General features: G+C 41.5%; 106 protein-coding genes, 5 tRNA genes, 1 rRNA gene, 1 pseudogene and 1 riboswitch (1 of these 114 running past the window's edge). Of the genes and pseudogenes, 69 read left to right on the top strand and 44 right to left on the bottom strand.

Translation table 11 applies throughout. From position 1 onward, the window contains the following. On the bottom strand, positions 1–571 hold the start of the coding sequence (locus tag GMA13_RS03170) for a DHHW family protein (RefSeq protein ID WP_255882891.1). Its footprint begins 722 nt before the window's first position; 571 of the gene's 1293 nt are visible here — the first part of the coding sequence; its start codon is at positions 569–571; the stop codon falls past the left edge of the window. Positions 572–827: 256 nt separating this feature from the next. Between GMA13_RS03170 and GMA13_RS03165 the strand changes: the two genes are divergently transcribed. The 4 genes from GMA13_RS03165 to GMA13_RS03150 all read left to right on the top strand — a co-directional run bounded on the left by GMA13_RS03165 (position 828) and on the right by GMA13_RS03150 (position 5898). Next, entirely contained in the window at positions 828–3449 is a 2622-nt protein-coding gene (locus tag GMA13_RS03165; RefSeq protein WP_255882890.1) for a valine--tRNA ligase, read from the top strand. Positions 3450–3692: 243 nt separating this feature from the next. Further along, positions 3693–4703: a stage V sporulation protein AD gene (locus GMA13_RS03160; protein WP_255882889.1), complete on the top strand. Its 1011-nt coding sequence runs from the start codon at positions 3693–3695 to the stop codon at positions 4701–4703. 70 nt (positions 4704–4773) lie between these two features. Then, positions 4774–5307 (top strand): phosphatase PAP2 family protein, encoded by a 534-nt coding sequence (locus GMA13_RS03155; protein ID WP_255882888.1) that lies wholly within the window; start codon positions 4774–4776, stop codon positions 5305–5307. Positions 5308–5385: 78 nt separating this feature from the next. Further along, positions 5386–5898, top strand: coding sequence for a hypothetical protein (locus tag GMA13_RS03150; RefSeq protein WP_255882887.1), 513 nt, complete (start codon positions 5386–5388; stop codon positions 5896–5898). A 343-nt stretch (positions 5899–6241) separates the two neighbouring features. Here GMA13_RS03150 and GMA13_RS03145 read toward each other — a convergent pair. The 5 genes from GMA13_RS03145 to GMA13_RS03125 form a co-directional block, all read right to left on the bottom strand. Beyond that, a tRNA-Pro gene (locus tag GMA13_RS03145) sits at positions 6242–6318 on the bottom strand. Positions 6319–6365: 47 nt separating this feature from the next. After that, positions 6366–7577: an aspartate kinase gene (locus GMA13_RS03140; protein WP_255882886.1), complete on the bottom strand. Its 1212-nt coding sequence runs from the start codon at positions 7575–7577 to the stop codon at positions 6366–6368. Positions 7578–7679: 102 nt separating this feature from the next. Next, a complete protein-coding gene (gene thrB / locus GMA13_RS03135; protein ID WP_255882885.1) occupies positions 7680–8576 on the bottom strand; it encodes a homoserine kinase in 897 nt (298 codons plus the stop codon). 2 nt (positions 8577–8578) lie between these two features. After that, on the bottom strand, positions 8579–9826 hold the full coding sequence (locus GMA13_RS03130) for a homoserine dehydrogenase (protein ID WP_255882884.1): 1248 nt from the start codon (positions 9824–9826) through the stop codon (positions 8579–8581). Between the two features lie 56 nt (positions 9827–9882). Continuing rightward, a complete protein-coding gene (locus GMA13_RS03125) occupies positions 9883–12234 on the bottom strand; it encodes a transglycosylase domain-containing protein (protein WP_255882883.1) in 2352 nt (783 codons plus the stop codon). Between the two features lie 318 nt (positions 12235–12552). Here GMA13_RS03125 and GMA13_RS03120 point away from each other — a divergent pair, with 318 nt between their 5' ends. From GMA13_RS03120 to GMA13_RS03060, 13 genes are all read left to right on the top strand, one after another. Beyond that, positions 12553–12873: a hypothetical protein gene (locus GMA13_RS03120; protein WP_255882882.1), complete on the top strand. Its 321-nt coding sequence runs from the start codon at positions 12553–12555 to the stop codon at positions 12871–12873. Positions 12874–13116: 243 nt separating this feature from the next. Further along, a complete protein-coding gene (locus GMA13_RS03115) occupies positions 13117–13590 on the top strand; it encodes a MarR family winged helix-turn-helix transcriptional regulator (protein ID WP_255882881.1) in 474 nt (157 codons plus the stop codon). Next, complete coding sequence (locus tag GMA13_RS03110) at positions 13587–14546, top strand: beta-ketoacyl-ACP synthase III (protein ID WP_255882880.1); 960 nt, start codon at positions 13587–13589, stop codon at positions 14544–14546. Before GMA13_RS03115 ends, GMA13_RS03110 begins: the two co-directional genes overlap by 4 nt. 21 nt (positions 14547–14567) lie before the next feature. Next, positions 14568–15518 carry an enoyl-[acyl-carrier-protein] reductase FabK gene (gene fabK, locus GMA13_RS03105; RefSeq protein WP_255882879.1) on the top strand — a complete coding sequence of 317 codons (951 nt, stop codon included), beginning with the start codon at positions 14568–14570 and terminating at the stop codon, positions 15516–15518. Beyond that, complete coding sequence (locus GMA13_RS03100; RefSeq protein ID WP_255882877.1) at positions 15506–16417, top strand: ACP S-malonyltransferase; 912 nt, start codon at positions 15506–15508, stop codon at positions 16415–16417. Before fabK ends, GMA13_RS03100 begins: the two co-directional genes overlap by 13 nt. Before the next feature lie 38 nt (positions 16418–16455). Continuing rightward, entirely contained in the window at positions 16456–17199 is a 744-nt protein-coding gene (gene fabG / locus GMA13_RS03095) for a 3-oxoacyl-[acyl-carrier-protein] reductase (RefSeq protein WP_255882876.1), read from the top strand. 33 nt (positions 17200–17232) lie between these two features. Continuing rightward, positions 17233–18459 carry a beta-ketoacyl-ACP synthase II gene (fabF, locus tag GMA13_RS03090; RefSeq protein ID WP_255882875.1) on the top strand — a complete coding sequence of 409 codons (1227 nt, stop codon included), beginning with the start codon at positions 17233–17235 and terminating at the stop codon, positions 18457–18459. A 19-nt stretch (positions 18460–18478) separates the two neighbouring features. Continuing rightward, positions 18479–18985 (top strand): acetyl-CoA carboxylase biotin carboxyl carrier protein, encoded by a 507-nt coding sequence (gene accB, locus GMA13_RS03085; protein ID WP_255882874.1) that lies wholly within the window; start codon positions 18479–18481, stop codon positions 18983–18985. A 13-nt stretch (positions 18986–18998) separates the two neighbouring features. After that, positions 18999–19436 carry a 3-hydroxyacyl-ACP dehydratase FabZ family protein gene (locus tag GMA13_RS03080; RefSeq protein ID WP_255882873.1) on the top strand — a complete coding sequence of 146 codons (438 nt, stop codon included), beginning with the start codon at positions 18999–19001 and terminating at the stop codon, positions 19434–19436. A 99-nt stretch (positions 19437–19535) separates the two neighbouring features. Further along, positions 19536–20900, top strand: a complete 1365-nt coding sequence (gene accC, locus GMA13_RS03075) for an acetyl-CoA carboxylase biotin carboxylase subunit (RefSeq protein WP_255882872.1) — start codon at positions 19536–19538, stop codon at positions 20898–20900. A gap of 117 nt (positions 20901–21017) precedes the next feature. Further along, complete coding sequence (accD, locus tag GMA13_RS03070) at positions 21018–21881, top strand: acetyl-CoA carboxylase, carboxyltransferase subunit beta (protein ID WP_255882871.1); 864 nt, start codon at positions 21018–21020, stop codon at positions 21879–21881. Continuing rightward, positions 21878–22738: an acetyl-CoA carboxylase carboxyltransferase subunit alpha gene (locus GMA13_RS03065; protein WP_255882915.1), complete on the top strand. Its 861-nt coding sequence runs from the start codon at positions 21878–21880 to the stop codon at positions 22736–22738. Before accD ends, GMA13_RS03065 begins: the two co-directional genes overlap by 4 nt. Positions 22739–22803: 65 nt before the next feature. Further along, positions 22804–23757 carry a D-2-hydroxyacid dehydrogenase gene (locus GMA13_RS03060; protein WP_255882870.1) on the top strand — a complete coding sequence of 318 codons (954 nt, stop codon included), beginning with the start codon at positions 22804–22806 and terminating at the stop codon, positions 23755–23757. A gap of 134 nt (positions 23758–23891) precedes the next feature. On the opposite strand, the gene GMA13_RS03055 is transcribed toward GMA13_RS03060, so the two are convergent. Both GMA13_RS03055 and GMA13_RS03050 read right to left on the bottom strand, forming a co-directional pair. Continuing rightward, entirely contained in the window at positions 23892–24377 is a 486-nt protein-coding gene (locus GMA13_RS03055) for a SprT-like domain-containing protein (protein WP_255882869.1), read from the bottom strand. Then, positions 24374–25300, bottom strand: a complete 927-nt coding sequence (locus tag GMA13_RS03050) for a DMT family transporter (protein ID WP_255882868.1) — start codon at positions 25298–25300, stop codon at positions 24374–24376. Before GMA13_RS03050 ends, GMA13_RS03055 begins: the two co-directional genes overlap by 4 nt. A 121-nt stretch (positions 25301–25421) precedes the next feature. Between GMA13_RS03050 and GMA13_RS03045 the strand changes: the two genes are divergently transcribed. The 12 genes from GMA13_RS03045 (at position 25422) to cysS (ending at position 38105) form a co-directional block, all read left to right on the top strand. After that, on the top strand, positions 25422–26414 hold the full coding sequence (locus GMA13_RS03045; RefSeq protein WP_255882867.1) for a 2-hydroxyacid dehydrogenase: 993 nt from the start codon (positions 25422–25424) through the stop codon (positions 26412–26414). A gap of 191 nt (positions 26415–26605) precedes the next feature. Beyond that, complete coding sequence (trmB, locus tag GMA13_RS03040) at positions 26606–27277, top strand: tRNA (guanosine(46)-N7)-methyltransferase TrmB (protein ID WP_255882866.1); 672 nt, start codon at positions 26606–26608, stop codon at positions 27275–27277. A 37-nt stretch (positions 27278–27314) separates the two neighbouring features. Further along, positions 27315–28733 carry a hypothetical protein gene (locus tag GMA13_RS03035; RefSeq protein ID WP_255882864.1) on the top strand — a complete coding sequence of 473 codons (1419 nt, stop codon included), beginning with the start codon at positions 27315–27317 and terminating at the stop codon, positions 28731–28733. A gap of 31 nt (positions 28734–28764) precedes the next feature. Continuing rightward, the gene (locus tag GMA13_RS03030; RefSeq protein WP_255882863.1) at positions 28765–29487 is read left to right on the top strand and encodes a response regulator transcription factor; all 723 of its coding nucleotides are present in this window, start codon (positions 28765–28767) and stop codon (positions 29485–29487) included. 35 nt (positions 29488–29522) lie between these two features. After that, a complete protein-coding gene (locus GMA13_RS03025; RefSeq protein WP_255882861.1) occupies positions 29523–30962 on the top strand; it encodes a HAMP domain-containing sensor histidine kinase in 1440 nt (479 codons plus the stop codon). An 11-nt stretch (positions 30963–30973) separates the two neighbouring features. Then, the gene (locus GMA13_RS03020; protein ID WP_255882860.1) at positions 30974–31942 is read left to right on the top strand and encodes a DUF1385 domain-containing protein; all 969 of its coding nucleotides are present in this window, start codon (positions 30974–30976) and stop codon (positions 31940–31942) included. Beyond that, positions 31939–32784, top strand: a complete 846-nt coding sequence (gene prmC, locus GMA13_RS03015) for a peptide chain release factor N(5)-glutamine methyltransferase (RefSeq protein WP_255882859.1) — start codon at positions 31939–31941, stop codon at positions 32782–32784. The genes GMA13_RS03020 and prmC overlap by 4 nt, the downstream gene beginning before the upstream one ends. A 129-nt stretch (positions 32785–32913) precedes the next feature. Beyond that, the gene (gene recA / locus GMA13_RS03010) at positions 32914–34104 is read left to right on the top strand and encodes a recombinase RecA (RefSeq protein WP_255882858.1); all 1191 of its coding nucleotides are present in this window, start codon (positions 32914–32916) and stop codon (positions 34102–34104) included. Then, positions 34104–34715 (top strand): regulatory protein RecX, encoded by a 612-nt coding sequence (locus tag GMA13_RS03005; protein WP_255882857.1) that lies wholly within the window; start codon positions 34104–34106, stop codon positions 34713–34715. Before recA ends, GMA13_RS03005 begins: the two co-directional genes overlap by 1 nt. Positions 34716–34720: 5 nt before the next feature. Then, a complete protein-coding gene (rimO, locus tag GMA13_RS03000) occupies positions 34721–36049 on the top strand; it encodes a 30S ribosomal protein S12 methylthiotransferase RimO (RefSeq protein ID WP_255882856.1) in 1329 nt (442 codons plus the stop codon). A 24-nt stretch (positions 36050–36073) separates the two neighbouring features. Next, positions 36074–36643, top strand: coding sequence for a CDP-diacylglycerol--glycerol-3-phosphate 3-phosphatidyltransferase (pgsA, locus tag GMA13_RS02995; protein WP_255882855.1), 570 nt, complete (start codon positions 36074–36076; stop codon positions 36641–36643). 67 nt (positions 36644–36710) lie between these two features. Then, positions 36711–38105 carry a cysteine--tRNA ligase gene (cysS, locus tag GMA13_RS02990; protein ID WP_255882854.1) on the top strand — a complete coding sequence of 465 codons (1395 nt, stop codon included), beginning with the start codon at positions 36711–36713 and terminating at the stop codon, positions 38103–38105. Between the two features lie 105 nt (positions 38106–38210). Here cysS and infB read toward each other — a convergent pair whose 3' ends face one another. From infB to rrf, 6 genes are all read right to left on the bottom strand, one after another. Then, positions 38211–40589 (bottom strand): translation initiation factor IF-2, encoded by a 2379-nt coding sequence (infB, locus tag GMA13_RS02985; RefSeq protein WP_255882853.1) that lies wholly within the window; start codon positions 40587–40589, stop codon positions 38211–38213. Beyond that, positions 40583–40912: a ribosomal L7Ae/L30e/S12e/Gadd45 family protein gene (locus GMA13_RS02980; protein ID WP_255882852.1), complete on the bottom strand. Its 330-nt coding sequence runs from the start codon at positions 40910–40912 to the stop codon at positions 40583–40585. The genes infB and GMA13_RS02980 overlap by 7 nt, the downstream gene beginning before the upstream one ends. Then, positions 40905–41207 (bottom strand): RNase P modulator RnpM, encoded by a 303-nt coding sequence (gene rnpM, locus GMA13_RS02975; protein ID WP_255882851.1) that lies wholly within the window; start codon positions 41205–41207, stop codon positions 40905–40907. Before rnpM ends, GMA13_RS02980 begins: the two co-directional genes overlap by 8 nt. A gap of 23 nt (positions 41208–41230) precedes the next feature. Continuing rightward, on the bottom strand, positions 41231–42370 hold the full coding sequence (gene nusA, locus GMA13_RS02970) for a transcription termination factor NusA (protein WP_255882849.1): 1140 nt from the start codon (positions 42368–42370) through the stop codon (positions 41231–41233). Positions 42371–42404: 34 nt separating this feature from the next. Further along, the gene (gene rimP, locus GMA13_RS02965; protein WP_255882848.1) at positions 42405–42878 is read right to left on the bottom strand and encodes a ribosome maturation factor RimP; all 474 of its coding nucleotides are present in this window, start codon (positions 42876–42878) and stop codon (positions 42405–42407) included. A gap of 180 nt (positions 42879–43058) precedes the next feature. Then, positions 43059–43175, bottom strand: a 5S ribosomal RNA gene (gene rrf / locus GMA13_RS02960). Positions 43176–43510: 335 nt separating this feature from the next. On the opposite strand from rrf, the gene GMA13_RS02955 reads away from it, so the two are divergent. Genes GMA13_RS02955 through GMA13_RS02945 form a run of 3 tightly spaced genes read left to right on the top strand, consistent with a single transcriptional unit; the run spans position 43511 to position 46194 of the window. Then, entirely contained in the window at positions 43511–44749 is a 1239-nt protein-coding gene (locus GMA13_RS02955; RefSeq protein WP_255882847.1) for an ATP-binding protein, read from the top strand. Between the two features lie 16 nt (positions 44750–44765). Continuing rightward, on the top strand, positions 44766–45974 hold the full coding sequence (locus GMA13_RS02950) for an ABC transporter substrate-binding protein (RefSeq protein ID WP_255882845.1): 1209 nt from the start codon (positions 44766–44768) through the stop codon (positions 45972–45974). 34 nt (positions 45975–46008) lie between these two features. Beyond that, positions 46009–46194, top strand: coding sequence for a hypothetical protein (locus GMA13_RS02945; protein WP_255882844.1), 186 nt, complete (start codon positions 46009–46011; stop codon positions 46192–46194). A gap of 49 nt (positions 46195–46243) precedes the next feature. On the opposite strand, the gene GMA13_RS02940 is transcribed toward GMA13_RS02945, so the two are convergent. The 12 genes from GMA13_RS02940 to dnaA form a co-directional block, all read right to left on the bottom strand. Further along, complete coding sequence (locus GMA13_RS02940) at positions 46244–47848, bottom strand: potassium/proton antiporter (protein ID WP_370687044.1); 1605 nt, start codon at positions 47846–47848, stop codon at positions 46244–46246. Between the two features lie 95 nt (positions 47849–47943). After that, positions 47944–50451, bottom strand: coding sequence for a DNA gyrase subunit A (gene gyrA / locus GMA13_RS02935; protein ID WP_255882843.1), 2508 nt, complete (start codon positions 50449–50451; stop codon positions 47944–47946). A 23-nt stretch (positions 50452–50474) separates the two neighbouring features. Beyond that, entirely contained in the window at positions 50475–50918 is a 444-nt protein-coding gene (locus GMA13_RS02930; RefSeq protein ID WP_255910405.1) for a thioesterase family protein, read from the bottom strand. Further along, positions 50908–51621: a hypothetical protein gene (locus GMA13_RS02925; RefSeq protein ID WP_255882841.1), complete on the bottom strand. Its 714-nt coding sequence runs from the start codon at positions 51619–51621 to the stop codon at positions 50908–50910. Before GMA13_RS02925 ends, GMA13_RS02930 begins: the two co-directional genes overlap by 11 nt. 20 nt (positions 51622–51641) lie before the next feature. Beyond that, the gene (gene gyrB, locus GMA13_RS02920; RefSeq protein WP_370687043.1) at positions 51642–53618 is read right to left on the bottom strand and encodes a DNA topoisomerase (ATP-hydrolyzing) subunit B; all 1977 of its coding nucleotides are present in this window, start codon (positions 53616–53618) and stop codon (positions 51642–51644) included. Positions 53619–53651: 33 nt separating this feature from the next. Then, positions 53652–54044 carry a hypothetical protein gene (locus GMA13_RS02915; protein ID WP_255882840.1) on the bottom strand — a complete coding sequence of 131 codons (393 nt, stop codon included), beginning with the start codon at positions 54042–54044 and terminating at the stop codon, positions 53652–53654. Between the two features lie 12 nt (positions 54045–54056). Further along, positions 54057–54575 (bottom strand): hypothetical protein, encoded by a 519-nt coding sequence (locus GMA13_RS02910; RefSeq protein WP_255882839.1) that lies wholly within the window; start codon positions 54573–54575, stop codon positions 54057–54059. A 32-nt stretch (positions 54576–54607) separates the two neighbouring features. Next, entirely contained in the window at positions 54608–54868 is a 261-nt protein-coding gene (gene remB, locus GMA13_RS02905) for an extracellular matrix regulator RemB (RefSeq protein WP_255882838.1), read from the bottom strand. Then, positions 54868–55974 (bottom strand): DNA replication/repair protein RecF, encoded by a 1107-nt coding sequence (gene recF, locus GMA13_RS02900; RefSeq protein WP_255882837.1) that lies wholly within the window; start codon positions 55972–55974, stop codon positions 54868–54870. The genes remB and recF overlap by 1 nt, the downstream gene beginning before the upstream one ends. Continuing rightward, complete coding sequence (locus GMA13_RS02895; RefSeq protein ID WP_255882911.1) at positions 55971–56183, bottom strand: RNA-binding S4 domain-containing protein; 213 nt, start codon at positions 56181–56183, stop codon at positions 55971–55973. The genes recF and GMA13_RS02895 overlap by 4 nt, the downstream gene beginning before the upstream one ends. 12 nt (positions 56184–56195) lie before the next feature. Continuing rightward, positions 56196–57302, bottom strand: coding sequence for a DNA polymerase III subunit beta (gene dnaN / locus GMA13_RS02890; RefSeq protein WP_255882836.1), 1107 nt, complete (start codon positions 57300–57302; stop codon positions 56196–56198). Between the two features lie 296 nt (positions 57303–57598). Continuing rightward, entirely contained in the window at positions 57599–58933 is a 1335-nt protein-coding gene (gene dnaA / locus GMA13_RS02885) for a chromosomal replication initiator protein DnaA (RefSeq protein ID WP_370687047.1), read from the bottom strand. A 432-nt stretch (positions 58934–59365) separates the two neighbouring features. On the opposite strand from dnaA, the gene rpmH reads away from it, so the two are divergent. From rpmH to guaB, 13 genes are all read left to right on the top strand, one after another. Further along, positions 59366–59500, top strand: coding sequence for a 50S ribosomal protein L34 (gene rpmH, locus GMA13_RS02880; RefSeq protein ID WP_255882832.1), 135 nt, complete (start codon positions 59366–59368; stop codon positions 59498–59500). A gap of 107 nt (positions 59501–59607) precedes the next feature. After that, on the top strand, positions 59608–59940 hold the full coding sequence (rnpA, locus tag GMA13_RS02875; protein ID WP_255882829.1) for a ribonuclease P protein component: 333 nt from the start codon (positions 59608–59610) through the stop codon (positions 59938–59940). After that, positions 59940–60173, top strand: a complete 234-nt coding sequence (gene yidD / locus GMA13_RS02870) for a membrane protein insertion efficiency factor YidD (protein ID WP_255882828.1) — start codon at positions 59940–59942, stop codon at positions 60171–60173. The genes rnpA and yidD overlap by 1 nt, the downstream gene beginning before the upstream one ends. A gap of 20 nt (positions 60174–60193) precedes the next feature. Next, complete coding sequence (locus GMA13_RS02865; protein WP_255882826.1) at positions 60194–61225, top strand: YidC/Oxa1 family membrane protein insertase; 1032 nt, start codon at positions 60194–60196, stop codon at positions 61223–61225. Between the two features lie 30 nt (positions 61226–61255). Next, positions 61256–62116, top strand: a complete 861-nt coding sequence (jag, locus tag GMA13_RS02860) for an RNA-binding cell elongation regulator Jag/EloR (protein ID WP_255882824.1) — start codon at positions 61256–61258, stop codon at positions 62114–62116. A gap of 105 nt (positions 62117–62221) precedes the next feature. Further along, the gene (mnmE, locus tag GMA13_RS02855) at positions 62222–63589 is read left to right on the top strand and encodes a tRNA uridine-5-carboxymethylaminomethyl(34) synthesis GTPase MnmE (protein WP_255882822.1); all 1368 of its coding nucleotides are present in this window, start codon (positions 62222–62224) and stop codon (positions 63587–63589) included. 15 nt (positions 63590–63604) lie between these two features. Further along, positions 63605–65482 (top strand): tRNA uridine-5-carboxymethylaminomethyl(34) synthesis enzyme MnmG, encoded by a 1878-nt coding sequence (gene mnmG, locus GMA13_RS02850; RefSeq protein ID WP_255882821.1) that lies wholly within the window; start codon positions 63605–63607, stop codon positions 65480–65482. Between the two features lies 1 nt (position 65483). Next, positions 65484–66197: a 16S rRNA (guanine(527)-N(7))-methyltransferase RsmG gene (rsmG, locus tag GMA13_RS02845; RefSeq protein WP_370687042.1), complete on the top strand. Its 714-nt coding sequence runs from the start codon at positions 65484–65486 to the stop codon at positions 66195–66197. A gap of 220 nt (positions 66198–66417) precedes the next feature. After that, positions 66418–67239, top strand: coding sequence for a ParB/RepB/Spo0J family partition protein (locus tag GMA13_RS02840; RefSeq protein WP_255882820.1), 822 nt, complete (start codon positions 66418–66420; stop codon positions 67237–67239). Between the two features lie 238 nt (positions 67240–67477). Continuing rightward, positions 67478–68239 (top strand): ParA family protein, encoded by a 762-nt coding sequence (locus GMA13_RS02835; protein ID WP_255882819.1) that lies wholly within the window; start codon positions 67478–67480, stop codon positions 68237–68239. Positions 68240–68251: 12 nt separating this feature from the next. Continuing rightward, positions 68252–69118 carry a ParB/RepB/Spo0J family partition protein gene (locus GMA13_RS02830; protein WP_255882817.1) on the top strand — a complete coding sequence of 289 codons (867 nt, stop codon included), beginning with the start codon at positions 68252–68254 and terminating at the stop codon, positions 69116–69118. A gap of 9 nt (positions 69119–69127) precedes the next feature. Next, positions 69128–70414, top strand: coding sequence for a serine--tRNA ligase (gene serS / locus GMA13_RS02825; RefSeq protein ID WP_255882815.1), 1287 nt, complete (start codon positions 69128–69130; stop codon positions 70412–70414). 82 nt (positions 70415–70496) lie between these two features. Continuing rightward, entirely contained in the window at positions 70497–71975 is a 1479-nt protein-coding gene (guaB, locus tag GMA13_RS02820) for an IMP dehydrogenase (RefSeq protein WP_255882814.1), read from the top strand. Between the two features lie 414 nt (positions 71976–72389). Here the strand turns inward: guaB and GMA13_RS02815 are convergent, their stop codons facing one another. The 6 genes from GMA13_RS02815 to GMA13_RS02790 form a co-directional block, all read right to left on the bottom strand. Next, complete coding sequence (locus GMA13_RS02815) at positions 72390–72980, bottom strand: GNAT family N-acetyltransferase (RefSeq protein WP_255882813.1); 591 nt, start codon at positions 72978–72980, stop codon at positions 72390–72392. Between the two features lie 117 nt (positions 72981–73097). Beyond that, positions 73098–73547 (bottom strand): hypothetical protein, encoded by a 450-nt coding sequence (locus GMA13_RS02810; protein ID WP_255882812.1) that lies wholly within the window; start codon positions 73545–73547, stop codon positions 73098–73100. After that, complete coding sequence (locus tag GMA13_RS02805) at positions 73537–74022, bottom strand: RNA polymerase sigma factor (protein ID WP_255882811.1); 486 nt, start codon at positions 74020–74022, stop codon at positions 73537–73539. Before GMA13_RS02805 ends, GMA13_RS02810 begins: the two co-directional genes overlap by 11 nt. Before the next feature lie 198 nt (positions 74023–74220). Further along, positions 74221–74295 (bottom strand) — tRNA-Glu (locus GMA13_RS02800). Between the two features lie 3 nt (positions 74296–74298). Next, positions 74299–74375, bottom strand: a tRNA-Met gene (locus tag GMA13_RS02795). Between the two features lie 96 nt (positions 74376–74471). Further along, positions 74472–74972: a hypothetical protein gene (locus tag GMA13_RS02790; RefSeq protein ID WP_255882810.1), complete on the bottom strand. Its 501-nt coding sequence runs from the start codon at positions 74970–74972 to the stop codon at positions 74472–74474. 154 nt (positions 74973–75126) lie between these two features. Further along, a riboswitch (TPP riboswitch) is annotated at positions 75127–75239 on the top strand. A 266-nt stretch (positions 75240–75505) separates the two neighbouring features. Between GMA13_RS02790 and thiW the strand changes: the two are divergent. From thiW to thiE, 3 genes and pseudogenes are all read left to right on the top strand, one after another. Next, positions 75506–76042 (top strand): annotated as a pseudogene (gene thiW / locus GMA13_RS02785) (energy coupling factor transporter S component ThiW); the annotation flags it as partial. A 308-nt stretch (positions 76043–76350) separates the two neighbouring features. Continuing rightward, positions 76351–77154 (top strand): hydroxyethylthiazole kinase, encoded by an 804-nt coding sequence (gene thiM, locus GMA13_RS02780; RefSeq protein WP_255882808.1) that lies wholly within the window; start codon positions 76351–76353, stop codon positions 77152–77154. Between the two features lie 10 nt (positions 77155–77164). Next, positions 77165–77794, top strand: a complete 630-nt coding sequence (thiE, locus tag GMA13_RS02775) for a thiamine phosphate synthase (RefSeq protein WP_255882807.1) — start codon at positions 77165–77167, stop codon at positions 77792–77794. A 186-nt stretch (positions 77795–77980) separates the two neighbouring features. On the opposite strand, the gene GMA13_RS02770 is transcribed toward thiE, so the two are convergent. The 6 genes from GMA13_RS02770 to GMA13_RS02745 all read right to left on the bottom strand — a co-directional run bounded on the left by GMA13_RS02770 (position 77981) and on the right by GMA13_RS02745 (position 82385). Continuing rightward, a tRNA-Thr gene (locus GMA13_RS02770) sits at positions 77981–78056 on the bottom strand. 159 nt (positions 78057–78215) lie between these two features. Continuing rightward, the gene (locus tag GMA13_RS02765) at positions 78216–78680 is read right to left on the bottom strand and encodes an HIT family protein (protein WP_255882806.1); all 465 of its coding nucleotides are present in this window, start codon (positions 78678–78680) and stop codon (positions 78216–78218) included. Positions 78681–78912: 232 nt separating this feature from the next. Then, complete coding sequence (locus GMA13_RS02760; protein ID WP_255882805.1) at positions 78913–79680, bottom strand: GNAT family N-acetyltransferase; 768 nt, start codon at positions 79678–79680, stop codon at positions 78913–78915. A 96-nt stretch (positions 79681–79776) separates the two neighbouring features. Then, positions 79777–80592 carry a polysaccharide deacetylase family protein gene (locus tag GMA13_RS02755; RefSeq protein WP_255882804.1) on the bottom strand — a complete coding sequence of 272 codons (816 nt, stop codon included), beginning with the start codon at positions 80590–80592 and terminating at the stop codon, positions 79777–79779. Positions 80593–80846: 254 nt separating this feature from the next. Next, the gene (locus GMA13_RS02750; protein ID WP_255882803.1) at positions 80847–81467 is read right to left on the bottom strand and encodes a hypothetical protein; all 621 of its coding nucleotides are present in this window, start codon (positions 81465–81467) and stop codon (positions 80847–80849) included. A 609-nt stretch (positions 81468–82076) separates the two neighbouring features. Then, positions 82077–82385 (bottom strand): helix-turn-helix domain-containing protein, encoded by a 309-nt coding sequence (locus tag GMA13_RS02745; protein WP_255882802.1) that lies wholly within the window; start codon positions 82383–82385, stop codon positions 82077–82079. A 463-nt stretch (positions 82386–82848) separates the two neighbouring features. Here GMA13_RS02745 and GMA13_RS02740 point away from each other — a divergent pair, with 463 nt between their 5' ends. The 10 genes from GMA13_RS02740 to GMA13_RS02695 all read left to right on the top strand — a co-directional run bounded on the left by GMA13_RS02740 (position 82849) and on the right by GMA13_RS02695 (position 96272). Further along, positions 82849–83952 (top strand): site-specific integrase, encoded by a 1104-nt coding sequence (locus GMA13_RS02740; RefSeq protein ID WP_255882801.1) that lies wholly within the window; start codon positions 82849–82851, stop codon positions 83950–83952. 176 nt (positions 83953–84128) lie between these two features. Next, positions 84129–87002 carry an RICIN domain-containing protein gene (locus GMA13_RS02735; RefSeq protein WP_255910395.1) on the top strand — a complete coding sequence of 958 codons (2874 nt, stop codon included), beginning with the start codon at positions 84129–84131 and terminating at the stop codon, positions 87000–87002. Positions 87003–87189: 187 nt separating this feature from the next. Then, positions 87190–89349, top strand: coding sequence for a leucine-rich repeat protein (locus tag GMA13_RS02730; RefSeq protein ID WP_255910393.1), 2160 nt, complete (start codon positions 87190–87192; stop codon positions 89347–89349). A 27-nt stretch (positions 89350–89376) separates the two neighbouring features. After that, positions 89377–90414, top strand: a complete 1038-nt coding sequence (locus GMA13_RS02725; RefSeq protein WP_255884423.1) for a cohesin domain-containing protein — start codon at positions 89377–89379, stop codon at positions 90412–90414. A gap of 1124 nt (positions 90415–91538) precedes the next feature. Continuing rightward, positions 91539–91787 (top strand): hypothetical protein, encoded by a 249-nt coding sequence (locus GMA13_RS02720; protein ID WP_255884421.1) that lies wholly within the window; start codon positions 91539–91541, stop codon positions 91785–91787. 202 nt (positions 91788–91989) lie between these two features. Further along, positions 91990–92319 (top strand): hypothetical protein, encoded by a 330-nt coding sequence (locus GMA13_RS02715; protein ID WP_255884420.1) that lies wholly within the window; start codon positions 91990–91992, stop codon positions 92317–92319. Positions 92320–92501: 182 nt separating this feature from the next. Further along, entirely contained in the window at positions 92502–93479 is a 978-nt protein-coding gene (locus GMA13_RS02710) for a viral replication protein (protein WP_255884418.1), read from the top strand. Then, on the top strand, positions 93479–94807 hold the full coding sequence (locus tag GMA13_RS02705) for a DUF2854 domain-containing protein (RefSeq protein ID WP_255884416.1): 1329 nt from the start codon (positions 93479–93481) through the stop codon (positions 94805–94807). Before GMA13_RS02710 ends, GMA13_RS02705 begins: the two co-directional genes overlap by 1 nt. Before the next feature lies 1 nt (position 94808). Further along, positions 94809–95000 carry a helix-turn-helix domain-containing protein gene (locus tag GMA13_RS02700; protein WP_255884414.1) on the top strand — a complete coding sequence of 64 codons (192 nt, stop codon included), beginning with the start codon at positions 94809–94811 and terminating at the stop codon, positions 94998–95000. Between the two features lie 87 nt (positions 95001–95087). Continuing rightward, positions 95088–96272, top strand: a complete 1185-nt coding sequence (locus GMA13_RS02695; RefSeq protein WP_255884412.1) for a site-specific integrase — start codon at positions 95088–95090, stop codon at positions 96270–96272. A gap of 150 nt (positions 96273–96422) precedes the next feature. On the opposite strand, the gene GMA13_RS02690 is transcribed toward GMA13_RS02695, so the two are convergent. Together GMA13_RS02690 and GMA13_RS02685 are read right to left on the bottom strand one after the other, a co-directional pair. Next, positions 96423–96498, bottom strand: a tRNA-Trp gene (locus tag GMA13_RS02690). 260 nt (positions 96499–96758) lie between these two features. Next, entirely contained in the window at positions 96759–98225 is a 1467-nt protein-coding gene (locus GMA13_RS02685) for a UDP-N-acetylmuramoyl-L-alanyl-D-glutamate--2,6-diaminopimelate ligase (protein ID WP_255884411.1), read from the bottom strand. Between the two features lie 601 nt (positions 98226–98826). On the opposite strand from GMA13_RS02685, the gene GMA13_RS02680 reads away from it, so the two are divergent. From GMA13_RS02680 to GMA13_RS02665, 4 genes are all read left to right on the top strand, one after another. After that, a complete protein-coding gene (locus tag GMA13_RS02680; protein ID WP_255884410.1) occupies positions 98827–100185 on the top strand; it encodes an extracellular solute-binding protein in 1359 nt (452 codons plus the stop codon). Between the two features lie 129 nt (positions 100186–100314). Next, entirely contained in the window at positions 100315–101808 is a 1494-nt protein-coding gene (locus GMA13_RS02675; RefSeq protein ID WP_255884409.1) for a carbohydrate ABC transporter permease, read from the top strand. Then, positions 101805–102665, top strand: a complete 861-nt coding sequence (locus GMA13_RS02670) for a sugar ABC transporter permease (RefSeq protein WP_255884407.1) — start codon at positions 101805–101807, stop codon at positions 102663–102665. Before GMA13_RS02675 ends, GMA13_RS02670 begins: the two co-directional genes overlap by 4 nt. An 83-nt stretch (positions 102666–102748) precedes the next feature. Continuing rightward, positions 102749–104365 carry an alpha-amylase family glycosyl hydrolase gene (locus GMA13_RS02665; protein ID WP_255884405.1) on the top strand — a complete coding sequence of 539 codons (1617 nt, stop codon included), beginning with the start codon at positions 102749–102751 and terminating at the stop codon, positions 104363–104365. Between the two features lie 121 nt (positions 104366–104486). Here the strand turns inward: GMA13_RS02665 and GMA13_RS02660 are convergent, their stop codons facing one another. After that, entirely contained in the window at positions 104487–104750 is a 264-nt protein-coding gene (locus GMA13_RS02660; RefSeq protein WP_255884403.1) for a hypothetical protein, read from the bottom strand. 5 nt (positions 104751–104755) lie between these two features. Continuing rightward, positions 104756–105058 carry a hypothetical protein gene (locus tag GMA13_RS02655; protein ID WP_255884401.1) on the bottom strand — a complete coding sequence of 101 codons (303 nt, stop codon included), beginning with the start codon at positions 105056–105058 and terminating at the stop codon, positions 104756–104758. Between the two features lie 217 nt (positions 105059–105275). Between GMA13_RS02655 and hrcA the strand changes: the two genes are divergently transcribed. The 7 genes from hrcA (at position 105276) to GMA13_RS02620 (ending at position 112647) form a co-directional block, all read left to right on the top strand. Beyond that, positions 105276–106304, top strand: a complete 1029-nt coding sequence (hrcA, locus tag GMA13_RS02650; RefSeq protein WP_255884399.1) for a heat-inducible transcriptional repressor HrcA — start codon at positions 105276–105278, stop codon at positions 106302–106304. 24 nt (positions 106305–106328) lie between these two features. Continuing rightward, on the top strand, positions 106329–106901 hold the full coding sequence (locus GMA13_RS02645; RefSeq protein ID WP_255884397.1) for a nucleotide exchange factor GrpE: 573 nt from the start codon (positions 106329–106331) through the stop codon (positions 106899–106901). Between the two features lie 62 nt (positions 106902–106963). Continuing rightward, positions 106964–108802: a molecular chaperone DnaK gene (gene dnaK / locus GMA13_RS02640; RefSeq protein ID WP_255884395.1), complete on the top strand. Its 1839-nt coding sequence runs from the start codon at positions 106964–106966 to the stop codon at positions 108800–108802. A gap of 131 nt (positions 108803–108933) precedes the next feature. Beyond that, positions 108934–110070: a molecular chaperone DnaJ gene (gene dnaJ, locus GMA13_RS02635; protein WP_255884393.1), complete on the top strand. Its 1137-nt coding sequence runs from the start codon at positions 108934–108936 to the stop codon at positions 110068–110070. Positions 110071–110087: 17 nt separating this feature from the next. Then, positions 110088–111005, top strand: coding sequence for a 50S ribosomal protein L11 methyltransferase (gene prmA, locus GMA13_RS02630; RefSeq protein ID WP_255884391.1), 918 nt, complete (start codon positions 110088–110090; stop codon positions 111003–111005). A gap of 116 nt (positions 111006–111121) precedes the next feature. Beyond that, complete coding sequence (locus tag GMA13_RS02625; RefSeq protein ID WP_255884389.1) at positions 111122–111790, top strand: hypothetical protein; 669 nt, start codon at positions 111122–111124, stop codon at positions 111788–111790. 23 nt (positions 111791–111813) lie between these two features. Next, positions 111814–112647, top strand: coding sequence for an Mrp/NBP35 family ATP-binding protein (locus tag GMA13_RS02620; RefSeq protein WP_255884387.1), 834 nt, complete (start codon positions 111814–111816; stop codon positions 112645–112647). An 81-nt stretch (positions 112648–112728) separates the two neighbouring features. Here the strand turns inward: GMA13_RS02620 and GMA13_RS02615 are convergent, their stop codons facing one another. After that, on the bottom strand, positions 112729–114750 hold the full coding sequence (locus GMA13_RS02615) for a DUF2079 domain-containing protein (protein WP_255884385.1): 2022 nt from the start codon (positions 114748–114750) through the stop codon (positions 112729–112731). A 152-nt stretch (positions 114751–114902) separates the two neighbouring features. After that, positions 114903–115052 (bottom strand): hypothetical protein, encoded by a 150-nt coding sequence (locus GMA13_RS02610; RefSeq protein WP_255884383.1) that lies wholly within the window; start codon positions 115050–115052, stop codon positions 114903–114905. Positions 115053–115343: the final 291 nt, after the last annotated feature.

The raw sequence follows: 115343 nt of genomic DNA, 5'->3' as shown, positions 1-115343 counted from the left end.
CGCTGTCGGGCAAACCGTAGGCTGTGTGATTAGGCACAACCATATTATAAACGTTTATATCGTCACCAAGGGTCTTCCTGAACTCAGCAATAGCTCCCGAATATATAAGCGCAGATTTTTCATCGCCCTTAAATATGTCATAACCTGCCGAATTGCGTATATACAGTCCGCCGTCTGTGTATCCGTCCTCGCCGCTATCCTCAAGCTCTGGCAGCTCCTTTGTCACCGGAGTATATGGAGCAATTGTAGCCGGCTGAGTTTCGGCTATGGTTTCCGTTTTTTCACCCCGACTGTTTTGAGCACTGCACCCTCTGAATATAAATACGGCAACAATGGCAACTGTTGCCAGTATAGCAAGCACCGTGAAAAATACTGCCGCACGCTTCTTGGCTCTTTTCTTTCTCTGAGCCTCTTTCTTGCGGTAGTATTCACGTCTGCCACGAGCATTACTGCGTCCCGGATACGGCGGCTCCTTGCCTGTTCTGTACCTCGAGCTTTTAATACCCATATTGCGGCGGTCTTTCTTTGGCTCTTTTTCACTTCTTTTGTTCTGTGATTCTCTATCTGCCATATAAATCAATTCCTTTGTCAAAAATCGTTGTATTTGGACTGCAACCGTCGAAATACGCAGATTATTATGATATATTATATCACAAAATCAAGTTCAACTCAATATTTATTTTGGTAATATTTAAATTTCCGAATCAGATCTGAGTTGGAATTATCGGCAGCCACCTCCTTAGCATTGACAAAACTGCGTTAAAATGTGATAATATAGATTGACAAAATTTTCGTAAATCAGCATTTTACCGAAAGGAAGAAGTACAATGGCAAAGGAACTTGCAAAAGCCTACAACCCCAAGGAGGTTGAGGACAAAATCTATGATTTTTGGCTTGACGGAAAGTTTTTTCACGCAAAGCTTGATAAGGATAAAAAGCCGTACACAATAGTGATGCCGCCACCAAACATTACGGGTCAGCTCCATATGGGTCACGCACTTGACAACACCTTGCAGGATATTCTTATCCGCTACCACAGAATGTCCGGTTATGACACACTTTGGGTGCCCGGCACCGACCACGCATCAATTGCAACAGAGGCAAAGATTGTTGAAGCTATGAAGAAAGAGGGCATTACCAAGGACGACCTCGGACGTGACGGCTTTCTTGAAAGAGCGTGGGCATGGAAGGAACAGTATGGCGGCAGAATAACACAGCAGCTTAAAAAGCTCGGAAGCTCCTGCGACTGGGACAGAGAGCGCTTTACTATGGACGAGGGCTGCTCTGACGCTGTTAAAGAGGTATTTGTATCCCTTTATGAAAAGGGACTTATCTACCGAGGCGAAAGAATGATAAACTGGTGTCCTCACTGCCTTACCTCAATATCCGACGCTGAGGTCGAGTACGAAGAGCAATCAGGTCACTTCTGGCATCTGCGCTACAAGCTGACAGACGGCAGCGGATATATTTATCTTGCAACAACCAGGCCGGAAACACTCCTCGGCGATACAGCCGTTGCAGTTCATCCGGACGACGAAAGATACAAGGATATGGTAGGCAAGACGGTAATTCTGCCGATTGTAGGCCGTGAAATACCGATTGTTGCCGATACCTACGTTGAGCCGGATTTTGGAACAGGTGTTGTTAAAATCACGCCTGCCCATGACCCCAACGACTTTGAGGTGGGTCTGCGCCATAACCTTGAGGTTATAACTGTTATGACCCCTGACGCCAAAATCACCGAGGATTACCCAAAGTATGCCGGTATGGACAGATATGAAGCAAGAAAAGCCATTGTTGAAGATTTAAAGGCAGAGGGCGCTCTTGTAAAGATAGAGGATTACAGCCATAACGTTGGCACCTGCTACCGCTGCGGCACAACAGTTGAGCCGAGAGTTTCAAAGCAGTGGTTTGTTAAGATGAAGCCGCTTGCAGGTCCGGCTATCAAGGCGGTTGAAAACGGAGAAACAAAGTTTGTTCCGCAGCGCTTTGAAAAGGTATATTTCCACTGGTTGAACAACATCCGTGACTGGTGCATCTCAAGACAGCTTTGGTGGGGTCACAGAATTCCTGCGTGGTACTGCGCCGACTGCGGTGAAATCACCGTTTCAAAGGATACTCCCCACGAGTGCTGTAAGTGCCACAGCACAAACATAAAGCAAGACCCCGACACGCTTGACACATGGTTCAGCTCAGCTCTCTGGCCGTTCTCGACACTCGGCTGGCCAAAAAACACAGCGGAGCTTGAGCATTATTACCCCACAAACACTCTCGTTACAGGCTACGATATTATTCCGTTCTGGGTTATGAGAATGATGTTCTCAGGCATTGAGCAAACAGGCAAGGCTCCTTTCAACACTGTTTTGATTCACGGTCTTGTTCGTGACGAGCAGGGCAGGAAAATGTCAAAATCACTTGGCAACGGCATTGACCCGCTTAAAATTATTGACGAATACGGCGCAGACGCACTCAGACTTATGCTTGCAACAGGCAACTCACCCGGCAACGATATGCGCTTCAGCGACAAAAAGGTTGAAGCTTGCCGCAACTTTGCAAACAAGCTCTGGAATGCATCACGCTTTGTTCACATGAATATTGACGATTATGACGTTTTAAATGAGCTGCCCGAAAAGCTTGAAGCCGAGGACAAGTGGATTTTAAATACACTCAACAACACAGCAAAAGAGGTTAACGAAAACATCAAGAATTTTGAGCTTGGCATTGCCGTTCAAAAGGTTTACGATTTCATCTGGGACTGCTACTGCGACTGGTACATTGAGCTTGCAAAGGCTCGCCTGCAGAGCGATTCGGCGCAGAACGCAAGACAGGTTCTCGTATGGGTTCTCGACAAAGCCCTTAAGCTTTTACACCCGTTTATGCCGTACATCACCGAGGAGATATGGCAAACTCTTCCGCACAGCGAGGACAGCCGCACAATTATGCTTGAGCAGTATCCGATATTTGATGAAAGCCTCTGCTTTGAAGAAGCAAGCGCACAGATGGAAACCGTTATGGAGGCTATCCGCAGCATACGCACAAGAAGAAGCGAGATGAATGTTCCGCCTTCACGAAAAGCTAAGGTTTACATTGCAACAGAAAAGCAGTCTGTGTTTGAAAGCGGCAAAGCGTTCATAATCAAGCTTGCATCTGCAAGTGAGGTTGAAATCGGCAGTGCATTTGAGATTGACGGCGCAGTTACAATAGTTACTGCCGACGCTAAAATATATATCCCGATGGAGGAGCTTGTTGACAAAGAGGCAGAGCTTGCAAGACTCAACAAAGAGCTTGCAACAACAAAAAAAATGCTCGCTCAGTCTGAGGGTAAGCTAAACAATCAGGGTTTTATCTCAAAAGCGCCTGCAAAGGTTGTTGAAACCGTTAAGGGTCAGGCGGCAAGAGAGCGTGAAAAGATTGCTATGATTGAAGCAGCAATCACCGCTTTGAAGTAAAAACTAAAAAAATCACTAAGGGGCTGTAAAAAACAGCCTCTTTTTGTATCAAAATACTGTTATAAATACGTTGTATTGAATGGTTAATTGTAATGTAATCAAATTCACAATATTGCAATTAAATTTTACTTACAGCAAATTTAATCGGTCTTACGGCAGGTTAAATATTTGCTTATTTTCTGCTTTTGTGTATATTATCCGCCTGACTGCAAAAAATAAAACAAAAGATTTGCAGGTGATAATATGATAAGCAGGCACGGAAGAAGTACCTTTACCCTTAATAACCGCCCGTCAATAATCAGCCGAGGGTCGGTTGTCGGCAAAACAGAGGGTGAAGGTCCTCTTAAAGACTTTTTTGACAAAATATATTACGATTCAACCGCCGGACAGGACACTTGGGAAAAGTCAGAGAGCTTTTTTCAGCAGCAGGCATTTTTGGAAGCGCTCGAAAACGGACAGCTTCATCCGCAGGACATTGACGTTATGTTCTCAGGCGACCTGTTAAACCAGTGCATTTCTTCAAGCTTCGGTTTGCTTGAATTCAATGTGCCGTACCTCGGTCAGTACGGAGCCTGCTCAACAATGGCTCAGTCGCTGCTTTTAAGCTCGCTTTTTGTAAACTGCGGAATTGCAGACATGGCGGCAGCTGTAACAGCTTCGCACTTCTGCTCGGCAGAGCGGCAGTTCCGTTTTCCGCTTGAATACGGAGGTCAACGCACACCAACAGCACAGCGCACAGTCACCGGCGGCGGCTGTGCAATAGTGGGTAAAAGAGTAGCGGGCAAGCCGTTTGTAAACGCTGTTCACATTGGTAAGATGGTTGACCTCGGCATAAAGGATGCAAATAATATGGGTGCGGCTATGGCTCCGGCAGCGGCACAGAGCATATCCGAATTTTTGCTTGACACCGAAACAAAGCCATCAGACTACGATTTAATTCTAACCGGCGACCTCGGTGAGGTAGGCTCAAGCCTACTGTGTGAGCTAATGCTTAAGGAGGGCATGGATATCTCTCAAAATCACAACGACTGCGGATTGCTGATATTCGACCGTGATGGGCAGGACGTTCATGCAGGCGGAAGCGGCTGCGGCTGTGCTGCGTCGGTATTTTGCTCATGTATTTTGAAATCTATTGAAGAAGGACGGCTTAAAAATGTTATACTCGCCGCAACCGGTGCGCTGATGTCGCCTACCTCATCTCAGCAGGGTGAAAGCATACCGGGAATTTCCCACATTGTAAATGTAATGATTTAATTAAATTTTCGGTGACAAATGTATATTACTGTGCTATAATAAAGCTAACTCAGAGTATAGGAGTAGTTTTATGATAGAGCGTGTTCAGTTCTTTGATGATATAGTCCTAAGCTGGATGGGCAAAATGCACACACCGAGAAGAAATAAGATTATGACCTTCTTCTCTAAAATAGGGGAAAAGGGCATTGTTTGGTTTACAATGTGCATACCTCTTCTGATTTATGCACCGTGGCGATTTTTCGGTGCAAACATTATTGTCGGCCTTGCCATTGCTCATCTTGCCGGAGAAATTATAATTAAGCATATTGTAAGAAGGGTGCGGCCTTGCCATAAACTTGAGGATGATCAACTTGTTGTGAAACGGCCAAAGTATTATTCCTTTCCGTCAGGACACACAACCTCATCGTTTGCGGTTTTTGCGGTTACACTTTTTCGTTGCTGGCCGCTGTCATTTCTTGTATTTTTTATTGCAGCTATGATAGCTATTTCAAGATTATATCTCAGGGTTCATTATCTGACCGACGTTGTCGTGGGTATGCTTTTAGGCTTTGTCTGCGGCAGCATTTCTGTTATTATCTTCAACACGATGACCCTTCCGTTTTAAACCTTCATCCGGGATTGACGGACTAAAAATAATATGTTAGCATAGTAGTAGTATATTAGAGTTAAGGAAGTATCTGTTATGGACAGTAATTTACCAAAAAATGCACTGACGGCTAATGCACAAAATAAAAGCAAGCTCCTTTTTGTTACCGGCATAATATTGATTGTAGCGAGCGCATTGAGTATTTTAGCAACTTTGCTTATAGTTTTTTTCAGCGCTATTGCGATAATAGTCGGCGACGTAAACCTTGGTGTGGACTTTAGCGCAGTAATGATAGGTATTTCTCTTGCTTTTGGCGCAGTGTTAGCTCCTGTGTCGCTTTACGCTGCGATTCGCGGTATAATGCAGAGCAACCTCATAAAATGCCGTAAGCTCGGTGTTGTTATGATTATTCTCAACTCCGTAACTCTCGTTGCGGATTTATTAAGCACAATTTCCTTCAATGACGATATTGAGATGATTATTGCTCAGATTATTTACCGTGCCGCATTTTCGTTCACCCTGCCGGTTTTGTATTTAATCGGCACGAACATAGCAATAAAAAGGCAGGAGCCGGACAGGAAGTATAAGGATATTATTAAGTCAATATAAGAATAAAAATCTATAATAAAATCGTTCCCGGTTGAGTCAAGGCAACAGCTCTTGATTTAACCGGGTTTTTGTTTTTATGGAATATGGATAAATTGTAATTGTTATTCTCGCCCTAATATACAATCCAAAGATACATTATAATAATCAGCAGGCTTTACCAAATGTTCAACGGGTATTGTCTGAAATCCCCTCTCATATCTTGAATAAACTGTTTATTGTATTCCATAATTTCTGCAACATCAACTTGCTTTAAGTAATTATCCTCCCTCAAGTCCCTTAAGCGCGAAGAACTCTTAGTTAGAAAAAACACCTCTTTTGTCCATAGACAAAAGAGGTGTTTTCGTGGTCCGAGTGACAGGAGTCGAACCTGCGGCCTCTTGAACCCCATTCAAGCGCGCTACCAAACTGCGCTACACCCGGATATATTAAGCCGAAGATTATTCTTCGGCTTATTTTTAATTTAAATTTTATTCAGCATCAAAGAACTTTGCGTGAATTGCGCTTACTGCTCTGTCTGCATCATCAGCATTGATAAGAACAGAAACCTTAATCTCGCTTGTTGAAATCATCTGAATGTTAATTTGGTTGTCATAAAGAGCCTCAAACATCTTTGATGCAACGCCGGCGTGAGTTTCCATACCTGCGCCAACAATTGAAATCTTTGCTACGTTCTCATCATAAAGAACCTCGCCGGCACCAATTGCTGCCGAGTAGTCCCCTAAGATTGAAACAGCCTGCTGGCCCTTCTCCTTAGCAACAGTAAAGGTAATGTCCTTTGTATTATCTCTGCCGATAGATTGAAGAATAATATCAACATTAATATCCTTTGCAGAAAGCTTTGAGAACATTTTGAATGCAAGACCGGGTCTGTCAGGAATATTGGTAACAGAAATTCTTGCAACGTTTGTATCCTTAGCAACACCGCTTATCAACATTTTTTCCATTTTAGCCGTCTCCTTAACGATTGTACCCGGTGCACAAGTCAGGCTTGAAAGCACCTCAAGCTCAAGATTATATTTTTTAGCCATTTCAACACTGCGGTTGTGAAGCACCTGAGCGCCCAGTGTTGCAAGCTCAAGCATTTCATCATATGAAATCTCATTAAGCTTCTTTGCGTTTTTAACCTTTCTCGGGTCTGCTGTGTAAACACCCTCAACGTCTGTGTATATCTGACAAAGGTCAGCGTGAAGCGCACAGGCAATTGCAACTGCGCTTGTGTCAGAGCCGCCTCTGCCAAGTGTTGTAACATCGCCATACTGGCTGATGCCCTGGAAACCTGCCACAACAACAATGTTTCTTCTGTCAAGCTCGCCCTTAAGTCTTTCAGCAGCTATTCTTCTGATTCTTGCATTTGTATGCATAGCAGTTGTCTGGAAACCTGCCTGCCAGCCAAGAAGCGAAACTACCGGATAGCCGAGCTTCTGAATAGCCATAGCCAAAAGAGAAATCGAAATCTGCTCACCGGCTGCAAGAAGCATATCCTTCTCACGGTTAGTAGCATTTGGGTTAATCTCATTTGCCTTTTCAATCAAATCGTCCGTTGTGTCACCCTGCGCCGAAACAACAACCACAACATTGTTGCCGTTTTTATAGGTGTCGGTAACAATTTTGGCGACATTCATAACTCTCTGTGCGTCAGCAACAGATGTACCGCCAAACTTCTGTACTATAAGGCCCATTGGTATTCCTCCAATATTTTTCCCTCTTGCTCTCCCCTTTCGGAAGAGCGTCCTTAAAAGATTTTAATAGCTTTTATGTAAAATGTCAAGTGCAAATTTGAATTATTCAATAAATATTCTTGCACCGTTGCTTTCCGGCAAAAGAGTCAAAAGATGCCAGCCGCATATCCCCTTCTCCTCAAGAGAAGCTATTGCATGCTTTTCAAAGGTAGCAGCGCCCTCCTCGTCAACTATGGCAATTATAGACGGACCTGCGCCGCTTATGCAGGTTCCGTAAGAGCCAAGTTCATAGCTTATACGGAAAACAGTGTCATAGCCCTCAATAAATCCCTTACGGTACGGCTGATGCAACCTGTCCTGTACGGCTACACGAAGATTCTCAAGGCTGCCTGAAAAGAGAGCTGATGTCATCAGCGCTGAGCGTGACAGATTAAAAACTGCGTCCTGCCTTGAGTAGCTGTCCGGCAGCGCACCTCTCGCCTTTTCCGTCTTAAGCTCAAACGGAGGAACAAACACCGCAAAGCGGATGTTGTTGGCAACAGGAACTGTTACACTGTAAATCCTGCCGCCGTCCATAGCCGAGGTAACAAGGCCGCCTGTAATACACGGCGTTGTATTGTCGGGGTGACCCTCTATTGCAACGGCGAGGGTTTCAAGGTCGTTGGTTGACAGCGGATTGCCCAAAAAGCGGTTTGCGCCGACAAGGCCTGCCACAATGCAAGCCGAGCTGCTGCCCAGCCCCCTTGTCATCGGTATATTGTTTTCCTGAATTATTCTTAATCCTGGCAGCTTTTTGCCGCACTCCTCATAAAGCCTCTGAGCAGACCAGTAAATCAGGTTGTTTTCGTCTGTCGGAACCTTAACGCTGTCCTTTGACGATATGTCAATAACATCGCTTTCCTCCATCCAAACCTGATTGTATAGCGTAAGCGCAACGCCGAGGCTGTCAAAACCCGAGCCTAAGTTTGCGCTTGTTGCCGGAACTTGAATTCTAATCATAATTACAAATCATCACCCATACGAATTCTCGACTCAATCACAATGCCGTTCTTAACAAGCTTATCGGCAAGCTCGTTAAACTTCTTAACTGTCATTGGCTTTGTGATAAACGCCGCCTCGTTTTCAGCACTGCCCTGACTTGTGATGAAGCTTACCTCACCTAAGGCAGCCTTTGCAGTAGACTTAATGTCAGTGCCGGCTGCATAAGAAACTCTTAAGTACATTGAGCATACGCTCTCGTCATATGGGAGTACATATTCGTTTTCGCTATCCGCCCAATACAGATATTTTCTCGCCTTAAGGTGCTTGATGCAGTCGATAACATCTGCAACAACTGCGCTTGCAGTCGGCATCTTGCCTGCGCCCTTGCCGTAGAAAACAACATCACCTGTTGAATCGCCTCTTACCATAATTCCGTTAAATACATCGTCAACACCGGCAAGCTGGCTGCTGCTTTCAAGAATCATCGGAGCAACAAATATATCAATTCTGCCGTCATCAAGCTTCTTTACGCTGCCAATAAGCTTGATAACTCCGCCCCAAGCCGAAGCATAAGCAACATCGGCAAGAGTGATTTTTGATATGCCCTCTGTATGTATGTTGTCAGGGTAAACGTGCTTGCCGTATGCAAGCGAAGCGAGAATACAAATTTTTCTTACAGCGTCAAGGCCCTCAACATCCGCTGTTGGGTCTTTCTCTGCATAGCCGAGCCTCTGTGCAAGTGAAAGTGCGTCCTCAAAAGACATCTGCTCTCTTATCATTTTTGTTAAAATGAAGTTTGTTGTACCGTTGAGTATTCCTGCAACCTCAACAACCTCGTTTGCGGCAAGGCACTGGCTCATTGGGCGAATAATAGGAATACCGCCGCCTACGCTCGCTTCAAACAGGAAATTCACATTATTATCCTGCGCAATCTGCAAAAGCTCTGCTCCCTTAGCGGCAACAAGCTCCTTGTTTGAGGTTACAACGCTCTTGCCCTTTTCAAGGCACTGCTTAACGAAATCGTAAGCAGGGCGAAGTCCGCCCATAACCTCAACAACAACCTTAACCTCGTCATCGTTAATAATATCGTTAAAGTCCTTTGTAAACTTTTCCTCAAGCGGGTCGCCCGGAAATTCTCTTATATCAAGAATATATTTTATGTTTATCTCTTCCTTGGCACGCTTTGCGAGGCTCTCCTTGTGAGTAACAATAATCTCTGCTACACCCGATCCTACTGTGCCGTAACCCATAATTGCTATATTAATCATCTGTACACCTCTTAAAAAATTTTATTCTACCAAGCTCAAATCACAATGCATACGCACTATTCATCGGCAGGAACGCTTGTCTGCGATGACGGATTATCATCTACTCCGACATCGACATAAGTATCGGTCTGATATTCGCTGCTTTCTCCGCCGTAATCAGTCCAGTCGTTTTCAGGCTCAGTGTAATAGTCTGAGCTTTCACTGCTTGAGCTTTCGCTGCTCGAAGATGAAGAGTTCCAGTAGTTTGAAGAATATCCGTGATAGCCACTGCAGTATTCCGGTCTGTTATCCTCTGTATAATAACCGATTTTTGTATTGTAGCAGTAGCTTGAAGCAAGCTTGCCGGTGCTTTCGCAATAGGCAATCGGTGTAACATTGTCGGACAGCTCGTATTCCTTATATTCTTTATCCGCAAGATAATGTGCCATAAGGTCATGGAAGGTTTGCTCGGCATAGCCGTTGCCCTGAATAGAAGCCGGACTGTCAAAACCGGTCCAGCTGCCAAGCACGCAGTACGGCGACATACCAATAAACCAGTGGTCTATTGCCCAGTCGGTTGTACCTGTCTTGCCTATAATATCCCAGCTTCCTATTCTGGCTATATAAGCGGCAGTATGAGAAGGGTTATTATAAACAACATTGTAATGGAGCAGGCGGTTCATAATTGTAGCCGTTTCCTCCGAATAAGCCTTGGTCGGCATAGCGTCACGGTTATCTATAATAATATTGTCGTTCTGGTCTGTTACATAATAATATGTGTAAGGAGTGTAATACTTTCCTCCGTTGCCCATATAAGCATACGAGGCAACCATCTCTCTTACAGTAACGCCGCCGTTCATACCGCCGATTGACAGAGCGCCCAAATTTTGAGCGTCCTCAGACGACAGGTTTCTAAAGCCCATCTTGTTAATAGCTTGGTTATAAGCCGACTTTGTGCCTATTAAATTCATTGTCTGCACTGCGGCTGCGTTCAAAGAACGCTCGATAGCCTCCGGCAGAAGAATGTCGTGGTGGTAAGTGCCGTCAGAGTTGTTAGGACCCGGTTTCCAGTTGCCGTTTTCGTCCTTGTCCCATTTTTCAATCGGCTCATCCTTTACATATGAGGAGAAGTTGTATAAGCCCTCCTCAATTGCCATCGGGTAAGGGATAACGGGCTTAATTGAAGAACCCGGCTGGAGCGTTGAGTCAACCGTTCTGTCCCAAACAAGGTCCTGCGTTTTCTTTTCACGGCTGCCTACTGTTGCAATAATTCTGCCGTCGAAGCCCATCATCACAATACCTGTCTGCAAATTCGGGTCACTCGGCGTATCCATATCAAGAACATACTGCTCGGCAAAATCCTGCATATCCTCGTCCATTGCACAGTATATCTTAAGACCCTCTGTGTAAATCTTTGAAGACGCACTTTCCTCACTGATGTTGAGAGCCTGAGCAAGGTCAACCGTTAAGTCCTTGAGCAGGGCGTCCTCATACCAGTTTCTGACGCTGCTCTTATTCTCTTCCTCTTCCTCTTCCTGCTCAAGCATCGGGTTGTTGTAGTTGCCCACAAACTTCATATTTTTGGATTCCTTCATTGCCTCATCGTACTCTTCCTTGGTTATCATCTCCTGGTCATACATTGCTCTGATAACCGTTTCACGGCGCTTTTGGTTTGCCTCAGGATATTCAAGAGGGTCATAAGCAGAAGGGTTCTGAGTAATTCCTGCAATTGCCGCACACTGAGCAATTGAGCAATCGCTTATATTCTTTGCAAAATACAGGTTTGCCGCCGACTGAACGCCGTTGCAGCCCGCACCGTAGTTTACTATATTAAGGTAAGCCTCCAGAATCTCATCCTTGGTGTACTCACGTTCAAGGTTTAAGGCTCTAAAAATTTCGTTGAGCTTTCTTGTTATGCTTACCTCGTTATCGTTCGTAATATTTTTTATGAGCTGCTGGGTCAGCGTTGAGCCGCCGTAGCTGTCGCCTCCCGCAAGACTAAGCACAGCGCCCGCAGTTCTTGTCCAGTCAACACCATTGTGCTCATAAAAACGCTTGTCCTCTATGGCAACCTGAGCGTCCTTCATATACTGCGGTATATCCTTTAAGTCAACCCAGATTCTGTTCTCACTGCTGTGCAGGCGGTCATACTCAACCGGCTCGTTATTATCATCGTAAACATAAATAATGCTGGTCAGATTAAGCTTTGAGGCGTGCAAATCTATACCGGTTGGCTGATTTGCAAGCTGTAGCAGATAAATTCCAACTGAAATTCCTACAACCACAAACGAAATAATTAGTATCAACAGAACCGTTGAGAAAATCTTCCATATTGTTGATAGACACCGTCTGGGCAAACTTTTTTCTATTATCGCCGAGTTGTCCTGCGGAGAATCATCGGTAAATTTACTTATATCGGTTTTCCTCACAAGCTTTACCTCCTTGTTATTTTAAAATCCGCATTTCATAAAATCTATATGTTCCCTGCCTCATATAAAACAGCAGACCTCATTTGAGTACAAAAACCTATTTTGGATTATACCACTAAATTAAAAAAAATGAAATGCTTTTTTTGCACATTTTTCTCTTTTAATTGATTATTTACGTTTTTTTCATAAAATTCTGCCTCTCTTCGTGCAAATAGTTCCGTAAGCTTATTTACAGCATATATTTTCGCCCGTTTTTTAAAGCATAATCCTTAAAAAAGCATAAACAATAAATATATATGAATTTTAGGACGTGTTTTAATGAGCAGACGTTTAGTATTTTGCCTTGTATTAACTATAGCCTTCCTTTCAATTATCGGCGTAATCTCCTCTCTTACCCCCGGCACTCCGCAGGCGAAGCCACGCATTTTTGAAACCGAACCGAGTAAAGCCTGTGAATATATTGTAAAAGAGTTTTACGGTAGGGTGGCGGTATTTGAAAACGGCAAGGAAACACCCCTTGATATAACAGATACCGCTATTGATTCGCTGCCCGATTTTGACAAGCAGCAGCTGAAAATAGGCGTATATGCCGCAAACGAGCGTGAGCTGAAGCGGCTGCTTGAGGATTATTGCAGCTGACAGCCTTCGCCCTTTTACTCACACAGCCCACTGTATTATATTGTATATAAAGAAAGCCGTAGCCGTCCTACATCGGCGGCATTCAGCTTACATAAATAAAGGCTTATTTTTTCTGAAAATCTGCATATTACTGTGAATAATGCCTAAATCCCGTTTAAAGCCGCACTTTACCTTGACAAACAGGCTTTTCGGGGATAAAATTATTTAGGTTATTTAACTAATTTTATCAAAGGAGCTTGATGAATGGAGGATTCCTTTTCCGACAGATTGAGCGACGCTATGGGAAAAAGCTATGTGCTTTTTTCAAGGGTTGAGCAGTCAATGCTTTCAAGGTCAAAGCGACTGAACCTTTCCATCTGCGAGCTCAATTTTATTGAAGCAATCAACAAAAACCCTCTTGTGGGCAAAACAATCGGGGAGATAGCGTCTGAATTGATGATAACCCCGGCATCCGTAACCGCAATGGTAAACAAGCTTGAGAAAAAAGGATATGTAACCAGAAAAAAGAGCATTGCCGACGGCAGACAGGTATATGTACAGCTGACTGAAAACGGCAGACACGCCGACAGAATACACAAACGCTTTCACCGCAATATGGCTAACACAATTTCCTGCAATATGAGCGAGAGCGAAAAGAATCTGCTGGTTGACTGCATTGAACGAATTAACATCTTTTTGAACTCAAGGCTAAAAAAAATGGAGGAATTTAAATCATGAGTTTCAGTATTTTAGGCACCGGACGAGCTGTGCCGGAGCACATAGTGTCGAATGATGATCTTTCAATGATGGTTGAAACAAACGATGAATGGATCAGAACAAGAACAGGCATCCACAACAGAAGAGTTATTACAACCGAAACTATGACAGAGCTTTGCGTAACCGCAGCCAATCAGGCTCTTGATAACGCAGGCATCACAGCAAAAGATCTTGACCTTATTATATGCGCTACAATGAAGGGTATGTATATTACCCCGTCCGAGGCTTGCGTTATTCAAAAGGAAATCGGCGCTTCCTGCCCTGCCTTTGACTTAAACGCTGCCTGCTCAGGTTTTATATACTCGTTAGACGTTGCAGACGGCTTCTTCGCAAGAGGAAAGGTTAAGCACGCTTTAATTGTAGCTTTCGACAACCTTTCCAATATGGTAGACTGGACAGACCGTTCAACATGTGTTCTGTTCGGTGACGGCGGCGGCGCCGTTGTATTGGGCGAAGGCGACGGACTTAAATCAATCCACCTCACCGCAAACGGCAACACAGACGTTCTTTTCGCTCCAAGAGGAGAGCTTATATCTCCGTTTGATACACACAAAGGCGACAAACCTGTACTCCATATGGCAGGACAGGACGTATATAAATTTGCAGTTACAAATATGATAAGAGGAATCCGCAAGGTTATCAAGGACGCAGGTCTTGAGCAGACCGAAATCAACTATATGATACCTCACCAGGCAAACATCAGAATAATCGACGCCGCAGCGTCAAAGCTTGATATTCCCCGTGAAAACTTTGTTGTAAACGTGGGCGAATACGGCAACACCTCGGCAGGCAGTATTCCGATTTGCCTTGATGAAATAAACAAGCAGGGAAAGCTCAAAAAGGGCGATTACATCGTAATGTGTGCTTTCGGAGCCGGACTTACAACCGGCAGCTGCGTAATTCAGTGGGATAAATAAAGAAAGGAAAAGGAAAACAGTATGATTTCTACACCTATTAATGAACAGCTCGGCATAAAGTACCCTATTTTTCAGGGCGGTATGGCATGGGTTGCAGACGCAAGCCTTGCAGCGGGCGTAAGCAATGCAGGCGGTCTTGGACTTATTGCAGGAATGAACTCAAACGGCGAACAGCTCCGTGCTGAAATCAAAAAGGCAAGAGAGCTTACGGACAAGCCCTTCGGCGTAAACGTAATGCTTATGAGTCCATTCGTTGAAGAGGTTGCACAGGTTGTAGCTGAGGAGAAAATTGAGGTTATCACAACAGGAGCCGGAAACCCCGGTAAATATATGAAAAAATGGCTTGAAGCAGGAATAAAGGTTATCCCCGTTGTTCCTTCAGTAGCTCTTGCCAGACTTGCAGAAAGAAACGGTGCTTTTGCGGTTATCGCCGAGGGCGGCGAATCAGGCGGTCACGTTGGCGACCTCTCTACAATGGCTCTCGTGCCGCAGGTTGTTGACGCTGTGTCAATCCCTGTTATAGCAGCAGGCGGCATTGCAGACGGCAGACAGCTTGCCGCTTCATTTATGCTCGGCGCTCAGGGCGTACAGGTTGGCACACGCTTCCTTGTTGCAACAGAATGCACAATTTCACAGGAGTACAAGGACAAGGTACTCAAAGCTAAGGACATAGACACCGTTTTGACAGGCAAAAGACTCGGTCATCCGGTTCGTTCGCTTAAGAACGCTTTTACAAGAGAATACTTAAAGAAAGAATACAACAGCAGCGAGGTTTCTGATGAAGAGCTTGAAAAGCTTGGTTTGGGCGTTCTTCGTGCAGCCGCAAGAGGCGGAGATGTAAAGAACGGCTGCGTAATCGCAGGTCAGGTTGCTTCTATGGTTAAGAAGGAGCAAAGCGCAAAGGAAATTATTGAGGAAATGTTCACACAGGCTGAAGAAGTGTTAGGCGGTGCAATGAAATGGGTAAAATAGCATTTATTCTGTCCGGACAGGGTGCACAGTACCCCGGTATGGGTAAGGAGCTTTGCGAGTGCTCTGCCGCCGCAAAATCAGTTTTCGACATGGTTGACTCTATCCGTCCGAACACCTCTTCTCAGTGCTTTGACGGCACAAAGGAGGAGCTGTCCGTAACAATCAACACTCAGCCGTGCGTTTTTGCCGTTGACCTCGCCGCTGCCGCAGCAGCAAAGGAAGCAGGTATCAAGGCCGACTATACCGCCGGCTTTTCTCTCGGCGAAATTGCAGCTTTAGCTTTCGGCGGTATTATGAGCGACATTGAGGCTTTCAAGCTTGTTTGCAAAAGAGCCGAGCTTATGAATGACGCAGCTCAGCAGAATAAGGGCGCTATGGCGGCTGTGCTGAAGCTCACGCCGGAAAAGGTGGAGGAAATCTGCAAGGGCTTTAAAAACACATGGCCCGTAAACTACAACAGCCCTGCTCAAACGGTTGTTGCAACCGAGGAAGATAACCTTGACGCTCTTTGCGCAGCCGTAAAGATGCAGAAAGGTAAAGCGGTTGCTTTGGCTGTAAGCGGAGCCTTTCACTCACCGTTTATGGAGTCAGCGTCAGAGGGTCTTGAGCAGTATCTTGACGGCAAGCAGCTGAACGCCCCTGAAATTCCTGTTTTTGCAAACGCTACGGCACAGCCGTATGAGGGTGACTATAAAAGCCTTATCACAAGACAGGTTAAAAACCCTGTTTTGTGGCAGAAAACAATCGAAAATCTTGCCGCATTGGGCGTTGACACCTTCATTGAGTGTGGCCCCGGCAAAACACTGACAGGACTTGTTAAGAAAATCAATCCCGAGCTCAAGGCATTCAAGCTTGAGAACAAAGCGGATTTGGATATAATCAAGGAGCAGTTGCTCTGATTTAAGCAGCAGACAGCCAACCGAAAGGAATGAATTAAATGAGATTTGAAAATAAAACAGCAGTTATTACAGGCGGCTCAAGAGGAATCGGCCTTGCCATCGGAGAAAAGCTTGCACAGGGCGGCGCTAACATAGCTATTCTTTATGTAGGCGATGAAAGCGAGGGCATCAGTGCAAAGGAGCAGCTTCAGAAATACGGCACAAAGGTTGAGCAGTATTTCTGCGACGTGTCTGACTTTGAAGCTTCAAAGCAGGTTGTTGACAAAATTATTGAGGAATTCGGCGGAATTGATATTCTCATCAATAACGCAGGAATCACAAGGGACAAGCTCGTTCTTAATATGGAAGAAAAGGACTTTGATGCTGTAATCAACGTAAACCTCAAGGGTACCTTTAATATGATAAAGCACACCTACAAGCATTTTATGAAGAAGCGCTACGGCAGAATCGTCAGCACCTCCTCTATTGTAGGTCTTGGCGGCAACGCAGGACAGGCAAACTACTCTGCTTCTAAAGCAGGCATAATCGGCCTTACAAAGTCGGTTGCAAAGGAGCTTGCCGCAAGAGGCGTTACAGTAAACGCAGTTGCTCCGGGCTTTATCGCAACAGATATGACAAGCGTGCTCTCCGACAAGGTTAAGGACGCTATGAAGGCGCAGATTCCTGCAAAGCACATCGGCTCAACCGAAGACGTTGCAAACGCAGTTGCCTTCCTTGCATCAGACGACGCATCATACATCACAGGTGAGGTTATCCGTGTTGACGGCGGTCTTGCAATGTAATTTAAGTATATTTCAGATTAAGGAGTGATTCCCATGAGAAGAGTAGTAGTTACCGGCTTGGGTGCGGTTACACCTGTTGGAAACGACGTTGAAACCACTTGGAATTCTATAAAAGCGGGAAAATGCGGAATTGATTTTATTACTAACTTCGACACTGAGGATTTGAAGGTTAAAATTGCCGCACAGGTTAAGGATTTTGACCCAACACAGTATGTTGAAAAAAGAGATTTAAGAAAAACAGATCAATTCACAATCTACGCTGTTGCTGCCGCACAGCAGGCTGTTGATGACAGCGGAATTCTGGGCAAGGTTGACAACGACCGTTTCGGCGTTTACATTGGTTCGGGCATCGGCGGTATGCAGACCTTTTACGCAAACTCAATCACTATGGACCACAACGGGCCAAGAAAGGTTTCCCCTTACTTTGTTCCGATGATGATTGGCAATATGGCGTCAGGTACAGTTGCTATCCGCTTTAAGGCACAGGGCGTTTGCTTGCCAATAGTTACAGCCTGCGCGACAGGCACACACTCAATCGGCGAGGCTTTCCACGCAATTAAGGACGGCTATGCAGACGCAATCATTGCAGGCGGCGCTGAGGCGGCTGTTACACCGCTTACAATCGCAGGCTTTTCAAGCTGTAAGGCTCTCACAACAAGAAACGACCCGAAAACCGCCTGTGTTCCGTTTGACAAGCGCCGTGACGGCTTTGTTATGGGTGAGGGTGCAGGTATAGTTATCCTTGAGGAATACGAGCACGCAAAGGCAAGAGGCGCAAAAATCTATGCTGAAATCTGCGGCTACGGCAACAGCTGTGACGCTCACCACGTAACAGCGCCCGACCCGGAGGCTGAGGGTCCTGCAAAAGCAATCCGCATAGCAACTGCCGAGGCAGGAATAAAGGACAGCGACAGCATTTATATTAACGCTCACGGTACAAGCACAAATGCAAACGATAAGACAGAAACACTTGCAATTAAGAAAGCGTTCGGAGATAAGGCAAAGGATTTGCTTATCAGCTCAACCAAGTCTATGACAGGCCATATGCTCGGCGCAGCAGGCGGCACAGAAGCAGTTTTGTCCGTTCTTGCTCTGCATGACGGCGTTCTTCCGCCGACAATCGGCTATGAAGAGCCGGATCCGGAGTGTGACCTCAACTACATTCCAAACAAGGCGCTTGAGCAGGAGGTTGATTTTACAATGTCAACATCTCTCGGCTTCGGCGGTCACAACGCTTGTATTGTTTTCAAAAAGCCATAATTAACAAGGAGAAATAACAATGTCTATGTTTGACTTTCAGCAAATAAAGGAGCTTATAGGCTCTATTGACAATTCCGAAATCACCTCGTTTGAATTATCCGATAAAAACGGCGAAAAGCTTGTTATAAAGAAAGAGCCGGCTCAGCCAATTACAGTTTCTACGGCAATTGCTCCGGCAATTTCACCTGTTATGCCTCAGGCTGCACCGGTTGCTCAGCCTGCTCCTTCTCCGGTTGCCGCTTCTGCGCCGGCTGCAGAAGCTCCGGTTGAAGCAAAACAGCAGGAGGACAACTGCCGTGTTATCACCTCTCCGATGGTCGGCGTTTTCTACTCTGCGCCTTCCCCGGACGCAGACCCATATGTAAGCGTAGGACAGACTGTTAAAAACGGCGATATTGTATGCATCATAGAGGCTATGAAGCTTATGAACGAAATTCCTGCAACAGAAAGCGGCACAATAGCAGAAATCTGCGTAAAAAACGGCGACATCGTTGAGTACGGTCAGCCGCTGTTCAAGATTAAATAAGAGAGGTACATTTATGAATCAGGAAGAAATCAAGCAGATAATCCCGCACCGTGACAATATGCTTCTTGTTGAAGAGGCAGAGGTTGTTGACGAAGTAACCTCTAAGGGCAAAATCACAATTAAGGGCGACGAGTTCTTCTTAAAGGGACACTTCCCCGGCAATCCGGTTGTTCCTGGCGTTATCCTCTGTGAGATGATGGCGCAGGCAAGCTGTGTGCTTCTCGGCGAAAAGGCAAAGGGCAAAACACCGTTCTTCACAAAGATGGATAACGTAAAGTTCAAGAACACAGTTCGTCCGGGTGACACACTTGAATCCACCTGCACACTCACAAGAAGCAGGGGTGCATTCCACTTTGTAAGTGCAAAGGGCTACGTTGACGGAAAGCTGTGCGTAAGCGCAGACTTCGCATTTGCTCTTATGGACAACGACAAGGCAAGCGAAAAAGCTTGATTGAATAACGCTAAACGCCGCAGTCAAACCGCTTGCGGCGTTTTAGTGCGTATAATAAAACAGAAACCAACCTAATTTTACATATACGGAGGCAACAAAATGTTCTCTAAAATATTAATCGCAAATCGTGGCGAAATCGCCGTAAGAATAATAAGAGCCTGCCGTGAAATGGGCATTTCGACAGTTGCTATTTACAGTGAGGCTGACCGTGACTCAATGCACGTTCAGCTTGCAGACGAAAGCTATTGCGTAGGCGGACCGCAGGTTGCCGACAGCTACCTCAATATGGCGGCTATACTTTCGGCGGCGGTTGTGTCCGGCGCACAGGCTATTCATCCGGGTTACGGACTTCTCAGCGAAAACGCAAAGTTTGTTTCATTGTGCGAGCAGTGTAAGATTGAATTTATCGGGCCAAGCTCAGAAATGATAACTCTTCTGGGCAACAAGGACACAGCAAGAAAGACAATGAAGGCAGCAGGCGTTCCCGTAACACCCGGCTGTGACGTTGTTGAGGATATCAACGAGGCAAAAAAAGAAGCTGAGAAAATAGGTTTTCCGTTGCTTATCAAGGCAAGAAGCGGCGGCGGCGGCAGAGGCATAAGACTCGTTAAAAGTATGGACGAATTTGAAAACGCCTTTTTATCTGCGTCAAGCGAGGCTGAAATCGCCTTTGGCGACGGCGCAGTTTATATGGAAAAGTTTTTAAAGCCCGTAAAGCACATTGAAATGCAGATTTTGTGTGACAAATACGGCAAGGTAATCTGCCTTGGCGAGCGTGAATGTTCTGTTCAGAGAAAGAACCAAAAACTTATTGAGGAAAGCCCGTCATCGGCTATCACGCCAGAGATAAGGCAAAAAATGATGGAAGCGTCCGTCAAGGCGGCTAAGGCTGTAAACTACTGCAACGCAGGTACTGTTGAATTCCTGCTTGACAGCGACAAGAACTTCTATTTTATGGAGATGAACACAAGGCTTCAGGTTGAGCACGCTGTTACCGAAATGGTTATAGGCATTGACCTTGTTCAGTGGCAGATAAGAATAGCCGCAGGCGCAAAGCTTACTCTTGAGCAAGACAGAGTGTTTATCCACGGCAATGCAATTGAGTGCCGAATAAACGCAGAAAATCCTGAAAAGAACTTTATGCCCAGCTGTGGCAGAATAGGCAGACTTCACGTTCCGGGCGGCCCGTGCGTTCGCTTTGACACCTCTATTTATCAGGATTATTTCGTTCCGCCGTTTTACGATTCAATGGTTGGCAAGCTTGTTGTTCAGGCAAGAAGCCGTGACCTTGCTATCCGCAAGATGAAAATGGCTTTGAGCGAGCTGAATATTCACGGCATTGACCACAACCGTGATTTGCAGATTGAAATTCTCTCCGACCCGGACTTTGTATCAGGCGAGTACACAACGGACTTTATGGAAAAGTTTGAGGCTAAGAAAAAAGCGGAGAAAACAGAAAAATAATTCACTTCAAAAAATTAAGCCTCAAGTGATTGTATATTTTCATTTTTTGCATTATAATAGGCTTACATAATTTTGACAAAACAAATAGTGCTGTCATTTTCAAAAGGATTGTGACAAATGTTTAATAATGATTTATTTACTTTCTTAAAACCAAAAAATGAGCTTGAGCACCCTCAGGGCGACCTAACCGGCAATTACTCACCCGAAATACCCGAAACTATGTGGGTAAAATGCCCTAAGTGTAAAAGTCTTATATTAACGGCTGATTTAGAGGCAAACCACAAGGTATGCGCCAAGTGCGGTCACCATATGCGATTATCGGCTCGTGAACGAATTGCTCTGCTGGCAGACGACAAAAGCTTTGAGGAATTTGACGCAGATATGACATCAAGCAACCTCTTAAGCTTTCCGGATTACGATTTAAAGCTCAAAAGCGCACAGCTCAAAAGCGGCGAAAACGAATCAGTTGTTACCGGCGTTTGTGAAATCGGCGGCAGCAAAACCGTTTTGGGCGCTATGGATTCCGGCTTTATGATGGGCAGTATGGGCACCGTAACAGGCGAAAAAATCACCCGTGCGTTTGAATACGCCACAGAAAACAGACTCCCCGTTGTTATGTGCACCGTTTCAGGCGGTGCAAGAATGCAGGAAGGCATTCTCTCGCTTATGCAGATGGCAAAAACAAGCGGTGCTGTAAAACGCCACAGCGATGCGGGACTTTTATATATTACTGTATTGACCGACCCGACAACGGGCGGGGTTACCGCAAGCTTTGCAATGGAGGGCGACATAATCATCTCCGAACCTAATGCGCTTATCGGCTTTGCAGGTCCGAGAGTTATTGAGCAGACTATAAAACAAAAGCTTCCAAAGGACTTTCAGACCGCAGAATTTGTTGAGGAAAAGGGCTTTATAGACGCCGTTGTTCCTCGCAGTGAGCTTAAGAGCGCAATTTCAAGGCTTCTTGAAATGCACAAATAAGCCGCCAACAAAACCTAAAAAGGAAGGATTATCAGATGAGCGCATTTGACAAGGTTATAATCACAAGATCAAACAACAGATTAACCGCAGTTGATTATATAAACTCTCTCTTCGGCGATACATTTTTTGAGCTTCACGGCGACCGTCGCTTTGGTGACGACAAGGCGGTTATCGGCGGAATAGGAATGCTCAAGGACGATATGCCCGTAACCGTTATCGGTCTTGAAAAGGGCAGAAATACTAAGGAGCGAATGGAGCGCAACTTTGGCTCCGCTCACCCCGAGGGCTACCGCAAGGCACTGCGCCTTATGAAGCAGGCTGAAAAATTCCACCGCCCTGTTCTGTGTCTTGTTGACACAAGCGGCGCATTCTGCGGAATTGGAGCCGAGGAGCGTGGTCAGGGTCAGGCTATTGCCGAAAATCTAATGGAAATGATGACGCTTAAAACACCTATCCTCTCCATTTTAATCGGTGAAGGCGGCAGCGGCGGCGCTTTAGGTCTTGCCGTTGCAAACGAGGTCTGGATGCTTGAAAACTCGGTTTACTCCGTAATCAGTCCTGAAGGCTGTGCGAGTATCCTCTGGAAAGACCCGTCAAAAACAGCATACGCCGCCGAGTGTTTGCGTGTAACTGCACAGGATCTTTTCAAGCTTAAGGTGATTGAGCGTGTTATAAGAGAACCGAAAACAGTTGAGAGCAAAATGTTCGACAGCCTAAAGGGCATTATTGCAAGCACCTTTGACAGGTACAGCGCAATGTCACACCAGGAGCTGCTCGAGAGCCGCTACAACCGTTTCAGAGTTTTGGGCAATAACGTTACTCCGCTTGAGCCTGTTACAGAGGAAACTGCGCAATAAAATAAACAATCTGTGCCATTCCCTCAATTATATGGGAATGGCATTTTTGTTATGAGGTGACTAATATGAAAATAGTTTTAACAGATGTAATAACTATAACCAAGGGCGAAGACGACCTCTCGCTTGCTCCCCTTAAGGAGCGTGGCGAAATAGTAAGCTATCCCTTTACCGACTATGACGAAATATCCGAGCGAATAAATGACGCAGACGCCGTAATCTGCAACAAGACACGCCTTGACAGCGAAAGCCTTAAAAACGCTGAAAAGCTTAAATATATCGGTCTTTGGGCAACCGGCTTTGATAATATTGATATACCGTACTGCCGCAGTCATAATATAACCGTTTGCAATGCAGGAAGCTACTCAACAAACGCAGTCGCACAGCACACCTTTGCGCTTATTTTGGAACATTACAGCAAAACAGGCGCATACAACAATTTTGTACAGGGTGGCGGTTGGAGAAAGAGTCTCACCTTCTCCCCCATTGCGTTCAGAACTAACGAGCTTTTCGGAAAAACCATTGGAATTGTCGGCTACGGCACAATAGGAAAGGCTGTTGCAAAAATTGCCAATGCCTTCGGTATGAGGGTATTAGCCTACAACCGAAGCGGAGTAACAGATGAATTTGCTGAATATGCACCTCTGCCGGAGCTGTATTCGCAAAGCGACATAGTCAGCGCACACTGCCCATTAAACGAGGACAGCAACTTGATGTTTGGTAAAAAGGCTTTTTCTATGTTCAAGGACGGCTCGCTGTTTGTCAATACAGCAAGAGGAGGGCTTGTTGACGAAGCTGCACTCAAGGAGGCTGTAATCTCAAAGCACTTAAGCGGTGCCGCCGTTGACGTGCTTTTTCCCGAACCTATGAACAGCGAATGCGTGCTGTCAGGAGTTCCTAATATAACGATAACTCCGCACATTGCATGGGCGCCTATTGAAACACGCAAACGTCTGTTGTCAATAGTCTGTGATAATTTAAAAGCGTTCCAAAACGGAACGCCTGTAAATGTTATTGGGTAATATATCAAAACCCCTAATTTGATTTTTACTTCCTTTTTCTTATAAAAAACGATTATCTGCAATTGTTACCTATCTTCGCAAGCAAAGCGCAAAATAGCGAGCCTGAATTTCTTTGTCAGAGCCTGCAATTCTTCTCAATGCACCTTCGGCTTTATTTTACCGCCGCAGGTGCATTTATAATATTCGGGATGATTTACAAGATTACTCCTCTTAAATCTGTGGAACTCCCTGCCGCATTTTGTGCAAATAAGCACATACGGCGCACTTTTTCTAATCTTCTCTGCATTTTCCGGTTTGCCTGTTCGCTTAATCTCCTGCCCTATTATGCCGCCAAGTCTTTCAGCGTAGCTTTTCCAAAGCTCCCCGTGATTTGAACAACCCTTACAGGTGTGCAAAACCTCGTGCGCTATCACGTTTCTTATCTCTTTTTCGCCGGCTTCAATAGCAATCAGGGAAACCACAATTTTATAATAGCCGTTTTTCTGCTTTTCACAGGTCCCTAAAATTGTCTTACGCCTTGTGTTGACAGCAACATTTGGTATAATCCTGTCCGACACAGGAATACCTGCGGCTTTAGCTGTGCGTATTGTTTCAGAAAGAATATTGTCAAGCGGGTTCATTCTTTCTTCTCCTCCCTGCTGTAATTTACAAGAAAAATTCCTATTGCTACAAGAATAAGCGAGGCAAGGTTTTCCCATTTTAAAATCTGCTCTCCCAAGAGTATTCCCGACCAAACAGTGCCAAAAATCGGAATCAGCAGGTTGAATATACAAATCCTGCCGACGCTGTGTAACCCAAGCAAAGCCGTCCACAGTGCAAACGCAACCGCCGACACAAACGCAAGGTACAATAAAAGAAGAACACCTGCTATATCGCTGTATAAAATGTTACCGCCCATAATAGTACCCGACAAAATCAACAAAGCACCGCCAAACAAAAGCTGATACGCAGTAACCGCCACAGCGTCAGACTTAAGCGCAGACGCCTTACTCAAAAAGCTTCCTGCTCCCGAACAAAGAGCCGACAAAAGCACCATACCCTCGCCCAAGAACGATATTCCGCCGTCAGCTATTCCGTTTATGTTTATAATGATAACGCCTGCAAGCCCCAGCGCACATCCGACAAGCTTTGAGGTGCCGACTTTTTCGTTTCTAAAAAACAACGGCGCAAGCAAAACGGCAAAAAACGCACTGCAAGCTGTAATTACCGAGGTCTTTGTGCCTGTTGTGTTTGCAACGCCTATGTATGAGCAAAAATACTGCATTGCCGTCTGCACAAGTCCGAGCGACAAGACGGGCAAAACAGCACTACCCGAAATTTTCAGGCTTTGTCTTTTAAATATCAGACAAAAAGCAAACACCATTGCACCGGCTATAAAAAATCTCTCTCCTGCAAAAAGCACCTGTGCGCCTACATTGCCCGACTCTATCCCAAGGTGATTATAGCAAAGCTTTATAACAGGAAATGCCGTTCCCCACAAAAGAGTGCATATCAGCGCACCAAAAATTGCTCCTACCTTTGTTTTTAAAATTCTGTTTATCATATAGAACGTCCTTTGATTAGTCTGTTTAGAGTTTAATACCAAAATTAAAAAATGTCAAAACAATGCGTATTTTTATTTTGTCACAGCTAACAATACTGGTATAAAAGAAAGGCTGATGATAATGAAGAAAATTGCATTTTTCGACACTAAACCTTATGACAGGGAATATTTTGAAAAAACTCCGCACGATGGCCTGCACTTTAAATTTTATGTTAATAAACTGAGTGCAGACACCGCATTTGTTGCAAAGGGCTGTGACGGAGCGGTTGCTTTTGTGAACGATTCGATTGACGAGCAGGCGATAAACGAACTTTATAACTGCGGGGTTCGTGTACTTGCAATGCGCTGTGCAGGCTATAACAATATAGATTTCAAGGCGGCACACGGTAAATTAACCGTACTGCGTGTACCTAAGTATTCGCCATATGCAGTTGCCGAGCACACAATAGCACTTCTGCTTTGCTTAAACAGAAAGCTTCACCGTGCATTCAACAGAACAAGAGATTATAACTTCAGCATAAACGGACTCACAGGTTTTGACTTATACGGCAAAACAGCAGGAGTTATCGGCACAGGCAAAATAGGGCAGATTTTTATCGATATATGCCGAGGCTTCGGAATGAAAGTTATAGCCTATGACCCATACCCGTTAGAAAACAGTGACATTGAATATGTGCCGTGTGAGGAGCTTTTCCGCAGAAGCGACATAATTTCTCTGCACTGTCCCCTTACAGAAAGCACCTACCACATTATTGATGAAAAGGCTCTGAGTATGACAAAGCACGGCGTTTATATACTCAACACCTCTCGAGGCGCACTTATCGACTCCGAGGCTCTGCTTAAGGCGCTTAAGGATTCAAGGGTCGGCGGCGCAGGCCTTGACGTATATGAGGAGGAATCTAACTTGTTTTTCGAGGATTTCTCCGGCAGTGTTATTCAGGACGATATACTCTCACTTCTTGTAAATATGCCTAATGTTATAGTCACCTCACACCAAGCCTTTTTAACACACGAGGCGTTGTCAAATATAGCCGAGGTTACAATAAATAATCTGAATGACTTTTTTGCAGGCAATGAACTTAAAAATGAGGTATTGCCGCAGTCGGCGAATTAACCAAATAAAAAATCCCATAGCCTTCGACGGCACACTTTCTTTACAAACCGCCCTGTATTTTTACAGTGCGGTTTTTTATTACCGAATAAAAACTATTTGTTAAATCTTCTTTCACTCATTGAAAACTCAAAAGTATTTTGGTATAATTAAGTGATAAATGAAAAGTCATATAAATATACGGTGAATTGATAATGAGAATAAGAAAAAAGCCTTGGGCACAGCCGGAGCTTGACCGCTGCGATTTTTACGCAAAACAGCCGACTGACTGCATAGGAAAATGGCAGAGCAAATTTAAAAAAGAGCAGCCGCTTCACCTTGAGCTTGGCTGCGGCAAGGGAACCTTTGTTGCAAAATGTGCCCTTGACAATCCTGATATAAACTTTCTTGCAATAGATATAAAAAGCGATATGCTTGGTGTTGCACGCAGAACAATAGTCAAGCTGTTTGACGACAACGGAAAAAGCGTTGACAACATTGTGCTTGCAGCATACAACGTGGAGCAAATTGATAAAATCATTTCAAGTGATGATAAAATCGAGAGGATATACATAAATTTCTGTAATCCTTGGCCTCGTGGAAAACACAAAAAACGCCGTCTTACATTTCCAAAAAAGCTTGAAATGTATAAGCAGTTCCTTATCCCCGGCGGCGAGATAAGATTCAAAACAGATGATGAGGAGCTTTTCTGCGAAACCCTTGAATACTTTGAGCAGTGCAGCTTGAAAACAACCTTTATATCAAGGGATTTACACAACGAGCCACCCGAAAACCTGCCAAGCGGCTTTGTAAATTACGAAACAGAGCACGAGAAAATGTTCACAGAAATGGGCAAACCGACCTACTGCTGCTTTGTAACTAAATGAAATAAGAAATTAAACCGACCCGAAGGGAGGCGGACTTATGAACAAGAAAATAAAGGCGATAGCAATTACTGCATTAATACTTGCAGGCACAATGCTTACAGGATGCGCATCCGGCGGCTTTGACAATTCAAATCTGCTTCGTCCGCCGAGAACAACGGGCGACAAAGCACAGATTCAGGAAATAATAGAGGAAAAAGCGGGCGGCGACTACACACTGAAGTACCCCAAGGACGGCAGCTACCGTTCCGCTATTATAGACAAAGACCTTGACGGCGATGATGTAAACGAGTCAATTGTCTTTTACAAACCGTCCGGCAACGAAGAGCCTACACGCATACTTCTTATCAAAAACTTTGGCGGCACCTGGAAGGATATTGGTGACTATCCCGGCGGCAATACAGACGTTGATAAGGTCGAAATCGGCGACATAACAGGCAACGGCACGCTTGACGTTATTGTAGGCTGGAGCGATAAAAACGGAAGCGTTTGCACCCTAAGCGCATATATTGTTCAGGAAAAAACAACCGCCGAGCTTAAGGTTAAGGATACATACAACGAGTTTATGCTTGCCGATATGAACGGCGATAAAAAACAGAGCATTATGCTGTTCTCGCTTGTAAGCGAAAGTGCAGATGCTAATGTAAAGATGCTTCAGTATGACGACGAATCCAAATCTATCTTCACACGCTCCTCTGTCGCTATGAGCAATGCCGCAAACCAATATCTGAATTTCAGATTTGGCAAGGCAACAAAAGTAACCTCCGGTATTTTTGTTGACACCTTCGGCGTCAGCGGTGAGAGCGAAACTCAATTTATATATTGGGATAAAAAAAGCTCCAACCTCGTTAACCCTCTTTACGTGCAAAGCGACGACAAAACTTCGCTGAACCCAACAATACGTCCTTCAAATGAAGCTGTATGTACGGACATTGATGAAAACGGCTTAACAGATATACCTATCCTTACTCTTATGCCTCACAACAGCAATGAAGGCACAAAGCTTGTGGCGTTTCAGACCACTTGGAACAGCTACACACCGTCAACTGACACACTCTCACCTCTCATTGAAACCGTAACTAATGCCGAAAAGGGCTATTACTTCATTATTCCGGACGAATGGAAGGGCAAGGTAACAGCAAGAAATTCTATCTCCGGCAATTCGCTGACCTTCTATCTATGGAATAAGACAAGTGATAATGATAGCAATAACGATAGCGATAACGAAAATGAAACCGATACAGAATATGCAGAAGGCTCGCTCGGCGACAAGCTGCTGACAATACAGGTTTTCTCGGCACAGGAATGGACCAACACAAAAAACAACGATTACATAGAGGTCGGCGATTACGGCGATATTGTTTATACGGTAAATATACCGTCTGAAACAGAAAATACAAAGGGAATTGCAATGTCGCTTAACAAAATTCCAAACTATCTGAAGCTGACCAAAAAATAATTATCGAGAATTTAAGGAAAGGTTGTTGAAAATGAAAAAAATATTAGTATGTGAGGACGAGGACGTTATCCGTGACTTTGTTGTAATTAATCTTAAGCGTGCCGGCTACAATGTGGTTGAGGCAAACTGCGGCGAGGACGCTCTTGCAAAATACGAGGAGCACAACGGCGATTTTGACGTAGCAATCCTCGATATTATGATGCCGGGTATTGACGGTTTCTCCGTTTGCAAGGAGCTTCGCAGCCGCAACGGCGGCATCGGCATTATTATGCTTACCGCAAAAACTCAGGAAATGGACAAGGTAACAGGCCTTATGCTGGGTGCCGACGACTATGTTACAAAGCCGTTCAGCCCATCTGAGCTTACTGCAAGGGTTGACTCTCTCCACCGCCGTGTTATGCTTGCGCAGGAGCGCAGCACAAGCTATAAGGAAGAGCTTGAATCAGGCGACTTTATATTGAATCTGCGCAACCGTGCCCTGCTCAAAAACGGCAAGATGATAGAGCTTACTCAGGTTGAATTCCAGATTATGGAGTATTTCTTCTCCAATCCGGGTGCAGCTCTTGACAGAACAGATATTCTGAACCACGTTTGGGGCGAGGCGTATGTTGGCGAGGAAAAAATTGTAGATGTAAATATTCGCCGACTCAGAATGAAAATTGAAGATGAGCCGAGCAACCCGCAGTATATCGTTACGGTTTGGGGGCTTGGCTATAAGTGGGACGCAGAAAACCCGAAAAAGAAGAGTAAATAATAATAACTATTTATTGAAAGAGAGGAGGAAGCACAATGAAGAAATGGCGAAAGGGCAGTATCACCAAAAGATGGATAATAAATACTCTTGGAGTTTTTCTTGTTATTATTGTGCTTCTCGTAACATCTCTTTCATTTGCCATTCAAAACTTCTTTTACAACGGAATTCAGCAGACAATCGCCGGCAGAAGCAACGAGCTTACTAACTTTTTCAGCACATATCTGTCTGCCGACAGTAACAGCTTCACCCAAACTGCAAGAAGCTATGTTGAGTCCTTTCCCGACAAAGAGCTTATGGAGCTTCTCGTTATCAATTCAAACGGAGAGGTTATAATCACCTCAACAGGCTTTTTCCCCGATGAAAACGAGGCTATGCCGGACTACCAAAACGCTTTGAAAAGCGACGATAATTTTGCCGTGTGGAGCGGTAAGCTCAACAGCGGTGAAAGCGTAATGGCTGTTACCCGTGTTATCAAGACAACCGGCGGTGATTCTATCGGCGCTGTACGTTACGTTGTTTCACTTGAAGCCGCAAACAGAAAGATTTTTGTATCAATCTCTCTTATTATCTTCGCCGCACTTTTGATTGTTTACTTTATAATTAACTCCGGCGCATATTTCATACGCTCAATCGTCATTCCTATTAAGGAAATGTCTGCTACAACAAGGCGAATCGCAGGCGGTGACTTTGAAACAACAGTTGAAAAGCTTTACGATGATGAAATCGGAGAGCTGAGCGACAGCATTAACAATATGGCAAGCGAGCTTGCCGCATCTGAAAAGTTAAAAAATGACTTTATCTCCTCTGTTTCACATGAGCTTCGCACACCGCTTACAGCAATTAAGGGCTGGGCTGAAACAATGCGTGCAAGTGAAACCTTTGACCCGGTTATTATGAATAAGGGTATGAGCGTTATAGTCGGTGAATCAGAAAGGCTCACCGGCATAGTTGAGGAGCTTTTGGACTTCTCACGAATTCAAGAGGGCAGAATGTTGCTTATGATGGACAAAATCGACCTTCTTGCCGAGCTTGACGAGGCTATTTATATGCTCAGAGAACGTGCCTTGTCAGAAAGCAAACACCTTCTCTATGATGAACCGGAATTTATTCCGCCTGTTATGGGCGATAAAAACAGAATTAAGCAGGTGTTTATCAATATAATTGACAACGCCTTAAAATACACACCGTCAAGCGGAGTTATCGGAATTCAGGTTACAAGCAACAGCGACAATGTAATTATAGCAATAAGCGATAACGGCTGCGGTATTCCTGCCGAGCATTTGCCGAGAATTAAGGAAAAGTTCTATAAGGCAAATCATACTATCAGAGGCAGCGGCATTGGTCTTGCAGTTGCAGACGAGATAATGCAGCTTCACAAAGGCTCGCTGACTATTGAAAGCACCGAGGGAATTGGTACAACCGTAACGCTTGTATTCCCAGTTTTAAAGGAAGAAGATAACTCAAATAACATCTAAGGAGCAATCTAATGTCAAAATACAACACAAAAAGAATCACCTCTATCGGCGGCTCTGCTCTGATTGAGGGCATAATGATGAGAGGTCCTAAACGAACCACTGTTGCTGTTCGCACAGGTGAGGATGAAATTTACACGGAGGACCTAACCTTTACAAGCCTTTCCGAGCGGTTCAAAATCTTCAAGGTTCCGTTCATTAGGGGAATAGCAGGTCTTATCGACTCAATGCGCTTAAGCTATAAGGCTCTTATGCTTTCCGCCGAAAAGGCAATCGACAGTATCCCTGAGGACGAACAGGAGGAGCCGTCTAAGTTTGAAAAATGGATAGACAAAAAATTTGGCGATAAGTTTATGAAGGTTCTTATGGTGCTTTCCGCTGTGCTGGGCGTTGGAATAGCAATTTTGCTGTTCTTCGTTGCGCCGAGCGGTCTTTTTGACCTCACAAACTACATATCGCCGCAGTTCCATGAATCGTGGCTTGCAAGAAGCGTTTTTGAGGGAATAATCAGAATTGTGCTGTTTCTTGTTTACATAATCGTTTGCTCTCAGATGTCCGATATGAAGAGAGTATTTATGTATCACGGTGCTGAGCATAAGACAATTTTCTGCTACGAAAACGAGCTTGAGCTTACCGTTGAGAATGTTCGCCGCCAAAGGCGTTTTCATCCTCGCTGCGGTACAAGCTTTATGGTTATTATGATTTTAATCGGCATTATCATAGGACTTTTTATTCACATTTCAAATCCTTTTTTACGTGCTGCCGTTAAAATTCTTCTGCTGCCCCTTTCCTGCGGCGTAGGCTATGAGCTTATCAAGCTTTGCGGCAAGCATAACAATTTACTTACCAGAATAATTGCGGCTCCCGGGATCTGGGCGCAGAGAATTACGACAAGAGAGCCTGACGATAAGATGATTGAGGTTGCCATAGAGGCAATGGAGGCTGTTATTCCGGAAAACGGAGAAGATTTGGTACAACAATGACCCTAAACGAACTCTACATACAAACTAAACAAAACTTAAAAAAGGCGGGGGTTGACTCTCCCGTCTTTGATGCATTATGCCTGTTTGAGCAGGTGTTCTCGCTTAACCGCCATGGTCTTATAATTCACGGCTGTGACAATGCCGACCCACAAAAGGAGGCAATGCTCAACACCCTTGCCAACAGACGTGCAAACGGCGAGCCTCTGCAATATATACTCGGCAAATGGCAATTTATGGGCAATGACTTCTATGTTGGCACAGGCGTACTAATTCCACGAGAGGATACGCAGTGCGTTGTTGAAGCCGCAATAAACGCTCTTAAGGGCAGGCAAAACCTTAAAATTATAGACTTATGCTCAGGCACAGGCGCAATAGCAATCTCACTTGCAAAAGAGCTTGACTGCTCTGTTTTAGCTGTGGAACTTTATGACGAGGCTTTTTCCTATCTTGAAAAAAACATCCGCCTTAACGGAACTGAAAACGTAAGAGCTTTTAAGGCTGATGTTCTAAAGAATTATGATAACATTCAATATGAACCCCTCGACCTCATAATCTCAAATCCGCCGTATATTGAAAGTGACGAGATTAAAACTCTCCAGACAGAGGTGCAGTTTGAACCGAAAACCGCCCTTGACGGCGGAGCAGACGGACTTATGTTTTACCGCAGCATAATAAAAAATTGGAGCAGTAAGCTTAGGTGCGGCGGTATGCTCTGCTTTGAGCTTGGCGAGGGACAATACGAATCTGTGCGCAAGCTTATGGAGAATGCAGGCTTTGAAAACATAGGCTTTGAGCGTGACCTTGGTGAAATCAAAAGATGCATATATGGTTTCTTAAAATAACTGTACAATAAAACTCCCTTTGCTCCTCATATAGGTATGTTTTTATTGCTTTTTATGCGTATTTCTTGTATAATTACATAGTAAATTCACTATATTTTATAAAGTTTTACTTAATCGGAGGTATCACAAATGGCAACTGAAAAGAAACAAGAAGTAAAAAAGACGGACGATAAAAAACAAAAGGCTCTTGAAACGGCCTTGAGCCAAATTGAAAAACAATACGGCAAGGGTGCAATTATGCGCCTTGGACAGAACAGCTCGCTCAATATTGAGCATATTTCAACCGGCAGCCTTACTCTTGATATAGCTCTCGGTATCGGTGGCCTTCCGAGAGGAAGAATTGTTGAAATATACGGACCCGAATCCTCCGGTAAAACAACACTTTCACTGCACTGTATCGCAGAAGGTCAGAAGAACGGCGGTAACGTAGCGTTTATTGACGTTGAGCACGCCCTTGACCCTGTATATGCCGCCGCTCTTGGCGTTGACATTGATAATCTGCTTGTTTCTCAGCCGGACACAGGTGAACAGGCTCTTGAAATAACCGAGGCTCTTATTCGCTCAGGCGCTATCGATGTTATAGTACTCGACTCCGTTGCGGCTCTTGTTACAAAGCAGGAAATTGAGGGCGATATGGGCGACTCTCACGTTGGTGTGCAGGCAAGACTTATGTCGCAGGCACTTAGAAAGCTTGCAGGCGCAATTTCAAAGTCAAACTGCGTTGCCATCTTTATTAACCAGCTTCGTGAAAAGGTCGGCGTTGTTTACGGTAACCCTGAGGTAACTCCCGGCGGACGTGCGCTTAAGTTTTACTCATCTGTAAGATTAGAGGTAAGAAAGGGCGAAGCGTTGAAGGCAGGCAAGTCAAGCGGCGACAGAATCGGTTCACGCACAAAGGTTAAGGTTGTTAAAAACAAGGTTGCTCCTCCGTTTAAAGAGGCTGAGTTCGACATTGTGTTCGGTAAGGGCATTTCAAGAGTAGGCGAGCTTTTGGACCTAGCTGTTGAAGCTGACATAGTTAACAAAAGCGGCGCATGGTTCAGCTATGAGGGTACACGGCTTGGGCAGGGTCGTGACAACGTCAAGCAGCTTTTCCTCGACAATCCTGAGCTTGCAAAGGAGATTGAGGACAAGGTTATGGCTAACATAGAAACGCTTAGCTCACGCTCCTTAAAGCAGGCAAAACCTAAGATGGACGATGAAACCGAACCGACTGACACAGCCGAGCCGATGACAACACCCAGTGAGGACGAAAGAGCCGCCAAGAGAAGCTCAGTGGCTGCAAAGAAGGCTAATATAGATATATTGGTTGAAGACTGATGACAGTTACAGCGGTTGTAAAAAAGAAAAAATACTTAAGTGATTTATATATAGACGGCGAGCTTGCCTTTACTCTCGACAGCAGAGTTTTAATTGACGAGGGAATTAAAAAAGGTGTAACAATAGCTGACGAACAGCTTCACAATCTTGTTGTTATGTCGGAACAACGCCGTGCAAAGGAAAAGGCGCTTTACCTGCTCGGCTTTCACGATCATTCAAAAAAAGAGCTTTTTAACAAGCTCAAGCGCACGAACAGCGAGGAAGCCTCAGAATACGCCGCCGACAAGATGGTAGAGCTTGGTTTTGTTGATGACGAGCGTTACGCTCGCCGCTATGCCGAACAGCTTGCCGAGGTAAAGCATATGTCCATACGGGGAATCCGCCAAAAGCTTTACGAAAAGGGCTTTGAGCGTGAGCTTATAGACGAGGTAACCTCAGAGCTGGAGCTTGACCCGCAGGACAATATACGTGCTCTTGTTGAGCGCAAGTATGAAAGATATTTAAAGGATGAAAAGGGTATTAAAAAAACAGTTTCAGCCTTACAGAGAATGGGATATTGCTGGAGCGATATTAATGCCGTAATAGAGGAATACACCGAAGAGGAGTATTGATAGATATGTCAATTAGAGTTGGAATGGTCAGCCTTGGCTGCGCTAAAAATCAGGTTGATGCAGAAATGCTGCTGTTTTCACTGCGCCAGGCAGGCTATCAGATAGTTAATGAAGCCTCCCTTGCAGATGTTGCAATTGTGAACACCTGCGGCTTTATTGAGCAGGCAAAGCAGGAGAGCATTGATGAGATATTGGAGCTTGCACAGCTTAAAAAAGAGGGCAAAATCAAGGCTATTATCGTTACAGGTTGCCTTGCTGAAAGGTACAAGGACGAGGTGATTAAGGAGCTTTACGAGGTTGACGCAGTTGTTGGAATTGGCGACAATGCAAATATAGCCTTAACAGTTGACAGAGTTTTAAACGGTGAGAAGGTCACAGCCTTTCCAAACAAGCTCTGCCTTCCCCTTGAGGGCGGCAGGCTTCAAAGCACACCGCCGTATTACGCATACCTTAAAATCTCGGAGGGCTGCGACAACTGCTGTACCTACTGCGCTATTCCGCTAATCAGGGGCAAATTCCGCAGCCGCAAGATGGAAGCTCTTATTGACGAGGCAAATAATCTTGCCGAAAAGGGAGTGCAAGAGCTTATAATTATAGCGCAGGATACAACACGCTACGGCGAGGATTTATACGGCAAGCCTGTGCTTGACCGGCTTCTGCGTGAGCTTGTAAAAATTGATAAGCTTAAATGGATAAGGCTTTTGTATTGCTACCCCGACAGAATAACAGATAATTTGCTTGACACAATAGCAGAAAATGATAAAATACTAAAGTATATAGATTTACCGCTTCAGCACTGCAACAAAAATGTGCTTAAAGCTATGAACCGCCGTGGAAGCGCAGAGCAGCTTGAAGCGCTTATTGAAAAAATACGAACAAAAATTCCCGGAGTTGTACTAAGAACAACTCTCATCACAGGCTTTCCCGGTGAGAGCGAGCAGGACTTTGAGGAGCTTTCTGAGTTTGTCGGAAAAATAAAGTTTGAAAGGCTTGGCTGCTTTGCCTACTCCCGTGAGGAGGGAACACCAGCTGCTGAAATGGAAAATCAAATTGATGAAGAAATAAAGCTTAAACGTCAAGACATAATAATGGAACAGCAGCAGGGCATTATGTATGAATACTGCCAAAGCCTTATCGGCAAAAGCATTACTGTGCTTTGTGAAGGCTTTGACCGCTATGCCGAGTGCTATTTCGGCAGAAGTGCAGCAGACTCCCCCGATGTTGACGGAAAGGTTTTCTTCACAACAAACGGTGCAAAGCCGCAACCGGGCGATTTTGTCACCGTTAAAATTGATGATTGTCTATCCTGCGACCCAATAGGCACAATGGAGTAAATTATAGAAAATTGGTGAGCTTCAATGAATACGCCAAACAAATTAACAGTTTTAAGAATTATACTCGTTCCGTTTCTTGTGGCGGTGCTTTTGGTTAATTTTATACCACATCGCCTTATTATAGCTCTTGCCATCTTTGCGGCGGCTTCAATAACCGACTACTTTGACGGCAAGCTTGCAAGAAAAAACGGGCAGATAACCTCATTCGGAAAATTTGCCGATCCTCTTGCGGATAAAATACTTGTCATATCTGCCTTTTTGTGCTTTATACAGCTTGGCTTCATCGGCGCAGTTCCCGTTATCATCGTACTGTTCCGTGAATTCGCAGTAACCTCGGTACGCCTTGTTGCCGCCACAAGCGGAAAGGTTGTTGCCGCAAATATGTGGGGCAAAGCAAAAACGGTAAGCCAGATTATCGCCGTTATAGTCACACTCTTGCTTGAATATATTATTGAGCTTGCAAGCCTTAGCGGTACTGCGGCGATTACAATGAATACTGCAATTCAGGTAGTAATCTGGGTATCTGTTATTCTTACCGTGATATCGGGCATAATTTACTTAAAAGATAATTTTGAATTTATAAAAGAAGCTTAAGAGCATCTGAAAACGGCTGAATTTTTGTTTTTAATTTTCAGATGATACATAGAAAGGAAGACTCTTTATGCAGCTATATAACACTCTTGGACAGACAAAGCAGGAATTTGTACCGCATGAGCAGGGCAAGGTTAAGATGTACACCTGCGGCCCCACCGTATATCACTATGCTCACATAGGCAATCTGCGCACATATATAATGGAAGATGTTCTTGAAAAGCAGCTACGCTTTTTAGGCTATGATGTTACAAGAGCAATGAATATTACAGACGTAGGGCACCTTTCAAGCGACGGCGACACCGGTGAGGACAAGATGCTCTCAGGCGCAAAGAGAGAGCATAAAACTGTGCTTGAAATTGCAAAATTCTACACAGACGCATTTTTTGATGACTGCAAAAAACTCAACATAAAAACACCGGATATTGTGGAGCCTGCAACACAGTGCATACCGTCATTTATTGAGATGATAAGCAAGCTGCTTGACGAGGGTTTTGCATATCAGGCAGGCGGCAATGTATATTTTGATACATCAAAGCTTCAGAATTACTATGTTTTCGGCAACCAAAATGAAGATGACCTTGCTGTTGGCGTTCGTGACAGCGTTGAAGAGGATCAAAACAAGCGCAACAAGGCTGACTTTGTTCTGTGGTTTACCAAATCAAAGTTTGACGATCAGGAGCTTAAATGGGACAGTCCGTGGGGCTACGGCTACCCGGGCTGGCATATTGAATGCTCGGCTATATCCGTTAAAAACCTCGGAGAATACCTTGACATTCACTGCGGAGGCATTGACAATGCTTTTCCGCACCACACAAATGAAATTGCTCAGAGTGAAGCATACCTCGGTCATCCGTGGTGCAAATTCTGGTTCCATGTTCTCCATTTGAACGACGCAAGAGGCAAAATGAGCAAGTCAAAGGGCGGCTTTCTCACCGTTTCTCTGCTTGAGGAAAAAGGCTACAACCCGCTTGTTTACAGACTGTTTTGCTTGCAATCTCACTACCGCAAGCCTCTCACATTCAGCTTTGAGAGCCTTGACAACGTGGCTAAGGCTTACAGCAAGCTTATGCAGAGAATTTCTTCGCTCACATCAGACGGCGAGGTTAACACCGACAAGTGCAAGCCTTATCTTGATGATTTCAATACAGCTATGGGCAACGATTTGAACACAGCTCAGGCTTTAACCACTCTTTATGACGTTTTAAAGGCTGACTTGAATGACGCTGAAAAACGTTACCTTATCGGAGAATTTGACAAGGTGTTGTCACTTTCTCTGCTTGACGGTAATCAAAATACTCATTCAGACGATGAAGCGGCAGAGATTGAGGCTCTTATTGCAAAGCGGGCACAAGCAAGAAAAGAGAAGGATTGGGCAACCGCTGACACAATACGTGACGAGCTTAATGCCAGAAACATTATTGTTGAGGACACACCGCAAGGCATTAAGTGGCACAAAGCGTAGAAATTTTATACAAAAATAAACGCTATAATATAATTATCAAAAAAGCAGTGCTACACCGCTAAAGTGAACGGTGCAGCCCTGCTTTATTTATTGAAAATTTTTCAATTAATCTCTGTATTCCTCAATTTCAAATACCTCGAAAATGTCGCCTTCTTTAAGGTCATTAAATCGCTCTAAACCGATACCGCACTCGTAGCCTGCGGCAACCTCCTTTACGGAATCCTTGAAACGCTGGAGTGAAGCCACGCTGTCCTCGGCAACAACAATGCCGTCACGAACAACTCGGATTCCTGCGTTTCTCGTTACCTTGCCCGAGAGAACGTAGCTGCCGGCGATAAAGCCAACATTCTTAACCTTGATAACATTTCGGCACTCTGCCTTACCAAGCTCAATCTCTCTTGTTTTCGGTGCGAGCATACCCTTCATAGCAGACTCTATTTCTTCTATACAGTCATAGATAACTCTGTAAAGTCGCATATCAACTCCGCCACGCTCTGCATTTTCAGCCGCAACAGGGTCGGGGCGAACATTGAAGCCAACGATAATAGCGTCAGAAGCAGATGCAAGCATTACATCCGACTCGTTGATTGCACCAACGCCGCCGTGAATTACGTTTACTCTTACCTCTTCGTTAGAGAGCTTTTCAAGTGACTGTCTTACAGCCTCAACCGAACCTTGAACGTCAGCCTTAACTATAATCTTAAGCTCCTTAACCTCGCCGTACTTCATCTGGTCAAACAGATTGTCAAGAGTAACCTTTGTCTGTCTTGAGAACAGTTCTTCCTTCTGAGCATTCTTTCTCTGCTCAACAAGCTCTCTTGCAAGTCTTTCATCAGAAACAGCGTTGAAAATGTCACCGCCTGTTGGTGCGTCGTCAAGACCTGTAATTTCAACAGGAATAGACGGACCTGCTTCCTTAACTCTCTCTCCCTTATCGTTTGTCATCGCTCTTACACGTCCGACAGATGTACCTGCAACGATAATGTCGCCTACTCTGAGCGTACCGTTTTGAACAAGAACTGTCGCAATCGGGCCTCTGCCCTTATCAAGACGAGCTTCAATAACAGTACCCTTTGCACTTCTGTCCGGGTTAGCCTTAAGCTCCTTCATATCTGCAATGAGGGTTACCATCTCCAAAAGGTCTGAAATGCCTTCTTTTGTCTTTGCAGAAACAGGAATACACGGAACATCTCCGCCCCATTCCTCAGGAACAAGCTCATATTCTGTGAGCTGCTGCTTTACGTTTTCCGGGTTAGCGCCAACCTTATCCATCTTGTTAATAGCAACAACAATAGAAACGCCTGCCGCCTTTGCGTGGTTAATAGCCTCAACAGTCTGCGGCATAATACCGTCATCTGCCGCAACAACAAGTATTGCTATATCCGTAACCTGTGCGCCTCTTGCTCTCATAGTTGTAAAAGCCTCATGTCCCGGTGTGTCAAGGAAGGTAATATCCCTGTCATTTATTTTAACTCTGTAAGCGCCAATGTGCTGTGTAATTCCGCCTGCCTCGCCCTGAGTAACATTTGCATGACGAATAGCGTCCAAAAGTGATGTCTTACCATGGTCAACGTGACCCATAACTACAACAACCGGTGCTCTCGGAATCAGATTATCATCATCATCCTCACTGTCGTCAATAATTCTCTCCTCAATTGTAACGACAACCTCTTTTTCGACCTTTGCATGGAATTCCATTGCAACAAGCGCCGCTGTATCATAATCAATAACATCGTTTACCGTAACCATTGTGCCCATAAGGAAAAGCTTCTTGATAACCTCGGCTGCTGTTGCTTTTAATCTGAGAGCAAGCTCGTTTACGGTGATTTCATCCGGAATTGTTACGGTAATAGGCTTTGCCTTTCTCTCTGCCGCAATTCTCTTGAGTCTTTCCTGCTCTGTTTCTCTTTTGCCGCTTTTCTGCTTTCCTCTGCGCTGTGAACGCTGTGTTATTTTCTGCTTTGAAACAGTGTTCTCGTTTCTGATTTTTTCAGATGCAAGGCGGTCATATTTCTCATTGTATCTTTCAATGTCAACTACTGCCGCACGTGTGTCAATAACTCTTTTTTCTCTCTTCTGTGGCTGAGTATTCTGGCTTTGATTCTGGTTTTGAGCCTGAGCCTTGCTCTGCTGATTCTCGGCAGTTGTCTTTGCCTGCTTATTATTCTTCTGCGACTGCTTTTTGTTGTCAGTGCCTTGCTCAGCACTTTTAACCTCAGCCTTAGTTTCACTCTTACTCTCCTGCTGCAATATCTCGTTGTTCTTCTCTTCAATCATCTTATCACGGACTGCGAAATATGAATCAAAGCTTTCAAGAGAATTCTTCTGTGTGTAATAATCAAAAACAACGTCAAGCTCATCCTCTGTAAGAGCTGTCATATGCTTTTTCGTATCACCGAAATGCTTTTTAAGAAGCTCGACAACATCCTTGCTGGGAACATTAAAATCCTTTGCAACCTCATGAACTCTGTACTTAATTAGCATAAATTGCATTCCTCCCCATTCTTCTCACCGGCAAGTGATAAAAGCTTTTTTGCAAAACCTTCGTCATTTACGCTTGCAACAGCGCACAGCTTACCAAGTGATACGCTTATATCTTCTTTATCGTAATCTATATCTATAACCTTAACGCCGCTTTGTATAGCAGCGCCTAAAACGTTTTTGCGTGTGTTGGCTGATGCGTTCTTAGCAAAAAGCACAAGCCGAGCTTCGCCTTTTTTAACTGACTCAATAGTCGGATCGCTGCCAATTGTGATTTTTCCTGCCCTTCGGCACAGCCCTAATAGCGACAAAAACCTGTCATTCATTCCGGCTCAGCTCCTTTTCCATTGCATCAAATACCTCTTCAGGAATTTTGCAGGAAAATGCTCGCTCAAACCTTCTCGCCTTTCTTGCAAGCTTTAAACACTCGGTGCTTTTGCACACATAAGCTCCTCTGCCCGGCTTTTTGCCGGTGAGGTCAAGGCTTACCTCGCCCTGAGAAATCACTTCTCCCTGCTCGTCCTTGCTGTCCGGCGCTTTTACAACCCTTACAAGCTCACGTTTAGGCTTCATCTCGCCGCAGCCGGAACATTTTCGCATTGGAATTTTCTTTTGGCGCATTTCCGACCAGCTCCTTCGTGTGTTTATTCTTCGTCCATATCCTCGGTGAAATCATCGCTTTCCGAAGCAGCCTCATCGCTCTGCTTCTTAACTGCAAACGTCTCATCGTCGTCCTCACCGTAGAAACCGCTTTCAGGTCTTATATCTATCTTCCAGCCTGTGAGTCTTGCCGCAAGACGTGCGTTCTGACCCTTATTGCCGATAGCCAGTGACAGCTGACCGTCCGGAACAGTTACTTTGCACTGCTTTGAGCCGTCCTCGGCAACAACAACACTCAGTACTGTTGCCGGTGAAAGTGCTGCGGCAATAAACTTTGCCGGATCCTCATCGTACTCAACAATGTCAATCTTTTCTCCGCCAAGCTCGTTTACAATAGTGCCAACTCTTGCTCCTCTTGCACCAATACAAGCGCCAACAGCGTCAACGTCGCTGTCCTTGCTCCATACGGCAAGCTTCGTTCTTGAGCCGGCTTCTCTTGAAACAGACTTAATCTCAACCGTTCCGTCATAAATCTCAGGAACTTCAGTTTCAAACAATCTCTTTACGAAATCAGGGTGAGTTCTTGAAATAAGTACTCTCGGTCCTCTCTCGCTCTCCTGAACATCGGCGATATAAATTTTAACGTGATCGCCCTCTTTAAAGTTTTCATTTCCAACCTGCTCGTTTCTCGGCAGTACAGCTTCAGCTTTTCCTATTTTGAGTGTAACGGCGCCATTTTTGCCGTCAACTCTCTCAACGGTAGCTGTAACAAGCTCCTGATGCTTGCTCTGAAATTCCTGAAGCATCTGGCCCTTCTCACCGTCACGGATACCCTGACGGATAATGCTTCTTGATGTGTTAATGGCAATTCTGCCGAACTCCTTTGGGTCAAGCTTAAAGCCAACTTTGTCGCCTATTTCATAATCAGCCTTAATATCTCTTGCCGCCTCAAGTGAAATTTCGCAGTTGGGGTCAAATACCTCTTCAACAACCTCTTTGTTGAGGAAAACCTGAAAATCCTCGTTTTCCTTATCCATAATAACAGTTACATCCTCGTTGCCGCCGTAGGTGTTTTTGCAGGCAACAACAATGGCCCTTTGAATCTGTGAGAGCATATAGTCAACAGAAATACCTCTCTCCTTTTCCAACAGAGCAAGTGCAGCATACAATTCCTTTGTATCCATTTTTCTGAATCCCCCTTAAATTATTTATTATAAATTACATATCAAAATCATCAAGCTTTATCCAAACGGTATCCTTTTTGTTAATTGTGATTATCTCATCGTCAACCTCAATTTTAACCTCAGCCTTATCACTTTCCCTTAATATACCGGAAAATTCTTTGCCGAGCTTATCAATAGGTCTTATCATCTTTACCATAACCGGACTGTCAATAAATGCCTGAAAATGCTCCTCTTTTTTAAGCTCACGCTCAATACCCGGCGAGCAAACCTCAAGACAGTAGCTCTGTGAAATTGGGTCTGCCTCGTCAAGCGGCAAATCAACAGCTCGACTGACATTTTCGCAATCTTCAATAGTAATTCCGTTTTCGCTGTCAATGAAAATTCGCAGATAGTATTCGGCGCCTTCCTTTACAAAGCGCACATCCCACAGCGAAAGTCCGAGTTGCTCGATAATAGGCTTTACTATTTCTGTTACGTTGTCAACGGTGTTTCCGCCCTTTTTCGCCATTCAAACGCCTCCTTTACAAAGTTATTTAGCCAAACAGAAAGGAGCGGGTTTATTTCCCACTCCTTCACACATCTTTATTCTACTCAACTTTATATATTATAACACACTCAATTAATATATGCAAGCTTTTTATTTTTTAACAAAGAAAAACGACCGCCCTATTGGACGGTCGCTTTTATGTGTTGGCATCTCCCTATTTTCCCGGGCCGTCTCCAGCCAAGTATTTTCGGCACCGCTGAGCTTAACTTCTGTGTTCGGTATGGGAACAGGTGGACCCTCAGTGTCATCAATACCAACTTATTTTTGCTGTCTCTCTCGACTGCTTGATTATTATATCACAGCAGTTTTTAAAATGCAAGCTTTTTTTGAATTTTTTTAAAATTTTTTTGTTTGCTCTTGCCTCATAATTGTTAGCAATAATAAAATGTGCAATCTAAATTTTATTACTATTATTATACACACTAATCTAATTTATATCAAATTGAAAGACACAGTAGTTTTAAATTTGCAGATTTAATATATCAGTAAAATATAATTAGTATTTGACTTGCAGGCGCAAAAATTGTAAAATAATAGAATAAGTAAATATGAAAACGTGTTAATTTGAGCTGAATTCAAAAAAGAGGGATATTATGACTAAAACTGAGGAATATGCGCTCAAAATGAATTCCCTTTCTATTTATAAGGGAATTTTAAACCGAAGTGTACCGAGGGAGTTTCTTCACCTGCTTGAAAGCTCTCATAGCAAGCCTGCCGAATTTTTGTCGGCATGGGGCAACTTTTTTGCACTGTTGTGCGAAAAGGGTTGTCAGGACAAATTATGTACCTATATAACAAAGGCTGCTTTATATGATGAAAACAGCTTCTCTAAGGCTGCCGCAGGCGGTAAGCTTGGTGATTTGCCGGAAAGCATTATTTCAGCGGCACGCAGGGACATTTCAATTATAGTAGAAGCTTCTCTTATCTCGCCGCAGCAGATCATAAGTGATTATAAGTACGAAGATGAAATCAAGCCTATACTTGATACCCTGCCTCTTTGGCAAACAGGACAGCCTCTTTCTCAGATGGCAGACATAAACAGTGCTGTTGCGAGTTCTGCTGAATTTTATCTACAAAACGGCTGCGGTATGTTTGCACGTTACAAAGCATTTATTTGGCGTGACGGCTCAATTCATCCTGTGCTTCATCCTGACAGCGTTACTCTTGACGATTTAAAGGGTTACAGCTACGCAAGAAACCTTGTAATAAACAACACCCGTGCTTTTTTGAACGGTCAAAGTGCAAACAACTGTCTGCTTTACGGTGACAAGGGAACGGGAAAATCCTCGACTGTAAAGGCTATTCTAAATGAATACTGCACACAGGGCTTAAGAATTGTTGAGATGCCAAAGGAAAGACTATGCGATTTTCCTCTGCTGATTGACAAAATTGCTATGGTTCCTATGAAATTCATACTCTATATTGACGATTTATCGTTCCAAACTCAGGATGACAGCTACGCATCACTCAAGGCAGTGCTTGAGGGAGGACTTGCGGCAAGACCCGAAAACACACTTATCTATGCAACTTCTAACAGACGTCATATAGTAAAGGAGAATTTTTCAGACAGAGAGGGCGGAGAGCTGCACCGTAATGACCAAATTCAAGAGAGCCTGTCGCTTGCAGACCGATTCGGCTTGTCTGTAAACTTCTCATCACCGAGCAAGCAGGACTATCTTGATATAGTAGCCGCCATTGCGCAGCAAAGAGGCGTTGATATGGACCAGAGCGAGCTTTTCAAAAAAGCCGAGAGCTGGGCGCTTGACAGAGGCGGAAGGTCGGCAAGATGTGCAAGACAGTTTATTGATTCCTTATTTGTAAATAAATCATAATACAGGGAGGATAAAAATGATAAAGAAAGTTATGTCGCTGCTATGTATTGCAGCAATAATAATTTCGTTTGCAGGCTGTGGCGTTAGCGGAAATCAGGATTTTCCCGTAACAGTAGGTCACACAAGCTTTGAAAAGGAAGTAGGCAGGGCTGTTGTTTTGTCGGACAACGCAGCTGATATTTTGCTTCAGCTCGGCTATAATTCAAGAATAACCGGCAAAAGCGACGAATGTACACAGGAGGAGCTGAACGACGTTAAAAGCTTCGGCAAAAAAGACGAGCCGAATGTTGATAAAATAGTTTCAGAAAATCCGGACGTGGTTATAGCAGACAGCACTCTGAAGGATTCAAAGTACAACAATCTCTTGGAGAAAAATATAAAGGTTCTTCGTTTTGTTTCACCATCTACAAAAGAGGATCTCTCTATTATGTATCAAAAGCTGAATTCACTCTTTGAGGGAAAACTTACAGGCAGTGAAAACGGCAAGGAAGCCTTTGAAAATTTCTGGACAACTATTGAAAATAACCCAAAGTCACTACCGGATATTCCGGTACCGAAAACAGTATGCTACCTATACGATTACAAGGGTAAAACAGTTACGGGCGATATGCTTGGTAATGTTATTTTCTCAAGCGCAGGCGCATTAAACATTGCGTCCTCTGCAACAGGCGGCAAAATTGACATAAAAACAATACAACAGGAAAATCCACAGTATATTTTCTGTGATATAGGAATGTCGAAAAAGCTTGCAAAAAACACCGATTTCAAAGACCTTTTAGCTGTAAAGAATAAAAGAGTAGTTGAAATTCCGTCTGCCGACTTCTCAAGAGGCGGCGTAAGTATGCTTTCCGCAATAAAAACTATTACAGACACACTTTATCCGAATGGCAAGGCAGGCTCTGTTGCTGACAGCTACGGAATAAAATATGATAAAGACACCTTCTTCACCGTAGGCGACGGAGCAGACAATGACGAGGACGATACATACGGTAACCGTGACACAATTATTATTATCCAAACTCGTCTTGATGACCTTGGTTATTGGCCTCTCAACGAGATGACAGGATACTACGGCGACACAACAGCAATAGCTGTTGCTGATTTCCAATCGGCAAACGGAATGGAGTATCAGAGCGGCGAAGTTGATTATGAAACTCTTGAAAAAATGTTCTCAGATGACGCCGTATCACGCAGTGAACCTGTTGAAAAGCAGGAGACTGAATAAAACTCATTTGCCTTAATTAAAGGAGCTGTATTTTATGATATGGACAATTATTGTATTGATTATAATTTTTGCAATAATTGCAATTTATATGAAAAATTCGGCAAAGCACGGCTATCATTTTGGCTCTCAAATGTTCAAGAGCAGTGAAAACAATCTTGACGGTAAGCCGGAGGATTTAAGCGACAGAGATTATTACGGTGATAATAACCTGCTAAAATAGCTTAAAACAAAATAATATAATTATAGGGACGATGAATCTTCCCTATTTTTTATTCATCTATAACAACGACAGTATCATTTTCGTGAAGTCTTGTTTGTCCTGCCGGAACAAACGATATATTTCCTCTTTTAATTAAAACAACAATACAATCATCAAATTTAATTTCGCACAGGCGCTTGCCGCACCATTTATTTTTTGAATCAATCTCAATTTCCTTAAGATTAACGTCTGAATTGGTCTTAACTCCTGTTGTGCTAAGAATAAGCACATCTCCGCTTTGCAAAATTGTTTTTCCAACAGGAATAACCCTTTCCTTACCTCTCTCAATAAGAACAATTCTCGTTTGCGGCGGCAGAGTTATATTTTTTATCTTCTGCCCAATCCATTTGTGGCTTAAACCTATTTCAACGCTAATAAACTTGACGTTGCTCTCATGCGAATAGTCGGTAAAGGTTTTCATTACGTTTTCGTCCTTGTCTATCATATCAAGCTTCTTTGAAAAAAACGGCAGAAGCGTACCTTGAATCCCCACAGACAAAAGGACTATGCAGAACACAATGTTAAAGAAATCATTCTTGATATATGTATTGCTCACAATTACGAGTATTGCAAATACAATTGAGGTTGCTCCTCTAAGTCCTGCCCACGAAACAAGGAGCTGTTGTTTTAGCTTTGAGCGAAATACTGTTAATATACCCATTGTAGCAAGAGGACGAGCAATAAATGTTAGAAATACAAATATAAACAGTGCCGGAATTAAAATCTGCGGTATCTGCGATGGGTTTGACAGCAAGCCGAGGATAAAGAAAATTAACATCTGTAAAAGCCCGGTTATTGCATCAAAAAAGTGTACCATTCCCTTTTTATTTTTAAGCTTAACATTTCCTAAAATAATTCCGACTATGTAAACACTCAGGTATCCGTTGCCGCCCAAAATATACGGTACTGCATATGACAATAGAGCTATTGCAACAAGGAACAGACAGTCAAACTGCTCTCCGACAAATTTTATACATTTCAATGCAAGCACAGCCAAAAGCGCTATAACAACACCTATTACAACGCCATACACAACCTGTGCAAACACCATATATACAACCGACCACAGGTCAATTTCTCCGCCTGACTTTACAAGTGATATAAGTATAATGGTAAGCATATATGCCCAAGGGTCGTTGCTTCCGCTTTCAAGCTCCAACATTGACGCCGTACCGTATTTCAAACCGAGCTTTTTTGAACGCAGAATATTAAATACCGAGGTAGCGTCAGTACAGCTAAGCACAGCACCGAGCAGTAAACTCATCATCCAATCTATATTCAAAACAAAATGACAAAATACTCCGGTAAGTCCTGCTGTCAACACAACTCCTACGGACGATAAAAAAAGTGAGCGAACAGCAACCGGCTTAGCCTCACGCCAGTTTGTACCAAAGCCACCGTAGAAAATTATAAAAATCAAAGCAACAGTGCATATCTGCTCCGTAAATCCGTAATCATCAAACGGAATTTTAAAAAAACCGTCGGAGCCAAAAATCATTCCCAAAAATAAAAACGCAAGTAAAGCGGGAACGCCAAGCTTTGAAGTAAGCTTGTTTGCAAACACGCAGGCAATAATAATTACAGCAACCACAATAACACTTATCATAATATCCATTTTTCATCTCTCCAATCAAAAAAATAAGCGGGTACATATGGAACATAATATAATGCTCCATTGCACCCGTTTTTTATCAAAGTAAGTAATACCCTTTAATCTTGGGCATTGTCAAGGTCGGCTTCGTCATCCTCTGCGTCATCCTCTGCCTTTACCGTTTCCTCGTTTTCATCGTGAGGAACAGCCGCAAGAGTTACCACACAGCTTCCCTCCTTAATTCTCATAACGGTAACGCCCTTGCTCGGACGAGCGCAAATTCTGATTGACTTTGCCTCTATCCTGATAATTACTCCGTCATCAGAAATAAGGATAATATCATCATCAAGACTCACAACGCTGATTGCGGCAACTGCGCCGTATTTGTCAACGTGGTAGTTTTTAAGACCCTTACCTCCTCTTGACTGAATTCGATAATTTGAAACGTCAGACAGTCTGCCATAGCCTGTTTCGGAAACGGTGAGAATAAGACCGTCCTCCTTAACGGTAGTCATTCCGACAATTTCGTCGCCTTCCTTAAGCGACATTACCTTAACGCCTCTTGCAGTTCTTCCCATTGGGCGAACATCGCTTTCCTTAAAGCGAATAGCCATACCCTGTTTTGTGGCAACAATAACATTTTCACTGCCGTCAGTCATTCTTACCCAGGCAAGCTCATCACCCTCGTTAAGTTCAAGAGCTATGATGCCGCCCTTTCTTGTTGTATTATATGCGTTAAGCTCAATTCTCTTGATAAGTCCGTTTTTGGTAACCATAATTAGGTATTTGTCATCCTCAAACTGTTCAACCTTAATCATTGAGGTTACCTTTTCGTCACTTGAAATAGGAATAAGATTTGCTATGTTCATTCCCTTTGCTGTTCGGCTTCCCTCCGGAATTTCATAGCACTTAAGCCTGTAAACACGGCCTCTGTTTGTAAAGAAGAGCACATAATCGTGGCTGTTGATTATGAACATCTCGCTTGCAACGTCCTCTTCACGGCGGCTCATTCCGCTTACTCCTCTGCCGCCTCTTTTCTGAGTACGGTATGTATCGGCGGCAAGACGCTTAACATAGCCAAACTGAGTCAGAGTTAAAACACAGTCCTCCTTGGCAATTAGGTCTTCAATATCAACCTCTCCGCTGACTGACTGAATTTCTGTTCTTCTTTCATCAGCATATTTATTTCTTATAACAGTTATTTCTTCCTTCAATATCTCGAATACTCTCTCCTTGTGAGAGATAATATCCTCAAAATCTGCTATCTTAATTTCCAATGCGGCAAGCTCATCCTCAATTTTTCCTCTTTCCAAGCCTGTCAGCTGTCCCAAACGCATTTGAACAATAGCCTGAGTCTGAATATCATCAAGACCAAATCTCTCCGCCAATCTTGCTCTTGCAGTTGACTGATCCTTTGATGAACGGATAATTGCAATTACCTCATCAATATAGTCAAGGGCAACCTTTAAGCCCTCTAATATATGTGCTCTTTCCTTAGCTTTTCTTAAATCAAAGATTGTCCTCTTTGTTATTACCTCGCTCTGAAAGTCAATATAATACTGAAGCATCTGCTTGAGCGTTAATATCTTTGGCTCACCGTTAACAATAGCAAGCATAATAGCGCCAAAGGTAACCTGCATTTGTGAAAGCGTATAGAGCTTGTTTAAAACAATCTGCGGTGAAGCGTCCCTCTTTACGTCAATTTCAATATGCATTCCGTTTCTGTCGGAATGATCCTCTATATTTGTAATGCCTTCAATTCTCTTATCCTTAACAAGGTCTGCAATGCTTTCAATAAGCCTTGCCTTGTTAACCTGATACGGCAACTCGGAAACTATAATCTTAAATCTTCCGTTTTTCTGCTCCTCAATTTCAGCCTTGGCTCTTACAATAATCTTACCTCTGCCCGTAGCATATGCGGCTCTTATTCCGCTTCTGCCCATTATCTGAGCACCTGTCGGAAAATCAGGACCTTTAACATATTCCATCAATTCGGCAAGCTCTGCGTCCGGATTTTCTATAAGACAACAGATAGCGTCAATAACCTCACCAAGATTGTGCGGCGGAATGTTTGTAGCCATACCAACAGCTATACCGCTTGAACCGTTTACAAGCAGATTAGGAAAGCGTGACGGCAAAACAGTCGGCTCTTTTTTACGGTCATCATAGTTCGGCATAAAATCGACTGTTTCTTTGTCTATATCTGTGAGCATCTCAACAGATATTTTGCTCATCTTCGACTCGGTGTAACGGTAAGCAGCCGGAGGGTCGCCGTCAACAGAACCGAAATTTCCGTGGCCGTCAACAAGAGGGTATCTCATTGAAAAATCCTGAGCCAGACGAACAAGAGCGTCATAAACAGAGGCGTCGCCGTGCGGATGATAGCTGCCCAGCACTGTTCCTACTGTATCGGCGCATTTTCTGTAAGCCTTTTCAGGCGTCAGATTCTGCTCAAACATTGTGTATAAAATTCTTCTGTGCACAGGCTTCAAGCCATCTCTTACATCCGGCAAAGCACGTGATACAATTACTGACATTGAGTATTCCATAAAGGATTTTTTCATTTCCTTATTGATATCAACATCAATAATCTTTGAATTATTGCTTGTAAATTCACTGTTATCCAACTCAGTTACACCTCTTATCAAAATTAACCGTCAATTTCTATACTTGTTTTTAAAGCCTCATAAAGACCTGAATCAAATTTTTTAACATTTATTGGTCTGAAGGTTTTACTTTCAACAAAACCGTGAACCGTTTTTCCTGTTGTTAAAAGCTCGACATTACGCTTTACTGTGTAGGAAAACTCTATTTTTGCATATTGCAGACTTGATACACAGGCACTAATAACAATCTCGTCCTCATAATATGCAGGCTTAATGTAGTGGCAGCTTAAATCAACAAGCGGCAGCATAAGCCCCTTTTCCTCCAAAACGGAATAAGGTACTCCCAATTTTTTTATAAAATCGGTTCTCGCTATTTCAAACCAAACAGGATAATTTGAATGGTGAACTATACCCATCTTATCCGTTTCGGCGTAGCGTACAATTATTTTACTCTGTGAAATCATCTTATCACCCAAATTAAATATCATAAGGCTCTGTGCCATTCTTTATAATCTGCAAAACCTTTTTGTAAACTTCCGCATCAATACTTCTCTTCGGAATTGTAAACATTTGACCGTAATAGGTGCGGATAATTATAATCTCGTCCCCTATTTCGAGCGTTCCTGTTTTGTCAAGAGGAATTATCCATTCCTTGTCGCCCGACTTCTGCGTTATATCCTCATTAGTAATTTTAAGTCTTATTGAATCGCCCGTTGTGTTTTCACGGGCAAGCTTTTTAAGATGCAGCATCGGAACAAGCCATATTGCCCCTATTATAACAACGCAGAGTATGCTGAAAAACAGCCAGTTGTAGTTATTTCCGTATATGCAGGACAGAAAAAATCCAACAGACGCAAAAGCCATAATAATTGTGTATAAAATTGCACGATTTCCCTGTGTTTTATATATTCCTGCTCTTTTTAGAGTTTCAATAACCTCATTCTCCTCAAGGATAAAATCGGTACTTAAATAAACCCGTCTGTTGTCGTCATCTTTTTCTTCAAGCTTTTCCCTTTTTTCGTCCTTAATTCTGTTTCTCAGCTCGTCAACACTGTCAAAGCTTTCGTCCTCACCGAAAAAATTGCTGTAATCGTCTGTTGAAATCCTGTCAGCAGAGGATTCTGCCGATACTGTTTTGCTCTTAATCTCATTTAATTCATTCAAAATATCCTCAACCGAGCTGTCACTCATTTTCCTCTGCCTCCTTTTTATTAAATATCAAGATTTGTAACATATCTTGCATTCTTTTCAATAAATTCTCTTCTCGGCTCAACTTTGTCGCCCATAAGAATTGTGAAAATTTCGTCAGCCTCCTGAGCGTCGCTCATTTCAACCCTGAGCATAATTCTTGTGTCCGGATTCATTGTTGTTTCCCAAAGCTGTTCTGAGTCCATCTCACCAAGACCTTTATAGCGCTGAATTTCAGTTTTGCCATCTATGGACTTAAGTATTGCATCCCTCTCCTCATCGGAATAGGCATATTTATGTTCCTTACCCTTTGTTATTCTGTAAAGCGGGGGCTGAGCAAGGAATATATGACCCTCCTCAACAAGAGGACGCATAAAGCGGAAGAAAAATGTAAGAAGCAGTGTTCTTATGTGCGAACCGTCAACGTCGGCATCAGCCATAATTATAACCTTGCCGTAGCGCAGGCGGCTAATATCAAATTCATCACCTATACCTGTGCCCAAGGCTGTTATAACAGGCAAAAGCTTTTCATTGCTGTAAACCTTGTCAAGCCTTGATTTTTCAACATTAAGCATTTTACCCCAAAGCGGCAAAATAGCCTGAAATCTTCTGTCACGTCCACCCTTTGCAGAGCCACCTGCAGAATCACCCTCTACTATGTAAATCTCCGTTTCCTCAGGATTTCTCGACTGACAGTCTGCAAGCTTGCCGGGCAGAGCCGCATTTTCCATTGCACTTTTGCGCCTTACGCTCTCCTTTGCCTTTCTTGCCGCCTCTCTTGCCCTTGAAGCGGCAAGCGCTTTATCAAAAATAGACTTTGCTGTTGCAGGATTTTCCTCAAGGTAAATGCTTAGCTTATCACTTACAAGCTTATCCACAAGCGACCTTATCTCTATATTTCCAAGTCTTGCCTTTGTTTGTCCCTCAAATTGGGATTCCTTAAGCTTTACGCTGATTATTACAGTAAGACCCTCTCTTACGTCCTCACCGGTTAAATTTTTATCGTTATCCTTTAAAATTTTGAACTTTCTTGCGTAGCTATTCATTACCCTTGTTAAAGCACGCTTAAAGCCGTCCTCGTGAGTACCGCCGTCAGTTGTGTGAATATCGTTTGCGAAGGATAAAATACATTCGTTATAGCTTTCATTATACTGCATTGCTATTTCAACAAATGCGTCTCCGTCTTCTGAATTAGCACTGTAATAAATAATATCATCATGAACAACGTCGAGTGATTTTTTCTTGTGAATATATTCTACAAAGCTCTTGATACCGCCGCTGTAACAGTAATTTCCGGTAACAATATTTTCCGGATTTCTTTCGTCCTTAAGTTCAATATGTAAGCCTGCATTAAGGAAAGCCTGCTCTCTGAGCCTTGTTTCAAGTATTTCAAAATCGTATTCAAGTGTTTCCTTGAACATCTCCGGGTCTGCCTTAAAGGAAACCTCTGTTCCCTTTCTTTCAGTTTTTCCGATTATTTCAAGGTCATTTATTATATTTCCTCTCTCATATCTTTGAAAATAGATATTCTCTCCGTCATAAACCTTAACCTCAAGCCACTCTGACAGAGCGTTTACAACAGATGCGCCAACGCCGTGCAGACCACCGCTGACCTTATATCCGCCGCCACCGAACTTGCCGCCTGCATGAAGTACTGTAAATACAACGGTAACAGCAGGAATACCCATCTTTGAGTTGATGCCGACAGGAATACCTCTGCCGTTATCCGAAACCTTGATAATGTTGTTAGGCAAGATTTCAACGTCTATCTTTGTGCAGTAGCCTGCCAACGCCTCGTCGATAGAGTTATCCACAATTTCATACACAAGATGATGAAGACCTCTTGAGCCTGTTGAGCCTATATACATTCCGGGTCGCTTTCTAACAGCCTCAAGACCCTCTAATACCTGAATTTCATCGGCACCGTATTCGTTTTCGGTTGCGGTGATTTCCATATTTTCAATTACATCAGTGCTGTTCTCAATATTATTATTATCCATTTTTATCCTCCTGTACCGATCTATTCAAATACTTTATTTATCCGACATATTGCTTTTTCGGCTTCTGTTTTTTTGCGACCTTTTTTTCTTTTTGCTGTCATCAAGCGTTATTTTATTCTCCTCGCCGTCTACTTTATTAAATCTCACTGTGAACGGAAAAAGTATAACAGCAAGGCTTATAAATAAAACGGCTAAAATAAGACAGCCTAAAATTGTAATTCCGCTTAAAAAATTCAGCATAAGCAGATTAAGCGCAATCAAAAACACCGCTGTTACTGCAAGAATAATAACTCTGCCTCTTATGTATGAAACTGTGAATTTTCTCTTACAATTGTGACATTCACAGTTTTTATTATGCGTTACATTTTTTACATCCTTATATCTGTAAATTGCTCTGCAATAAGGACAAACAGGTAATTTCAGCAATCTGCCACTTCCTTATAGCTTTGAAATATCAAGAAAATTGTCATTTGAGCCGTACTTGCCCCTTCTTTTTCTTTCCCTAATCTTTGGTATCATTCTTGTATAATCCGCACTGCCCTTTGGGTCAACTATTCTTTCATTGCCCACAGTTTTCATAACCTTTGTTGTTCCGCTTGCACTCACAGGGTCGGACAGAGATATTTCACTGTTATCAGTCTTTTTTGTCTGAATTTTTTTTAGCTTAATAGGAACAAAACGAATAAACAGCGGAATACAAAAATAAAACAGTAAAAAAGGAATGAACATAAGAAAAATACAGAAAAAATTGCCCTTGAGCGGTGTAAACAGAAATACCGACAGCATTGCTAATGCAACAAGACATATAACAACTATAAATACCTTCAGACTTTTTACAAAATAAATTGTAGAATTTCTCCTGCATTTGTCGCAGGCATGCTCGCCGTTGGCTCTTTCTCTGATTGCAGATAAATATGAAATCTTCTTTCCGCAGTACGGACATTTCAAATTATCCATTTTATTTCTCCTTTCATATTCAAAAGCTAAATTCAATATCCTATTCCCTTTCTTTTTTGCAGAGTTGACGGGGAAAGCTGACATAAATATACCTTTTTTTTCTTACTCTTTTTTTCTCTGCAAACTATAAAGGACTTTGGCAGCTCATACGAAACATTAATTATCTGCCCGTTTTTTTCGCTTAAATTCAGAAATTTTCTTGTATTCTTTGAAATAGTGGTGTTGTCCGTATCAAATATACCGACAACGTCTTTTGAATTTATTACTATATCATTCCCAATATACAAATACATTATTTTTCCTCGGCTTCAATCTGCCCGCTGTTTACATAGAATATTCTTCCGCAATCAAGGTATTCAACAGCTGATTTGTCACAGCAGCTTATAAACACCTGTCTGTCTCTCGTTTTGTTAAGCAGGAACTTTTGTCTTTCAACATCAAGCTCACTTAAAACGTCATCAAGTATTATAACAGGTTTTTCGTCCTTTTCCTGCTGTAAAATGTCAGCCTCGCTGAGTTTCATGGCAATAACTGCGCTTCTCTGCTGACCTTGAGAACCATAAATTCTTGCACTTTTACCATTTATCATTATTTCAATATCATCCCTGTGGGGACCCGAGGATGTAACACGGTAGTTTATATCCTCTTTTCTGTTATCCTTAAGTCTTGACAAAAGCTTCTGCTCTATTTCGCTCATACTGTCGTTTTCCAAAGCTCCAAATGAGCTTTGATAATTCATAGTAAGCTTCTCAAGACCGCCGGAAATACCACAGTATATTTCCCTTGAATATTCCCTTAACAGTCTGATATATGAAAGCCTTTCAAAAACAAGAGCCGCACCCCATGAGGCAAGGCTTACATCCCAAGGCTCAAGCATATTTTCTCCGCCGTTTTGAGTTATTGCCTTTAAAAGAGCATTTCGCTGAGTTAAAATCTTGTTGTAGCGTGCATAAATATTGGCATATTTCGGCTTAAACCGGCAAATGGCACTGTCAATAAATCTTCGCCTTTCCCCCGGCCCATTTTTTATCATTGTCAGATGCTCAGGTGAAAATACAACCGATGAACAAACGCCTATCAGGCTTGACGCCGATTTTTTCTTTACGCCGTTTATAACAGCCTCTCTTTTGTTAGCCAGAATACTCAATTTTGCCGTTTGCTCCCTATCCTGTGAAAAAAAGCAAGCTTCAATTTCGGCATTACTGCACCCTTCCTTGATAAGCTCCCTATCCTTTGCACATCGAAAAGAGCGCAAACCGCCGAGCAACCATATACCCTCAAGCAAATTTGTTTTACCCTGACCGTTTTTGCCGTAAACTATGTTTACAGCCTGAGATACAGTGATAGAGCCATCCTTAAGATTTCTGAAATTCTTAAAGCTAAGCTCCTTTAATATCACTTTTTAAGCACCTCTAAAATTTTATCTTCAAATTGAACATTGTCGCCGTCTTTAATCTTTTTTCCCCTTTGTGTGCAGACCTCACCATTTAATTTAACAAGTCCGTCTTGCACCAAAAGCTTAGCCTGTCCGCCTGTTTCGGCAATTCCGCCGAATTTTAAAAGGCTGTCAAGCTTAATATATTCGTCGTCAATATAAATTTTTTCAATGCTCATAAATTATCAGCCTCTCTGCAAAAGCATTGGAACGACCAAAAATAGGAATGAATCGCCCTCAGTTGGTGAAATCTTCATAGCCGTTGAGCTGCTTGACAGCTCAATTTTTATAATATCAGTATCAGTATTTCTCAGCGCCTCCAAAAGGTGCTTGTTGCCAAAGCCTATTTCAAGCTCTGCTCCCTTAACCGGAGTTTTTATTATATCAGTAGCCTTACCTATTGTTGTTGAACACGAAAGATTAATTTCTTCCTGCCCAAAGTGAAGTCTTATGGGACTTTGAATTTTTTCAGATGTTAAAAGAGACATTCTTTCAACACTGCTTATAAAATCTCTTGCAACAACGCAAGCCTCAGTATTTATGTTACTCGGTATGGTACGCTTGTAATCAAGAAACGTTCCCTCAATAAGACGAGTAAAAATAGAATAATTTTTAACCTTGAAAATTGCGTGTCTTTGACCGGTAATTATTCTGATATTATCGTCTTCATCGTCTGAGCCGAGCTTCAAAATCTCGTTCAAAGCCTTTTTCGGTACGATAAATCTGCTGCTTTTATCGTAATCAATAGATTCCTTTCTGATTGCCATTTTAATTCCGTCGATAGCAACGATATTAAAAACATTGTTTTCAAATTCAAAAAGAGCGCCTGTGTAAATCATTTTTGTTATGTCGTCAGAGGTTGCAAAAATTGTCTGCTTTATCATATTTTTAAGCAGTGAGCTTTGAATATTAATATTATCAATCTCATCAAAGCTCGGTAAATCAGGAAATTCACCCGGATACATTCCTACAATCTGATATTTTACCTCTCCGCTTGAAATATAGGTTATATATTTATCGTCTGTTTCAATGCTTATATCGTCATGCGGCAATCGGCGGACAATATCGCCGAAAAGCTTTGCATTTACAACAATTGCACCTTCCTCGGAAATGCTTGCCTCAATTGATGTGGTAATTCCTATTTCAAGGTCATAACCGCATAACTTTATTTTTCCGTTTTCTGCTCTGAGTAAAATTCCTTCAAGAGCCGGAAGAGTTGTTTTTGACGATACAGCCCTTTGAACATTTGTTACAGCTGACGAAAGGCTGTCTTGTTTGCAAATAAGCTTCATTTGTGTTGTCCTTTCCGTGAGTGTGCGTTTAAAACACAACACATTACAATAGAATAATTAAAAGATAGTAGTAGTAGTAGGGAGTGTTAAAATGTTTAAAACCTCTATTTTCTCGATTAAATAGGTAAATTTTGCCGACAGCCAATGTTAAAAGTCTGTTCGGAATTTGTTAATTAAAATTTGTCGAAAAAAAAGCGATTTATAATATGTTTATAAATGTTAAGTTAATGTGTATTAATATGTTAATATAAATCCACATTATTAACATTTAAATGTTAATATGTTGATATAAAAATTTACCTGTCACGTATGTTTTTTATAATGTCCTCAACAGTTTCTTTTACCTTTGAGTCACGCTTCATAAGCTCTTCAACGTGATTTATTGAGTGCAAAACGGTTGAATAATGTCTGCCGCCGAACTCATCACCTATTTGTTTTACAACAAGGTTAGTAAGTGTTCTTGTTATATAGATAGCAATATGCCTTGCATTAGAAAGCGACGCCTTGCGGCTTTTTAGGGAACGCACATCCTCAGGGTTGACTCCGTAGGTTCTTGCAACCTCTTCAATAATGTTGTCAACAGTAATCTGAGGCGGAACATCACTGTTAAGAATCTCTGATATTGTGTCCTGAGCTGATGACATATTAATTTTTTCACCGCTGAGCATATTTTTAGCCTTAAGCTTCTTAACAACACCCTCAAGCTGACGGATATTTGTTTTAAGCTTCTGAGCAATATAGTTGCAAATCTCGTCAGGAATGACAATGCCCAAAAGCTCTGCCTTTCTTTTTATGATTGCAACCCTTATTTCAAAATCAGGCGGCTGAATATCGGCAATAAGTCCGGATTCAAAACGGCTTCTGATTCTGTCTTCAAGAGTTTTAATTTCTTTAGGCGGACGGTCAGATGTAAGAACAATCTGGCTTTTGGCTTCATAAAGGCTGTTAAAGGTATGGAAAAACTCCTCTTGAGTTGCGTCTTTACCGCCAATGAACTGTACGTCATCCACTAAAAATACATCGGCAAATCGGTATTTTTCACGGAACTCCTTTGTTTTTGAAATTCTGATAGCCTCAATAATCTCGTTTGCAAATTCGTCGCCTCTTACATAAAGAATATTTGCATTACTGTTTTTATTCTTAATTTCGTTACCTATTGCCTTAAGAAGGTGGGTTTTACCGAGTCCGGAATTACCGTAGATAAAAAGCGGGTTGTATGCATTAGCCGGATTTGCGGCGACAGCCTGAGCTGCGGCATGAGCAAAGTTATTTGAGCTGCCTACAATAAAGGTGTCAAAGGTGTATTCATAGTCGCCGTTTTCGTGATCATTATCACCGTCACCCTTTTCTTCATTTTTTTCATAATCCTCCGGAATGGTGATGTTGATTCTGATGTTGGCTGCAAAAACCTCTTGAAATGCTTTTGACAAAAGGTTGATGTAAAATTTATTGAGGGTCTGCCTGTGAAAATCGTTAGGTGCCATTATTGTGGCAACTCCGTTTTCAAAATCAAGGCTTATCGGCTCAATTCGGCTTATCCAAGTTTTGTAGGCTACATCAACAATCTCATTTTTGCAGTAATCGCAAATTACTTCCCACGTTTCTTTGAATTCATTTACTTCGTTCACGATTCTCTCCCCTTTTTTAATAATAGCCTTTGCTTATACAATACATTTTCTATATTAATCTTGTTGTAATTGATAAAAAACAATTAAATGTCCTTATTTTACACTCTTATCCCCATTTTGGTTATCTGATTTATTTTAACATATTTTTTGCTTTTAGGCAACGATTTTTATTTTTCAGCGAGAGATTTTCATTATTTTAAATATTGAGGGTGTTTTTTATAAAAATTTTATCTATTTTTATTTTATTAGATATACATAATTGTGTCTTAATAAACAGTGAATACAAGATATAGTAAAAAAAACTTCTTGCAAAATTTGTGTATTGAATATATAATTATAATGTGTAAAAAAGTGAAAAAATAGGTGTTGACGATTTTTGGCATTTAAGTTATAATGCTGTATTGCAAGGTTAATGCCCGAAAGGAGGGTTTTTCTATGCTGAGAACATATCAGCCTAAAAAGCGCCACAGAAAAAAGGAGCACGGCTTCAGAAAAAGAATGGCTGACGCTAACGGCCGCAAGGTTTTGGCTCGCAGAAGAGCAAAGGGAAGAAAGAAGTTGTCTTACTAAAATTGAGACCACTTAATGTGGTCTTTTTTTTGCTTACTTTCTTTTGAATCTTACATTTTTTAGATTAGTGTCTAAAGTTTTTACTGTTTTACTTGGGCGGAATTATTATGACTGAAATTGTCAAAATTAAAGAAAACAGGGATTTTCAAAGGATTTATAAAAAAGGAAAATCCTTTGTTTCTCCTGTTTTGGTTACTTATGTTTTTAAGAACAGAAGTAGAAATGTAAGATATGGAATTACTACAAGTAAAAAAACAGGTAACGCAGTGCAGCGCAACAGATCAAGGCGAATTATAAGAGCAGCTTTTGCTGAAATTTCGGAGCAAATTCCGATGGGGTATGATTTTATTTTTGTAGCAAGGGGCAAAACCTCTGCACAAAAAAGCACTGATATTGTTGTCTGTATGCTCAAACAGCTGAAACAGGCGGGTGTTTTTTAATGAAGCGTCCGCTTATTTGGCTTATCAAATTTTATCAAAAGAATATTTCACCATTAAAAAAGCCCTGTTGTCGTTTTACTCCGACCTGCTCTCAATATGCTGTTGAGGCAATTTCAACATATGGTGCTTTTAAGGGAACCTTAATGGCCATTTGGCGTATTTTGCGCTGTAATCCCTTTTGCAAAGGCGGTTATGACCCTGTACCGGAGAAAAAAGTCAAAGGTCAAAAATAACGGGAGGTCGTGGCAAAGCTATGGATATATTTAATTTTATAGGAAGCCTGCTTGGTTATGTACTATATTTTTGCTTTATGATTGTAAAAAACTACGCTTGGGCGATTGTATTGTTTACAATTATAATCAAAGCTGTTTTATTTCCAACATCAATAAAACAGCAGAAAAATATGGCAAAAAACGCCAGAATGGCTGCAAAACAGCGTGAACTTCAGGAAAAATACGGAAATGACAGGGTAAAGCTTAATGAAGAGTTGCAGAAGCTTCAGCAAAGGGAAGGTGTTAGCCCGACAAGCGGTTGTCTTACAACAATGGCTCTTCCTATGATTTTGCTTTTTGGTATTTATTATTCTGTTATCAATCCCCTTACAAATACCCTTCATTTTGCAGCTGAAAGTGTAAATAATTGCGTTTCCTACTTAAACACCCTGCCAGGTATAGGAAACAGCTTTAATAATTTTTATGGACAAATTGATATTTTAAAGCTTGCTCAGTCAAACGAAGGCGTTACTTATCTTAACGGGTTCTTTAGTGCTGACCAAATTTCGCAGATTAAGGAATTTGGCGCAAGCTGTAATCTTTTTGGACTTGATTTGCTCGGCAGACCAAACATAGGAGGATTTAACCCGTTTACCAATCCTCTTATATTAATCCCTGTATTCTGTCTTATTTCATCGCTTGCGGCTCAGCTTATTACAATGAGAATTCAAAGCAAGAATACGGGTACGAAGCAGCCCGGCTGTATGATGGTTATGTTTCTATTTATGCCGCTTATCAGCGTATATATCTCATACACCGTTCCTGCGGCAGTTGGTTTCTATTGGATAATATCAACACTTTTAGGTCTTGTTCAGTCGTTGATTCTTCAAAAGTTTTACAATGTAAACATAATGACGGCAAAGGCAGAGGCACAGAGAGTTGCTTTGCTTGATGTTAACGAAGCAAAGGTTAAATATGAATATAATCCGAGAATAAGAAATAATTCGGAATTAAATAACAATACAAATAATGGTAAAAACTCCGCAAAAAAGAAAAGCGGAAAGAAAAAATAATATAAGTTACTAAAAACGGAGGTGTAGCTCGTGATAAGAGAGGCAATTGGCGTTGGAGAAACAGAGGAAGAGGCTCTGATAAACGCCTGTGAACAGCTTGGTGTTGAAACTCACGAGGCAGATTTTGAAATTATTGAAAGGCCGGTTAAAAAGAAATTTGGTCTTTTTGGAGGAAGTCCTGCAAAAGTAAGAGCTTTTGTTAAGGTTTCTCCTACAGATAAGGCAGTTGAGTATGTTGAAAATATTTTACGTGAGATGGGCTTTGACTCAATCACCGTTACAGTAAATGAAGTTGAAAACGGTGCTGAAATTAATCTTGAGGGCGAAGAGGTTGGTGCAGTAATCGGCAGAAGAGGGGAAACCTTGGACGCTATTCAGTATCTTGCAGGACTTGTTGCAAATCACGTTGATAACTGTTACTTTAGAATTACAATTAACACAGGAAATTACAGAGAAAAAAGAGAAAAAACACTTCAGGTTCTCGGCAGAAAGCTTGCATTCAAGGCTATAAAATCCGGCAGAAATGTTTCTCTTGAACCGATGAATCCGTATGAGAGAAGAATTATCCACACAGCTGTGCAAAATGTTAATGGAGCAATCTCATGGAGTGAGGGTGAAAGCATTAACCGTCACGTTGTAATAGGACCGGACCCGAAAAATCCTCCTAAAAAACAGTATAATAACAACTACAATAAAAAAGGCTACAATAAAAAGGGTGGCTACGATAAGAGAGGATATAACAAAAAAGGCGGTTATAATAAGGGCAACAGCTCAACACCTGCCACTAATGAAGAAAGCGTTGTAAAGAGAGATCCAATAAATGAGGGCGGTGGATTCTCACTCTACGGAAGAATATCTGTTCCTAAAAAGACCGGCGCAGAGGAAGAATAATTTGAATTTTTGCAGGGGTTGCCGAGTGCAAGCCCTGCTTTGTTTATGTATAGATACTTTTATATTGTAAGGAACGGTTTTTAACGTTCCGCAGAGAGGTCAAAAATGTTAAACAAAACTATTGCCGCAATCTCAACAGCACAGGGTGCGGGAGGAATAGGCGTAATAAGAATCAGCGGCGATGACGCAATATCAATTGCCGACAGAGTCTTTAAGGGAATAAATAAGAAGCCGCTTTCTGAATATGATGGTTATAAAGCAGGCTTCGGATATATTTATGACGATGATGAAAAGCTTGATGAGGCAGTTGCGCTTGTTTTTCGTGCGCCACACAGCTACACCGGTGAAAATGTAGTTGAGCTTTCGTGTCACGGTGGAATTTATATAACAAAAATAGTTCTTCGTGCCGTACTAAACAGCGGAGCTGTTCCGGCAGAACCGGGAGAGTTTACAAAGAGAGCTTTTTTAAATGGAAAAATAGACCTTACAGAGTCCGAAGCTGTTATGGGCATAATTTCAGCAAAGGGACAAGCTGCCGCAAGAGCAGCGCTGTGTTGTAAAGAAGGCAACTTACGGGCAAAGCTTGATAAAATAGCCTCTTCTCTTATTGACACAGCAGCGCATATCTCAGCTTGGGTTGACTTTCCGGAAGAGGACGTTCCCGAGGTTGAGGAAAGTGTACTTATAGAAAGTTTTAACAATGCTTTGACAGAGCTTAACGGATTAATTAAGAGTTATGATTCCGGTAAGGCGGTAACTCAGGGAATAAATACTGTGATTGTAGGCAAGCCGAATGTTGGTAAAAGCACGCTTATGAATTTGCTTTCGGGCTGTGAAAGGTCTATTGTTACCGATATTCCCGGAACAACAAGAGATATAATTGAGGAAACAGTTACGCTCGGCAATGTTATATTAAGACTTTCCGATACTGCCGGACTAAGAGAAACCGACAATGCCGTTGAGAAAATCGGCGTTGAGAAAACAAGAGAGAGGCTTGAGAGATGTGGTCTTGTCATAGCTGTGTTTGACGGCTCAATTCCGCTTGAAACTGATGATATTAAATTACTTGAAAAAATAAAATATTTGCCTGCAATAGCTGTTATTAATAAAAGTGACCTTGGAAACAGCCTTGACGTTGATAAAATTAAGAAATATGTGCCGAATATAGTAGAAATTTCTGCAAAAGAGGGCATAGGATTAACATTATTGACTGAAAATGTGGAAAAGTTATGCGGCACAGAAAATTTTAACCCGTCTGACCCTATTTTAGCGAACGAAAGACAGCTTTTTAAGGTTAAGGACAGTGTTTCTGCATTGCAGGAATGTATAGACGCATTAAATACAGGCTTTGGACTTGATGCAGTATCTGTTGCGCTTAATGATGCAATAGACAGCCTGCTTGAAATAACAGGCAAGAAAGCGGCTGAGAGCGTTGTTGACGCTGTTTTTGAAAATTTCTGTGTTGGTAAATGATTGTGAGGAATAGTTATGGGATATAATGCCGGAAAATATGATGTTGCAGTAATTGGTGCAGGTCACGCAGGAATTGAGGCTGGTCTTGCATCTGCTCGGCTTGGCTGTAAAACTGCCGTTTTTACAATAAATATGGACGCAGTCGGTAACTGTCCATGTAATCCGTCAATAGGAGGAACTGCTAAGGGGCATTTAGTAAGAGAAATTGACGCTCTTGGCGGTGAGATGGGAAAAACTGCTGATGAGTGCTTTTTACAGATGAGAATGTTAAACAGAGGGAAAGGACCCGCCGTTCATTCATTAAGAGCGCAGATTGACAGACGAAAATATGCGTCAACAATGAAACATAAGCTTGAAATGCAGGAAAATCTTGATTTAAGACAGGCTGAAATTATTTCAATAAATCAGTCAGAAAGCGGAGATTGGCTTGTTGAAACAAGAATGAACGCAGTTTTTACCTGTAAAACCGTTATAATTGCAACAGGCACATTCCTCGGCGGCAAGATATATGTTGGCGAGGTATCTTATGAAAGCGGACCCGACGGTATTTTCCCCGCTTCATTCTTGGGAGAGTCAATAAGAGAGCTTGGCATTGAAACAAGGCGTTTTAAAACAGGTACCCCTGCAAGAGTTTTAAAAAGCTCAATTGACTTTTCAGAGCTTGATGTTCAGCCTGGCGACGAGCCGCCTGTGCCTTTCTCATACGATACCAAGTCACTCGGAGAGAATAAAGTTGTCTGCCATATCAGCTATACTAACGAGCAGACAAAGGATGTTATTCTAAAGAATATCCACCGTTCACCACTGTATGCAGGAAAAATTGAGGGTATAGGTCCCCGTTACTGTCCAAGCATTGAAGATAAGATAATGCGTTTTGCCGATAAGCCTCGTCATCAGCTTTTTATAGAGCCTTGCGGCATTGATACAGAGGAAATGTATATTCAGGGAATGTCCTCATCTTTACCTGAGGAGGTTCAACTTGAATTCTATCATACTATTAAAGGTTTGGAAAATGCTCTTATAATGAGAAGTGCCTATGCAATTGAATATGACTGTATAGACCCGCTTCAGCTTGACGCTACACTTGAATTTACAGATTATCCCGGACTTTACGGAGCAGGACAGTTTAACGGCAGCTCAGGTTATGAGGAGGCTGCTGCACAGGGACTAATAGCAGGAATTAACGCTGCTTTAAGGGTTAAAGGAAAAGAACCTTTTGTTCTCGACAGAGCAAGCTCATATATTGGAACTCTGATTGATGATTTGGTAACAAAAGGAGTTGCCGACCCGTACAGAATGATGACGTCAAGGAGTGAATACAGACTTATACTAAGACAGGACAACGCTGATACAAGGCTTACTCCATTAGGCAGAAAGATAGGCTTAATCAGCGACAGCCGATGGGAAAGCTTTAATGTAAAACAACAACAGAAGAAAGCAGAGTATAAGCGTCTTAAAAAGACTGTAATTGCGCCAAGTGAGGAGCTTAATAAGATACTTGTTTCACGTGAAACATCTGAGGTTACAACCGGAATTCGCCTTATAGATCTTATAAAAAGACCACAGCTTGATTATGAAAGCCTAAAAAGCATAGATATTACAAGACCAAACTTAGACCCAAATATATTTGAGCAAGTTGAAATAGAGGTTAAGTACGAAGGATATATAAAGAGGCAGGAGGCTCAGATTGAGCAGATGCGACGCCTTGAAAGCAAATCGCTCCCTAAAAATACAGATTACAGTACAATTTCAGGACTGCGACTTGAAGCACAGGAAAAGCTAAACAAGATAAAGCCGCACAATATAGGGCAAGCGTCAAGAATAAGTGGTGTAAGTCCTGCTGATATTTCTGTTTTGGTAATTTGGCTTTCACAACTAAAAAATAAGGGTTGATATGATGACTACTGCACAGCTTACTGCGAATTTTGCCGAAAAAAAAGGTTTTCATATAAATCAAGAGCAAATTGAAAAGCTTGATGCCTATGCCTCAATGCTGCTTGAATGGAACAAGAAGATGAACCTTACTGCAATAACGGACAGTAAAGGTATAGCCATAAAGCATTTTTATGATAGTCTTACTCCGGTTTGGTACCTAAATATACCAAAGAATTCAAGAGTAATTGACGTCGGTACAGGCGCAGGCTTTCCGTCAATACCAATGGCTATATTAAGACCTGACCTGCATTTTACTCTTCTTGACAGCTTAAATAAAAGGCTTATCTTCTTAAACGAGGTTTGTTCAAGCCTTGATATAGATGCTAAGCTTGTCCATATGCGTGCCGAAGATGCCGCAAAAAAGGAAGAATACCGTGAAAAATTTGATATATCAGTTTCAAGAGCAGTTGCTGCTCTGCCTGTATTGTGCGAGTATTGCTTACCGTTTGTCAAAAAGAACGGTATATTTGTAGCAATGAAGGGTTTAAAGGCAAAGGAGGAATTAAATTTAAGCCAAAACGCTGTTAAAGTTTTGGGTGCTGTTCTAGATAAGACGGTTGATATAGTTTTGCCTGATGACAGTGAGAGAAGTATAATAGTAATACAAAAGAAAAATTACACTCCAAAAGCATACCCACGGCACGGCTCAAAGATTGCCAAGCAGCCACTTTAAATTAAGACAGAATAATTATTTTAGTCGCAGTAAAAACTGCGGCTATTTTTTCACAAAAAATCAATAATTATTCTTCAATATCCTTGAGTGCCCCAAAAAGCGGCAAAATAATCTAAATTAATTTTTTAATTCACTTCTATAATATGACAGATTATTGGCATAACTGATGATATTATATTAGCTGTAAGGACAAGCAAAAAAACTTATGGAGGTGCAGCAGTTGATTTTTCAATCAAAGAATGAAAACAAACTAACAAATCTGTCAATATCACAAATTAATCAGAATCGCTTTCAGCCACGTTCAGATTTTAATCGAGAAGAACTTATGAAGCTTGCTGAGAGTATAGAGCAAAACGGGCTTATACAGCCAATAGTAGTTCGCAGAGCCACACAAGACAGTTATGAGCTAATAGTAGGCGAACGGAGGTTGCGTGCCTGCGTTATGGCAGGACTGACAAGAATTCCGGCAGTTGTTATCAGCTGCACTCAGCGAGAAAGTGCTGTTCTTTCTTTAATAGAGAACTTAGAGCGCTGTGATTTGAATATGTTTGAACAAGCTAAAGCAATACGAAGGCTGCTTCTTGATTGTAGAATGACTCAGGAACAGGTTGCACGTCATCTTGGAAAAAAGCAAAGTACAATAGCAAACAAGCTCAGATTATTGCGCTTAGAGGAAGATGAGCAGAGCTTAATACTCTCACTCGGACTTACAGAACGTCACGCAAGACTGTTTTTAAAGCTTGAGGGTAAGCAAAGAGTAGAATGCATTAACAGGGCGGCAAAATACAGTATGACGGTTGCACAAACTGAACAAATGATTGAAAATGTTCTGGCATCACATGATGAACCTCACACCAGACCTAAAATTGTTATTAAGGATGTTCGCATCTTTATGAATACCATAAATAAAGCACTTCAGACAATGAAGCAAAGTGGAGTTAATGCGGCACTATCAAAAAAAGAAAATGACGATTACATAGAATATACTGTAAAAATAGTTAAAGCGTCCGCATTACCGCTAAATGGCAGAGTATCTGCCTGATTAACAAGAGTACGACTAATTTATTCATACCCATTTCCTTATCTGAACCCCTTATGCGAAAAGTCTCGGTTATTTAACCGAGACTTTTTGCGTTGTTTCACGTGAAACAATAAAATGTGAAAAATAATGCTATTATTATAAAAAAGCCTTTAAAAACTACCGTAAAAGTGCTATAATACTTGTTAAAGAGCCGCAAATTACAGCGGTATAGTTTCAGGCAAAAAAGGAGGAAAGCTCCGTGGCAAAGATAATAGCTGTTGCCAATCAAAAGGGCGGCGTAGGAAAAACAACCACTGCCGTTAATTTGTCGGCAGCACTTGGTATAAACGGAAAAAAGACATTATTAATTGATGTTGACCCTCAGGGCAACGCAACAAGCGGCGTTGGAATTGACAGGAGAACGGTTGAAAAATCAACCTACAATATTCTTGTTGATGGAATAAAGGCAGACGAGGTTGTTATTCACACAGATTTCAAATGTCTTGATTTGCTCCCGTCAAGCCTTGATTTGGCGGCAAGCGAGATTGAAATTATAGACAAAAAGCACCGTGAGGCAATTCTTAAGAATGCGGTGAACCCTATAAGAAGCAATTATGATTACATAATAATTGACTGTCCTCCGTCACTTGGTCTTATTACAACAAACGCACTATGTCTTGCAGACAGGCTTCTTGTTCCTATTCAGTGTGAGTATTATGCGCTTGAGGGACTTTCACAGCTTATGAACACAGTTAGGAGAGTAAAGCGTCAGTATAATGAACGCCTTGAAATGGAGGGTGTGTTGCTGACAATGTATGACGGAAGGCTTAATTTAACTCAGCAGGTTGTTGAAGAGGTTAAAACTTACTTTCCAAGAAAGGTATTTTCAACAGTTGTTGCAAGAGGAGTAAGGCTCTCTGAGGCTCCAAGCTTTGGTCAGCCTGTTATGTACTACGACAAAAGCTGTAAGGGCAGCCAGGCTTATATGGCGCTTGCAGAGGAAATAATAAATAAAAATTAAGGAGGGGGATATATGGCAGTAAAAAAAGGCGGTTTAGGAAAAGGGTTAAGTGCAATATTTATGGAGAACGAAAGTGAGGACAGCCGTTCAACAGTTACACTTAAAATTTCTGAACTTCAGCCGAACAGAGAGCAACCACGCCGGGAATTTGACGAAAAAAGTCTTGTCGAGCTTGCAGATTCAATATCTCAGCACGGAATTCTTCAGCCGCTTTTGGTTCGTCCGTTCTTAGACGGCGGCTATCAGATTGTAGCCGGCGAGCGCAGATACAGAGCAGCGAGGATGGCAGGACTAACAGAGGTTCCCGTTGTTATAAGGGATTTGTCTGACAGCGAAACAATGCAGCTTGCGCTTATAGAAAATCTTCAAAGAGAGGATTTAACGCCGGTTGAAGAGGCAAAAGGCTACAAACAGCTTATGGACTCCTACGGACTTAAGCAGGAGGAGGTTTCAAGGGTTGTCGGAAAATCACGTCCGGCTATTGCAAACGCCCTAAGGCTTTTGGCTCTGCCCGATGATATATTGCAGCTCATCTCCGACGGCAAGCTCAGCGCAGGACACGGCAGAACGCTTTTAGCCTTTAAAAATCCTGATGAGATGGAAAAGGCTGCCAGGCTTGCGTCAACCGAAGATATTTCTGTAAGAGAGCTTGAACGGCTTGCAAAAAAAAGCAACAAGGCTCTTGAAAACGCAGACGTAAAGAAAATATATGAGAAAAAACTGTCATATTACGGTGAGGTTGAGCTTGCGCTTAAGGAACATCTTGGCAGGAAGATAAAGGTAAACGGCACAGAAAAAAAGGGAGTACTTGAAATAGAATTCTACGGCAAGGACGACCTGACATATATAGCAAAACTATTGGGACAAGAGGAAAAGTGAGGAAGAAAAATGTTAGACATCAAATTTTTAAGAGAAAATTCTGAGATTGTTAAGGAAAACATCAAAAAAAAGTTTCAGGAAAGAAAGCTTGTGCTTGTTGATGAGGTAATCGAGCTTGATATTCAGTCAAGAAAGACAAAGCAGGAGGCTGACTCCTTAAGGGCAAACCGTAACAAAATTTCAAAGCAGATAGGCGCATTGATGGCTCAGGGTAAAAAGGAAGAGGCTCAGCAGACAAAGCAGCTTGTTAAGGAGCAGGGCGAGCGTCTTGCTCAACTTGAAGAGCAGGAAAAGAAACTTTCTGAGGAGATAACCAAGAGAATGATGGTTATTCCTAATATCATTGACCCGTCTGTACCAATAGGTAAGGACGACAGTGAAAATGTTGAAATAACACGCTATGGCGAGCCGTTTGTGCCGGACTTTGAGGTTCCGTATCACACAGATATTATGGAAAAGCTCAACGGCATTGACCTTGACAGCGCAAGAAAGGTTGCAGGAAACGGCTTTTATTATTTAATGGGCGATGTTGCAAGAATTCACTCAGCTGTAATTTCCTACGCAAGAGATTTTATGATTAACAAGGGCTTCACATACTGTGTTCCGCCGTTTATGATTAGAAGCAATGTTGTAACAGGCGTTATGAGCTTTGACGAGATGGATGCTATGATGTATAAGATTGAGGGAGAGGACCTTTATCTTATCGGCACAAGCGAGCATTCAATGATTGGTAAGTTCATTGACACGATAAATAAAGAAGAGGATTTGCCTTATACTCTCACAAGCTACTCTCCGTGCTTTAGAAAGGAAAAAGGCGCTCACGGCATTGAGGAACGTGGAGTTTACAGAATACACCAATTTGAAAAGCAAGAAATGATAGTTGTATGCAAGCCGGAGGACAGTATGGCTTGGTTTGACAAGCTTTGGAGCTACACTGTTGAGTTGTTCCGTTCTCTTGATGTTCCTGTAAGAACACTTGAATGTTGTAGCGGTGACTTGGCAGACTTAAAGGTTAAGTCAATTGACGTTGAGGCTTGGTCGCCAAGACAGAAAAAATATTTTGAAGTAGGCAGTTGTTCAAACCTTGGCGACGCTCAGGCTCGCAGACTTAAGATAAGAGTAAACGGTGAAAACGGCAAGTATTTTGCACACACTCTCAACAATACGGTGGTTGCACCACCGAGAATGTTAATTGCATTCTTAGAAAATAACCTCAATGAGGACGGCTCTATCAGAATTCCCGAGGCACTTCGTCCTTATATGGGTGGGGCAGAGGTTATCACTCCAAAAAAATAAGTTGACAAACGGTCAAATTACTGATAAAATCGAATTTAAATATTCATATATCAACAAGTGAATTAACAGGAGGAATGAGAGTATGCTAAACACAAATTTCAGCGAAAAGTTTATCAAAGAAGGATTGACCTTTGACGACGTTCTTCTGATTCCGGGTGAGTCAAACGTAGAACCGAAAAATGTTGATGTAAGCACACACATAACAAAGAAAATTAGGCTCAATACCCCACTTATGACAGCCGCTATGGATACTGTTACAGAAACAAACATGGCTATTGCAATGGCAAGAGAGGGTGGTATTGGCGTTATCCACAAGAATATGTCAATCGAGCGTCAGGCTGATCAGGTTGACAGAGTTAAGCGTTCTGAAAACGGCGTTATAGTAAACCCGTTTTTCTTAGCTCCTGAAAATACCGTAAGCGAAGCAAACGAGCTTATGGCTAAGTATAAAATCAGCGGTGTTCCAATCTGTCGTGACGGCAAGCTTGTAGGAATTTTGACAAACCGTGACCTGAGATTTATGACGGAATACGATTACTCTCAGCCTATTTCAAATGTAATGACAAAGGAACAGCTCATTACAGCTCCGGTAGGCACAAAGCTTACAGATGCACAGGAAATCCTCCGTCAGCACAAAATAGAAAAGCTCCCGCTTGTTGATGAAAACGGTAATTTAAAGGGACTTATAACAATTAAGGATATAGAGAAATCTAATCAGTATCCTAATTCAGCAAGAGATGAATCAGGCAGACTTCTCTGTGCAGCAGCAATAGGTGCAACAGCAGACGTGCTCGACAGAGTAGCAGCTCTTGTTGAATCACAGGTTGACCTGCTTGTGCTTGACTCTGCACACGGACATAATATCAATATAATAAACACTGTTAAGAAGGTTAAGAAGGCATATCCGAACGTTCAGCTTGTTGCAGGTAATGTTGCAACTGCTGAGGCTACAAGAGCACTTATAGAGGCAGGCGCTGACTGCGTTAAGGTTGGTATTGGACCGGGTTCAATATGTACAACACGTGTTGTTGCAGGTATCGGCGTGCCGCAGATTACCGCAATTTATGATTCAGCCTGTGCTGCAGCAGAATACGGTATCCCAATTATTGCAGACGGTGGTATCAAATATTCGGGCGACATTGTTAAAGCTCTTGCCGCAGGCGGCAGCGTTGCCATGATAGGTTCGCTTGTTGCAGGCTGTGAGGAGTCACCGGGTGAAACCGAGATTTATCAGGGCAGACAGTTCAAGGTTTACCGTGGAATGGGCAGCCTTGGCGCTATGGGTAAGGGCAGTCAGGACAGATATTTCCAGAGCGGATTTAAGAAGTTTGTTCCGGAAGGCGTTGAAGGCCGTGTTCCTTATAAGGGAATGCTCAGCGAAACAATTTATCAGATGATTGGTGGTCTGCGAGCAGGCATGGGTTATACAGGCTGTGCAAACATTCAGGAGCTTCACGAAAAGGCTAAGTTTGTTAAAATTACAGGCGCAGGCCTTAAGGAAAGCCATCCGCATGATATTCAGATTACAAAGGAAGCTCCGAACTATTCATTCTCAATTTAAGATAAAAGCTTATTTGAAAGCTTGTAATAAAAAAAGGCTTGCACAATTGTGCAAGCCTTTTTTTGAGTAAAAACATAATTTCTAAAGATAATAATATGGGTTGTTAACAGCGTTTTAAGCTTCAAATTAACAATAATGTTAAAAACACAAAAACTATGTCAAAATCAGAAAAATCGAACAAAAAATGTTCGGAAAACACGAAAACTGACGTAAAAAAGACAAGTTTTATCAACATTTCCGTAAAAGAAAAAACATTTTAAAACCACAAAATGTTGTGTTATTAACATTGATTTTTTATAGATACGGACAAAAATAATAATATATCGAATAAGTTGCAAAAATTAATAACATTATCAACATTTTGATGTTGATAACTCGTTATTTTACTATGTTTTTATTGATTTTAAGGAAAAATCAGCTGAAATTTGAATTTTGCTTCAAAGGAATAAAAATTTTATTTTTTAACGCCTCATATTCGCTTTTTAATAACGAATAATGCTCAAGATTTACAAATTTGTTATCCTTGAGCATTTCTTGTCTGCCCAGACCCTCGTAAGTAAAGCCGCATTTTAGCATTACGGTTTTTGATGCAATGTTGAAATCCATACATTTGCCCTGAATTCTTTGCAGATTCAAAAATTCAAAGCCGTAGGCTATTATCAGTTTTGAAGCAAGGCAGGCATAGCCACGGTTTTGAAAGCGTGGGTGAATGATATAGGTTATGTCTGCACATTTGTTTATGTAATCTATTCCTATAAGTCCTATGTTACCTATGTACTCTCCGTTTCTTGCACTGAAAATACCGTATTCAAAGTCTGTTTTTCTCTTTGCTGAGCGGCGTATACAATCAATCCACATTGATGCAAAAGCTCTGCTGCAATTATACGGAATAGCGCAGGTGGTGTAATAAACGTTCGGCTGGCTCAGCATACTGTGAACAGAATCCAAATCTGTTCGGTTGTATTCTTTTATTATTATATCGCCGTATTGAATGTAAAAGCTCATAAGTTTACCCTCCGTCTATACAGTATATTATAATAACAGAATTTATGCAATACATGAAAAAGAACAAGGTCCGGTAACCAACCTCGTTCTTTCATTAACTGTTAAATATAATGCAGATTAACTTCCGGAAATATACATCGCTCCTCCGTTCTCGAATCTGTGCACTATTGTTATACTATCATGCGTTTTATCCGGATCTTTTTGCGTGAAAGTATAGCCACTACCTCCTGATTCAAGCTCTTCAACTGTGACTACTTTATTGCCATATTCAATAGTCTGGGTTTTTCTTCCATCATTGTCATAGCTGACTTCTGCCGGTATCTCTTTTTCCTCGCCGTTTTGAGTGATTACTGTGATAAAGCTGTCAACAATTGCGCCGTCAGTTGCAGCGTTGGCAACAACGCCGGCAATCAGTATTGTGCCAACACAAGCGGCGACAGCAATTAGCCTTTTAGAATGAAAATGTTTAGTTTTTCTATTACATTTCATATTTATAACCTCCATTACCTTATCCTCGGAGGCATGAAGCTCCGAGAAAGTTTGTCTGAATAACTCTTTATTGCTCATCTGCCCAAACCTCCTGTAATTGTTCCTTAAGGCTGCTTCTCGCTCGTGAAAGTTGTGTGCGTATTGTCGAGGAATTAACACCCAACATTTTTGAAATTTCCGACACGTCATAATCCTCATAGTAGTACATATATACAACTATTCTGTACTTTTTAGGAAGCTTCATCACCGCATCGAATAAATCGCTTTTCTCTTGATTGTCAAAAGCCGGCTTGTCGCTAATTTCATCAATCGGCACAGTACGCTTTTTAAAGGGTGAAATCAAAAGCTTTTTGCTTTCATTTATAGCAACCCTGATAAGCCAGTTGCGAATGTGTTCTTCGCTGTCAAATTTCTTGCTGCATTTATAAAATTTTATCAACACATTCTGAACAATATCATCTGAGTCTGCTCTGTTTTTACAGTAATTAAAAGCAATTCTGAAAATGCTGTCGGAATATCTAAGTGAGATGCTTGTAAATTCCTCGTCCGTCATATACTCACCGTCCTTTTCGAGGGTTGTGAAAGACCTTTCATAAGTAATATCTTTTAAAGGGTCAAAATGTCCCAAACAAAAAATAATTTATAAAAATAAAAACAGGCGAACACATAGGTTAGCCTGTACAGTGTAATAAAAAAAGAAATAAATCTGTGCGTTATTCATTAAAAAAACCGATGCCTAAGCATCGGTTTTTGGTGACCCGGACGAGAATCGAACTCGTGTTACCGCCGTGAAAGGGCGGTGTCTTAACCGCTTGACCACCGGGCCATATGGTAGCGGAAATAGGACTTGAACCTACGACACTTCGGGTATGAACCGAATGCTCTAGCCAGCTGAGCTATTCCGCCATATTTTGCTTTTTCGCAGTGCGAACAAGCATTATTATATTATATCAATGTAATTTTGTCAAGTGCTTTTTAATATTTTTTGAAAAATTTTGCGGCTTATTCAGCCTTGTCAAAGATTTTTGTAATCTTATCTCGGCGTTCCTTGTGTGCAGCATCAGCATTGTCACCCTCGCTCTTTGCATCGTTGTAAATCATAAGATATTTTTCATTGTCGGACAGCTCCGCCTTAACTTCGTCTATATCAAGCATATTAAATGTTCCGTCCTCTTTTACCTCTGAAATAACCTTTTTTGCCGAATCGTTAAGCTTGTTTTTATCAAACTCATAAAACTCAACAAGAGCGTTGCCGCCGTCAAGCGTAACGGTAAAGCGGTAGCCTGCAATAGCTCCGATAACCTCATTTTGCATATCGGTTGCTTCATTAGGTACAAGCTTTTCCTTGTTAAGATTTGTGCAAAGCGTCTTTATGCCTTTTTCGGTAAATTCAGAAATCTTTACAGTTTCGCTTTGACTTTGTGGGGCAGACGCACAGCCTGCAAACGAAGCAATTATAAATACAGCTAAAATAAGAGCAACAGCCTTTTTTAATCTTTTCATATTCTTTATCCTTTCAAAAGTGAAAAATCATAATCATACCCGTATATTATAACTGAAAGCACAAGGAATTACAATAGAAAATGTAAATTTATACGGCTGATAGGACAAGATATGTTTTCCATTGACAAAATTAAAAAAAGATATATAATGTAATTAAAACAAACAGGGGAGCGGTAAACCGCTGAGAGGAAGTTTGGCTTCGACCCTTAGCTTTTTAGCGAACCTGATTCGGGTAATGCCGCCGCAGGGAGTTTGCAGATTGATTTATTATCGGAATGCATTCTTATTGGGGCGTATTCCGATTTTTGTTTTTGCTTATCCGGATTATAGGGGCAGAGAGGAGCGTCTTGTGCCTTGCCGGATGGATATTTTCGGTGACTTTGCCGAATAGCGATGGGAACCCGTGTTTCGGGGTGAGAGGGAGCTTTTGAGCGCCGACCGACAAGGCGAAAATTCGTTTTGGGCTATTTGGCATTTTTTATGCCCTTTTCAAACGAATTTCGCAAATACTATTTGGAAAGAGGTAGATAAAAATGTCAGGAAATGCAAAAAGCAAAAACAGTACGGTGCTGCTGAAAATGGTAGTGCTCGCAATGATGGTTGCGCTCGGCGTAATCATCTCGCCGATTCTCCGTGTTGAGGGAATGTGTCCGATGGCTCATTTTATAAATATCGTTGTGTCGGTATTTTTGGGTCCGTGGTACAGCCTTTTGTGTGCAACGCTTATCGGTATTATAAGAATGAGCATAATGGGTATTCCTCCGCTTGCGCTGACAGGCGCTGTGTTCGGTGCGGTTTTGTCGGGGCTTTTTTACCGTGCGTCAAAGGGCAGATTGATTTTTGCTGTAATCGGCGAGATTATAGGAACAGGAATTATCGGCGCTATTGCGTCATATCCGGTTATGACTCTTTGGTGGGGCAAAACAGATTTAACTTGGGTTTTCTATGTTCCGTCTTTCATCAGCGGAACGCTTATCGGCGGAAGTGTTGCTTTCTTGTTCCTTAAGAAGCTTGCAAAAACAGGATTGCTCACAAAATATCAGAGAATGCTTGGATGTAAGGCATATGACTGCAAGGAAAACGTAATCAGCGACAGCTTTGGAATTGCGTTTATCGGCATTATTGTTTGGCTTGCGTTGACAGTGCTTTTCAACACACTTTTGGATATTCACGATGGCTTTGTGACATATATTCCATATATTGCCCTTGCTTTGTTCGTAATATCGGCCGCAGCATATCTGATTGTTAATCGCAAAAAGCTTGCTAAGGGCCACCATTAACTTACCCAAAGGGGAAAATTCATATTTGCAAAGCCAAATAATTCACCTGACGTAAAGCAGATTTCACTTTGCTTCAGGCAATAAAAGGGGTTGATATTGTGGAGAAATATATTTCAGAGCTTTTAAAAATAAGATACAAAGTCAAAGAAAACGCACCGCTTATTCACTGCATTACTAACCCTATATCAATTAACGATTGTGCAAATGCCGTTTTAGCACTTGGGGCAAAGCCTATTATGGCTGAGCATCCGCTTGAAACGGCTGATATAACGGCTGGTGCAGCCGCTTTGTGCGTAAACCTTGGAAACATAACAGATGTACGCCTTGAGGGAATAACGGCGGCGGCACGCTCGGCAAACAAAAACAATGTTCCTATTATAATAGACGCTGTCGGCGTGACTTGCAGTAGGCTTAGAAAAGACTTCTGTAAGGGTTTTATAAACCAATACAAGCCGGAAATAATAAAGGGAAATGCGGCTGAAATTAAAGCGCTTGCAGGAGAGAAATTTGCAGCAAAGGGCATAGACTCAAATGAAAAAGACGTAAACAGCGTTCTTGAGGCTGCAAAAGCCTTGGCGATTAAAAGCAGCTGTGTTGTGTTGTCAAGCGGCAAGACAGATATAGTAACAGACGGTAAAAAATCTGCACTTATATCAAACGGTTGTGAGATGATGAGCCAGCTTACAGGAACAGGATGTATGCTTGGGGCTGTTACTGCGGCTTTTTTGTCGTGCGCAGATGCGTTTGACTCGGCAGTGCTTGGATGCGGATTTTTCGGCATATGCGGTGAGCTTTCGCAATTTGCTAAAGGCACAGGCTCGTTCAGAATAATGCTTATGGACAGTATTTATGCCACTGACAATGAAACCGTTGCCGACAGACTAAAAATAGAAATAATATGAGGGTGAGAGTATGAAGCTTGATACAACGCTGTATTTTGTTACTGACAGCACAAATTGGGAGGAATCTGCTTTTTTAGAGGTTGTTGACAAAGCCTGTGCAGGTGGAGCGACGATAGTTCAGCTTCGTGAAAAAAACCGCACCGGCAGGGAGTATTTAGACCTTGCAATTAAAACAAAGGCTGTCACAGACAAATACAATGTTCCTCTGATAATTGACGATAGGGCGGATATTGCCCTTGCCGCTAATGCGGCGGGAGTACACGTTGGTCAGAGCGATCTGCCGGTATATGCCGCAAGAAAAATTATGGGCAGAGAGAAGATAGTCGGCGCAACCGCTAAGACAGTTGAGCAGGCGCTGCAGGCTCAGGAGCAGGGTGCAGATTACCTTGGAGTTGGCGCTATGTACCCTACCACAACAAAGGTTATTACAGTCCTGACAAAGCCGGAAATCCTGCGTGATATATGCAGCGCTGTAAGCATTAAAGTAAACGCCATAGGCGGACTCAACAAGGATAATCTTGATATAATCAAGGGAATCCCTGTTAACGGAATTTGCGCAGTCAGCGCAATAATGAAGGCTGAAAATCCGTATGAAGCCGCAAAACAGCTAAAGGCGGCGTTTTTGAAATTAAATAAATAAAATAAGCAAAGTAGTAATGATATGCACCCAGAAGTTAGACAATTTTGGAGGTGCATATCATAAAAGCCGCTGTGTATTTTCGGTACAGAGCGGCTGAATTTTTATTGCTGTATAAGCTGTATAAATAAAGGTACCGAAAAGGTACAGAAAAACAAAAAACCGCCATGTTATATACAAGGCGGTTTTTGGAGCTGATAAGCAGATTCGAACTGCTGACCTCATCCTTACCAAGGATGCGCTCTGCCTACTGAGCTATACCAGCGAGGGTTGAAATGTTGTGCAAAAACAAAGCAATAATCCTGAGCTTTAGCACATCTGAATATTATTATACTGTTTTTTCAGTGTTCGGTCAATAGTTTTCGGCAAAAAAGTGGGTAAGCAACGTAAAAATCCCCTGAGAACAATGCTCAGGGGAAAAAGATTACCGAGAGGTTAATTTGTTTAGCTCACACAACAATTTTTCCTTAAGTTCACATAGTTCTGCTTCTGTTGGCCTGTTTGAGTCATCATACATTTTCTCCATTGGATACCACCACACGGGTCCTTTTCCGTTGTTGCCGTAATTTTCAATATCACCGGTTATGCGTGGGAACAAGTGCCAATGAAGATGAGTTTCACCGTTGCCAAGAAGTTCATAGTTAATTTTTTCTGCATTAAAAGCGTTTGATACAGCCTCAGCCATTAAAGACATTTCCTCAAGAAATTTCATTTTAAAATTGCGCTCAAGATGAAAAAGCTCTATTTTATGTTGTTTGCATAAAAATAAAGTGTAGCCCTTAAAATGCTGGTTATCCCCGATAACAACATAGCCTGTTTCCAATTCTTTAACGAAATAAGGGTTTTCGTTATTTTTAATCATTTCTATTCTATCGCATATAAAGCACATAATAGCCTCCAAAAATGAATTGTAATACTTTTTGTCAGATTTTATCAGCTTCGTTTGTAAGTCCCCATAATGTTATTTCAAGATATCTTAATTGTAATTCAAGTATTAATTGCTGTCAACAAATTTGCTTCGCTGTAAACAAAGAATCGAGAATGAAAAAACATTCTAACTTCTCTAGTATATTATATCTGAAGATTTTATGCCTATATCCAACCTTTTATGTACGAAATTATCAAGAGATAATTTTATTTATAAAGTTAACATCTCTCGCAGTTAGCTCAACCCATGCAGGATAAAAACCGCATTTTATTGCATTGCGTACAGATTTAACATTTGACCATGCGGCGCAGTAAAACGGCACTTTGCCAAGGGCAAGTATTTCCACAGCAAGATTGCTAGTCAAAGCAGATGCCACACCCTGTCTTCTGTATTCGGGCAAAACATCAACACCTATCTGATACATAGTTTCGCAGTCTGCCGAACAGCCTGCAAGACCAATCAGCTTGCCGTTATCATATGCGCCAACTGCAAGTATATCTCTGTCCTTGTTTCCTTCACAAATAGCATTGCTCCATTTATCACAATATAAATTTTCAAAATCTGATTTTTTCAGAACCCTCAATTCATAATTACATTCCAGCCGCTTGAGCTTAGTTACATCAGGCAGAAAATATTCCGCCATAAAGCAGACCTTAAGATTGTATGAAGCAAGCATATCATTGAGAATGTTTATATTAGGCGTTTCAAAACAACGAAAGGCAGGAAATCGGTTGATATATTCAGTAACCGTATCCTTAAGCCTCTGACTTGTCTGTGCAACAATATTGTTTCCATATGAAACGAGGTCACATTCAAGCGGAAGAGGAATATATTTTCTTGCAAGCTCATTCTTTTTCGATATAGTAACAATGTTTTTGTCAGATAGAAAATCCTCTGCGGCGCAGTTGCAGTCATATGCAGACTGCTGTAATGCTATTTGTAATATTTCTTTGTTTGTCATATCTTATTACCCAATCTGTGTACATAATATACACATACAAACTTTACTTATTCTTTGTTGATTTATAAATTTCAATATGTATCTGGAGTTTTAATTTCAGACATAATACACTTCATTTGGCTTAATCTCACAAATTCTGTCATTGACACTAAACCACAAACTAATATTGCTGTTGTTTTTGATATAGTTTTCTGTTATTTCTGCAAGATTCATTGCCTTAATATATTCAACAAATTGAATTGTTGTCATTGGCAGAATATTATTATCTGCACTTAACTTTTTGAAAATAGCCTCAATTTTATCCCACATATTTTCAGTATCCAAGTCATAGGAATGACCTGCGATTTGACAGAATGCAAGTTCTTCGTTTGTTGATAAAAAGTTATCAATATATGAATCCAAATTCGTGTCAAGGTGAAATATACCGACTTCTAATTTGTAAAAATCGGTTGATGGTGTATATGATAGGGATTCCTCTGAAATTCTTGCATATTCAAATCCACATTTTTTGACACACTCTTCCATCAATTCGCTATAAAAATCAAAAGGAACAGCAAAACCTTTTACTTCTGATTCAAAAAGCATTTCAAGATTGTCTTTGTCGGTTTGCAATTCGTGGATAATCTCATTTTCTGTCAAGCTGTCCATATAAGGATGAGTGAGTGTGTGGCTTGCAATTTCGTGACCGCTATACAGATCGGACGCAATATTCTCTGAAAGTCGTTTTATTACTAATCCACTTTCGTGTTTCCATTCAAACTCTGTTTTCATTAAGTGAGAATTTAGATTAAAAGTTCCTTTTAGATTGTATTTATTCAGCAATCCCACAAAACGAATATCCTGTAAAACTCCATCATCATAAGATACATTAAATGCCTTTGGTCTTCCGTTCGGATATAACTTTTTTATCATAACATTACCCGCCAAATTTCATTTTGAATCTATCTTAATTGTAATTCAAGTATCACTTGCTGTCAACAAATTTGCGTCGCTGTAAACAAAGAAAAGCTAGAGTTAAAAATCATCCTCGCTTTGTAATACTATCTATCTGAAAATTTGCCGATTTGCTGGGGTATACCACATCGGTAATTTTTGAAACCTATTATGTAGAAAGAGATATAACCAAACTAAATGGAATAACGGATGGGTTTTAGATGTAAAAATTATTATTCAGTTGAAATACTTCGACGTATTTCTTGCCTCAATTCCGATGTTATATTATGTCTGCAATATGATTGATTCACAATATCACAATCACATAATTCAAACCAACCATCTAAAATTATTCGAGTATATTTTAACGGATAATTTGTGGCATTTACTTCTTTAATTAGCGATATTATATACGAATCAAACAAACTAACCGTTTCAACAAAAACATACAACATATTATTTTCAAATATTGTATAATGTCCAGAATTTAATTTTTTTAATTTACTATTGATTGTATCAATCAAATGAGTAGGATTATTTTCTTTCGTTTCACCTAATGTACCATGGATTATATGGTTATCAGAAATTTCTAGAGTACCAAGATTTTTGTAATATAGTTCGATTTCTTTTTTGGGGATTTTGTCATAAGGCATTTTTTCATATTTCACCCAAAATCGCAGACATTGCATTTCTCTTTCATAAACATCTTGCGTTACTTCAATTCCAATTTGGTGATCAAAATCTTGCAAATCTGGTTTATCTTTATGTAAAAGAGTAAATAAGTCAAATTCTAATATTCGATTTAACATTTGTCTAGCATAATTTTCAGCATAATCCGTTGACATTATTTTCATCTGTATGCCCCCTGATTTTTATTTTGTTATCCCGTAAAGTTAATCTGACAAATTATAGGAACTTGATTGTATATATCATACCACAAACTATGGACATGATAAATATATTGATGCTATTTTGATGATGTAACAGACGGAATTGTTGGAATTTTTGAAACTGTATGAGAGGTTTGGAACACAATTTGAGCATCAAAAGTGGTGCTTTTGACCACACCCCGACTGTTTATTTATATGAAAAAACGGCTTAAACGCAGTGTTTAAGCCGTTTTTTAGTGGCAGGGGCAGAAGGACTTGAACCCTCGGCACGCGGTTTTGGAGCGAATATGGACGATTTTCAGGTAGTGTTGCCACGTGTTTTATGATTATATTTGGTTCTTTTGCTATAAATAAAAGCTGAATAATTGGTGGTTTTACGACAGTTTTTCGATTTTGAAAATTTTTTTGAAGATAATTGTTAGAATGTGTTAGATGTAAGGCGTACAGTCGGCTGGTTGATCATAAAATACATGTTTTTATTTATTAGTAACTCATAAATGGAGTAGGTTGTAAATACAATGCCCTGATGCGGATTTGCATTTATATGTTAGTGATACATCCTTTGACGGGATGTTATTTTTTTAGTCCTTTCGCAATTGCAATCAAGTGCTCAAGCTGCTCACCGTCAAGACATTTAGCTGCATCTAAAAGCTCTCTTTCTTTTACAGGATTTGGAGAGGTGGTGTCAAAAAACTCCTTTGGGGTGATTTTGAAATAATCACAGATATAAAAGAATACTGTCATCGAGGGTAGGTTGATTCCGTTTTCAATATTATTAATATAGCTTGGACTTTGTCCTAAAGTTAAACTCATATCTCTTGCCGAAACACCCTTGTTAACACGAAGCTCAACTAAGCGCTTAATAAATTCTTTCTTTTCCATGTTAGTCACCACCTGTATATAATTCTACTATACACAGAGTTCGGATATAGCTACAATAAATATTAAATTGTATTGATACGCCTACTTTAAATAGATATAATGTCTGTTATAAACAGTTGAACTTGCATTGTTAATATGTTTTAGGGAAGTAATTATAAAATGTTGGGGGTAGATAAAGAAAGTATGTAAAACTGAAATTGCGGTTATCAAAAAAATAAACAATAAAGCAAAATGATAATTGGCGTTAAATAAAATTATCGCAAAGTATCTCACTTTGCGATAAATATGTTAATATATATTACACTTAGAATATTAATACTTAATCGCAAAAAAGTCAATATAAATTACGATTATTCTGTATTTTTTTCATGAAAAGGTGAATTATGTCTTTTTTTAGTTTGAAAGAATTACTTTTATGATAATTCTCCGTCAAAATTATAGTCAAAGAAAGGAGTAGATAAATATGCCCAGAAAAGGTGAAAATATTTATAAACGTAAAGACGGAAGATGGGAAGGAAGGTATATAAAGGAGCGTGGTTTAAATCATAGGGCTATATACGGTTATTTATATGGTAAAAGTTATACCGAGGTAAGAAATAAACTTAAGCAAATCAATCCCAATGAACCAATTGATAAAATTCACTCAGCTGTTTTTGAGCAAATAGTATTTGATTGGCTTGAAAACAAAAAGCTGAGCACTAAGGAATCTACATTATCGCATTATAAATCGGTTATTAATAACCGTATCATTCCGATATTAGGTAAATACGAAATATCAGATATAACGGCGGATGTTGTTCAGTCATATATGAATTCATTGATAAGGGAAGGCCTTGCAAGTAAGACTGTAAGCGATATATTAGCGATAATAAAAAATATATTAAAGTATGCTAACTGCAAAGGTATAGGACACAACTGTGATTTGAGTTTTGTTTCTATCAAATGCAAAAAGTGTGAAATTGAAACGCTTACTATTTTTGAACAACAGAAACTCTGTACGTATTTGATCAAGAATATGGACAATAAAAATTTTGGGATTTTGCTTAGTCTCTATACAGGAATCAGAATAGGTGAATTGTGTGCTTTAAAATGGTCGGATATAGATATAAGAGAAAGGCTTTTGAGCATAAACAAAACTATGCTAAGAATACAGGATAATATGGGCGAACAAACTTCCCGTAAAACAAGGGTCATTATTACTTCGCCCAAAAGCGAAGATTCTTTGCGTAGGATACCAATCCCGGAAACAATTATTGATACTTTGCTGAAGTTAAAACAAAACTCAGATTGCTATATACTTACCGGTTCGTCAAAACAGTATATAGAACCAAGAAATATGCAGTACTATTTCAAAAATGTACTAAAAATATGTAATATAAGAAATGTTAAATTTCATGTTTTAAGACATACTTTCGCAACCAGATGCGTCGAAAATGGGTTTGAAATAAAAAGTCTTAGTGAGATTTTAGGTCACTCAAATGTAAAAATCACTTTAGAGCGTTATGTGCACTCATCAATGGACTTAAAAAGAAAAAGCATGGATAAATTGAATTTTTTATCAGAATAATCGCCGTCAAGATTATAGTCAATGTATTCGAGAAATGGCCTTTTTACTTATGTTATCTGTATTTTATCGCAAAGTGAGATACTTTGCGATATGAACCGAGCAAACCCCTAATAGTATTATTCTTTGTGGCAAAAATAAAAATATGCAACAATATTAATTGAAAGAGAGGATATGTTATGAAAAGGATTATTAGTGTTGTACTAAGTTTTCTTGTGGTGATTTCCTGTTTTACAATTTTAGGTACAGTTAATGTGGGGGCAACTCAGAGCAGAACATATAACTTCAATAAAAGTTATAGTATTACGGGTAATGGTGCAGAAGATGTAGTAAATGTTGCAAGAGCACAGTTGGGTAAAACTGGTTCTCAATTAGGTTACACAGAACAGTGGTGTGCTGATTTTGTTAGTGATTGTGCGATATTGGCAAATCAATCTGATGCCATTCCGGCATCAGGATACTGTCCAACATTAAGATATAATATTATCAACTCTGGAGGTTATTATGTCAGCAAAAGTACAGCTCAACCAGGTGATATTGTTTTTTATGGCAATAACGGAGCAGATCATGTTGAGATAGTGTATGCAGCTTCTAATGGCAATGTTAGTACCTATGGAGGAAATTCTGGTAGCGGAGGTAGTTTATATGCTAGGAGTGTTAGAAAGCATCCAACACAAACTCAAACAATTGCTTATATTGTAAGACCAAATTATCGAGGAGGTGGATGTAATTGTTCTGAAAGTTATGCTGGAGATTACACGGTTACCACAAGGAGTCAGCCGTTAAATATGAGAAATTCGCATGGTGGAGGGTCAGTTATAGCCTCAATACCAAAAGGTACAATTGTATATGTTAGTAAGGCAGATGGCAATTGGGCTCATGTGGAATGGAATGGTTACAGCGGTTATTGCAGTATGGAGTATTTAACGAGGGTTAATAACAATCCTGCTCCTACTGGATATACTATAAGCATTTCTTCGACAGGATTTTATGAATCTGAAATACAAACAGTAACTATTACTCCTTATGACTCAAATATCTCGAATTATAAACTACACTTTGTTGCACCTGACGGAAGGACAGCTGATCCCGATCTTGGGGATAAAAACTATTTCAGATTTGCTTGCAGAGGTGTGTATGGTACATGGAAAGTTTATGCTGAGGTTTCAAACAGTGGAGGAACCTTTAGAGGTGCAACGGATAATGGCTGTCTTTCTTTCGTCATTAAGAAACTTAATTGGGGGACCCAATCTAATTTAGGCAGTGATTTTTATGCTCAGATTGGTAGTGCGGTGTCGGATAATAATGTTTTAACGCATGCATCTTTGAGCGATTACACAAATGTTTATATGAGTAAAAATACAAATTCTGACAACCAGATTTTCTGTTTTGTTAGGCAGTCGGATGGTAGTTATGTTATAAAGTCAAGGAAGAACAGTAATTACTGCATAGATGTAAATAATAACGGATATGTTAGCGGAACGAATGTAGGAGTTTATTCAGAGAATGGAACAGATGCCCAAAAATGGATGATTTACAGTGCAGGTAACGGTTATTATTGTTTTAGACCAATAAATTGTAATGCAGCGATTCTTGATGTTGAAGGAGCATCGCCTGAGGAAGGCACTAATATTCGGCTGTATACATACAATGGGACAAATGCCCAAAAATTTAAAATTAATAAACTGGGTTCAGCTTCGTTAAGCTTGAGTAAATCATCATTAACCTTTGATTTAGCAAATAATCCGACACAGACAATTAATGTAACAGCAACGGGGCTTCTTCCCTCCAAGTATACATTCAGTGCCTTAAGAAACACAGATGTATTTACTACAAAATGGGGTGCTAGGGATGGTAATACTTGTCCTTGCACCATAACGGCTAAAAGGACAGGTGATTACACAATAGACTTTAGCTTGAAGGATACTACCAACGGTGAAACAATTCTGACGAAAAAAACGCTGTCGGTTACAATAAAATGTTCGCATAATTATACTACGAAAGTTGTGAGTCCTACTTGCAGTGAAAAAGGATATACGTTGCATAAATGCAGTATATGTGGAGATACTTACAAAGACGATTACACAAATGCAATAGAGCAACATGTTTTTGGAGAATGGAAAGTTACAAAGGAAGCAACCTGTATAAAGAACGGAAGCAAAATGAGAATGTGTTTTGCTTGCGGTAAAAATGAAACTAAAACTATTCCGGTAAAAGGACATAGTTACGGTGCGTGGATCACAACCCAAAGAGCAACCTGTACTTTGGTAGGAACAAAAACGAGAACCTGTTCTTCATGTGATAAGAAAGAAACTCAAACTATTCCAGCAATCGGTCATAAATATGTTGAAAAAATTATAGCACCGACAACAACTACTCAAGGTTATACATTGCATACGTGCGCAGTTTGCGGATACAACTATAAGGATATCTACACTGATCCTCTAAAGCCAATAAATCCAGATACTCCTCAAATTGTTGTTGACACCAAAACAGCAGGTCCGGGTGGAACAGTAACAGTGAATGTGTCAATGAAGAATAACCCGGGAATTAACGGATGGGCAGTCTCCGTTGGATATGATTCCAATGCGCTTGAGCTAAAGAGCTGCGAACAAGGTGATTTTGGCGAAATCACAACATCAAACATAATAACAAATAATCCATATCACATACAATGGTTTAATCTTACAAATGTGAAAACAAACGGAAACTTGTTTACATTAACATTTGTAATAAAATCCAACGCAAAAGAGGGTACATATCCGATTACTGTAACCTATGATAAAGAAGAAATTTGTAATGACAAGGAAGAAAATGTTCACTTTGACGTAATGAACGGCGCAGTTAAGGTTGCTGCACATACGCCTGGTGACATAAATGAAGATGGGAAAGTTAATTTGAGGGATGTAATCAGATTAAATCAGTTTGTCGCAGGCTGGAATGTTAAAGTAAATGAAGGTGCCAAGGACGTCAATGGTGACGGCAAGGTGAACCTCAGGGATGTTATACGTCTTAATCAGTATGTTGCTGGTTGGGATGTGGTTCTCTATTAAAGGTTTTTATTATCCTTGGCTAATGAATATAAATAATCAAAATCAAAAAGGAGGCATGATAAAAAAGTAAGTGGTGAAATAAATCCGAGAACTTTGGATTTGTGTTATTATAAAGATAGCAGGAAGACAGAGTAGATACTAATTTGACATTTTGAATGGTCTAAGGGATCGAAAAGGAGGTTAAAATGTGATTCAAAAAACTCGAAAAGTTATGCCTGTGTTGCTTGCAATTATTATGGCGTTTAGCGTGTTTTCGATTGTACCAGTAACTGCAAGTGCAGCAGAATATACAACAAAAGGGTATAAATATTCTGTGAATAATTCAAATGCGACTATTACAGGCTATTCAGGTAATGAAACTATCTTAAATATTCCATCAAAATTAGGCGGATACAATGTTACTTCTATTGGTATTAATGCCTTTAAACAAAATAGCAAAATAACAGGAATAACGCTACCAAACAGCGTTACAAAAATTAGCTCAAATAGTTTTTCGGACTGTACCAAGCTGACAACAGTAGCAATAGGAAATAGTGTTGATAGCATGGGAAGCTATGCATTTGCTGGATGCATATTGTTGAATAAGGTAACAATTGCAAACGGAAGTACAATAATCGGTTATGGAGCATTTCAGGATTGTACCTCTCTTATCACGGTAAGCATTCCAAACACAGTAACAAAGATAGATGGATATGCCTTCAACGGATGCACTTCATTATCAAGAGTAGCAATTCCAAACAGTGTAAGAAGTATTGGCAATAATGCATTTTATAACTGCAAAAATATGAGCAGTGTAACATTAGGAAATAGCCTTACCTCAATAGGTGATAGTGCTTTTAAAAATTGCTCGAATATGACAAGCATAACTATACCAAACAGCGTTACAAAAATTGGCTCAAATAGTTTTTCGGACTGTACCAAGCTGACAACAGTAGCAATAGGAAATAGTGTTGATAGCATGGGAAGCTATGCATTTGCTGGATGCATATTGTTGAATAAGGTAACAATTGCAAACGGAAGTACAATAATCGGTTATGGAGCGTTTCGAAACTGTACATCATTAAAGATGGTTTCTATACCTGATCCGTTCATACAGATTGGCAATGCAAGATTAAATAATGATGATTTAACAGATAAATATGTCTTTTATAATTGTCCGAGTACCTTAACAATTTACGGAAAGAGTGGATCATTTGCACACCAGTTTGCAAATGCTAATGGTATTAAATTTTCTACTTCAACGATTACCATTCCAACAGAGCCTACATCCGTAAGCATAAATCCGAGTAAGCTTTCATTAACTATTGGCGAAACATATACATTGACTAAGAGTGTTTACCCGAAAAATGCTTCGACAAGTTATAGGTGGAGCAGTTCAAATACACGCGTTGCCGCAGTTGATAGTGCGGGCAAAGTAACAGCCAAAGCAGCAGGTCAAGCTATTGTGACCGTGAAAACTGCTAACGGAAAGACAGCAGCCTGTAGCGTGACGGTAAAGAGCTCGGCTGTAAATGCGACTGGTATTACTTTAAACAGGACGTCTTGCAGCCTGAATGTCGGTGGAAGTGTTTTATTGTCTGCAACTGTAAAGCCAAGCAATACAACTGATAAAACAGTAACTTGGAAAAGCAGCAATACTTCTGTTGCCACTGTATCAAACGGTATGGTAACAGCTAAAAAGGTTGGCACATCTACTATTGCTGCTAGGACTTCTAACGGAAAAACAGCAACTTGTGTAGTGACCGTTGTTTCTTCAAGAACCCCTCAAATTGTTGTTGACACCAAAACAGCAGGTCCGGGCGGAACAGTAACAGTGAATGTGTCAATGAAGAATAACCCGGGAATTAACGGATGGGCAGTCTCAGTTGGATATGATTCCAATGCGCTTGAGCTAAAGAGCTGCGAACAAGGTGATTTTGGCGAAATCACAACATCAAACATAATAACAAAAAATCCATATCATGTACAATGGTTTGATCTTACAAATGTGAAAACAAACGGAAACTTGTTTACATTAACATTTGTAATAAAATCCAACGCAAAAGAGGGTACATATCCGATTACTGTAACCTATGATAAAGAAGAGATTTGTAATGACAAGGAAGAAAATGTTCACTTTGACGTAATGAACGGCGCAGTTAAGGTTGCTGCACATACGCCTGGTGACATAAATGAAGATGGGAAAGTTAATTTGAGGGATGTAATCAGATTAAATCAGTTTGTCGCAGGCTGGAATGTTAAAGTAAATGAAGGTGCCAAGGACGTCAATGGTGACGGCAAGGTAAACCTCAGGGATGTTATACGTCTTAATCAGTATGTTGCTGGTTGGGATGTAAACATATATTAATAAACACAGAAAAGGACGGAGTTATTTATGAAGAAAAAATTTATCAAAGTTATTTCACTGACGGTAGTGCTTGCTATCATCTTAGTCGGTGCTGTTGTTCAGATAAGCGCTGCCGATACGTCGACAATGTCACTTGATAACGCAAGCGGTTATGCCGGTGATAATGTGAAGATTACGTTGACATGTTCAAACAATCCGGGTATCAATGGTTGGGCTGTTTATATTTCCTATGATTCCAGCGCTTTGGAATTGGTGAGCGTTGATGATGACAGCACATTTGGCGCCATTACGACTCGTTACGGTAATCCAATCAGAGTACAGTGGTACGGCTTGGATGATGTCACCGTTAACGGAAAAATGGCAGGTATTTTGTTTAAGATTAAAGACAATGCAACACCAGGGGATTATCCTATAACAGTAACCTACGACAAGGACGAAGTTGTTAACCAAAAGGAACAGAATGTAGAATTTGCGGTTAACAACGGTATTGTAACTGTTAAAGAGAACAAGGTTGATAATCACGATTTAAAAAAGGTTGACGCTCAGAAAGCCACCTGTACAAAGGAAGGCAATATCGAATACTATGTTTGTGATGGTTGCGGAAAATGGTTCTCTGACGCGACAGGAACCTTTGAAATTGCCGACCACAATAGCGTAATTATCAAGAAGACTGCACATACACCTTCGGAATGGATTGAAGATAAGGCTGCGACAGAAACAGATAAGGGTAGTCAGCATAAAGAGTGTACTGTATGCGGTGAAGTGCTTGAAACAAAAGAGATCCCTGTTATAGAGCCTACAAAGCCAACAGGAGATGATTCTACAGACCCGTCAGGTGATGAAGACACAAAGCCGACGGCTAAGCCTACAACACAGGGACCGACAAAGGTTTCAACCGATAACAATAATGCTACTTTGCCAAATGGCAAAACTCCTTCGGCAGTAAGCGGAACGGTTAAAACAGGACAGAATGTAATTGTATTTACAATCCTCGGCGTAATGCTGTTGAGTGTAGTGAGTGTGTATGTTATCGGTTCACTCAAGAAGAGAAAGAGAAATAACTAATTTAATTTGAATGGTGAAGTGAAAAAATGGGCGGCAGCTGGGTTCAGCTGCCGCTTGCTGTGTTAAGATAAAGTTGAATTACTTACTGATATTGTCCGAATGAAAAGAAAGAATCATTGTGATGAATTATTATCTTCTCCTTGAATTAAACTCAAAATAACATAAATTAAATGACAAACTCTGTTTTAAACTATATCGAGCGGAATAAATTCAAAATGGTTGACAAATTTTAACGTGTGTGGTAAAATAAAAACAAGGTCAAAAGAAACGGCCTTATGATGTTCATTGCTACACTCTTTTGTGTATGCCGCCGCATCCTTGTTGCCTATGGCAAAGAGATAGGGTGTGCGTTCCTTGTTATGGTCCAACTTTTATAGCTTATGCTTATATTGTTCGCACTATAACTCGGCTCTCCTCCGCTACGGGCGTTGAGGAGCTTTTGAGGGGTACTATACCCTATTGATGATAGAACACTTATAGGTGTTAAAAAGAGCAGAAAGTAAGGTTTCTACTCAAAATTGTTAATATAATTGCTTTTATCGCAATAACAATAAAGCAAGGCGAGAATAAATCTTGCCCTGATTTGTTAAATGAAAAGAAAAATTTACGGCGGCAGTGAAAACTGTCGCCTGTATTATTTTAATGTGCAGCTATTAACGGTCAATCCGATAACAGCTGCAATTTTTTATACTCTGATTTTGAGTTGGTTACTACTTTTATTAATTATTATCGGAAGGAGCGTGATAAAATGTTTTTTGTTAAAATTACCTTAAATTTTTTGTTACTTGTTTTTTTCAAAAGACAGATTTGTTTGTTCATTTATCTTTCCGACTCATTAGGGAGTAATTCGGATTGCTGCTCGGCGCAAGCAATAACGAGAAGCTAAAACGTGCTACTGAACTGAGTGAAACTCAGAGAGAAGCTTTGTATGAAAAAATACATGAGCATGATAACAATTCTAATGTCTTGTATATTGCAAGAAAAAGCTTGTTGACAAAATATACTCTTACGCTCGAAGAGCGAATTATTTAAAGCCAAGCGGTTTGATTAACTATACTAAGCTTTCGGCAAGCGCCAATACAACTGAAAAGACAATTCATCGCATAATGAGTTGTGATAGGAAATTGAAAGATTACACTCCACGATTAATGACCCTTTTGGGTTTATGCGTTGCACTCAGGCTTGATTTAATTGAAATTGACGAGTTAGTTACAATATGCAACTATACTGAAAAATATAACAATCTAAGCGTTGTATATAAATATATACTAGAACTTAATTTATCTACTGCAGAAGAGTTTAATAGAGAGATATATATATACGCAAAAAGGTTTAAAGTTAAGGACCTTCAATATGTAGGTTCAGGAAAATAATTGAAGTTTGGGACATTCCATAGTGTCGGTAAAAACCTCAAATGTGCATGAAAAAAGCTGAAATAAGGCGAGAAACGGGCATTTTATGCGAATTTTTAGAGAAAAAACTTATGCCGAAATGTCCTTTTTTTTGGATCTAAATGTTGTATGCTATAGTCAAGGATGGGCGCCCGTCTAGATTTTTTTAAAAGAGGTGATAAGTTTGTTCAGGCTTTCGGATTTGAAGATTAATTCATACGCAACAGTTGGCGGCAATCTTTTTCTGGTGGACGTAGTTCCGTCATTTGTATACACAGGCGGAAAGCGTACCGACGAGGTTGACGGATTTAAGTATATTGTCGCCATGCCAGCACACGCGCTAGAGAAGATAGCAGTGAAGATTGCTGGAAATACTCCGCTAATTGAGCTAAACGGTAGCGACTATCCAGTAGTCGTGTTTGACGGACTTGAACTTTCGCTCTATTGGACTCCTTCGGGTTACCAAGTTTCGGCAAAGGCAAATGCGGTTCACATAGCGGACAAAGATACTTAACAGCCGTGGTGCGGCACAGTCGGCACATCAAGTGCCGGCTGTAAGCCGCAGGCAAGCTGCAAAGGGTTAGTATTACCCCTTTGTAGCAGTGTAGCAGTAGCAAAAAGCTACGATTGACTAAATTTTGGATAATAAATAAATTCAATTGACAAAAGTGGTTTTGAAACAAGGAGGAGATATTTATGAATACAAAAGATTCTCAGTCACGCAAGTGGCTGTTAACGATAAACAACCCTGAGGCTCATAAGCTTTCGCATGCTGAAATTATTAGGCGAGTACAACTGTCAAATCCTGAGTATTTCTGCTTGGTTGATGAAATCGCGACCACAGGAACGAAACACACCCACGTGTTTATCTATTCCCGTTCGCCGATTAGATTTTCAACACTTGAAAATCGTTTTCCGGCTGTTCATTGTGATAGGGTTCAGGGGAGTGTGTTGGATAACCGAAATTATCTGCGCAAAGAAGGGAAATGGTTGGGAACTCAAAAAGCAGAGACGAACTTGATTGACACTTTCGAGGAGTACGGCAATATTCCTGATCCTTGTGCTGAATCAAGCCCGGATATGGCCGATATTATTTCGGACATCGAGAACGGTATGTCAACGTACGATATTATAAAACTATATCCGAAATACGGCTTTAAGGTAAACAATATTGAGACGATTCGTCAAGTGTATCTTAGAGAGAAATATTCCGATCAAATGAGACGCATCAAAGTTACGTACATATGGGGCACGACAGGCACAGGTAAAACCCGTGGAATATTTGAAAAGCATCACCCGAGTCAAATATGCCGAATTACCGCTTACAAAAATGGTGTGCCTAACTTCGATGCATATAGCGGACAGCCTGTGCTCGTTTTTGAAGAATTTGCAAGTCAAGTGCCAATCGAATTTATGCTCAATTACCTGGACATTTACCCGGTGATGCTGCCTGCGAGATATGCGGATAAGTTTGCATGCTATACGACTGTGTATATCACAAGCAATCTACCCCTCGAACAGCAGTATATGGACGAGCAAAAGAACAAAAGTGAAACTTGGGGAGCTTTACGCAGACGAATCAACACCGTAATGCATTATACAAATTTTAACGAATTTAGTGTTACGGAACTTAACCCTGTTGTTGTACTGGACAAGGGAGGAGGTGAGCTCTAATGATTGACAACAACTCAAAAAGCTATCTGCGAAACCGATGGAATACTAAGGTGATATTCCTGTTTCTTGAAAACTCATTTCGCAAAATGTGGTTTAGAAAAGGTTTGTTTGCTATACTGATCGCTTACATAGCAGTTGTAGCAAGCGTATGGTTTAACCGTACTTTGATACTGGGAGAGAGTGCTTCTCTCCCGGTAATCGGGAATATATTAAAAAACATGGTCGAAATAATAATTGCTGTTGTTTCGGCTGTCCTTCTTGTGGTACTTCTTTTGCTGATAGGTATGCCAAGAGGTGCGAAAGGGATAAGCAACAACCTACACCGTATGGGTTTGGTAAACTACGCAGGAGAAGCTCCTGTGCTTATTTCACGTAGAGTCAAAGAAAAAAAGGCACGAATAATAATTCTTGAATTTGAATCAAACGGAATCCCTGTGTCGGAATGGCAGGACAAGCAAGAAAAGATAGAAGCTGCTTTGAATATCCGCATAGAGAGTGTAAGGGCGGGGGAAAATCCTCGTAGAGTTCTGCTTTATGCAGTTGATGGTAAATATTCTTTGCCTGATATTTTATCATACACTCCAAATAATAGAAAGCGCAAGGGGTTCGTGTTAGATATGGGAGAAAGCTTGGTTGAGACGGTAACAGTGGACTTGTCAAAAGTTCCGCATGTACTTATCGGAGGTTCAACAGGCTCAGGTAAAAGCGTTCTATTGAAGCTACTATTAATGCAGTGTGTTTTGAAAGAAGCAAAGGTGTATATTGCGGATTTCAAGGGCGGCGTTGATTTTCCGACGATATGGCACAGGAAGAGTGTAATTGTTACCAAAGAGGACGAATTACTTCAAACTCTATTGGAAATCAAGTCGGAGCTTAAAAGGCGGAAAAAATTGCTTGTTCAAACGGGAGTGTCGAATATTGACGAGTATAACAAGTTGACAGATGATAATCTTTGCCGAATTGTTGTTGGCTGTGATGAAATTGCAGAGGTGCTTGATAAATCAGGACTTGATAAAACACAAAAAGAGAAGGTCGTGAAAATAGAAAGCTGTCTGTCGGTTATAGCACGGCAAGGACGTGCATTCGGTATTCACCTTATTATTGCAACACAGAGGCCTGACGCAACAATACTTTCCGGGCAAATTAAAAACAATATTGATTTTCGAGTTTGCGGCAGGGCTGATAATATTTTGTCAATGATTGTTCTAGATAATACCGATGCCGCTGAAAGAATACCGAAGGATTCGCAGGGTAGATTCCTGACTAATAATGGTGTTTTATTCCAAGCGTATACGTTTGATGAGCATGATTGGGTAGAGGGTGATTAATATGAAAAAAGATATGTTTAAAGACTACGAGGATTGTGTTACAGTTGATAACATACGGGATATGTTGCATATAGGAAGAACGAAGGTATACAGGCTTTTACGGGAAGGTAAAATCAAATCGGTAAGAGTTGGAAGCAAGTATATAATCCCTAAACAGTGCGTTATTAATTATTTAGATAAAGAGTTAAATTGACATAGAAAAAACTTGAACAGTCAGCTGTTTAGAGTTACAATTAATACGATCAACAGCTGACTGAGTGCCGAGGAAAGGAGATTAAAAATGGCAATTACAGGCAGTGTTCAAGAAAAAAACAGCGTATACTATGCCGTGATAAATTTGAAAGACGAAAAAGGAAAAAGAAAGCAGAAATGGATATCTACTCATCTACCGGTTAAGGGAAATAAAAGACGTGCGGAGAAGTTTTTAAGAGATGAGCTTCAGAAACTTGAAAGCAAAAATGTGTCTTACTATTCCGATATAACCGTTGCAGAGTATTTTGAGAATTGGCTTTCGGATATCCAAAACGAGATCAAACCAAATACATACCGAGGTTACAGGGGAAATATGGTTAATCATATTATCCCGTATTTCAAGCGAAAGGGTATACTTTTGCAGGAGCTTAAGCCTTATCAGCTTACAGAGTTTTATAAGTATGAGGCTACCTCAAACAGTAGAATGAGTGGAGAAAAGGCTCTGTCACCGAGAACGATAAAGCACCATCACCAAAATATAAGCAAAGCTTTGGCTGATGCAGTGGAGCAAGGGCTGATTTCTGTAAATCCGGCGAGTGCGGCCAAAAAACCAAGGGGAAATCAGTTCAATGCGTCTTTTCTCAACGCAGAGCAGATGATAAAGCTTAGTAGTATTGTTAAGGGGACGAGTATTGAACTTCCGATAACATTGTGCTGTATATACGGACTAAGGCGAAGTGAGGTGCTTGGCTTAAAGTGGTCGCACGTTGATTTTGTAAACGGTACAATATGGATATGTGAAACGCTTCAACAGGGGACGAAGAAGTACTTAGAGAATCTGCCGGATTGTGTTGGGGGAAATTACGTAAGCTCGACAAAGACTGCAAGCAGTAATCGTACCTTACCAATGACGAAGCTAGCGAGGATGGTGCTTGAAGCACAGCTGGAAAAGAGAAAGAAAAGCATGGCTTTGCTCGGAAGGGGATATAGTGCAAATGACTACGTCTGCACCTTTGATAATGGTAGCGTGATAACACCGAATTATCTTACGAGAACCTTCCACAAGATTATTAAAGACAGTGATTTACCAATGATCAGGCTTCACGATTTAAGACACAGCGTTGCGAGTAATCTTCTGAATAAAGGGTTTACGGTTGTTCAAGTCGCAGAGTGGTTAGGTCACAGTAGTTCTGCAACAACATTGAAATTTTATGCTCACATTGACAAAACCTCAAAAATTGCGATTGCTGAAGCTTTGGATAAATGTGGTTAAGAACTTTTTAGTAAAAGTTTTCCGAAAAGAAAAACACCGCCGTTAGAAAAGTGTTAGAAACACAAGGGGTATAGTGTTAGAAAGCCTATTAGCCTAAAAAGAAAAATCCTCAAAAACGGCTTATCTAAGCCATTTTCAAGGACTTGTAATTGGCAGGGGCAGAAGGACTTGAACCCTCGGCACGCGGTTTTGGAGACCGCTGCTCTACCAACTGAGCTATACCCCTATATAGACAGTACATTTGTGTACTGCAACGAGAAATATATTAACATATAAATTAAAAATAGTCAAGAGCTTTTTGAAATTAAGTGGGCAAAATGGCGAAAACAGTGCAATGCCGACATATATCGGCATTGCAACAATATTTGTGTGCGGTAAAGCAATGTCTGGTTTGAGATGTAAGGTATTTGCTTTGTGAATGAATAGTTTATTATTCAGGCAGATAAAAGTTAGGTTTCGTTAACGCTGAGATTTATCCCACATTAATTAATTTTTGCTTTCAGATAGAATATCAGCGATAACTTCACGCTCGTCAAGGTGATGCTTTACGCCCTTAATCTCCTGATAGTCCTCATGACCCTTGCCGGCGAGAACTATAATATCGCCGTCCTGTGCGTTTTCAATGCACCAGCGGATTGCGTCACGCCTGTCGGGTACGATAATATACTTTCCGTCCGTTTTGTCGATTCCGGTCTTTATATCATTTATAATGTCCATCGGCTCCTCAAAACGAGGGTTGTCGGTTGTGATAACCGATAAATCCGATAACTTGCCGCTTATCTCGCCCATCTCGTAACGGCGAACCTTAGGGCGGTTGCCGCCTGCACCAAACATTGTTATAAGTCTGTTAGGCTTGTATTCTCTAAGGGTTGTAAGTACATTTTCCATACTTACAGCGTTGTGAGCGTAGTCTATCAGCAATGTATAGTTACCCGGAACAGGTACGCTCTCAACTCTACCCTTAACATACGCCCTGTCGAGTCCCTTAATCATAGTTTCTTTGTCAATACCGAAGTGACGGCATACTGATAGAGCCGAAAGGCCGTTGTAAACGCTAAAACGGCCGGGAATCGGAACATCTACGGCAATCTCAAGCTTGCCCTTTGTCTTAAAGTGAACGCCGAGATAGCCCGGTTTTGAGATTAGCTCATCACCGTAGGCTGATATGTCAGCGTTATCGTTGTTAAATCCGTAGGTTTCAATGTCGCAGGTGTGACCATCAATTATGCCCTTGTAGCTTTTGTCATCTATGTTGATAAGTCCGAGCTTGCATTGTTTGAACAACAGGCTTTTGCAGTACATATACTCCTCAAGGTCCTTGTGCTCAGCTCCGCCGATATGGTCGTCAGAGAAATTCGTGAAAATGCCGTAATCAAAGTCGATTGCATCAGTTCTGTGCCATTTAAGACCGAGCGAAGACGCCTCGATAACCATACAACCGCAGCCTGCGTCAACCATATTATTAAGCGCCTGCTGGATTTCAAATGATTCAGGCGTGGTGTTGTTCGTCTTGAAAATTTTATCACCTATCACAATGCCGACTGTGCCTATTGTGCCGGTTTTTATGCCGCCTGCTTCAAGAATTGAGCGAATCATACTGACAGTAGTTGTCTTTCCTTTTGTGCCGGTTATAGCAATTGTCTTGAGCTTAGCAGCGGGATAGTCAAAGTAAGCGGCGCTCATAAAGGCAAGCGCTTTGCGTGTGTCCTCTACCTTTATAATAGTAACGTTTTGCGGCGCCTTGATATCGTCCTCGACAATCAGCACGGCTGCGCCCTGCTCGATAGCCTTTGGCGCAAAAGCGTGACCGTCTGAGTTATAACCCTTAAGACAAACAAAAACACTGCCCTTTTCAGCTTTTCTTGAATCATAAACAAGCGTTGTTATATCTGTGTTTTCGTCACCTTGCACAAGGTTGTATGTTAATTTTTCTAAAAGTCGGCTCAGTTTCATTATTACTGCCTCCAATTAATATTGCTTTATATAGTTGAGTTATTGTTTCTGTTAAATAATGCTTGAATATAGTTTAGAGTAAATTCAGCAGTATGTCAAGAAAATATGTATGCTTGCGGGATATAATATTAATATGTATATGAATTTTGGGTGTAATATTCGATTTGTAAACAAAAAATAAATAAAAAGTGAACACAATTCCAAAATGAAATATATATACAAAAGCATTTAGAAAGTAAAAAATTTAAAATTACAGACCTGTAAAGAATTTTATGTTAATGTTTACTAAGCTGAAGCTGGCGAAATAGCAAAAATAAACCAAAGAAAATCAGCTTATTGCCAGATTTAAGAAAAAACAGTGTGCAATATGCACAAAATATTGCGTGTAATATATAGACATTGATAAAAATGAATAAAGAGTGTTGCAATTGTAAACTGTCTATGGTATTATTTAAACAAGCATTAGGTGTATCTGCGGCATTTTTATGGTTAATTTTCAACAAAAAACCAATTTGCCCGTAAATTACATCTTGCAGGACGTAACACGGAAACCGTGTTAAAAATATTTATTTTCTAATTTTAAGAAAGAAAGGGAATCACGATGTTTAAGTACACAAAAAGAATTCTTGGTGTTAGCCTTGCATCATTGATAGCTGTTTCAGCTTTTGCAGGCTGCGGCGGTAGCGGTGAATCAACAGGCTCAGGATCAGAAGCTCCGGCAAGCTCAGGAGCACCGGCTGCAAAGCAGGTAACAATTGATGATATTATGGCTGACGCAAAACTCGCAATGGGTGACGAGGACGACGTAAAGCTTAAGGTTTGGGGTCCTCAGGAGTCACTTGAACTCCTTAAGAAGCAGTGCGACGATTTCGCAGAAAACTTCAAAAAGCTCGGCAAAAAGATTACAATTGAATGTGTAGCTCAGGGCGAATCAGACGCTTCTACAAACGTAAAGACTGACCCGAAGAAGGCTGCCGACGTATTCGGCTTTGCTTCTGACCAAGGTCTTGACCTCTTCAAGGGCAACTATGTTCTTCCTGTAAGAGCTTCTTTCACAGACGCTATTAAGGCTGAAACACTTGAGGGCGCATATTCAACAGTTCTCTTCAAGGGTGCTGATGATGACGCAGAAATCCCGTATGCTTATCCGGAAACAGGCGACAACGGTTATGCTCTTTTCTATGATAAGAGAGCTCTTACCGATGAAGATGTTAAGTCAATGGAAGGCATCATGAAGGTTTGTAATGATAAAAAGAAGAAGTTTGCCTTCAACCTTGGCGACGGATTCTACGGCTGTGTAATTCCGTTCACAGGTGGCGGTACACTTGGCCTTTCTGATGATATGACAGTTATGAAGCTCAACTACGATTATGACAAGATTAACGCTGTTGCTAAGGCTTTTGCAGATCTTTGCTCAACAAGCAACTACTTCAAGGATGAAAACGTTAACCAGACTCTTGTATCCGGCTTCAAGAACGGCACACACATTGCCGGCGTAGTTGGCTCTTGGAAAATTAAGGACATCGAGAAGGCACTTGGTGAGAACATGGGCGTTGTTAAGCTTCCTACAATTAAAGTAGACGGCGAAGACAAGCAGCTTACTTCAATCTTTGGTTACAAGAACATCGGTGTTAACGCTAAGACACAGTATCCTATCACATCTCAGTCACTTGCTCTTTACCTCACAAGCGAAAAGGCTCAGAAGGAAAGATGCGAGGAGATCGGTTGGGGTCCTGCAAACAAGAAGCTTGCTGAGTCTGAACTCGTTACAGAAAACGTAGCTCTTAACGCTATCTATGAGCAGCAGAAGTATTCACTCCCGCAGATTAACATTCTCACAGCTTGGTGGACACCGACAGGCACATATGGTGCATATGTTGTTAACCCGGACAAGAATCATGATGATAAGTCAATGAAAGAGGCTTATGACAACATGGTTGAGAATATTACAATGCAATAATCAATCTGAAGCACAAATTTAATATTTAATTGTGTCAAGCAGTCTGATTTTCGGGCTGCTTGACACGCCCAAGAAAAGAACTGCGGCTTATCGCAGACTTTTACAATTCAGATGAAAAGGAGTGAAACCATGAATTTTATAGATTACGTCCAGCTTAATCCGTTTCAGAAATTCTTTTATAATCTTAAAGAATTTATCGTAAATTTGCCAAAAAATTTAGTTCGTTTTTTCAAGTTTATCGCATTGAAGATTGTTGCTTTTTTTATTGGTGTTGGCAAGGCGTTTAAATTTTATGGCGTCAGCTTCGTTAAAGGTGACTGGTCAACAAAGATTTCCTATCTTATCATGGGCTTCGGTATAATGGTAAAGGGGCAGATAGTCAAAGGCTTGGTTTTCCTCGCAGTTGAGGTTGCGTACTTTGCATATCTGTTTGGTTTTGCTTGGCAGTATATATCAAAGATAACATATCTTGGCGAAGTTGTTTCCCCGGCGTGGTATGACGACTGGGGTCAGAAGCACAACGCAGTTACAGACGATTCAATGCTCATTATGCTTTACAGCGTTATGGCGTTGTTTGTAACAGTACTTTTCCTGTTCCTGTATATTACTAATATTAAGGTTAACCGTGCACTTGAAGAGAGACGTGCAAACGGCGAGCACATCAACAGTATCAAAGAGGATATCTCTTCACTGCTTGACGGCCGTTACCACATTACACTTCTTTCTCTTCCTACAGTTCTTATCTGCACCTTCACGGTTATGCCGATGATCTTTATGATTCTGATTGCCTTCACAAACTTTGATACTCATCACCCGATGGGCGGTCTTTTTGATTGGGTAGGCTTCCAGAACTTTGCCGACGTTTTCTGGGATAACCCGAAAAAGGCATATACATTCCAGAACCTTGTCATCTGGACACTGTGCTGGGCAGTTATTGCCACAGTTTCCTGTTACATTGTCGGCGTTATTTTTGCTCTTATGATTAACAAAAAGGGCATCAAGGGCAGATCAATATTCAGAACAATGTTCGTTATGACGGTTGCCGTTCCTCAGTTCGTTACTCTTCTTCTTATGTCACAGATGCTCAGCGACGGCGGCGTAGTTAACGTAATTCTTCGTGAATTGGGATGGATTGCGCAGGATGCGCAGATAAAATTCCTTACGGATCCATGGCTGGCAAAGATAACGGTATTGGTTGTAAACCTGTGGATAGGTGTTCCGTTCACCATTCTTTCAGCCAGTGGTATTTTGATGAATATTCCGGAAGAGCTTTATGAAAGTGCCCGTATTGACGGCGCAGGCCCTGTTGTTACATTTGTAAAGATAACAATGCCATATATGCTCTTCGTTATGACACCGGCTCTTATCCAGCAGTTCATAGGTAACATTAACAACTTTAACGTTATCTACTTCTTAACTGCCGGCGGACCGGATAACCCGGAAATGTATAATGCCGGTGATACTGACTTGCTTGTTACATGGCTGTATAAGCTGACTGTTGATAAGGCTGACTATTCGCTTGCGGCTACAATTGGTATCTTGGTATTTATATTCTGCGCTACATTGTCACTTATTACATTTAATATGACAAAATCAGCTAAGAATGAGGAGGAATTCTCATGATAAAAAGCTATAAATTAAGAAGAACCCTCTCCAACACCTTTATTTACATTTTCCTTTCGGTTATGGCTATTATATGGGTGTTGCCTCTTGCTTGGTTGATTATGACCTCGTTCAGAGGAGAGCAGCAGGTTTATATTAACTATGTTTTTCCTAAGACATGGACTCTTGATAACTATATTAATCTGTTTACTCAGGCTGATCCGTCGGGTATCAACTTCCCACGTTGGTTCCTCAACACACTTATTGTTGCAATATTCTCATGCATAATCTCAACAGTTTCTGTTTTGATGGTCAGCTATACCTTCAGCCGTTTGCGTTTTAAATCACGTAAGAAGATAATTAACATAGCATTCATTCTTGGAATGTTCCCCGGCTTCCTTACAATGGTAGCTATCTATTATCTCCTCGATGTTATGGGTCTTACCCACAACATTGTCGGTCTTATTGTTGTATATTCCGCAGGTGCAGGTCTTGGTTTTGCAATTTCAAAGGGCTTCTTTGATACGGTTCCGAGAGCACTTGACGAGGCGGCAACAATTGACGGCGCAACAAGAAATCAGATTTTCTGGAAGATTATTCTTCCTATGTCCAAGCCAATTATCGTTTACACAGTACTTACATCATTCACAGGTCCGTGGGCAGACTTTATTTTCCCAAGACTTCTCCTCGGTGACTCTGTTGATCAGTATACTGTTGCGGTTGGTCTTTGGAAAATGCTTGACAGAAACAACCTCGAAACCTACTTCCTGCAGTTCTGCGCAGGTTCGGTTTTGGTTGCTGTACCTATCACCGCTCTCTTCCTCAAGATGCAGAAATACTATGTTGAGGGTGTTACAGGCGGCGCTGTTAAGGGTTAAAATTATTACAGTTATTATAACGGCGAAGCGGCAGGACTCCTGCCGCCTTTGCTGTTTGTGCAGACATTTTAAGGAGAATTTTTATGCTGAAAAAAATACTGTGCCTTGCACTATCTGTTTGTACTCTGTCCGTTGCCATGCTGTGTGGCTGTTCACAAGAGCAGGCTAAGCCTGTGGCGTCAACTGACAAGTACAGAAACTATTATGAAATTTTTGTTTATTCTTTTTATGACAGCAACGGCGACGGAATCGGCGACCTTAACGGCGTAATTGAAAAGCTTGATTATCTCAATGACGGCGACCCGACCGGCGGCGATGACTTAGGAATAGACGGAATTTGGCTTATGCCAATAATGCAGTCGGGTTCATATCATCACTATGATGTTGATGACTACAAAAAGGTCGACGATGACTACGGTACAAACGAGGACTTTAAGAAGCTTTGTGAAGAGTGCCATAAGAGGGGAATTAAGGTTATAATTGACCTTGTTCTCAATCACACCTCAACCGAAAATGAATGGTATAAACAGGCGGTTAAGGAGCTTGATGATGGCAATAAGGATGGCTATGTTAAGTATTATGATATAGCTACACCGGGTAATAAAACTGCTAATGCAGCTTATTCTCAGATGGGTAAAAACGGCGGCGTGCTTGTTGAGTCTAACTTTTCACCGGAGATGCCTGAGCTTAACCTCAGCAATGAGGATGTAAGAGCTGAAATTAAAGATATAATGAAATTCTGGTTTGATTTAGGCTGCGACGGCTTCAGGCTTGATGCTGTTAAATACTTCGACTCAGCTTCAACTGACGGAAATGAATTCCTTACATGGCTTTATAAAACCGGCAAAGAGCTTAAGGAAGATGTGTATATGGTGGGCGAGGAATGGAGCGGCACAAGCGATATTTCTGCTCGCTACAAAACAGGAATCGACAGTTTGTTTAACTTCCCGTTCTCAAACAAGGGCAGCGGTCAGGTTTTATCCGCCGTTAACGGCAAGGATGTAGCCGGTATGCTTAAGACAGTTAAGGGTTGGAACGGCGTTATTAAGAAAAACAACGAAAACGCCATTGACGCTGTGTTCCTTTCAAACCACGATATGCCGAGAAGTGCGTTAGCTTTTTCTGGTGATTTGCAGGCTGAGAAGGCCGGCGCAATGCTCTATTTGACTATGCCCGGAAACCCATTTATTTACTATGGCGAAGAGGTTGGAATCTTAGGCGGGTCGTCTAATGACGGAACCTACCGTTCAAGTATGCCTTGGAGCTATACCGATACAAAGGGTCGCTGCGAGGAAGCTCCCGGTGTTGCTGACAACAGCTTTGAGGAGTACAGCCCGAAGCAGAGCGTTGAGGAGCAGGTTAAGGACAAGAACTCGCTCTTTAACTTCTATAAGAAGATTATCGACATTAAGCTTACCTATCCTGCTATCGCAAGGGGAACTATGACGGAGCTTATTGATTTGGGAAAGGGCAGCATTTCCGGTTATATCACCGAGTATAACGGCGAAAAGCTTATGCTTGTATATTGCCTAAGCGACAAAGAAACAACCGTTGAAGTGCCTAAGGATAAGATGAATTATTCCTCAATAGCTGCACAGCTTTGCACTCAGGACTGTGACAGTGAGGGTAACGCACCGCAGGCGACTCTTAATGGTACAACACTGACTATGCCGTCGGGCAGCTTTGTGGTTTTGAAGTAAGCTAATATGCTCTGAATCTAAAATTGATTTAATAATAACTAAAAAATAAAGTGAACGAAATGCTTAATCGGCAGTTCGTTCACTTTTTTGTTGTGTGTTGGTTTTGATTATAACAATAAGCTTACTGATTTTTAGTAATGTTTCTGTGATGAATAAAATACAGAATAATAGCAAACACTGCTACCGCAGCAGTTACACATCGGAATACTATTCCATAAACACCGTCAAACAAATTAACATTCGGCGTAAGCTCATTTACCAGCCAATATATGCCCATTATAAGAAAATACACGCCAACAATGCAGAAAAGCTTGTTTTCCTTAACAGCAAAGTAAATTATGAAAATTCCGGCAAGAAACATTGCCGCAGCATAAACAAATCCCAATTAACTCACCTTTTTTTAGTTCTCGGTTTTTTTGCCTTTTTTTCCGTTTTTTGCTTTTTGGGGCGGCTGAAGAAAAGACATAAAAGAAGATAACCGCCGAAAACAATTATTCCAATGTAATGAATCCATTGCATAGTGCCGCTTCCCGGCCAAATTTGGATTACAATATAGTTAGCAAGTATCCAAAGACCCTCAAATATAAAGAACAGTGCTACCGGTCTGAATACAGCGACACTGTGAAACAGCGGAGTAAACAAAACAACCGCCACTGCAAAGCAAACAAAAGCCGATATAAATGCAATCCACATAATGTAATCACCTTCCTTAGTATAATAAGTATATTAAAATTACACGGCTTAGTCAAGAGAAACAGAACATAATAAATAAACCTGAGTAAAAACTGTGCTATTAATAATTAGTTTACAAAAAATACTCTTGACATTTTATTTATACGGTGGTAAATTATAACTAAAGTTAGCACTCGTCCATTAAGAGTGCTAATTCGTAAAACGGAGGTGAATAGGCTTGGACGCAGCATCAAGAAAAAGTAAAATACTTTGCTGTGTGGTTGAGCAGTATATTCACACCGCCGAGCCTATCGGCTCAAAGCAGCTCTTGGAGCGCACGGGTCTTAAGGTTTCTTCGGCAACTGTACGAAACGAAATGGCTTCTCTTGCGGAGGCAGGCTTTCTTCAGCAGCCGCACACGTCAGCCGGCAGGGTTCCCACACAGGAGGGCTACCGACACTACCTTGACGTTGCAGCACAACCGACAGAGCCGTCTTTAAAGGAAAAGGCGTTTGTGTTTAAGCAGATGTATGCACACGCCGATGACCCGGAGCATATTCTTGACAGTGCGGCTAAAGTGCTTTCACAGCTTACATCATTAGCCTGCGTTGCAACAACTCCGCCGCCGGAGGCGGTTAAAATTGCAAAGCTGAGATTGGTCCAAACAGGCAGGCAAACGGCTATGACGGTGCTTGTTACGTCAAGCGGAATGATAAAATACAGACTGTTCCGCTGTGATTATATGCTTACGCCTGAGCTTGTAAGGGTTTTTGAAAGACTGCTGAATGAAAAGCTTACGGGTCTTGCACCAGAGGAAATAACACCGGCGTTTGTTCAGAGTATGGCGGCAGGCTTTGGCGAGCTTGCAATGCTTATGCCAACCGTGTTGTCAAGCATAATGGAACAATGCAGCGAGATAAACTCAATGGATTTGAAAAGTCACGGCGAATCAAATTTATTGTTTTGCAACGATTTTCAGCTTGACGATTTAAGAGGAATAATAAAGCTGCTTTCAGCGCACGAAGCATTGGCTCATCTGCTTTTAAGAGCAGATTTGAACAACGGCGCTTTGCTTGGAACGGAAACAAAAATCCCTGAGCTATATAAATGTGCAGTGCTTGCAAACCGATATACGGTTGCCTCACAGCCGTCCGGCGTAATAGGAATTATTGCTCCGCTGCGAAACGATTACAGCAAAAACATTGGCAGACTGCAATATGTGTCGAGCATAGCGGGAACGCTGATAAACAGCTTACTTGAAGCATAATATAAAATCAAAGGTGTGATAAAAATGGCTGAGATTGAAAAGGAAGAAGCCACAACTGAGCAGGAAACTGCGCAGGAGGAAGCTAAGGAAGAAAAGAACGCTAAAAAAGAGAAAAAAGAAAAGAAGGATAAAAAGGCTGATAAGGCTGAAAAGGCTCTTGAGGAAGCAAAAAAGGAGCTTGAGGCACAGAAAAACAGTTACTTAAGGCTTGCCGCCGAATACGATAATTATCGTAAGAGAACAACAAACGAAAAGGCGGGCATCTATTCGGACGCAACAGCAAAAGCTGTGGCTGAAATTCTAACAGTTGCAGACAGCCTTGAAATGGCTGTAAAGGCTGTGGAAAATGCCCCCGAGGAGTTCAAAAAGGGAATTGAGCTTGTTGCGGCGCAGATGCAAAGCGCACTTGCAAAGCTTAATGTTGAAAAGTTCGCCGAGGTCGGCGAGCAGTTCAATCCGCAGCTTCACAACGCCGTTTCAAAGGTTGACGATGAAAGCCTTGGAGAAAACGTAATTGCTCAGGTTTTCCAAAGCGGCTATAAAACAGGCGATAAGATTATACGACATGCAATGGTGCAGGTTGCCAATTGTGACTGATAAGGTCATTTCACATATAAAAAACAACAAAAAAGAAATAACAATTTTGGGAGGAATTTATTATGGCAAAGACAATAGGTATAGACTTAGGTACAACAAACTCATGTGTAGCAGTAATTGAAGGCGGCGAGCCGGTTGTTATTGCAAACGCTGAAGGCGCAAGAACAACTCCGTCGGTAGTTGCATTCTCAAAAACAGGCGAAAGACTTGTAGGTCAGGTTGCTAAAAGACAGGCAATCACAAATCCGGACAGAACCGTTTCTTCAATCAAGAGAGAGATGGGTACTGCATATAAGGTAAATGTTGACAACAAAAGCTACACTCCGCAGGAAATCTCAGCTATGATTCTTCAGAAGCTCAAGGCTGACGCAGAGGCTTACCTTGGCGAAACAGTTACACAGGCTGTTATCACAGTTCCTGCTTACTTTACAGACGCACAGCGTCAGGCTACAAAGGACGCAGGCAAGATTGCAGGCCTTGATGTTAAGAGAATTATCAACGAGCCGACAGCTGCTGCTCTTTCATACGGAGTTGACAAGGAAAACGACCAGAAGGTTATGGTGTATGACCTTGGCGGCGGTACATTTGATGTATCTATTATCGAGATGGGCGACGGCGTGCAGGAGGTTCTTGCAACAGCAGGTAACAACCGTCTTGGCGGCGATGACTTTGACCAGAGAATTATTGACTGGATGGTTCAGAGCTTTAAGGCTGAAACAGGCGTTGACCTCACAAACGATAAGATGGCTATGCAAAGACTTAAGGAAGCGGCTGAAAAGGCTAAGATTGAGCTTTCAGGAGTAACACAGGCTGCTATCAACCTTCCGTTTATCACAGCTGACGCAACAGGTCCGAAACATCTTGACCTTACCCTTACAAGAGCTAAGTTTAACGAGCTTACAGCAGACCTCGTTCAGAAGACTATGACTCCTGTTAAGAATGCTTTGCAGGACAGCGGACTTTCAATAGGTCAGATTGACAAGGTTCTGATGGTTGGCGGTTCTTCAAGAATTCCGGCTGTTCAGGATGCTGTTAAGGGCTTTATCGGCAAGGAGCCGTTCAAGGGAATTAACCCGGATGAGTGCGTTGCTATCGGCGCAGCCATTCAGGCAGGCGTTCTCGGCGGTGAAGTTGACGGACTTCTTCTTCTTGATGTTACTCCGCTTTCACTTGGTGTTGAAACAATGGGCGGCGTAATGACAAAGATTATTGACAGAAACACAACTATCCCGACAAAGAAGAGTCAGATTTTCTCAACTGCTGCCGACAATCAGACACAGGTTGAAATCAATGTTCTTCAGGGTGAAAGAGAGTTTGCAAGGGATAACAAGCAGCTCGGTCTGTTTGCTCTTACAGGAATCGCTCCTGCTATGAGAGGCGTTCCGCAGATTGAGGTTACATTTGATATAGACGCTAACGGTATTGTTAACGTTTCTGCTAAGGATCTTGGCACAGGCGCAGAGCAGAAGATTACAATTTCTTCAAGCACAAATATGTCAAAGGACGATATCGACAAGGCAGTTAAAGAGGCAGAGCAGTTTGCCGCAGAGGATAAAAAGCGCCGTGAAGAGGTTGACGCTAAGAACGAGGCAGAAAACCTCTGCTATCAGGTTGATAAGCTTATCAACGAAAACGGCGACAAGATTAGCGAAGAGGACAAAACAAACCTCAACACAAAGTCAGCCGCAGTTAAAGAGGCTATCTCAAAGAACGATATGGATCTTGTAAAGACAGCTAAGGAGGCTCTTGAGAAGGAGCTTCAGGCAGTAGGCTCTAAGCTTTATCAGCAGGCTGCAGCACAGCAGCAGGCAGCTCAGCCGAACCCTAACCAGGGTGGAGATGTTCCTCCGACAGGCAATGACGGCAATGTTTATGACGCTGATTTTAAGGATGTTGACTGATAAATATTGACTTGCATATTGTTTGTTAATATATTAGAATAATGTCTGAACAAGAATGCACAGATGCTCCCGCAAACGGGGGCTTTTGTGCAGTTTAGAGAGATTAGTTTAATTAATCTGGAGGCGAGATTTTGGCTGATAAAAGAGATTATTACGAGGTTATGGGAGTACCAAAGGGTGCCTCCGAGGATGAAATAAAGAAGGCTTTCAGAAAGCTTGCAAAGCAGTATCACCCGGACCTTAACCCGGGCGATAAGGAAGCTGAGGCAAAGTTTAAGGAGGTCAACGAGGCTTACGAGGTTCTATCTGATAAAGAGAAAAGGGCAAGGTATGACCAGTTTGGTCACGCAGGAGTTGACCCGAGCTACGGCGCAGGAGCAGCAGGCGGAAGTCCGTTTGGACAGGATGTTGACTTCGGCGATATATTCAGCAGCTTCTTTGGCGGCTTTGGCGGCAGACGTCAGGCTAACCCGAACGCACCGCAGAGAGGTACAGATGTTGAGGCGACTGTTGCGGTCAGCTTTGAGGAGGCTGCAAAGGGTTGTCGCAAGACTGTAAGCTATTATAATGTAAGCACCTGTACCGAATGTAACGGTTCAGGCGCCGCAAAGGGAACAAGCCCAAAAACTTGCTCGGCTTGTCATGGAACAGGTCAGGTAACAATAAACCAGCGCACTCCGTTCGGCGTTATTCAAACATCAAGAGTGTGTGACGCCTGCCGAGGCAAGGGCAAGGTCATAGAGAAGAGATGCCCGAAATGTAACGGAACAGGCAGAGTAAGAACTAAGCGAAGCGTTGAAATTGATATTCCTGCCGGAATAGCAGACGGACAGGTGCTAAAGGTTGGCGGTCACGGCAATGCAGGCGTTAATAACGGTCCATACGGTGATTTGCACGTTTTTGTTAATGTACGACCGCACACAATCTTTGAACGCAGAGGCGACGATGTGTGGTGCGAAATTCCAATCACCTTCACTCAGGCAGCTCTCGGCGGCGAGGTAACTGTGCCTACCCTTGACGGCAAGGTAAGCTACAGCATACATGAGGGTACACAGCCAAATGATGTTTTCAAGCTTAAGGGCAAGGGCATACAGCGGCTCGGCGGTAAAACAAGAGGCGACCAGTACGTAAGGGTTGTTATAGAGGTGCCGAAGAATTTAAGCCAGAAGCAAAAGGATTTGTTAAAGCAGTTTGACGGCACAACAGGCGACAAGAACTATCAAAAGCGCAAGGGCTTTTTTGACAAGCTAAAGGGAATGTTTGAGTAAACCGAAAGGCGGAGCGTATGGACTGGACAGAAATTAAAATAGAGGTTAACCTTGCGGACAGCGAACAGGCGCAGGCTATTGCACATATGGCTGTACCGTATGGGATATATGTTGAGGATTACTCAAACCTTGAATCTGAGGTGCTTGAAATAGCTAATATCGACCTCATTGACGAGGAGCTTTTAAAAAAGAACAGGGATAAATCTATTATTCATATATATGTTTCTCCGGAGGATAACCCGACAGAGGCTATAATGTTTTTAAGCGAGCGCTACAACGCACAGGGTATAGAGCACAGTATAACAACCGTTTGCTGTAAGGAAGAGGACTGGCTGAACAATTGGAAACAGTATTTCCACCCGATTGAGGTCGGCGAGAAAATTCTTATCCGTCCTACCTGGCGTGATGACTACAACGCAAACGGCAGGGTTGTTTTAAACCTGGACCCGGGCATTGCGTTCGGAACAGGCACTCACGAAACAACAAGGCTCTGCCTTGAAGCTCTTGAAAAGTATATAACGCCAAACACCCGAATTCTTGACGTCGGCTGCGGCAGCGGAATTTTAGCGGTTGCGGCGTTACTGCTTGGAGCTAAGATGGCAGTTGGTGTTGATATTGATGAGATGGCTGTTAAAACCGCAAAGGAAAACGCTGCTCTCAACGGGGTAGAAGATAAAATAGAGGTTATTCACGGCAACCTTACAGACAAAGTGAGCGGCAAATATGATGTTGTTGCGGCGAACATTGTGGCTGATGCAATTATCCTGTTATCGGAGGATATAAAAAAATTTATGAGTGATGACGCCGTTTACATAATGAGCGGCATTATAGACAGCAGGGCAGACGATGTGAAAAAGGCTATAAGCGGTTCATTTGAGATAATCAATGAGTACAGCGAAAATGGCTGGTTCTGTTTTGTTGCAAAAGCGAAATAATCCGGTTTATTTTTCTGAATAGTAATAATTTTGACACATTTTACTGCTAAAATTGTTGTATTATAATCAGTCAGCCGATAAAAACATATCGGCTGGTTACAGGAGGATATTACATTATGAAAAAACCATCCAAAAGAGAGCTGTTTAATTTAATTTGCTCGGCGTTTCTCGTGTTAGGCTTCGGCGTATGCGCCTACTTCTTCTCGGTGTTTGCAGGAAGCTCACTTGCTGACAATGTTTTAGGCAAGGTAGTTTATTTGCTTATTTTTGTGCTGTTTGGACTTATTCTTTTCTATGCGACAAGAGTAGGCGACGGCAAGCAGATTAAAAGGCTTAACATTGCTTCACTCGTATTAATATGCCTTCCGGCTTTATATGTTCTTTTGGCTTACCTGCTTAGCTTTATGCCGCTTCATGAGCAACTCGGCGACAGCAATTCGGTTGCGGCTGTTTTGGCAGGCGTTGCATTCGGCTACGGTTTGCCGTACAGCTTCTTAAGCGGCTATGAAATTAATGATGAGGCTGAGGAGAAGGAAAAGGCTGAAGAAACAGAAAAAGCTGAAGAAGCTGAAGAAGATTCAGCCGAGTCTGACGAGGTTGACTATTCACATATTAAGACGCTTGACATTGAAGTTGAGGAAAGTGAGAATACAACTGCTGCGGCAGATAATAATATTGAGGAAGAGAAGGCTGCCTCGGATAATGCCGATGCTTCAGATGACGAGATTTCAGAGGATACCGCAAAGACAATTCAGAGTATTCTTGATGAAAAAACTGATAATTAAGCTTTCAGAAAGAGGAAATAAAAATGGGAGAATGTTCACATGACTGCAGCAGCTGCGGAGAAAACTGCTCTTCAAGAAAAGACCCGAATAGCTTTATTGAAAAGCTCAATGACCTTTCAAGCGTAAAAAAGGTTATCGGTGTTGTAAGCGGAAAGGGTGGAGTCGGCAAGTCGATGATAACGTCGGTTCTTGCTGTGCTGTTTAACCGCAGAGGATATAAGACGGCAGTTCTTGACGCTGATATTACGGGGCCGTCAATACCGAAGGCCTTTGGTATAAATAAGGAAAAAGCAAAGGGCAGCGACTTTGGTCTTTTGCCGGTGCAGACTAAAACAGGTATAGACGTTATGTCGGTAAATTTGCTTTTGCCGAATGAGTCCGACCCTGTTGTTTGGAGAGGACCTATTATAGGCGGAACGGTAAAGCAGTTCTGGACAGACACAATCTGGAAGGATATTGACTATATGTTTGTTGATATGCCTCCGGGAACAGGCGATGTACCGCTTACTGTGTTCCAATCAATACCGGTTGACGGCATTGTTGTTGTTACCTCACCGCAGGAGCTTGTTTCAATGATAGTTGGCAAGGCTGTGAAAATGGCAAAGATGATGAATATCCCTATTCTTGGCATAGTTGAGAATATGAGCTATTTTGAATGTCCCGACTGCGGCAAGCGCCACAGCATTTACGGCGAAAGCCATATAGAGAAGGTTGCAGAGGAGTTCGGTGTTGACGTTATCGCAAAGCTCCCGATTGACCCTCAGCTTGCAAAGTGCGCTGACACAGGAACAATAGAGCTTTTCAACCGTGACTTCCTTGACAGTGCGGCTGACGCTATTGAAAATAAAACAAAATAATATATTAAAACAAAAATAAAGGGCAGCAGTAAAGCTTAAATTTTTACTGCTGCCTTTTTGGCTGTATATTTATTTGTGCGGTTAATGTTTTTTCAGCCTGTAAAGCTGCATATCGCCTGCGTTTTTAACAAATTTATAATCATCATCCATAAAATCTGCAAGCTTGTTTGAATTCTTTTTAACCGCTACACGGTTTACAAGCAGATATTCTGTCTTTTTGCTTTCATCGTAATAATTCGGGTATTGATATAAGTTCTTGAATTGATACATATGTGGAATGTAATATCCGCCTGCGGTAACCTCGGCGTCCTTTGGAATTGTGTTTATAAGCGCAGTGTACTGCTCGTTCATATCGTGGTTGCTTATTGCAATATCAAGGTAAAACGAGGTTCTCGGAAAGATGAGAGAAAAGCTCATTACAATACTCATTGACAGGCTGAAGATTAGTATTTTGTTTTGTATGCTGCGCTTTGCGTTTGCGATAACTATAATCGTCATAAATATTATCAGAGCTGCCGCACCGTAGGTGTATTGGAAGCCAATGTCATACTGATACGGCCAGGATGGCATAAGGTCAACCACCAGCATTGGAATAAACAGCACAAGCATAGACTTCTTTTCACTCAAAAACGGGGCAAAGGCAACCGGCAGGAGCATCCATACCATAAAGATGATTTTTTCCTGAGTGAATACCTGCGAAAGGAAATAGCCAAAGTTTGAAAGGCAGGTTTTAACAACTGAGCCTAGCCCACTCTCGCCCTCAGCCATATAGTTTGCGAGTCTGTCATCCATTATTCCACTGCCGAGCGCCGCAACAATTGAGCTTGCAATCATAAAATAGATAATTGCGCCAACCAGCATACAAGCGCCGAATATGTACTTTTTGCGTGTTAATATAAGGAAAAGGGCAATCGCCATTATGTATATTGGCGCATCCTCCTTGACTGTTAAGGTAAGCAGACAGAAAACAGCAGAGCCGATAAGGTTTTCCTTTATTATAAAATACAGTGCCCAAAGAATAAGCACAGTGAGGAATTTGTTTTCGTGGAAATCGTAAAGACATCCGTTTGCAAGCGACGGGAAGAAGAAATACATCAGGCTTATCACAACGGTTATACTGCGTGAAAGCTTAAAGTGCTTGCAGATAAGAACAACGGGAATTACGCCTAAAGCCACAAATGCCGCTTGAATCACAAGAAGCGTTTCCGGCCTTGGGCAGAGCATATAAAACGGCAGGAGCAGATAGTAAAACGGGCTGAAATGCACACCAAAGTGCGACATAAGGACATTTCTCTCAACCGTAGTGTCGGCAAGTCCTGTGGTGCGCATATTTTCAAACATTTGCGCAAAGACGCCTAAATCAAAGTTGTGTGACATATATGCGCTGTATCTTGAGATACAAGCAGTGGATACAATTACGGTGAACACTGCAATTCCGACACCTGCCGTTGTCCAAACAGCAAATTTGGGCAGCCGTATGCTTGTGATATTAAGCTTGTCATCCTTGCAAAGCCATGCTGTTATGAAAAACATTACAAAGGCAACGGCTATGTTCATATAAATGTTAGCTTCATTTTCGCTCCCAATGCTACAACCCTTATAGGCAAGCGTACTGCCAAACAGCACTGCTGAACAAAGCAATACACACGGAATTACACGTTTGCTTTTTAAAATTGCGGACATTAAAACAAGCAGCACAAAAACCGTGACGGTTGCACCGAGCACAACGGAGAGATTTATACCTGATACAAATGAAAGCTCCTTGTAGTTGCCATCGGTTGTGATGAGCATCATAAAGCTGCCGATGCAGAAGCCTGCGCACAATGCTGCGAATATATAATCAATAGGAATTAAGCTGAAAAATTGTTTTGCCATTTCCGCAGCGGTGCTTAGTGTAAACTCGCTTTCGTCAGGCCCATCAGCGTAGGTAGGCTCTGTTTTGTAATCGGTTGCCTCAGTGGCGTCAAATTCGCTTTCGACCGACGTTTCACCGAATTCGACCTCTGACATATCGCTTTCTGCCGTAGAAATTTCATCGTCAGGCGGTGCTGTATTATCGCCTAATACGCTTGAAATAAGCTTTTCAATTTCGTTATTATCCAAATAATCACATCCTTAATAGTCTTACTAATTAATAGTACATTATCTTACAGATTATTTCAATATTTTGCTGTATTTATTCTAAAAAACAACCGCCCACACGCATAGCGTATGAACGGCATACATTGATAATTTACTGAAATAATACCGGCGGCTTACTGAATTGAGCCTTCAAGATATTTTTCAAGCTCCTCGTCGTCTCTCTTTTTCTTTTCTCTTATTACAAAGAAAGCGAAAGCAGCAGCGGCAATAGCCAAAATGGAGCTTGCAACTGCAATTAATGTTATAAGCTTGCTTTTTTTCATAACTTTTAACCTCCGTATCAGAGTTTTATTATGTATATATCATAACCAATATTTTGCCAAAAGTCAACTGTTTGATGGGGCAGGAATAAAATTAATCTTCTGTTAATATTTTGCGTAATGCGCCTTAAGAACGGCTATGCACAATTTATCTGTTAAATTGTCGAAATGTATGTGTTAAAATGATATGAACCAATAAAAAGAGAAGTAACTTCAAAATATGGTATAATGGATTAGCTACAAAACATTAACCAAGAAAGAAGTACTTCTCATGAATATATTAACACAAGAAGC

It is taken from the genome of Ruminococcus sp. zg-924, assembly GCF_024433635.1.
Classification (GTDB): Bacteria; Bacillota; Clostridia; order Oscillospirales; family Acutalibacteraceae; genus UBA7067.
Note: the sequence above shows the minus strand (reverse complement) of the source record. Positions and strands in the feature narration are given on the sequence as shown.

Bases quoted from the DNA above. Each gene is read 5' to 3' on its own strand.
- GMA13_RS03165 (WP_255882890.1), top strand. From the start codon at position 828: ATGGCAAAGGAACTTGCAAAAGCCTACAACCCCAAGGAGGTTGAGGAC.
- GMA13_RS03160 (WP_255882889.1), top strand. From the start codon at position 3,693: ATGATAAGCAGGCACGGAAGAAGTACCTTTACCCTTAATAACCGCCCG.
- GMA13_RS03155 (WP_255882888.1), top strand. From the start codon at position 4,774: ATGATAGAGCGTGTTCAGTTCTTTGATGATATAGTCCTAAGCTGGATG.
- GMA13_RS03150 (WP_255882887.1), top strand. From the start codon at position 5,386: ATGGACAGTAATTTACCAAAAAATGCACTGACGGCTAATGCACAAAAT.
- GMA13_RS03140 (WP_255882886.1), bottom strand. From the start codon at position 7,577: ATGGGCCTTATAGTACAGAAGTTTGGCGGTACATCTGTTGCTGACGCA.
- thrB (WP_255882885.1), bottom strand. From the start codon at position 8,576: ATGATTAGAATTCAAGTTCCGGCAACAAGCGCAAACTTAGGCTCGGGT.
- GMA13_RS03130 (WP_255882884.1), bottom strand. From the start codon at position 9,826: ATGATTAATATAGCAATTATGGGTTACGGCACAGTAGGATCGGGTGTA.
- GMA13_RS03120 (WP_255882882.1), top strand. From the start codon at position 12,553: ATGAGCAGACGTTTAGTATTTTGCCTTGTATTAACTATAGCCTTCCTT.
- GMA13_RS03115 (WP_255882881.1), top strand. From the start codon at position 13,117: ATGGAGGATTCCTTTTCCGACAGATTGAGCGACGCTATGGGAAAAAGC.
- GMA13_RS03110 (WP_255882880.1), top strand. From the start codon at position 13,587: ATGAGTTTCAGTATTTTAGGCACCGGACGAGCTGTGCCGGAGCACATA.
- fabK (WP_255882879.1), top strand. From the start codon at position 14,568: ATGATTTCTACACCTATTAATGAACAGCTCGGCATAAAGTACCCTATT.
- GMA13_RS03100 (WP_255882877.1), top strand. From the start codon at position 15,506: ATGGGTAAAATAGCATTTATTCTGTCCGGACAGGGTGCACAGTACCCC.
- fabG (WP_255882876.1), top strand. From the start codon at position 16,456: ATGAGATTTGAAAATAAAACAGCAGTTATTACAGGCGGCTCAAGAGGA.
- fabF (WP_255882875.1), top strand. From the start codon at position 17,233: ATGAGAAGAGTAGTAGTTACCGGCTTGGGTGCGGTTACACCTGTTGGA.
- accB (WP_255882874.1), top strand. From the start codon at position 18,479: ATGTCTATGTTTGACTTTCAGCAAATAAAGGAGCTTATAGGCTCTATT.
- GMA13_RS03080 (WP_255882873.1), top strand. From the start codon at position 18,999: ATGAATCAGGAAGAAATCAAGCAGATAATCCCGCACCGTGACAATATG.
- accC (WP_255882872.1), top strand. From the start codon at position 19,536: ATGTTCTCTAAAATATTAATCGCAAATCGTGGCGAAATCGCCGTAAGA.
- accD (WP_255882871.1), top strand. From the start codon at position 21,018: ATGTTTAATAATGATTTATTTACTTTCTTAAAACCAAAAAATGAGCTT.
- GMA13_RS03060 (WP_255882870.1), top strand. From the start codon at position 22,804: ATGAAAATAGTTTTAACAGATGTAATAACTATAACCAAGGGCGAAGAC.
- GMA13_RS03055 (WP_255882869.1), bottom strand. From the start codon at position 24,377: ATGAACCCGCTTGACAATATTCTTTCTGAAACAATACGCACAGCTAAA.
- GMA13_RS03050 (WP_255882868.1), bottom strand. From the start codon at position 25,300: ATGATAAACAGAATTTTAAAAACAAAGGTAGGAGCAATTTTTGGTGCG.
- GMA13_RS03045 (WP_255882867.1), top strand. From the start codon at position 25,422: ATGAAGAAAATTGCATTTTTCGACACTAAACCTTATGACAGGGAATAT.
- trmB (WP_255882866.1), top strand. From the start codon at position 26,606: ATGAGAATAAGAAAAAAGCCTTGGGCACAGCCGGAGCTTGACCGCTGC.
- GMA13_RS03035 (WP_255882864.1), top strand. From the start codon at position 27,315: ATGAACAAGAAAATAAAGGCGATAGCAATTACTGCATTAATACTTGCA.
- GMA13_RS03030 (WP_255882863.1), top strand. From the start codon at position 28,765: ATGAAAAAAATATTAGTATGTGAGGACGAGGACGTTATCCGTGACTTT.
- GMA13_RS03025 (WP_255882861.1), top strand. From the start codon at position 29,523: ATGAAGAAATGGCGAAAGGGCAGTATCACCAAAAGATGGATAATAAAT.
- GMA13_RS03020 (WP_255882860.1), top strand. From the start codon at position 30,974: ATGTCAAAATACAACACAAAAAGAATCACCTCTATCGGCGGCTCTGCT.
- prmC (WP_255882859.1), top strand. From the start codon at position 31,939: ATGACCCTAAACGAACTCTACATACAAACTAAACAAAACTTAAAAAAG.
- recA (WP_255882858.1), top strand. From the start codon at position 32,914: ATGGCAACTGAAAAGAAACAAGAAGTAAAAAAGACGGACGATAAAAAA.
- GMA13_RS03005 (WP_255882857.1), top strand. From the start codon at position 34,104: ATGACAGTTACAGCGGTTGTAAAAAAGAAAAAATACTTAAGTGATTTA.
- rimO (WP_255882856.1), top strand. From the start codon at position 34,721: ATGTCAATTAGAGTTGGAATGGTCAGCCTTGGCTGCGCTAAAAATCAG.
- pgsA (WP_255882855.1), top strand. From the start codon at position 36,074: ATGAATACGCCAAACAAATTAACAGTTTTAAGAATTATACTCGTTCCG.
- cysS (WP_255882854.1), top strand. From the start codon at position 36,711: ATGCAGCTATATAACACTCTTGGACAGACAAAGCAGGAATTTGTACCG.
- infB (WP_255882853.1), bottom strand. From the start codon at position 40,589: ATGCTAATTAAGTACAGAGTTCATGAGGTTGCAAAGGATTTTAATGTT.
- GMA13_RS02980 (WP_255882852.1), bottom strand. From the start codon at position 40,912: ATGAATGACAGGTTTTTGTCGCTATTAGGGCTGTGCCGAAGGGCAGGA.
- rnpM (WP_255882851.1), bottom strand. From the start codon at position 41,207: ATGCGCCAAAAGAAAATTCCAATGCGAAAATGTTCCGGCTGCGGCGAG.
- nusA (WP_255882849.1), bottom strand. From the start codon at position 42,370: ATGGATACAAAGGAATTGTATGCTGCACTTGCTCTGTTGGAAAAGGAG.
- rimP (WP_255882848.1), bottom strand. From the start codon at position 42,878: ATGGCGAAAAAGGGCGGAAACACCGTTGACAACGTAACAGAAATAGTA.
- GMA13_RS02955 (WP_255882847.1), top strand. From the start codon at position 43,511: ATGACTAAAACTGAGGAATATGCGCTCAAAATGAATTCCCTTTCTATT.
- GMA13_RS02950 (WP_255882845.1), top strand. From the start codon at position 44,766: ATGATAAAGAAAGTTATGTCGCTGCTATGTATTGCAGCAATAATAATT.
- GMA13_RS02945 (WP_255882844.1), top strand. From the start codon at position 46,009: ATGATATGGACAATTATTGTATTGATTATAATTTTTGCAATAATTGCA.
- GMA13_RS02940 (WP_370687044.1), bottom strand. From the start codon at position 47,848: ATGGATATTATGATAAGTGTTATTGTGGTTGCTGTAATTATTATTGCC.
- GMA13_RS02930 (WP_255910405.1), bottom strand. From the start codon at position 50,918: ATGATATTTAATTTGGGTGATAAGATGATTTCACAGAGTAAAATAATT.
- GMA13_RS02925 (WP_255882841.1), bottom strand. From the start codon at position 51,621: ATGAGTGACAGCTCGGTTGAGGATATTTTGAATGAATTAAATGAGATT.
- gyrB (WP_370687043.1), bottom strand. From the start codon at position 53,618: ATGGATAATAATAATATTGAGAACAGCACTGATGTAATTGAAAATATG.
- GMA13_RS02910 (WP_255882839.1), bottom strand. From the start codon at position 54,575: ATGGATAATTTGAAATGTCCGTACTGCGGAAAGAAGATTTCATATTTA.
- remB (WP_255882838.1), bottom strand. From the start codon at position 54,868: ATGTATTTGTATATTGGGAATGATATAGTAATAAATTCAAAAGACGTT.
- dnaN (WP_255882836.1), bottom strand. From the start codon at position 57,302: ATGAAGCTTATTTGCAAACAAGACAGCCTTTCGTCAGCTGTAACAAAT.
- rpmH (WP_255882832.1), top strand. From the start codon at position 59,366: ATGCTGAGAACATATCAGCCTAAAAAGCGCCACAGAAAAAAGGAGCAC.
- rnpA (WP_255882829.1), top strand. From the start codon at position 59,608: ATGACTGAAATTGTCAAAATTAAAGAAAACAGGGATTTTCAAAGGATT.
- yidD (WP_255882828.1), top strand. From the start codon at position 59,940: ATGAAGCGTCCGCTTATTTGGCTTATCAAATTTTATCAAAAGAATATT.
- GMA13_RS02865 (WP_255882826.1), top strand. From the start codon at position 60,194: ATGGATATATTTAATTTTATAGGAAGCCTGCTTGGTTATGTACTATAT.
- mnmE (WP_255882822.1), top strand. From the start codon at position 62,222: ATGTTAAACAAAACTATTGCCGCAATCTCAACAGCACAGGGTGCGGGA.
- mnmG (WP_255882821.1), top strand. From the start codon at position 63,605: ATGGGATATAATGCCGGAAAATATGATGTTGCAGTAATTGGTGCAGGT.
- rsmG (WP_370687042.1), top strand. From the start codon at position 65,484: ATGATGACTACTGCACAGCTTACTGCGAATTTTGCCGAAAAAAAAGGT.
- GMA13_RS02830 (WP_255882817.1), top strand. From the start codon at position 68,252: ATGGCAGTAAAAAAAGGCGGTTTAGGAAAAGGGTTAAGTGCAATATTT.
- serS (WP_255882815.1), top strand. From the start codon at position 69,128: ATGTTAGACATCAAATTTTTAAGAGAAAATTCTGAGATTGTTAAGGAA.
- guaB (WP_255882814.1), top strand. From the start codon at position 70,497: ATGCTAAACACAAATTTCAGCGAAAAGTTTATCAAAGAAGGATTGACC.
- GMA13_RS02815 (WP_255882813.1), bottom strand. From the start codon at position 72,980: ATGAGCTTTTACATTCAATACGGCGATATAATAATAAAAGAATACAAC.
- GMA13_RS02810 (WP_255882812.1), bottom strand. From the start codon at position 73,547: ATGAGCAATAAAGAGTTATTCAGACAAACTTTCTCGGAGCTTCATGCC.
- GMA13_RS02805 (WP_255882811.1), bottom strand. From the start codon at position 74,022: ATGACGGACGAGGAATTTACAAGCATCTCACTTAGATATTCCGACAGC.
- GMA13_RS02790 (WP_255882810.1), bottom strand. From the start codon at position 74,972: ATGAAAAGATTAAAAAAGGCTGTTGCTCTTATTTTAGCTGTATTTATA.
- thiE (WP_255882807.1), top strand. From the start codon at position 77,165: ATGAAGCTTGATACAACGCTGTATTTTGTTACTGACAGCACAAATTGG.
- GMA13_RS02765 (WP_255882806.1), bottom strand. From the start codon at position 78,680: ATGTGCTTTATATGCGATAGAATAGAAATGATTAAAAATAACGAAAAC.
- GMA13_RS02760 (WP_255882805.1), bottom strand. From the start codon at position 79,680: ATGACAAACAAAGAAATATTACAAATAGCATTACAGCAGTCTGCATAT.
- GMA13_RS02755 (WP_255882804.1), bottom strand. From the start codon at position 80,592: ATGATAAAAAAGTTATATCCGAACGGAAGACCAAAGGCATTTAATGTA.
- GMA13_RS02750 (WP_255882803.1), bottom strand. From the start codon at position 81,467: ATGAAAATAATGTCAACGGATTATGCTGAAAATTATGCTAGACAAATG.
- GMA13_RS02745 (WP_255882802.1), bottom strand. From the start codon at position 82,385: ATGGAAAAGAAAGAATTTATTAAGCGCTTAGTTGAGCTTCGTGTTAAC.
- GMA13_RS02740 (WP_255882801.1), top strand. From the start codon at position 82,849: ATGCCCAGAAAAGGTGAAAATATTTATAAACGTAAAGACGGAAGATGG.
- GMA13_RS02735 (WP_255910395.1), top strand. From the start codon at position 84,129: ATGAAAAGGATTATTAGTGTTGTACTAAGTTTTCTTGTGGTGATTTCC.
- GMA13_RS02725 (WP_255884423.1), top strand. From the start codon at position 89,377: ATGAAGAAAAAATTTATCAAAGTTATTTCACTGACGGTAGTGCTTGCT.
- GMA13_RS02710 (WP_255884418.1), top strand. From the start codon at position 92,502: ATGAATACAAAAGATTCTCAGTCACGCAAGTGGCTGTTAACGATAAAC.
- GMA13_RS02705 (WP_255884416.1), top strand. From the start codon at position 93,479: ATGATTGACAACAACTCAAAAAGCTATCTGCGAAACCGATGGAATACT.
- GMA13_RS02700 (WP_255884414.1), top strand. From the start codon at position 94,809: ATGAAAAAAGATATGTTTAAAGACTACGAGGATTGTGTTACAGTTGAT.
- GMA13_RS02695 (WP_255884412.1), top strand. From the start codon at position 95,088: ATGGCAATTACAGGCAGTGTTCAAGAAAAAAACAGCGTATACTATGCC.
- GMA13_RS02685 (WP_255884411.1), bottom strand. From the start codon at position 98,225: ATGAAACTGAGCCGACTTTTAGAAAAATTAACATACAACCTTGTGCAA.
- GMA13_RS02680 (WP_255884410.1), top strand. From the start codon at position 98,827: ATGTTTAAGTACACAAAAAGAATTCTTGGTGTTAGCCTTGCATCATTG.
- GMA13_RS02675 (WP_255884409.1), top strand. From the start codon at position 100,315: ATGAATTTTATAGATTACGTCCAGCTTAATCCGTTTCAGAAATTCTTT.
- GMA13_RS02670 (WP_255884407.1), top strand. From the start codon at position 101,805: ATGATAAAAAGCTATAAATTAAGAAGAACCCTCTCCAACACCTTTATT.
- GMA13_RS02665 (WP_255884405.1), top strand. From the start codon at position 102,749: ATGCTGAAAAAAATACTGTGCCTTGCACTATCTGTTTGTACTCTGTCC.
- GMA13_RS02655 (WP_255884401.1), bottom strand. From the start codon at position 105,058: ATGTGGATTGCATTTATATCGGCTTTTGTTTGCTTTGCAGTGGCGGTT.
- GMA13_RS02645 (WP_255884397.1), top strand. From the start codon at position 106,329: ATGGCTGAGATTGAAAAGGAAGAAGCCACAACTGAGCAGGAAACTGCG.
- dnaK (WP_255884395.1), top strand. From the start codon at position 106,964: ATGGCAAAGACAATAGGTATAGACTTAGGTACAACAAACTCATGTGTA.
- prmA (WP_255884391.1), top strand. From the start codon at position 110,088: ATGGACTGGACAGAAATTAAAATAGAGGTTAACCTTGCGGACAGCGAA.
- GMA13_RS02625 (WP_255884389.1), top strand. From the start codon at position 111,122: ATGAAAAAACCATCCAAAAGAGAGCTGTTTAATTTAATTTGCTCGGCG.
- GMA13_RS02620 (WP_255884387.1), top strand. From the start codon at position 111,814: ATGGGAGAATGTTCACATGACTGCAGCAGCTGCGGAGAAAACTGCTCT.
- GMA13_RS02610 (WP_255884383.1), bottom strand. From the start codon at position 115,052: ATGAAAAAAAGCAAGCTTATAACATTAATTGCAGTTGCAAGCTCCATT.